Source organism: Paenibacillus silagei (assembly GCF_017874735.1).
GTDB classification, from domain to species: Bacteria; Bacillota; Bacilli; order Paenibacillales; family Paenibacillaceae; genus Paenibacillus_AQ; species Paenibacillus_AQ silagei.
The window spans coordinates 173,015-265,029 of the sequence record NZ_JAGGLV010000010.1 but is presented as its reverse complement, the minus strand read 5'-3'; the positions used below and the strand labels follow the sequence as shown (position 1 = coordinate 265,029).

Sequence of the window (92,015 nt, the reverse complement as noted above, 5' to 3'; positions counted from 1 at the left end):
CTCCAGCCTCATTTAGAATGGATGCGACGGATGCCACCCACTTATTTTCATTCCTGGGGGTGACAAGGCCTCTGTCTTGTCATGCCTGTTTTTCGCATACATTTGCTCACTCACCGACTCACATGCAAATTGTGTTCGGTTTTTCGCATACATTTGGCCCACGCACCTCATAGCTGCCCATTGTGTTCGGTTTTTCGCACACATCCGCTCTCTCACCGGCTCATCGGCACATTGTGTTCGCTTTTTCGCATACATCTCGCCCACGCACACTCGCCCCGCCCAATGTATTCGGTTTTCAACATACATCCGGCGCACGCCCCCCACACATCTCGCTCTTCCCCCACTACAGCACGCAAAAAAGACCCGCTCCCAGCCGCAGCCGGAACAGGTCTTGAATAGATAATGTGTGCTTAGTGCGGAACCGGCCCCGTCGAATGACGGATGACAAGTTCGGGCATTAGCATGATTTTGCGCTTGGGGCTGGCGGGGTTACTGATTGATTCATTCAGCAGAAGCATCGCCTGCTCGGTCATCTCGCGCAGAGGCTGGGCGATACTGGTCAGCGAGGGATGGCAGATTTCGGCCAGCATCGTATTGTCGAAGCCTACTACGGACAGGTCGCGGGGAATGGACAGGCCGGCACTGCGCGCCTCCTTGAGCACCCCGATCGCCAGCAGATCATTACAGCCAAAGATGGCGGTCGGGCGTATGTTCTGTGCCTGGTTCAACATTTCTGCTGCTGCCGTACGCCCGTTCTCCAGCGTTGCCGAGGTGTGGATCATATTCGCCGGATTGTCAAAAGAAATCCCGGCCGCCTTCAGCGCATCCAGGAACCCCTCCACCCGCAGCCTGCTCCCCGGCAGATTGTCAGAGATCACTCCCAGCCTGCGGTGACCGAGGGACAGCAAATATTCCGTAGCCTGATAGCCGCCCTTGTAATCATCGACGGTGACACTGTTGCCCTCCAGCATACGGATATCGGCTGAGAACAGTACGAGCGGCACATGATCAGCCACCATTCCGCGAATCAGCTCAGGATTCCCCGTATGAGAGGCAATAATCAGGCCATCCACCCGTTTGCGCAGCAGCAGCGAGATGTACCGGGCCGCCTTCTCATCGCTGCGGTCCGTACTGCACACGATTAAGTCGCTGCCCTGCTCCTGGGCGTAATCCTCGATGCCGCGGGCTGTCTCCGCAAAAAAAGGGTTGGCAATATCGGGGATCATCAGCCCGATGGTACCCGTCCGGCGGCTGGTCAACGCAGAAGCTACCAGACTGGGCTGGTAGTTCAGTTCCTCCATGACCCGCCCTACCTTTTCCCGCGTCTTGTCGCTGATCCGGCCGCTTTTATTCAATACCTTGGACACCGTAGCGATAGAGACGCCTGCTTCCCGTGCCACATCATAGATCGTAGGTTTCATTGTTATTAAGCCCGCCTTTGCGTTCATGCCTTCTTATCCTTCGATTATAAGGAAGTCCTCCCACGCTGTCCATCTATCGGGTATGTGTGTCTTCTACAGACCAGCTAGTTCAAAAAGGCTCCCGCTGCGCGGAAGCCCCATAATAATCCATTCGCTTATCTGCCAAGCTGCATAACTTTCTACACTCTTCAGCTCTATTTACTCTGCCGCTGCCGCAGACCCGCTCTGTCCCGGCTTGAACAGCCACTCATGATCGGGATCATTGTGGAACACCCATGTGCGCACCGGTCCGGCCATCACGTTAAGATAATACGAATCATATCCCGGCGGTGCTGAGACAGGATGATAGCCCTCCGGCACAAGCACAATGCTCTTATCCGGAACAGCAATAGTCTCGTCGAGACTGCGGTCATCATTATAGACCCGCTGCACCACGAAGCCGTGGGCGGGATTAACCCGGTGATAGTACGTCTCCTCCAGATAGGATTCGGCCGGCAGGTTATCATGGTCATGCTTGTGCGGCGGATAGCTGGACCAATTGCCGCCGCCCGTACGCACCTCGACCACCAGCAGGCTCTCGGCCACACTCTGCTCAGGCAGGATATTAACAACCTTGCGTGACATACTGCCATAGCCGCGATCCTCAATTGCCGCATCTGACGGGGTAATCAGCCGTGCCGGATATTTGCCGCTTCCCGGAGCAAGACAGACTCCAAGCTCCAGCCCTGTCAGTGCAGTAACCTCATAATGCGCTCCCGCCGGAACATACACAGCATAAGGAGCCATATCTTCAAAGACCGACATGCGTCCGCCGATATCGGCGAACCGCTCGCCATCCACCTCTATATCTGCTTTGCCCGCCAGCAGCACCAGGCATATCTCGTTCCCCCCGCTATTACGCTCCAGGGTAGCCCCGGCCTGCAATTGGTACACCTCGAACCCGACATACTTCCATCCGGCACTCTCGGGGCTGACCGCAGCGATACAGCCATCCTTATCCGGAGCTCCGGCCTTAATCAGTAGATCAGACATCCTCGTTCATCCTCCTCTGTCTTCAGAATCTGTATCCGCTTACAAGGCCTGCAGTTCAGAAAATCCTGCTTCCGCAGCAGTTACAGACAGCTTGACGGGAAGTCCGCTCAGATACGATTCTCTGGCTGCTTCAGCAATGAGCTGTGCGGCTTCGCCGTCACGGCCGCTGCAGATCACCGGCTCCTGTAGCCTTACTGAACGGGCGAACGCAGCAATCTCCTCCGTGAATGCCTGGTTATAGCGCTCCAGGAAGAAATGTTCCGGCTGATCGCGGGTAACCGAAGTCGCGGTGGATACCTCCACTGTTGTCGGGCGGCAGTTGTCGGCGGTCGCCGAACCCAGCGTTCCGAAGACCTCGACCCGTTGATCATAGCCGTATACGGCCTGCCGGCTGTTGTCGATCACGCAGATCGCCCCGTTCACGAACGTCAATGTAATGACGGCGGTGTCCACATCCCCGCAACGGCCGAACATCGGATCAATCAGGTTCGCCCCCCGGGTGTAGACCTCAGCCACTTCACTGCCTACCAGATAACGGGCCATATCGAAATCATGAATCGTCATATCCATGAACATCCCACCGGAAGAACGTACATAAGCTTCACCGGGAGGCTGCGGGTCACGCGAGGTAATCTTCACAATATGAGGATTCCCCAGCTCTCCGGACTGAACCAGCCGCTTCAGCTTGCGGAAGCTGGGGTCCATCCGGCGGTTGAAGCCGACTTGCAGCAGCACGCCAGCGTCCTCTGCCGCCTGCAAAGCCCGCTGGGTCTCTTCCGAGGAGAGGCTAATCGGCTTCTCACAGAAGATATGTTTGCCCGCATGCGCAGCCCGCTCAATCCAGGACGCATGCGAATCGGTCGGCGTGCAGATGAACACCGCTTCAATCTCAGGATCATTCAGTATATCTTCACCCGCAGCAAAAACAGAGCCAAGCCCCCTGCTCTCTGCCCAGGCCAGCAATTCCTCACTCATCATAGCTTCAGCTATGGACTTCAGCTTGAACGACGGCATCGCACGCAGATTGTCTGCGTGGAGGCGGCCGATTCTTCCCGCGCCGATAATGCCAACTACAATCGGTTTAACCATGTTCGCTTATCCTCCTCGAAGGGTAAGCGCTTAACCTTCCCGAGAACAGTATACTTCATGCCCGGGAAAGCTTCAAGCAAATCTTTTCTCAAAAAGATCAGATAAGCGTAGTCCGAAATAAAATAGGAAATAGATACAGTAAGATTTCTCTTTAACACCCCATGAATTCCTATATTATCTAAGCTAGAACAGCAAATGAGGTGACTTATGAGCAAAATTAATTTTACCGAAAGCCTGCTTCGTGTCATTATTTCTCTGATCGGACTTCCATTCACAGGGATTCAAGCGGCTCTTTCCAGATACCTACTGTATAAATATAAAGCTCCAGGAGAAAAGATTTCAGTTGGCTCACATCATCTCCATGCGATGGTTACCGGCAGCAACACAAGTAATCTTCCGACGATTCTATTGGAAGCAGGAATGGGCGGTTGTGCTCTGGATTGGTCATTGGTTCAGCCCGCATTAGCCAAGCATACCAAGGTCCTCTCCTATGACCGGGCCGGTTTCGGTTGGAGCACTACACCTATCAGTGAGCCGACTTGTGAAGGCTATGTTCGTGATTTGCGGGAATTATTGGCGCAGCTTGAATTAGAACCCCCATACATTCTTGTAGGGCACTCCTATGGCGGAATGATCATGCGGCTGTTTGCTTCTAAGTATCCTGAAGAGGTCTCCGGGATTATTCTTGTGGACTCCACACATGAGCAAAGATTCATAGAATCCACTTTTAATCAAATCAGATATGAAGAACGGCTGCGGCACCTGAGACGGCTAAGAATGGGTTATCTTTTATCCCCTATTGGGTTACCCCGTCTATTAAAACAACCTATTGGTGCCAAACGGCTGCCTCCACCAGTTCAACATACAGTGAATATACTCGGATATCGAAATAATGCGTATAAAGCGGCATATCTGGAATCTCTCTGCACTATAGAAAGTGCCCTCCAATTAATAGAGTCAGAGCCTTTAGTTCCGGAATTACCAATCATCGTATTATCTGCCGGAAGGCAGAATGAGGATTGGCAACAAACACAGAAGAAGCTCCTCCAGTTAACCGCAAAAACCCGGCAGATCGTGATAGAGGACAGCTGGCATTCTATTCAACTGTATAATCCGCAAGCTGTCGTAGATTCGGTACTGAGTTTATTAAGAGATAATCATCGCAACCAAACAGACAAGCAGGCGTCTATTTAGTAGGAATATATATCCATTAAGAAAGGTGAGCTAACATGATCGGGAGATTCATAAGGGTTCTGGAAGGAAGTTCTAGACTCGTTATTAGTATTTTTCATCCAGCCATCGGGGGAGAACCGGTGAAGGGTATCGACCTGTACGCCCCTTGCCAGGCTGAGGCCGCTAAGCTTTTGACAGAGATGGGCGTGGATCTGGACAACTTGAATATTACCAGTGTAACAACCAGCGGGGCCATAGCTCCAAAACAGGGAGGGTATCCCGTCGTCCTCTTCTCCCCTGGTTTCGGTGTAGAACGCGATATGTATCTTGGATTGATTTCCAAGCTTGTCTCCCAAAACTACGTGCTAGTTACGATCAGTGCTCCGCATGAGTCCGTGTTCACCGTATTTCCAGACGGCAGCTATCTCAAGCAGGCACCAGAAATGGCGGAGCTGGCAAGCAGCGACTACACCAGTTGGTCCCGTCTGCTCCTCAACCGGGTTCAATATATAAACGCAGTTATGGACGTTCTTGAGACGCTTAACTGCTCCGATGATGCTGAGCTCGCCGGGCTGTTCGACCTGGATAAGATTGCTGTCCTGGGACATTCGCTCGGAGGTGCCGCCTCCCTGGAGGCCGCCAAGCAGGATCACCGGATCAAGGCGGCTGTCCTGCTCGATCCCAGTTTTCACCTCATACGCCGCGAAGACGTCCCCTCTTCTGTTCCAGTTCTGCTGCTGCGGCAAGAAGCTTCGGCGTACCGGGAGATGGCAGCATCTATGAATGAGACCATTGCATCCGATTACATCGATGGGCAGCGCTATGCCTTCAACTCTCTGAATAATGCCCATTTCTATCGGGTAAACGGGGCTCAGCACATGTCGTTTTCGGATATTCCGCTTCATTACGGTGATCAACATGCAGTTCCCGTTCACGCCGTTACCGCAGAAGCTGCAACCGCATTCATGGAGGCGGTCTTTTGTAAGGGTGAGGCGGGCCGAAATCTCGCTTTACAGCCTGGAGAAACCGTCGTTCCCATCAACGCAGAGGGTGAACCTGATGGAACTTAGCACGAAGACACCCTGCACATGACGGACCTCTTAGATTAGTTGCAGGGGCAGTATTGCTTAATTTTAAATGTTCTTTACAGCTAAATACAGGTACTCAATGATACACTTAGGCTATCCTAACTCTTGCTTGAAGGAGTGCTCCAAATGCAATTACAAATAGTGAAAGTGCCCGGCACAAACGATACATCTTATGTTACAAACAAAATGATTGAATTCAATCTCAAGCATTTCCCTGACGAATTGAAGGGCAGATATCAAGCCGTCAACCTTCTTTTGAAGGATAGCGATGGAAATGTATACGGCGGACTAGTTAGCCAGCGCTTAGACTACCGCCCCCCAGGAAAGCATACGTCTATTCAATTGGGAAAAGCAGATTGGAAATTAAAGGTGTTGCCGGAAGCATCTAAGAGAAGGATAGATTACTTATGAAAGCTAAAAGGAATATAGCACTTATTCTTAGTTTCATTGCCTTAACTGGAGGCATGTTCATCTCGTCGCTGATTGGTGTTGTCTTTGGAATTATTAGTATAGCTTTGAGTTTGCAACAAATGAAGGCTGATAGAAAGAAATCCTTAATCGCTATAATAATCAGCACAATTGCAATGTTAATTCCAATAATCCTGGCGGTCACTTTAGCCACTATACTCGATGAGTAGGATAACGCGGGAGTATTTTCATAAGGGTGCTGTGGCTCGAAATGTAGCATTACAGCCTAGCGAAACAGTTGTTCCAATCAATTCAGAGGGTGATCCTGTAGTAACTGTATCGTAGGAGGGTTTTTCATGAAAGTTAGACTAAGCGATTATAATCCGGACTGGGTTAACCGTTACCAAGAGGAAGCTTCGTTTTTAACTACAATATTTGCGGATGAAATCGTACGTTTTGAGCATTTTGGCAGCACCTCAGTGCCCGGTTTAAAAGCTAAACCCGTCATTGATATGATGTGTATTGTAAAAGACATAGGCAAAATCGACTCGTACAACGATAAAATGACACTGCTCGGATATGATGCAGGTGGAGAATGGGGAATTCCCGGCAGAAGGCTATTCCGCAAAGGCGGAGAGGCAAGGACGCATCATATTCATTGTTATCAGGCAGACAACCCTCAGATTGAACGGCATCTCGTGTTCAGAGATTATTTAAGAGCCCATCCGTCGGAAGCGGCAAGATACAGTCAGTTCAAACAAGAATTAGCGGATCGCTTCGAGGATACCAGCCAGTACGGCCCGGCCAAAAAAGCATTTGTGAGCTCAATGGAACAACAGGCGCTTTCCTGGTACACAAGCCTGCGTTCTGATGCGAGGTGAGCCGATGAATTTCAGATGTGAATGCGGACACCGAATCCACGACAATACGGATTATTTGCCCTATAAAGGATACTTCCTTGCGGACCAGGATCAGGATGATCTTATGGATGAGATTGACGATGCTATTGAGAAATCGGGTCCGACGCCGCGGGATAAGGAAGAAGCTGCTATGAGGATTAGATCCTTAATCACTAGACTGTTCAAATCCGCTTACCAGTGCTCCAATTGCGGGAACCTCTTCATGGATCTTGGTCCTGCCGGACTGGAGATGTTCAGGGGAGTTGATCCTGTGAATAAGAATCTGTTACGGTCGGCTTTAGGGGAGCAGTGGCGGGGGCATGTATATGGAGAATGGAAGGACATCCTGCCTGAATGGCAAACTTCCCATGGCATCCTGTACAATGAGACCAATGTCAGCTGTCCAAGCGGAGAATCGGCGGGGAATGGACATTATAGCGATTGGGAAGCCTTGGAACGGGACTATTATCAGTTGTTTGATGAACTCAAGAACAGGAATGCTATACGTTATAGCCAATTGGAAAAGAACGGGACCCTAATTCATTCATGGAGCTTACCTAAATAGCTTTTCTGTATAGGCTGAATGAGTGGAAATAAGCTAAAAAACGCTAAGGAGGAACTCCAATGAAGACAATCCTGCGCATGATGGACCACCTGTACTGGGCGGACGGACGGATCTTGGATGCGCTCGAAGCGAGTCACACGAAGGACGCGGAGCTTCTGAAGCTGGTGCGGCATGTGGCGGTGGCAGAGCAAGTCTGGCTGTCACGCTTGCAGGGAAAGGACAGCACACAATACGCATTATGGGAAGAAGCGGAAGGCCTCACGGCAATCCGGCAACTGTTCGAAGCTAATGCTGAGCAATACCACAGCTATCTCGAAGAGCTGGGAGAATCTGCGCTGGATCAGATGATCAGCTACAGCAGCCAGAATGGACGTTCGTTCCAGACCTCCATCCGGGACATCCTGCTGCAGGTGCTGTTACATGGGCAATATCACCGTGGACAGATCAACCGGGCCCTTCGGATGGAAGGAGCAGAGCCTGCCCCTGTTGACTACATCACATTCTCAAGGCTTTAACCTCGCAACTATTAATGAACAAGGAGCGAATGCAAGAAATGGAGATCAGAGCATTACATACGGGTGAACAACCACCAACCGGATTACTCTTATTGGCGGACCCTTCCCCGAAGCTGGTTGAAGACTATGTGGCAAGAGGGCAATGCTTCGTTGCTGAGGCGGATCAACAAGTGGTCGGAGTCTATGTGTTACTGCCTACAAGACCGGAGACTGCCGAGCTGGTCAATATTGCAGTGAATGAGGAGTTCCAGGGGCAGGGAATCGGGAAGCAACTGGTGAATCACGCGATTCAGGAGGCTAAGCGGCTCAGATTCAAAACGCTGGAGATCGGCACAGGCAACTCTAGTATCGGCCAGCTTGCGTTGTATCAGAAATGCGGCTTCCGGATCACCGGGATAGACAGGGACTTTTTCATCAGACATTATAGTGAGGAAATCTATGAGAACGGGATGCAAGTGGTGGATATGATCCGACTGTCTCAAGATCTGTAAGTCATTCTCGGATACGGAACAGCTTCACCAATGTTAATGCAGTGCAGAAATTACTGCGGGAGGTTAGCGCATCTTATGGAAACACAGATATTGCAATTCCTTAATACCACCTATCCGGTTCAACTCTCCAGTATGGAGGCGGTCACCAACGAAATGTACCGTTGTCACTCGGATAAAGGGACATTCTTCGCCCGAATCACGAATTATAAGACCTATGAAGAACAATTAGCTGAAGTGAACTGGACTACTTATCTGTTCAACCGGGGCGTACGGGTGTCTGAGGTTGTACCTACAATACAGGATTCGCTTGTCAGCACCCTGCTGCTGAATGAAGAAGAGAAGTCCGTAGTCTTGTTCCAGGCGGCAGCCGGAATTCATCTGCCCCGGGCCAAATGGGACAAAACCATATTCAGAACCCTTGGACAGCAGATAGGCAGAATGCATCAGGTGAGCAAAGAATACCAGCACTCTGAAGCGGCCCAGCCGATTCCGCATTGGTATGATAACGATGAATATGATTTTCTCAAGTCTATTCCTGCAGAAGAGAGGGCCATACGGGATATTGCGAAGGATGTGCTCAAGCAGGTCCGAAGACTGCCCAAAGATGAGGCGAACTACGGCATCATCCACGGCGACCTGTGGCTGAACAATACGCTTGTGGACAGTGACTCTGCGCTGACAATGATTGACTGGCAGGATTGCGAGCGGCATTATTACGTCTATGATCTGGCGGTGCCTATCTACTCTGCCCTGGAGTTCTCGTTTGCGGGCGGACAGAACCTCATAGACTATAAGCGTGCGATAACTAAGGCAATCACGGACGGATATAAGGAAGAGCATCCCCTCTCCGCCGAGATGTCCAGACAGCTGCCGCTGTTTATGAGACTGAAAGAGCTGTTTGAGTACAACCTGATGCATATGTATTGGAACTTCGAGGAGCTCAGCGAGGAGCAGGTGCGCATTCTGAATCTGTACAGAAGCAAGATTGAGTATATGCATACGTGAGGTGAGTGAAGTGTATGACTATATCAGTATTCATTCTGCGGGCTACGCCAAGACTGTAAGGACGGAGGTACTGGAGCGGTTTTTTATTAGTACGATGAGGTTTGAAAAAATCGGTCCTCTATCTTTCTCCAAGGCGCTCCATGGAGCGCATATCGGAGTAAAGGGAATCTCCGCCAATTCAGATGGCAGTTATGCTTACTACACCCTGGAAGGGATTGAAGAGGTGAATCTGGTCGAGGTCATTCTGCCGGCGATGATGGATGAGCAGCTCGAACATGCCATAACCGCTCTGGCGATAGCCATTGCCGACGAATTCGGCTGGTGCATTGATGAGGACCACGGTTTGGATACTTGACGCAATCATACCTATTTTCCGTGCCTGCACAATGTATGCTGTTTTTCGCATACATTCGGGCCATATGCCTGCTTGCGAACACAATGTATGCTGTTTTTCGCATACATTCAGGACATACGCCTGCATGTGATCACAATGTATGTTGTTTTCCACATACATTCGGGCCATGCGCCGGTATGTGTGAGCACAACGTATGCTGTTTTCCACATACATTCGGGCTATGTGGCGCTGCTGTACCAGCCGATTGCATTCGGTTTTTCGCATACCTTCAGCAACACAGTTACTCTACGAATCACTCTAAGAAATCTTATCCACAAATTTACACACACCTTATCCACTGCAGGAGGAAACGATAGCTTCCTATGCAAAAAAAGCGGCAACCGAGGACGATTCGTCCTTGGCCGCCGCTTGTCTGATCCGCTGGCTTCTGTCACCTGCCCACTTCCTGTTTCGACTCTTCTCGCCTAAGCAGACCTCCCGCCTCAGCAGTAATGCAGCGCTTCACCCAGCGCGACCAGCGCCATCGCCTGGCCGTAGGCCATCGGGGCAATGATGATCCCTTTGTAGTCCTCCTTGGCTGCGCCGATGGGAGTACCGCCGGACACGCCGAGCACTGTGCCTTCGCCGTCAATTCTGTCCAGGATGGCACGGATTGCCCGCAGAGCCGGTTCGCTATAGGCCTCCGGGAGCAGCCCCCGGCGCACACTGTTCAGAATACCAGCGGCAATCGCAGCCGAACCCGAAGTCTCGGTATAGCTGGCGGGATCATCCAGCAGGGTATGCCATAATCCGTCCCCGCTCTGACAAGCGAGCAAGGCTTCGGCCTGGGCCTGTAGCGTCTGCTGGAGATAGCTGAAGACTCCGTCTGCCAGATAGGGCCGCATCAGCTCCAGATATTCCGGCAGGCCGAGAGCGAACCAGCCGTTGCCGCGGCACCAGAAGGCTTCACTGAAGTTATGGCGCTCTGCAAAATGCCAGCCATGGAAGAAGAAACCGGTTCTCACATCATACAGATATTTAATATGCAGCAGCAGCTGATGCAGCGAGGTCTCGCGCCACTGCGGGTTGTCGTACTTCACACCCATTTTGGCAGTGAACAGAATCGCCATGAACAGCGTATCAATCCAGATCTCGTTCTCATGGAGCGAGACCTCATGCTTCTGAGTCCCCGTAGTCACATGCTGATAGCCTTGCTCCAGCGTCCGGGGCAGGCCGTGCATTAGCCATTCTATCCATTCGAGACTCAGCTCTCCGGCCTCTTCCAGCTCCATCAGCGAGAGCAGCGGGGCAGTCGTATTAATATTTCGGCTGGGTAGTCCCTTCGTAAGCTGCCGGGCCATCCATGGCTTGGTGTATGCCGCATAACGGCCGTCCCCGAAATGCCGGTCAAGCTTTTGCAGGCCATACAGCCCCACTCCCTGCGGCCAATCCCACTCTTCCATCCCGAAGTCCCTTGCAAAATACCCCCGGCGTCCCGCGTCTTCCCCCAGGTTCTGCAATTCCGCTTCATTATCCGGCCGGCCCAGCTTCAGCAGCTTATTCGTGACCAGGTCCAGCTTCTGCATAACCTCTTCCTTGCTCACACAGCTAACCGGCACCGCTTGCTTCTCTCCTGCTCCCATCCTAGCCTCTCTCCTCTCAGCTCTGCGCCCCGCGCAGCTTGATTCTGAACGTCCTGATCTCATACGGCTTCACCTGGAAGCTCAGCTCCTCTGCTTCCTGCCAGTCTCCCAGCGGCTCCTCCATCAGATTGCATTCCTGCCAGGAAGCCATAGAATAGGCGCTATCTACAGTAATCTGTGTCCGCGAACCGGCGTACTCATGCAGCCGCAGCACCACATCCTTGCCGTCCTCCGAACGTTTGATAGCATCCACTGTCACATGTGCGCCATCAATATAGAGCAGCGGGGGCCCTTCCAGCTCACCTGCCACACTGCGAAGCGGATTATTCAGCTCCCACGCCTCCTGGACCACCCTGCCTTCGACGAAATCACCGGTATGCGGGTAGAGGGCATACGTAAATTCATGATGCCCCTGATCCTGCTGCGGATCGGGATGAACCGCCGATTTCAGCAGCGTCAACCTTAGTACGCTGTCCTTGATGTCATAGCCGTATTTGCAATCGTTGAGCAGCGCTATCCCATAGCCCTTCTCGCTGATATCCGCCCACTGATGGCCCACCGTTTCGAAGCGGGCGTAATCCCAGCTCGTATTCCAGTGTGTAGGACGCTTCACGTTACCGAACTGAATGTCATAAGTAGCCTCCAGCGCATGAATATCCACCGGGAAAGCCACCTTCAGCAGCTGGTTATGCCCATGCCAGTCCAGCTCAGTGCGGAAATCAATCCGCACGGTATCGCGGTAGAAGATGATATCCTGGGTAACCGCTGTGCGGTGATAGGTCCAGGTCATGCGCAGCACCGCCCGCAGCGGGCCGTTCTCGGTCAGCTCACATCCGGCTAGCTGAGTGATCTCGGTCATCTTTTCCTGGTAGAAAATATCGATATCCCACGCTTCAAAATCCAGCGGCTTATCTTCGAACACCTGTAGTACATTCCCCCGCTGCCCTGGCGCCAGCAGCTCACGGCCGCTCTTCCGGTCGATCATTGAAGTGAACTGCCCCTGCTCATTCCACACCACTTCCACAAGCGGTGTGCTCAGCGTGTTGCCGGATACGGCTGCAAGCGGCGGAATCTGTGCCTCCTGGGTGGCTTCGCCTGCTTGTCCGTGTACTACCTTCAGCACCGCCGTGCCCAGTGCAGGTACAGACGGAACATAGACCAATACTTCCCCATCTGCCGTCCGCTGCTGCCATAGCCGGTTCCCGTCAGCGTCATGAACCTGTGCAGAATCTGCGGCACCTACAGCAAGCAGTGCATAACGCGGACGGTTCCAGTTCGAGCTGTTCATCAGCGTGAGCCTGCTGTCATCCTTTTCCTGGACTACACCGTTAATCAGAGCTAGTGAGCGGGCTTCGCCTTCTGCATATTCAGCATCACTGTCCTCATAGACCTCAGCGATCGACGAACCGGGAATGATGTCATGGAACTGGTTGCGCAGCAGAATCTCCCAGATCCCGGTCAGTTCAGCCGCAGGATAAGCGGTTTCAAGATTCCCCTGTCTTACACCTATCAGCGTATGCAGCCACTCGGCATCGCGCAGCAGCAGCTCCAGGCGGCGGTTATATTTCTTGTTGCGGGCTTGTGAGGTATACGTGCCCCGGTGGCATTCGAAATACAGCTCACCGTTCCAGGTGTGTACGAACGCCTCCGTCTTCCCGATCCGTTCATGCAGTCCGGTGAAATACTCCCCGGCACTGCCCATCTCAATCTTCGGAATGCCCGGAAGCTTGTCGAAGCGCCGGCGAAGCTCCAGCATCTCCCGCGTCGGCCCGCCTCCTCCGTCACCCCAGCCGTATGCAAACATTAGGTGATCGTTGATCTCCTTATCCTGATAGGAATTCCAGATTCCGCGCAGCAGCCCTGCCGTCATCCGTCCGTTATATGTGTATTCAGCTCCATCCTTCTCGGAGGTCGTGATGAAATGCGTCAGCACCTCCGAGCCGTCCATCCCCCGCCACCAGAAGGTATCATGCGGCATCCGGTTGAACTGGTTCCAGCTGATTTTGGTCGTCATGAACGTGTCGATGCCCGATTTACGGAGAATCTGCGGCAGCGCCCAGCTGTACCCGAAGACATCCGGCAGCCACAGGTACTTGCTCTCTACGCCGAATTGTTCACGGAGATAGCGTTTGCCCAGCATAATCTGGCGGACCAGCGACTCGCCGGACGGGATATTACAATCCGACTCCAGCCACATCGCCCCTTCCGCTTCCCAGCGCCCTTCCTTCACCTTCTCGGTGATCCGCCCGAACAGCTCCGGATAATCCTGCTCCAGATAAGCGTACAGTTGAGGCTGCGTCTGCAGGAACTGGTACTCCGGGAACTCCTCCATCAGCCGCAGTACGGTGGAGAAGGAACGGGCTGTCTTTTCACGGGTATGCTTCAGCCGCCACAGCCAGGCAACATCAATATGGGTATGACCCACAGCCGTAAGCGTTACGTCAAAAGTCTGCGGCATCGCCTCTATCGCCTGATTCAGACTGGCGCCTGCCTGATACAGCGAAGCAGTATGCTCTGGCGAGCCCGGCTCCGACCAGTCGATCAGACGGAAGGCTTCGTTCAGCGCTCTAAGCAGCCACTGCTTCTCCGGCTGGTCTCTGCCCAGGTAACGGAAGGTGTCGAGCGCTGCCTTCGACATATAGAACAGATCATCAATGCTCTCGTCCAGATAGCCGATGAATGCTTCGCTGAGCCGGTGCTCCTGAATTCTTGGCACTCCGCCGCCCTCAAGTCCCGACCACAGCCGGAAGGCCAGCTCTACCGTCTGTCCGCCCCATTCATCACCGAAGATTACCTCTCTATGGTTGTTATCTACGCCCTGATAAGGCGACCCGTTCACGAACAGCAGCGATTCGAAGCCGGAGTTATTGAAGTCCCCTGTTTTGCCAAAATCAAATCTGCCGGCAATTTTGAAGCCTGCCTGACTAGGCGGCAGCACGACCTCCGTGCGCAGCCAGATGTAACGGTCCCGCCCGCGCCAATGCTCCTGAAGCCTGATGATGCCCTCAAAGGACACCGACTCCGGGTACACACCGTTAGCCCCTTCCTCATCCTCAGCGAACGCGAACTCAGTAAGCTCCTGAACCTTAAGATATCTATACTTTTCCACTTCGGCCTGGCGTTTGATCAGCTTTTCTTCTGTGAATAACATCTCTATCACTCCCTGTATCCGCTTTCATATGGTCACTATAGCAAACCTTTCACTCCAAAAACTACCCAACTCTTGCTGTATTCCGACCGATTCATTGCATATTTTGCTTTTTTGAGCCTATAATATACAGGTGGAAACGGCTTGGACTTCAATAGTAAACGGCAACGGTAAGGAGAGAGGCTATGCTTGACAGCGACCTGTTATATGACCAAGGATATAGCATACGTATCAATACTCCGGCTGATCCGCTCTTTTACTATTTCGACTACGATCAGCGCTCTCACGACATCAATATGGAGTTTCAGCACGATCATGACTTTTATGAGATTCATATTCTGCTGGATTCCAGCGCTACTCATATTATTGAAGGCAATGTACACGCTCTGCAGCAATATGACATCGTTCTGCTTGCTCCGTACCGGCTGCATATGACCCAGTATCCCGCAGGCCCGCCGCATAAGCGGCTGATTATCAACTTCAACCTGCCCAGGAATATACCCGGATTTGAGACCGCTTACAATGCAATGCTGCAGCCATTCTCTGAGGAGGTTCCGATCTACCGGTTCACCGGAGGACCGCGCAGTGCCGTGTTCGAGCCGCTCAATGCTATTTTTAACTGTTCCCGCAGCGCTTCACCGCTGAACCCTGTGCTGATTCACAGTCTGTTCCAGCAGTTTCTGTGCAGTCTGTCCCAGCAGAATGACAAGAATGCGTACGTGCTGGAAGAGATCGGCAATGCCATGATGCAAAAAATCTATTCAATCACCGCCCACATTCACAGCCATTACGGCAGTGAGTTGTCCCTGGACTCCATCTCCAAGGAATTCTATATCAGCCCTTATTATTTATCGCACCAGTTCAGAACCGTCACCGGCTTCACCTTGACCGAGTACATCCAGATGACCCGCGTCCGCAAAGCCCAGCAGCTCCTGCTCCATACCCGGCACAAGATCTCCGACATCGCCGGACAATGCGGCTTCAACAGCTTCTCCCAGTTCAACCGCATCTTCAATAAGCAGAGCGGCATGTCTCCCTCCGCGTTCCGCAAGGCGCAAGGGTTGTCTGGCAGGGCTTCGTCTACGCTGTCGTATTGAGTGGTGCGCAAGAAAGAAAGCTATTCCAAAAAGCCGTGAAAGCGGCTGCTTGGGATAGCCTTTGTTTTGAAGCAGGATCAATGTTAGCTTGGGTGGACGCTGCTCGAATGGACTGTTCTCTAACTGCTTTGTCTCTATCAACTCTTGTCTTGACCATCTAATTTGGCGGTATATGCAATCTCTCTCATGAAAGACGTTACAGCATGACAATTGTCCAGGTCATCCTCATCCAACATCGACCAATAATAAATAGTATTTTTATGAATACTAATATCTTGAAGAAGATGATATCTGATCCGCCTGGCCGAACTCTCCTCAGCCTTTCTTTCAACTATAGCATCATTGAATGATGAAATAATAATAATCATTAAAGCAAATTTTTCGTCTATGTTTAATTCGAAATTTTCATAGGCGCATATGAATTCGGTTAATCTTGAAGAATCTGACACTTCATATTCCCAGTCTTGTGAGAATTCATCAGGAGACGGTAAATTAATTTTCTTTACAAGACCCTCGATAGCACTCTTAGTAACATACTTTGGGTATACATGCTTCATGGTTATTGCTCCTTTTTACTATTGTCCTTTTTCTGAAGGATAAGGTGGCAACTATTTTATCAATTACCACCTTTAAATCAGCTTGCTTAACGCTCTGTTAGTGTTTCCGCCCGATACTCTGTCTTCATCTTGAGAAAACGAAGATAATAAAAAAACAAGTCAATCATACTACCATTTCCCTCTATTAAAGTCCTCATTATCTATCTCTTTAACGTACACCGAAATCCATAAAACAGTGTTTTCAACAGGGTCAGTCTCAATGTAAATTCCTTTAGGACTAAAATATACTTCTTCGAAATCATCGTATTCAAAACTTGGCTCTATTTGGAGTACCTCATCAATATGCATCCCTATATGAATCTTATCAAATAATAATCCTTTGTAACCTTTCAAAGCAGTTATCTTGAACAGCTTTCCATTTATCAAATTGAACCACAAATCTACAGAACCCTTAATTTCATATCTAACAAAGAATTTCACTAACAACGATGACTTTTCATCCATCTTATCAATTAATTCATAGAATTGACTTATATGACTATATAGTTTAAGTCCTCCAAGTCCTACCCATGGTATAATTAGTGAGCTATTGTCTATCACTTTATTTCCTCCTTGTAAAGATAATAGTTGCAGTTTCTGCACCGTCTGTTTTATACACATTTTCAGAACCATCGACAATTTTAATAATTCCCTGATCACTGGTGCTTATTTTAACGTATGGACTTTCACCATGTCTGCCTCCACCAGGAGAAACCTGCATTTGTGTTATGTTCTTATCTCCTCCAGTATTTTGAATTTTGATGATTTTCGCACCCGATCTTGATTTTTTAGAAGCCTGAACTGTAACTTCGTATCCTGCATCTTCTAAGATCTTTGCAATTTCTTCAGCTGATTTTCCACTAAAAACCTTTGGATTTGACTTGAATGTTTCAATTGACGCCCGACCATTCTCAAATACAGTACTACCCTTCCCCTCAGCCCCACCCTCTTTGTTCTCCAGATACTGTTCAACCTCACTGATCACAGACGCGATAGTTTCAAGATCTGAATTCACTAACTTGTCCTGTGGTGTGGCTTCTATCTTGGTATTACGTTCTTTTAATTGCTTGATTCGCTCGTGAATTTTAAAATCTTTATTTCCAACTTTAACCTTGTCTAAATTCCCTATTCGTATCTTAAATCCCTCTATAATTTTGGGTACGGTTCGTTTATTCTCACTAGCCATCATTACCACATGCCCGCTGCCGCGTTTCTCGACCCAGAGCTCGTGGCTTTCTTTGCCGATTTTGAAGTTGACCAGCAGGCCGGCAATGGCGTTCTTAAGCTTCCCGGCACCCGCGGCTACGAGATTAACCCCTGATTTCAAAAGCTTCTTGCCGAAGGCTAACAGGCGGGTATGCACGCCTCCCTTGACAGTGCCGAGGAAGTCACCGGTGGTTTCATTTTTGGCAGCGCCCGCTTTTCCGCTGGCCTTGGGTTCTTCTTTTTTGCCTGAGCTGTTTTTCCCTGGACTGTCTTTGCCCGCACCGCCGGTGATCCCGGACAGATTAGCCAGCAGCTTCGTGCCGTTGCCGAAGACCTGATTGGTCTGCGACTGGGCTTCATCCACAAGTCCCGTTGCTCCTTGTGTGGCTTCGTCGATCAATCCGCCTACCTTATCCACAGGCCCCTGAAGCGGCTGAAGCAGGCCCTGGACCGGGCTGGACGCTGCAATTTTGTTAATAAGCTTGTCTGCGAACGGAATATGCTGGCGAATCAGATCAACCAGTGATTGGCCAGCCACGGCTTCAATTCCTTTGAATACAGCCTTAATCAGTGCTGACGGCGGATTGGTGATGATGAAATTCAGTACCATATCGACGCCTTTGTTAGCCAAGACGGACATAAGCTGAGCCGGTTTTCCGAGCAGCTGAACCTTTGCTTTAATGCCGCCGGCGGCTTCGGTTACCTTCTCACGAATCCCCTTGAACAAGCCTCCAGCCGCTTCCTTCAGCTTGCCTGCCCCCTCACTCAGAGCCTCGGCAGGGTTCTTCAATACCTCCAGACCCTGAACCATACCGGCATACACCATGCTGAACGGATTGAACCACGACTTGCCCGAGATGTTGATCACCGGCAGAGCCTTGTTAATCGCGCCTGACACCTTGCCGACTGTCTTTTGAAGAAGTTCGAACACACCCTGAAGAAGCTGCAGCACCCTCATCAGTCCTTTTTCCTGGCTTCCGCCTTTTGGAGCCTTGCCCCCATCCTTGTCCTTCTCCTTATCATCTCCCTGGCCTGTCTGTAGTGGCTTCAGCTCACCGAACAGCCCCTTGACCAGAAAGCCGCCCAAGCCCGCCGGATTCAGAAGCTGCTTCAGATTCTGCACCTTGAAATTCCGCAGGGTGCTCACCACAGTCATGACCGTGTTCGCCTGACGCAGCAGCTTAGGGAGGGTCGAGGTCAGCCAAGTGGCAATCTGCACCAGGACACTTCCGCCGCCCGTAGCAAAAGCAGCCGCAACCTCCGCAGCAATCTGTGCAACCTCCAGCGCCTTGCCGAAATTAATTTTAAATTCACCACTCAAGAACTTTCCAATTCCCGATAATATACCGTTATACAGTGACTGTACGCCGGCGAACAGCTTATCCACCGTTTTCCCCATGAAATCCAGGGCGGCGCTTACTCCCTTCTTCAGGAGAGCAGCAGCCGTATTCACAACTTGAACTGCCTTGTTCACCGCACGGTCGATCCAGCCGTTAATCTTCTTGGCAATGCCCGGGAAGCGGGCAAATAGGGTATTCGCAATTCCCTTCAGCACGTTCCCGAAGCCTTTGATCGCACTGACAATCAGCTTCCGGCCGGCTTCAATCAGCCCAACAACCGCTTGTTTAGCTTTATCGAAAATGGCTTTGACGGCCTTGCGCAGCTGTGTGAAAAGGAAATTCATCCCCTTTTGGATGGCCTCGCCAATCTGCTTGCCTTTTTGCTTGAGCCACTCCCAGGGATTCTTGGCCTTTTTCTTTTGTTCTCCTTCAGCCTCCCCTTCCTTTTGCTTCTCCTCTGCTTGGCTCTTCGTGTTCTTGTATTCCTTGCGGGATTCAGCTTCTGCAGCAGACAGCTTGCGCTTAACCTCGCCTTCCTTCTCATCCTTGATTCCCTTGATTTCCCGATTCTTCTCTGCTGCTGCTGTCCCCGCTTCGCGGTCGAATTCCCCGCTGGTGGCCTTGATCTCTTCCTGCCACTGCGTCCGGTATCCTAAGACCTCTGCCTTAGCCGCAGCCTGCTCAGTCTGCTGCTTCCCGGATGCTTCAGTCTTCAGCCGTTCGATCTCTGCCTTGGTATCGCCCTCTGCAGCTGTGACTCCCGCATCAAACGGCGCCTTTCCTTTCTGGTACTTCGCTTGACTATTCTCCATATAGACCTGAAGCTGAGCCGCCAGCTGCGGGTTGAGGTAGCCAGCTACATCGGGCGGAATTGAACCCGCGGGTTTCAGTTGAAAAGCTGGCGGCGCCACCGCGCGGATCGTATGCGCAGAACGCAGAATGCTCTTATCCGGCTTGGGCTGAATCCGGTTTTCTCCGAAATCCTGCCGGGTCTGCTCCAGCTCGGAAGCCTGTACAGTCTGCACATGCTGCTTGGCTTCTGCCTGAAAGCTCTCCACCTGGGATGGATCAGCTTCACCAGTGAGAGCAACCTCCGGCGGATTCGCCGCATACCTGCTTGCTTCCTCCATCATCTGATCCGGATCTGTCTCCTCGGTGACTTGAGGAAAGCTGTTTACTCCAGCTGACGTATCCCCGCCTTGCTTACCGCTCTGAAAAGCAGGCAGCTTGGCGGCGGGCAGCGGAGCTGCCGCTGTGCGCTTCATAGGATCAGCAGCCGGGCCGGGTGCGATGCCAGTGGGTGCCGCAATGACAGGCAGCGCCTTCTCTGCCTGCTGTCTTTGCTGCCCCAGCGCCTCACCGGAGACACCTACCGCCTGGTTGTACGCCTGAGTGATTTCAGCCGGAGCAACGCTGCTTAGCTGCCCGATTATGCCGCCCGGATTGCTGCCTTTAATATGAATAACCGGAGCCTTGGCACCTGTTCTCCTTGCTTTCAGAGGCGAGGCAGAAGACTGTGGACCTGCTGCTGTAGACTTCAGTCCTGGCGTAGCTGGCTTGTCTGCAGACTTTTGCTCCGGCCCAGCTGGCTTGTCTGCCAGCCTCTGCCTTGGCGCAGCTATTCTGGCAGAGGTCTTCCCATCTGCCTCAACGCCCATCTTAGCTTCCGTTTTGCGTTCCGGCTTCGCACTGGAGCTCACTTTCGCCGGAGGCTTGAGTCCACCTTCTGACCGGGCATGTATAGCCGCCGCCTCCGCTTTTCCAGTCTTCTCTGCCTGTGCTTGGACTACGGCAGGCTTGACCTCTGACTTCCCTCCCCGCATGGCTTCCGACTGTGAGGTTTTCCTGAAGGCATGGATGGCCCGGGCCGTATCCGGTTTTTTGATGATTGGTGGAGACTTGATTTCAGCCGTTTTTTTGGAGCCTAATTCAGGTAAGCTAGGTTTGTCTGCTTTCGCGCGGGTCTGTTCAGCCTGTTCAGACTTGGTTCGCTTACCTTGGTCCAGCAGCATAAGCGCGCTCCGCAGGCCAATTACACCGCTGAGCAGATTGAACTCTCTGGAGCTTACAGTCTCCGGGGCTGTTCGAAGGCGGTGGGCCAGCTGGTTGAGCTCAAGCGGGGTTCGCAGCGGCGGCTTCAATGCCGCCTTGTCTGCGAGCGGGACTTGCACTGGTCTTCTGTGGGTCACGTTCTGCGGCTCTGCCGGTTTATGCACTGCAATCTTGCTTGGCATAGAAGGTCACTCCCTGATTATTCCGTATACAAGTAATGGTATTTTTAGGGACTGATTCACAGCCAGTTCAACAAAAAAGCTTCTGGACCGCCCAAAGGGCCATCCAGAAGCTTTTTTCACATCTACACAAAGGTCCCGCAATGCAAGAATACCTACACCGTAAACTGCACGCGGCTGAGCAGAACCTCACCCCGCAAGACAAGATATACATCTGTGGTTCCGGCATCCACACCCGCTATAGCGGACTGGCCATGCCACTGCTGCTCCCCGCCTGCCGGAACCGCGAGCGTTGCCGCAAGCTTGCCGGACGGACTGCCGGTCCGGACTTCAACCACGCCTCCCTTGACGGAGGATACAAGCATCTCGACGCCTGCTGCACCCTCTGCAAACCGGACATTATGGAAGGCGATCCATGCCCCTTCCTTCACCGGATGCACCGCAGCGCCGCCAGCCTTGCATTCATCAAGGAAAACTGCTTCGTAATCATCGTAATTCTCAGCCTTAACCGGCGCATACAGATCACGCGGCGGAACGGTCTCGCCATGCAACCTGATTGTGGCTGACAGCCGGATATCTCCCGAGGAACGGCCTGCCATCAGCTGGTATTCCCCATCCTCCACACAGTACTGTTCGCGGCTGACGTCCCAGAAGGAAAGTTCAGCGGCCGGTAAGGTGAATGTGACCGTCTGCTTCTGTCCGGCAGCCAGCCGGATTTTGTCAAACCTCTTCAATTGCTTAAGCGGACGCCTGATCCGGGTAGACAAGCACTGGACATACAGCTGAACTACCTCGTCACCGTCTACACTCCCGCTGTTCTCAAGCTCTACGTTCAGACTGATAATACCATCCTGCTGTACTTCCTCCGCTGCCAGTGATAGCTTGTTATAATTCACCTGCGCATAGCTCAGACCGTGACCGAACGGATAGAGCGGTTCACCGTCGAAGTACATGTAGGTTCTCTTGCCTTTGATAATATCGTAGTCCATGAATTCAGGCAGCTGGCTGACGCTGCGGTACCAGGTCATATTCAGCTTGCCGGACGGGCTGTAATCGCCGAACAGGACATCTGCGACTGCATGGCCCAGCTCCTGTCCGCTGTGCGAGGTGTACAGCACAGCCGGTATATGCTCGTCGATCCAGGTGGAGGAAATCGGATAGCTGCCGACGATCACTACGACGGTGTTCGGGTTGGCGGCATAGACAGCCTTGACCAGGTTCTCCTGCTCTGCGGGCAGTACGATATCCGGCCGGTCAATCTCCTCCTTGCCGTTCAAGAGCGGATGGTTACCGACGAATACAACGGCAACCTCAGCGGCCCGGGCCGCTTCTGCTGCTGCTTCTACGCCGTTCACGACAACTTTCTTATGGAATTGGGCTGCTTCGGCAGACGTTTGTTCTTCAGCAGCGCGAATGGTTCCGTCCTCAGCACTGATAACGAGCGGCTGATTGTTCCAGGTACGCAAGCTGACGGTGCCTTCCCCCTCCGGGACCAGATTCAGCGATTCCTTCACATACCAGCCATAGATTTCATCAGCGGAAGCGGTCAGTGTGCCGGCATCTGTCAGGGTAACATATTGTCCCCTGCTGGCAGATTCAAGGGTATGAGCAGTCCAGCCCCACGCCGTATGGCGGAACATCTCTCCCCGCTCCGGCTGATCATGCAGCACTGCGAGCCGTCCGTCCTCGCCCGTGATGCCCACTGCTTGTCCGCTGGCAGCGGAGGTCAGAATGATCCGGTCATCCCCGCTCTCGAAGGTGACCTGCTTACCTGCCAGCTTCTTGATGATTCCTTGCAAAGGGGTCACGGCATATGGCAGCGTACCGGAATACCAGTCTCTGAACGCTTCGTCCCCCAGCGTGCCGATCACAGCGACCTTGGACAACGAGGCTGCATTCAGCGGAAGGGCAGCGTTGTCGTTCTTCAGCAGCACGATGGATTCCTTCGCGGCTTCGAGTGACAGCTCGCCATGCGCTTTGCTGAGAATGGTTGAGTCGTCTATCTTCGTATACGGATTACCTTCCTCCGGATCGAACTCACCGAGCCGGAAGCGGACGCGGAAGGTGTTCGCCAGCGCGCGGTCCAGATCCGCCTCGGTCAGCAGTCCTTCACGGAACGCCTCGTGAATAACCTTAATGGTCTCCTCTGTCTCTTCGGTTACACTGTCAATGCCATTCTTAATGGATTCCGCCATGGACTCTGCGAAGGAATCATAATACTTATGGTCCTTCACAATCCCGAACAGGTCTCCGGCATCGCTGACAATGAAGCCGTCCATCTCCCATTCGCCCTTCACAATCTCCATCACTGCCGGATGGAGGATAACCGGCACGCCGTTCACCGAATTGTAGGCGGTCATCATGGATTGTGCGCCGCCTTCCTTGAAGGCAGGCTTGAACGCTTCCAGATAATATTCGCGCATATTGCGCGGGTCAATGCTGGACGAAGCCACCCCCCGGTCGATCTCATTATTGTTCCCGAGGAAATGCTTCAGGGTCGCTACCGCTTTCAGATACACCGGATGATCCCCCTGAATTCCCTGGACGAGCGCTATACTCAGCCGGCCTGTCAGCTCAGGGTCTTCCCCGTAGGCTTCCTCTGTTCTCCCCCAGCGCGGGTCCCGTTCCATATCCACAGTCGGTGCCCAGAGAGTCAAGCCGTTAATAGTGGGATTCTTGCGGTAAAAGGCTCTGGCCTCATCCCCGATCGCCGAGCCGATTCTCTTCAGCAGCGCCGGATTCCAGGTACAGGCGAGGCCGCTTGGCTGCGGGTAGGAGGTGGCTTTGCCCAGCCATGAAATCCCGTGCGCTCCCTCCGTTCCATGCTTGTAACCGCCTACACCCAGCCGTTCAATGGCAGCCTGATATTGCGGCATCAGACTGACTTTCTCCGCAAGCGTCAGCCGGGAGAGCAGATCCTGAACACGTTCATCTAATGGCAATTCCGTTTGTCTAAAGGGATATGCAGCAGCGTCCAAATGTAATCTCTCCTTCATTCTTCATGATAACGGTTTCATCTCCAGCCAAACCAGCATCCTCTTTCCTCCGCACAGCCCGGCTGTCCTATCCTCCTCCATCTTAAAAGATCCTTCCTGACAATAACACCTGAACAATTGGCCCAAAAATCAGTTCATTATTAGGGATTCCGTACTGTAAAGACGTTAATCAGATACATCACATACTATTGACGTTATACTATAGATAAATCGAAGTTAAGACTAAACAATGCTGAAAGGAAGTTCACACACTCTATGCTCAAAAGAACCTATGCTCTGCTCCTCATTCCAAGCTATCCTATATTCCTGCTCTGCATGCTGTTCCAGGGAATGGCCATCTCGATCAGCGCTCCATTCCTGGCGGTCTACTTCACAGAAGAACTCGGCGTATCCGCCGGAACCTTCGGAATATTTACAGCGGTGACGCTGCTTAGCGGAGTAGCCTTAAGCATGTTCATTGCCAAACGCTCCGACGCCGGGCTGAACCGACGCAGGCTGATGGTGATCTGTATGATGTTCAACGCGGTTGCTTTTGCCGGATACATATTCATCCATGACTTCTACCCGCTGCTGGCCTATATGACCATATTCACCGCAGCCGGCGCCCCGGCGATGCCGCAATTATTCGCCAGTGCCAGAGAAGCTGTGAGCGCCAGCAGCTCTCCTGATCATGCCTTGGCTAACTCGGCCCTGCGCTCGATGTTCTCCCTTGGCTTCATCAGCGGTCCCCTGGTAGGAGCCGCCCTCCTGAGCCGCTTCGGATTTCAGGGGATCTTCTCGTCGACCACTCTGATCTTCCTGCTCAATGCTCTTCTGGTGTTCAGCTTCGTACGGCCTTCAGCCGCCAAGCAGCAGCTTCAACATCGTGTCCGGCAGCCCGCCGGGGTGCAAAGGAATGCCAGGGTACTGGTTCCTTTTCTCATCCTGACCCTGCTCTATACCGGACACTGGGCCAATAATCTGAATATCTCCTTGTTCATTGTCAATACGCTGGGAGGCACTACACAGAATGTAGCTTCGGTGGCCAGTATCTGTGCGTTAATGGAAATTCCGTTCATGCTGGTGCTGGGGCTGCTGTCAGCCAAATACACAAGCAAGGCGCTGCTGGGCTGGGGAATGGCAATGGGGGGAATCTATTATGCGCTGGTGATCGGAGTAGGTGAGCTGTGGCAGCTCATCGCCGGACAGGTACTGCTGGCTTTTTTTGTCGCTGTGATCTCTGCAATTGGCATCAGCTATATTCAGGATCTGCTGCCGGACCTTCCCGGCTATGCCTCCACGCTGTACACCAATGCTACAACCATCGGCAGACTGGCCGGAAGCCTGGCGGGAGGAGCCGCAGCCCAGTGGTTAGGATACCGCCATTCCTACCTGCTCTGCGTAGTGCTGGTAGTCTGCTCACTGGGATTGCTGCTCTGGCCCCGCCGCTCTCCGGACGAGAACATTACAACTCCACTCGCCTCTTGACAGGTGAAGTGCCGGGCATGGCAGCTAGATATCCATATCCTTCCCTGTGTAATCCACGAATCTGAAATGGCCGGACGGCTCGGCTCTCTGCCCGATCAGGTCCAGAATCCCTTCGGCACTGGTGCGCGGGTGAAGCGGTGCCTTAGCTCCGCCCATATCCGTAGGCATCCAGCCGGGATGGACGCTGAGCACATGGATGCCGCGGTCCTTCAGCGTGACATGGAGCTTCTGCGTGAACATATTGAGCGCGGTCTTGGAGATCGTATACGGATAGCTGCCCGGGTAAGCATTGGTGATACTGCCTGCCTCTGATGATATATTAATGATTGAAGCATCCGGCCCTGTCAGCAGAGGTAGAAGGTGCTTGACCACCCGCATCGGCCCGTACAGATTGATGTCCATGGCATGCTGCATCTCTTCCATATCCAGCTCTTCAAGCGGGGTGTCCGTGGCATTCAGCACTGCGGCATTATTGATGATGACGCCGAGTGTCCGGGCCTGCTCTGTCAGGCTGGCGGCAAGTGCTGCTATTCCGGCCTCGTCCGTCACATCAAGCGTTACTAGAGTCAGCTTATCCCCGTGTACTGCCGCCAGATCAGCTAAGGCTGCCTGCCCGCGCGTCAGATCCCGTACCCCGGCAATAACAGCATGTCCACGTTCCAGTGCAGCCGCCGCCAGCTCAAGGCCCAGTCCGCGTCCCGCTCCTGTAATCAGAATATTCATTGTATAATTCCTCCCGTCTGAATTCTATTTGTATTACTGATCCTTATTATTACTGTTATCGTTGTCGTTCTCCAGCAGTTCCAGCACTACCTTCAATTCCTTGAACGTATCCAAGTAGGCATACCGTCCGCCGGTATACTCGCCCTTCTGCTGGAGCGGGAATCCCTTGCCTTCGAGCAGCATGATCTTGTCCTTCATGCCTTCGACCACGAACGCAATATGGTGAACCCCTTCCCCGTGCTCATTCAGGTAATCGCGCCAGGTGCTCGGTTCATGATCCGGTTCAATCAGTTCTAACTGCAAGGAGCCCATGTCGAAAAAAGCCAGCTTCGCCCGCGCCCCTGTTCCTCCGCCGTTATACTCCGTCCGGGCAATGTCTGCCGTGTCCGTGATGCTGATCTGAGGCTTGTCCAGTCCGAAAAAGTCTGCATACGCCTGACTCACCTTCTCGATATCGTGAACCAGAATCCCAATCTGTGTCATGAAGTGATTTCCAAGTAATCCTGACATTCTGTTCTGCCTCCTTTATCTGCTGACCAGACAACCATACCCAACCTGTGAAAGGGCTGTCAAGCTCTCATAAGGCAGCAAAAGACAAAAGAGAATGTCCTTGAAGACATCCTCCTCAGTTATGCTCCGTCTAATAAGCTTAGTGGGCAATAAAAGCCTCGACTTTATAGCCTGATCCGCTGCTGGTTAATGTGGCGTTATAATAGCCCATATTCCCGCCGGGCTTGCATTTGTATTCCCCGGAGCAGCCGGTGACGAAGAATTTGGTCTTCGTGTACCCCGGATAGATGTTATTCAGCTTCCGGTAGAATTTGTGACCATGATGTGTGAAGATCGCCAGCACCTTCTCTCTGGCTTTTGCCGGAATGGCTGTGAAGAACTTGGAGGTCTCGGCCGCACTGAGCACATGGCTGGAATCCACCGTAATGCCCTGTACCCGGAGCGGCCAGTGGAAATCAATAATATAGAAATACCTGTCATCCAGATTACGCAGCAGATTGAGGCTGGCCGGCGTGAACTGGCCCAGTGCGCAATCCAGCCATACATATCTCACCTTGCCCTGCGTTCCCGGGAAATTCATCTGTCCGGACACCGCCCCCAAGTATTGAGTGAACAACGACCGTGTGCTGGCCTCCCAATTTCCAATAGAAGCCTTGTAAGGGATGCTTCCCAGCGTACTGGTAACGGTGTCCTTGAATTCCTTATAGTACGTCCCGGCGTTATTCCTGTGATCCGCCCCCGCCTGGGTGTTATTTCCCCCGAAGATGATGAACCGTTTGTTCCCGCTGCTCACTGCCTTAGGCAAAAGACTCTTAAAGATGCTCAAGCTGTTACCATATCCCACATGGCTGTCACCAAACACCGCAAACTCAACTGTCTGCACCTTGATTCTGCGCTTCACTCCGGGTACAGCCTGCCGCTTGGCGCGAAGCACCCGCTTCCGTGCCGGTCTTGCCTGTCTCTTCATCTCGCACCACCCCACCTCATCAAAAATAGCTTCAGAATACATAGTAGTCTCTACTATTTATATGCGGGAGGAATTGGCTGCTCTTGGACCTGTGGAGCCATCCTGATCTGCCTCCGGCAATCAATTCGCCCGTAGCGAAGTGATCTGCTTGGCCAGATACTGCGGTGTATACGGCATATCCTCCCGGAGCCAGGCGATGATGGTGCCAATGAGGGCCGCCGAGCCGTACCACACAGCGATGTCCTTCTGTACCGTTACTTCGGAAGCGTCATGCGCGGTAACCCTGCTCTCCACCCGTGCAGAAATAATGTCTGCCATCAGTTTAAAAAGCCGGTCGGTAAATATCGTGCTCTTCCGCGACGTAAGTACGATTTTGTAGAATTTGGCGTTCTCTGCAATATGCACAAGCAGGTGCTCCAGCATCGGCCACTTCTCTTGTTGTGCGGCTTCCATAAAGTCTGTATCCTCTCTCACTACTTCCAGAACCTCCTCAGCCATATCATCCGCCATTTTCTCCAGCATATCCGGGATATCCCGGTAATGCAGATAGAAGGTCACACGGTTAATTTGGGCCCGCTGCGCAAGGCGGTTGACGGTAATTTTCTCTATACTCATCTCTTCCATCAGCTCTATTAGAGCCTCTTTAAGAAATTGGCGTGTACGAAGGACACGCGGATCTGTCCGCTCGTTGGGATTAGTCATATCTATTCGCTCCAATCTGCTGCCGCCCGAGAGCAGGCTACATTTTCAGTCAAAAGTGTCGTTTTTCAACTATATACACTACACATATCCTCAAAGTGTAAACTAATTTACATTTTCACGAAAATCGTTGCTTGATTACATGATATTTTCATTTATAATCTACTTTATACATTGTAAACTATACGACACATTGTAAATTTAGTCCATGAGTTGGCGGTTTGAAAGGATGAAGAATAGTGAGTAACAAGACAGCAAGTAAAGAAGCCCACCCCATTTCCAAGGGACCTATTCTTTTCGTAATGATTCTGGGTGCCTTTCTGGCTACACTAAATCAGACCATCATGAGTGTTGCTACACCGGAGCTGATGCATGACTTCAATATTACGGCGGCCACGGCCCAGTGGCTCACTACCGGCTATATGCTGGTTAACGGTGTGCTGATTCCCATTACGGCCTATCTAATGCAGCGATTTACTACACGGGAGTTGTTCCAGGCCTCGATGTTTATTTTCTTTGCGGGTACCCTTGTATCAGCGCTCGCGGGAAGCTTCCCGGTGCTGCTTACCGGACGGATGATTCAGGCTGCCGGTGCCGGCATTATTATGCCGCTGCTCACCCAGGTTATTTTGACCCTCTTCCCGCGTGAGAAAAGAGGAGCCGCCATGGGGATGGTCGGGCTTGCCATTATCTTCGCCCCGGCCATCGGCCCTACGCTGGCCGGATATATTATGGAACGTTATTCTTGGGAGATGATGTTCTACGGCATGCTTCCGCTCACCGTTATGGTCATCGTATGCGGTTTTATTTATCTGAGAAATGTGGCCGAGCGTTCTTTTCCCAAAATCGACATTACCAGCGTGATCCTGTCCACCATCGGATTCGGCACCCTGCTCTACGGCTTCAGCCGGGCAGCCAGCGCTGGCTGGTCCAGTGCAGAGGTGTTATTGTCGCTGGCCGCAGGCGCTATATCGCTTGGATTATTCATATGGAAGCAGCTCACTTCCGAGAGCCCGCTGCTGGATCTGCGCGCCTTCCAATATAATATGTTCTCCTTGACCACGGTCATCAGTGTGGCGGTTACGATTGTGATGTATGCGGATATGATGCTGCTGCCCCTCTATCTGCAGAATGCCCGCGACTTCACCGCTATGGAATCCGGCCTGCTGCTGCTGCCCGGCGCAGTGATTATGGGCGCGCTGATGCCGGTCACCGGTAAGCTGTTCGACCGCTTCGGAGCGAAATGGCTCGCCATTATCGGCCTGACGATCACAATTCTGACTACACTCAGCTTCGTGAATCTTACAGACTCGACAAGCTACGGTTATCTGATGCTGATGTCTACCGGCCGCCGGATCGGAATGGCCTTGCTGCTGATGCCTATTCAGACCCTCGGGCTGAATCAACTGCCCTCCAGGCTGAATTCACATGGTACAGCTATCTCCAATACCGTAAGGCAAGTCGCCGGCGCAGTTGGTACTTCTCTGCTGGTCACCGTGATGACCAGCCGTACCGCCACTCACTTCCAGGATATCGCAACCAGCGGCGGAACTGATGGCGAGACTCAGCAGCATATGCTAATGGAGGCTTCCATCCAGGGCATTAACGATTCCTATCTGGTTATTGTGGGCATCGGAATTATCGGGCTCTTACTCTCCTTCTTCATTAAGCAGGTGGGTCAGGCCAAGGAACCAGCCCTGAAGCAGCAAGCCGTTATCGCCGAAGAAGTCTAAGGAGAGCGTCTGATGCTTTGCTATTTCCTAGGTTGCATACAGAAGAAGACCCGCGGAGCGCACTCCATGGGTCTTCTTTCGTATCTCGCATATACATAGCGCTTATAGTACAATGATATCCTGAATGCTTATTATATTAAGAAAAGTAAGAGGTGCCCGAATGGCTATTAATTTCACAAGACCGGTGCTGGATCGTTTAAACCAGGAGATCGCAGAGTTGGAAGCTGGTATTACAGAGCTGCAGAAGAAGACCCGCAAGACCAAGCTCAAGATCAACCAGTTGGAAAAAGACTGCAAGCTAAGCTCATCCCCAAGCTCCCTCAGCAGTAAAATGAGCCGCATCACCAAGCTGCAGGCTGAACTCAAAAAAATCTCCCAGCAGCAGTTAGAGCTGTCCAAGGAGATTAACAAAAAGAAAACGCTACGCGCCCAGCTGCCCTCTGCGGAGTAATCCCAGACTGCTGCTCCGGCTACTCTCCATGCAAGCGGCGTCTGTTATTTTGAGGGGCTTAGCCGGGCACGCATCCAGATTAACAGGTAAATGACGCATAAGAAAATCCAAAAGCCGTTGGCGAATATACTCTGCTCCAGCACTACGGACAGTAGAACATGGTACGCGCAAGTGAATACCAGCAGTGATACTAATCCTACCGTCATCGTTCTGCCGGATACCTGCTGCGGAAGACTGATTTTGGAAAGAAAATAAGCAGCGCCTACCGCTACAGTGATCGATAATACGATTCTCAGATTCTGATTCTCCAGCACATCATGCAAGGTAATGATAGCCGCCAGCATAAGAAAACCCGCAATGACCTGCAACTTGCCTCTGGTTTTCATTTGATCCCTCCTGAGTACATGATGAAATCTCTATTTCCTGTTATTTTATCCCACTATCTCCCTTGTTGTCTGTGATCTATGGCAATTTATCCTGCAGAAATAAAATGCAGAAAGAACCAAAGGAACGGATTCCCTTGGTTCTTTGTTATTTCGTTATTTCAGTCTGGCTGCTCTGGACTACGGCTGGTTATTCACTGCGCAGGGCAGTCACCGGGTCCTTCTTCGCCGCCATCTTGGCCGGAATAGCTCCGCCGAGCATAGTCAGCAGGACACTGATAACACCAAGAACGAGTGCGTGGAGCGGATTCAGCTGGGCCACATTTTTCAGCTCCGTCAGATTGTAGAGGACGGCATTGACCGGGATGGTCAGCAGATAAGTGATGCCGATGCCCAGAATCCCCGAGCAAGCCCCGATAATGAAGGTCTCGGCATTGAACACCCGCGTAATATCCTTCTTACGGGCACCCAGTGCACGCAATACGCCGATCTCCTTCGTACGTTCCATCACGGAGATATAAGTAATGATCGCAATCATGATCAGGGAGACCACCAGGGAAATCGCCGCAAAAGCAATCAGCACCATCGTAATCCCGTCCATAATTCCGCCGGAAATGTTGGTGACAATAGCTGCGAGGTCGGTGTACTGTACCTGAGCTTCGGCAGCCTTCCCTTCATTCCACTTATCGAGATAAGCCGTTACAGATTCCTTGGCGCTGAAATCAATCGGATACAGCGAGACTGCGCTTGGAATATCCGTGGCCCCCAGCGCTGCAAGGGCATTCTCCTTCGTCATGGACGACATGCTGGCTGCCGCTGCCATCCCGGCGTTCACTAGCGGCATCTCGCCCATTCCGGTACCGGAGCCTCCGCCTGCGACCCCCTCCGACAGGGCTTGCCCCGTCAATACATTGATATCGGATTTCTCTTGTGCGAGTACAATTTCCGATTTCTGTGCATCTGCAATGAAGGAAGCCGCCAGCTCATCGGAGTAGACCAAGCCGGGCGACAGCGTTGAGATTGTCGACCCCTCCTGTGCGCGCAGCACACCTACAATGTTAAGGGTAACCGCCTTGGGGCTGCTGTAGAGGTCATTCAGATTCCCTCCGGTTGCATTGACTACAAACTGTTCACCATTTTGCTTATAATAATCATTGTTCATGACCAGCTTGAGCGGAGTTCCGACCAGATCACTCAGATTGATACTCTTTGCTTTATAATCCAGTCCAAGCGCATTCACTGCTCCATCGGTCAGACGGTTGTACTGATCCACGATCAGCACAAGATCCGTCTTCTCTGTCGGGAATTTCCCCTCCAGCAGATCATAGTATTGCTCCAGATAGCTGCCCGAGGCACTGCCCTGTTTGCTTGGATACGGTGCTACTGTGATCTTGCTTTTATCCAGAGCCGACGCCTTGTCCCCATTCTTCACCAGCCAGTTCATATTCACGGTACGGGTGTAAGAGACGCCGTCAATCAGCTTGGGATCGATTCCGTCAAGATACTCGATATACTCCTTGGTCAGCACGTTCGTGTGGATGGCTGAATTCACCGTAGGGTCGTATGGATACAGCTTTTTCTCAGCCGGATAGGAGGGGAGCTCCGTTGTTTCCTGGCCTGGAGGACCTGCATTCTGCAAATTCATTGCCGTCTGGTTGATGGAGATCGGGAAGTTGGATAAGGCCCCGGTTTCATAGGAGCTGATCTGTTTGTCGAAGCCATTGGACAGGGACAGGATCAGGGCAATACCGATAATTCCGATACTGGAGGCAAAAGCGGTCAACCCCGTGCGCCATTTCTTGGTGGCAATGTTTTTGCTGGATAATTTGAGGGCTGTGAAAAAGCTCATGCTTGTCTGCTTCAGCTTATACGCACTTGAGGTCTTCTGTGTAGGCAGCGGATTGCTGTCCGAGATCGCATGACCATCCGAGAAGCGGATTACGCGGTCTGCATAGTTCTCTGCCAGCTCAGGATTATGGGTAACCATGATGACGAGCTTATCCTCGGCAATCGACTTGATCAGCTCCATGATCTGCTCACTGGTCTCCGAATCCAAGGCTCCGGTAGGCTCATCGGCCAGGATAATATCCGGATTGTTCGCGAGCGCACGGGCAATCGCCACACGCTGCATCTGTCCGCCTGAGAGCTGGTTCGGCTTTTTGTGCACATGATCCTTAAGTCCGACCTTCTCCAGTACCTCCAGCGCCTTGCGGTGCTTCTCGGCTGAAGATACCCCGCTGAGTGTCATCCCCATCTCCACGTTGTCCGTGATGCTTAAGTGCGAGATCAGATTATAACTCTGAAAAATAAAGCCGACACTGTTATTGCGGTACGCATCCCATTCACTGTCCTTGAAGCGCTCCGTCGATTGGCCGTTAATGATCAGCTCTCCGCTGTCATACTGATCCAGTCCGCCGACGATATTAAGCAGCGTGGTCTTGCCCGAGCCGCTTTGGCCCAGAATCGCAACGAACTCACTTTCTCTGAAATTGAGATTTACTTTATCCAGTGCAACTTGAGTGAATTCGCCGGTCTTATAGCTCTTGGTAATGTTTTTTAATTGCAGCATTGTCCAGTCTCCCTTTCCATTCCTATACTCTTATTCTCTGTATGTGCTTCGTGCTTCCTGTCCTGCTGTTCCCCAGTATAATCGTCCAATATAAACTAAACCTAAACTCCCGGTTGAGATTAAGTTGATCTTGATGAGGTATACTTAAAAAAACCACAGAACATATATACAGGCTATACGTTCTATAACATGGAACCGTTCCAGGAGGCGAACCTATGTTTACTATTCTTGTAGTTGAGGATGACGCCAAGCTGCGGCAGCTCTTCTGTACTGTACTGACCAGACACGGCTACCGCACGGTTCCGGCTGTGAATGGCGAGGACGCGCTGGCGATGCTGGATAAGGAATATATCGATCTGATGATCTGCGACATTATGATGCCCGTGATGGACGGCTTCGAGCTGACACGGATGATCCGGGACAACAATAGTCAGCTTCCGGTCCTGATGGTGACGGCGCGGGAGAATTTTGCCGATAAGCAGCAGGGCTTCCTCGTTGGCATTGATGATTATATGGTCAAGCCGGTCAATGTGAATGAGATGCTCCTGCGTGTCGGGGCGCTGCTGCGCCGGGCCAAAATCATCAGCGAACGCAAAATCGAATGGGGAGAAACGGTACTGGACTATGATGCGTTAACCGTGATTCAGGGGCCTGATCGCATCGTGCTGCCGCAAAAAGAATTCTATCTCCTCTATAAAATGATCTCTTATCCGAATAAAATTTTCACCAAGCAGCAGCTCATGGATGAAATCTGGGGGATGGACTCCGAGTCGGATGAGCATACGGTGGTGGTTCACATTAACCGGCTGCGGGAGCGTTTCAGGGACAATCCGGATTTTGAAATCGTCACGGTCAGAGGGCTTGGCTATAAGGTGGTGAAGCAGGGATGATTCGGGGAAGAGATAGGGGGCTATGGTGGTATTTCGTCTCAATGGTGTTCGTGATCATTCTGTTCTTTGTCTTCATCCTGGGAGTCATAGCCCTCCTGTATTACCGGCTGGGCAATCATACCAGGGAGCACGGCAATCCGTTTCCGCCCGTTCTGACGATGATACTGTTCAGCCTGGTCGTCGGGACCACGATCACTATTATGGTGGGCAAGAAGATCCTGGCCCCGATTACAGACTTCAGCAGGGCAGCCAAAGAGATTGCAGACGGCAACTTCAATATCTATCTGAATGAGTCCCACCGGATCAATGAGATCAGTGAGGTGGCACATCATTTCAACCTTATGGTTCAGGAGCTTCGCAGCATCGAGACCCTCCGCAATGACTTCGTCGTGAATGTGTCTCACGAATTCAAGACACCCATTGCAGCAATCGAAGGGTACGCCATGCTGCTGCAGGAAGAGAATCTGAGCAAGGAGGAGCATAACGAATACACCGGAATGATCATTGAAAGCTCACGGCAGCTCTCCAACCTGTCCGGTAACATCCTCAAGATATCCAAGCTGGAGAACCAGGAGATGCTCTCAGAGCTGGCCGAATATCCGCTGGACGAGCAGCTCCGCCAGGCCCTGCTGCTGCTGGAATCCCTCTGGTCCGCCAAGCAGCTCAATCTGGATATTGAGCTGGATGAGCAGCGGTATTATGGCAACGAGGAGCTGATGATGCAGGTGTGGCTTAATGTGCTCGGCAATGCGATCAAGTTCACGCCGGAGGGCGGAACGATCTCGGTCGCGCTCCACTCGGACGGGGCCTGGATCTCGGTGGTCATCGCGGACACCGGCATCGGCATGACCCCGAAGGTGCGCAAGCACATCTTCGAGAAGTTCTACCAGGGCGACCCCGCCCGCGCCGCCGGGGGCAACGGCCTCGGCCTGCCGCTCGCCGCGCGCATCATCAGCCTGAGCAAAGGCACCATTGAGGTGCGCAGCGAGCCGGGCCAAGGCTCGGCGTTCACGATCAAGCTGCCGGTGGGCGGGGGGTGAGGGTTAGTTGAGGGGTGCGCTCCCTTGCGGCCGCTTATGACGGGATCAGGCGGAATCTGGTGCACTAATGCTCCTCATTTCCGCCTACCCCACTTTCTGCGAATTCAGGAGCACTAATGCCCCTCATCTCCGCCTCGCCGCCGACTTTCTCCGCATTCAGGGGCACTTGTGCCCCTCATTTTCGCTCGCCACCGACTTTCTCTGCATTCAGGGGCACTTGTGCCCCTCATTTTCACTCGCCGCCGACTTTCGCCGGATTCAGGGGCACTTGTGCCCCTCATCTCCGCCTCGCCGCCAATTTTGCCGGATTCAGGGGCACTTGTGCCCCTCATCTCCGCCTCGCCGCCAACTTTGCCGGATTCAGGGGCACTTGTGCCCCTCATCTCCGCCTCGCCGCCAACTTTGCCGGATTCAGGGGCATTAATGCCCCTCATCTCCGCCTACCATATCTCTGAATCAATGAAACTATGAATCAGCTCGTACCGGCAGACTCGACTACTATCCTGCGCCAAAACGGGTTTAAATTTGCCTTTCTCACATAGAATATTGATATATTTCCTCGCAGTCCGCCGATTTACTCCAAGCCCCTCCACCACATCCACCGGCCGAATCATCCCATTCATCCGGCTCGCCATCCGCAAGATGTCGCGCTCTATCCTCGTAAATTGACTGCTCCCCTCCGAACTGGTTTTCAACAAACTTGGGGTTAGCACAGCTTTCAGCAGGGAGATGGTCTGCTCCGGTGCAGACTCCAGATCATCGTACGGGATGGCGATGACGCGGTATCCGGCAATCTGCAGATACGTCTCCCGGTTCAGCTCTTGGCGGTATCTGGTCCGGTCCGTATTCTGAACATGCGGCCCATATCCCTTGATCTCAATAGCGAACTTAACCTGTCCAGGCTTCCACACAAAATCCACAAAATACGGCCTGCCCCGCCAATCGGCAACCTCGTACTCCGGATGAAGATCATCCAACTTCCCGAAAATCGGCCACCATACCCGCTCCACAAACATTTGCTCCCCATGCCGGTGGCCCCGGTCCAGCCGGTCCAGACGTTCCCCCGTCCTGCATTTCTTATGATATCCCAGCCATCTCTGATGCTCTTCAGCAAATCCCATTTCTCTCTTCCTCCTCTATAAAATCAACTCTCCCCCCGCAAACTGAGCTTGATCATCCCACCTGTCTCCACTCACTTCCGGGGGCGTCAGAACCTAAAGTTACAGGCATATTCACGCACAAAAAATCCCGCACCCAATCAATCAGGGTGCGGGATGTGCTTCATCCGTTTTTCAGATTATAGTACCGGCTTGCTCCCTCCGTCAATAACATACTCCACTCATACAGTGACTTCGCATAAATAAATGCCTTTCCACTGCGAAAATGGCGGGGCCAATGTCCGCATGAGGCCGGGGTTTGAGCGAAACAAAGTTTGATCAAGAACACATTCAGCCACAGCAATAGCTCAAGCCGGGCCAGAATGCGAGCAGCATAACCAGCAGCTACACTCCCGCCACAACCCTACTTCCCCTCCGCCCAGCACATCCGCTCTGCTCTTACGGCTTCGCCGGACTCAATGGCCTTCTCAATCAGCTTGCCGAGGTATACATCCTGCGAGGCTTCCTCCAGTCCGTAGAAGCCGGGGCCGCCAGCCGCATAGAGGGCCATCTTGTCCAGACAGGACGCAATGGCGAGCTCGTCATCGTACAGCCGAGCCGGGGCGAATGGGTTGTTATACAGCCATTGCTCTCCACAAATTATCCCTTGGAGGTAATAGCCTTCGGCATTCTCCTGTTCTCCACGGTTGATGCGCTTCAGTTCCATTTGCAGAGGCACCAGATTCTCCTGTTGGATCAGCACCCGGTTGTCGAAGATCTCCCCGCGCTCTCCGCGCACGCTAAGATGATTCGCGCGCGTCCAGGAGCGGTGCTGGTCCTTGGTGAAATCGTAAATGCCCAGCCGGTCTCCGAAATCCAGCCAGGCCAGATCCCTCTGCAGCGGAATCAGCTTGTCTTCAACCGGAGGACCGCTGCGGGTTGGTCCGCCAACCCAGCTGGAGTCGAACCGCATCCCCCGGATGACCGCCTCCTCGAACCCGATGCCGAGCATCCTGCGCATCAGGGCTGCCCCATGATACAGATGAGATACCGAGACCGTCGTCTCGGTGATTCTGCCCAGCCTGCCGGAGCGGATCAATGATAGCCGCGCCTCCTGGACCGGATGGTACGGGTACTGCTCTGCGACCTGTACCCAGGCCCCGTGCACGGTCAGCTCCTTATGCAGCTGCTCCAGCTCTTCCAGACTGGAGGCAGGCGGTGTCTCTGTCAGCGCCGGAAGGCCAATCTCTGCCAGCCGGTACAAATAGTTCATTGCCGCCCCGCCGCCGACAGAGACCACTGCAAAATCCGGGTCCTCACTCCGCAGCAGCTCGTCAAGGGAACGGTATGTCTGAACGCCCCACTCTGCTTCTATCGCCTGTCCCTGGGCCCGGTCCCTGACTACAAGGCCGCCGATCCGAAACAGGTCCGGCAAGACCCGGGCAATTCGTAAATAATACTGTGCGCGGAATCCCCCTCCGCCGATAATACTGAAGTTAACGGGCATACCCCTGTCCTCCCCGATGTCACATTGATGTTGATGCAGCTCAGCCGCAAGTTCCTGCTTCGTCATTGCGGCTTCTATCATCATACTTGTCTCTAGCGGATTATATGTGTCATCATTTGATCAGCTCCGTGGGATTCATGCCGGTGATCTTCTTAAATAGAGTACTGAAATAAGGAATGTTCTTGTAGCCAACCCGCTCCGCCACTTCATAGACCAGCATATTGCGTTCCATTAGCAGCTCCCTGGCCTTCTCAATCCGTACCCGGGTCAGGTAATTGTTGAAGGTCTCCCCGGTAATGTTCTTGAAAATAATCGACAAATGATTCCGGGAGATGAACACTTTATCCGACAGATCAGCCAGCGTAAGCTCCTCGGCATAATGCTCATGAATGTAGTTCGTCATGAAATCAACGACCTGCCGGTGCTTACTGCTGCCCTTCCATTGACGGCTGGCACAGATGGCTGTGATTTTGGCGGACAACCAGCTTGCCAGCTGGTCGGGTATGGCCAGGTTGCCGATCTCCTGGGCAATCTGGTCATTGGTGAACAGATCATCGAGCACGAATCCGGACTCATACAGGGAGTAGGTGATAATGCCCCATAGCTCGCTGCCGAGCATCTGCACATAGCTGGCGGAGACCCCTTGCTGCGCTTGCAGCTCGGTAATGTATCCGTATACAAGCTGCTGCGCCTCCGCCTCCTGTGAAGCCTTCATCGCGGCGGCCAGCTTGTAAGAGAACTTCACCGGGAAGAGCACCCCACGGTCCTGCCCGCTGCTGTGGCTCTCCCGGTAGCAGTACACCTCATAGGCCGGACTGATCCGTAAGGCTCCGTGATCCATGGCGCGGAACGCCTCCTCCGTCGATTCTGGAATCTTCGTCCATGTATCCTTCAGTCCTCCAATCCCTATGCGGACTACCAGCCTGAGATACGAGTGGATGCTGTCGACCAGCCGGGTCCCCAGCTCCTCCAGCTGCTGTGTGCATTCTGCCTCGGGGTGAATAATCAGCAAGGCCCGGTAGCTGTTCAGCTCGGTGTATTCCATATTAGCGTAATGCTTGCGCGTAACCTCACAGGCAATGTTACTGACTGCGAAGCGCAGCAGATTCCAGTCCGAGACCGAGAAGGAGCTGGCCCGGTCATCACGGATCAGCTCGATCCCTATGCTTGCATGCCTGCCTTCCAGCCAGTAATGATACGAAGGCGGAAGATGGGAATTGTTCCGGTACGAAGGCTCCAGGGTGCCGACCGCAGCGGACCGGACCCATTCCTTCTCGACAAAAGGCTCATACAGCATCATTTTCAGCTCCAGCTCGCCTTGTCTGATCACCTTCTCCTGCTCTCTGAGCAGCTCTGCAATAACCTTGTGCAGGATCGTTCTAAGCGTAGGCAGACTGATCGGCTTGGAGACATAGTCACTGACCTGAAGCCGAAGGGCTTGTCTGGCATGCTCGAAGTCTGAATAACCGCTTAGAATAATGATTTTGCCCTTGAAGCCCTCGTTCCTTAATTGCTCCATCATCTCCAGGCCGCTCATCACCGGCATATAGATATCTGTGATTACAATGTCCGGGCTGGTTGCCCGGATCATCGCCAGACCGTCCTCCCCGTTCAGCGCCTCACCGGCCCATTCCGCACCCAGCTCCTCCCATGGAATCGCCCGTTTCATCCCCTGAAGTACCTGGCGCTCATCGTCAATAATAGCGATCTTCCACATCATGTCTGCCTCCTTAAACTTCTCTGGCCCGCAGCAGCCGTCCTCAGCCTTCCTTCGCAGCGAGAGAAGCAGTCAGTATCTGTGCCGGAGCCTCTGTGAGCAGCGGCAGAACAATCTCTACCCGGGTCCCTCCCTCTTCACGTTCACTCAGTGTAACCCCGTAGTCATTTCCGAAATATCCGGCAATCCGCTCTCTCACATTCCGTATGCCATAGCCGCCGGTATGCCGCCTGTGCGTCCGCGCCTCCGGCTGCTTCAGGCCTGCCCCGTTATCATCAATTATAATCTGCAGCGTCTCCTCTACCTTAGTTAAGGAGATCGAGACATGGCCGCTGCGCTGCTTATTGAAGCCGTGTACAATGGAATTCTCCACGAACGGCTGCAGGGTGAGCTTGGGAAGATAAGCCTCCTGAAGCCCCGGTTCCACCTCGATCGTGTACTCCAGGCCGTCGCCCCAGCGGAGCTGCTGGATTTCGAGATAACACTGGATATGCTGCAATTCCTCCGATACCATAATGAAGCTTGCCCCGTTGGATAAGCCGATCCTGAACATCTGGCCCATCAGCTCCAGAATCCGGCTCAGCTCATCCTGTCCGGCCTCAATCGCCATCCAGTTGAGCTGGTCCAGCATATTGTAGAGAAAATGGGGATTGATATTGGCCTGCAAGGCCTCAATCTCCGCTTTGCGCTGCTGCTCGTACCGCCGCTCCAGCGACAGGTACAGCTCCTCGATACGCTCGGTCTGCTTGCGGTAGCCGGAGAATAAATAACCGAATTCATTCTCGTAGTCGCTTGGCAGCTCCTCCTTGTGCCCGCCGACTGAATATATTCTCATAGCGCTTACAAGCTGCTTAATGGGCTTGGAGAATTGCCTGCTCAGATAGTGCGTCAATAGCAGGACCAGCAGAATCGCTCCAATTCCGATCAGCCCGATCCATTCCGCCAGCTCCAGACTGCTTGCCGTAATCTGCTTCCAGGAGGTGAACTCAATCAGCGTCCAGATGGAATTACCCATTCTGGAGTAGACCAGCAGCGTATTGCCGGTATCCTTATCGCCGGGAATGTGGACATAGCCGGATTTGTTGCTCTTGAGGTCGATCCATTTCGACCACTCGCTCTGCTCCAGCGTCTCCCCGATACTCAGAATCTGCTTGCCGGCGCTGTCCGCCATGATCCGGTTCGACCCGGAGGAGTTGCCGGTCAGCAGCGCACGGATTTCCCTGGCTTTAATATGAACGACAAGCACACCGAGATAGTCGTTCTCGTTCATGATTTTCCGGGCGAAGCTAAGCACCGGAATGTCTCCCTGCACACTGGGAATGGAATGTTCTCCCGACCAGGCGAAATCGCTTTTCACCAGATTCCTGGCCCAGGACTGCTTATCCAGATCGCGAATATTCCGGAATTGGATATAGCTCTGGCCGTCGCTCGGCATCGGCTCATCCATATACAGGTCAATCCCCTGAATCAACGGAATGGCATAGGTCAAATTGCCAAGCGCACTCTCAACGCTTACACGCTTGCGGTACCGCTCGAAATCATCCTGCCTGTTCAGCAGAAAGGTCGTCAGCTCGTTGTCCCGGGAGGTGGACAGTGAGATCTGCTCAATCATATCGAGCCGGGTGGTAATCTCATTGTTCAACTCATCCAGCAGCCGCTGCTGATAATGGGAGGTGGTCTGTACAAGAGCCTTGGAGGAGTTGCTGTAGCTGGTCCAAGCCGTTACCGCTATCACCAGAATAATTATAATGGCAAAGCTGTGAAAAAACAGACGGTCGATCCTGTACTTTTTAAAAGGATTGGTCAAGCGATCCCCTTCCTTCGCCTCCGCTTCATACGAAATAAACGGTAAAGCGTCGAATAAGGCTCAGGCGCTTTACCGTTATCGGACGGATGTTTTTTAAAAATATAAGAATTTATCTGTTTCACACGATAACTTATCCTTCTATTTCTCGCTGAAACGGTACCGCCCTTTAAAAGGACGGCAAAGTCGTTTCCACTTGCATCTTATCCCTTTATTCCTGTTGTCGCAATCCCGTCCACGAAATACTTTTGCAGGAAGGTGAACACAAGCGTTGCCGGAACAATAGAGACAAGCGACATGGCCAGAAGCTGGCCCCACTCGGCTGCAGACTGGGAGTCATTAATCATGCGCAGCGCAAGTCCCACCGTGTATTTGTCTACCGTGTTGATGTACAGGAGGTGTCCCAGGAAGTCATCCCAGTTCCACAGGAAGCAGAAGATCGTCACCGTAACGACCGCCGGGAAGGCGAGCGGCATGACCACTCTCCAGAAAATCCCGAACCAGGAGCAGCCGTCGATTTTGGCCGATTCGTCCAGCTCCTTGGGCACGCCGCGGATGAACTGGATCAGCAGGAAGACGAAGAAGCTTCCGCCGGCCCCGCCCGCCAGCAAATGGGGAACGACAAACGGCAAATACGTGTTCACCCAGCCCAGCTGATGGAACAAGGCATACTGGGGAATAATCAGCACCTGGCCCGGCATCATCAGCGTCAGCATCAGAATCGAGAACCAGAATTTCTTCAGCGGAAAATCCAGTCTGGCGAATCCGAAAGCAACCAGTGTAGTAGATAGAAGCGTTGCGATCAGCACCATAATTTCCAGCCAGAAGGTGTTAAGGTAGAAATCAGTGAATGTATGTCCGGGCACCGAGTTCCAGCCTTTGGTGAAGTTCTCCCATTGCGGAACGGACGGGAAGATTCCCGGTGAACTCAGCTCGGTGCTGTCCTTCAGCGAGGCTCCGATCCACCAGACAATCGGATAGACCATGAGGAAGCTGAAGAGAATCATGAACACATGCCGGAGTGCAGGCTTCCAATTCAAAGTTGTCATTTGCGTTTTTTCCCTCCAGTGTCAGTCTCATAGAATACCCAGTACTTCGAGGTGTAAGAGATCAGAAGTGTTGCGGCCACAATGGCGACCAGCATAATCCAGGCCAATGCAGAAGCGTAGCCCAGCTCGTACCGGCTGAAGGCCCGTTCGTACAAATACATGGCATATACATATGTAGCGTTCATCGGTCCGCCATTCGTAATCACGAAGGCCGAGGTGAACATTTGGAAGGCGTTGATCACGGCCATAATCAGGTTGAAGTAGAGAATCGGCGACAGCATAGGCAGTGTAATGCGGAAGAATTGAATGAACCTGTTCGCCCCGTCTACCGAGGAAGCTTCATACAAGTCATTGGGAATCTGCTTCAGCCCTGCCAGGAAGATAACCATGGTGGAGCCGAATTGCCAGACCGTGAGCAGAATCAGTGTGCTAAGCGCGGTGTCCGGGTTGGTAATCCAGCTTTTCCCTTCGATGCCGAAGACGGCAATCAGCTTGTTAAAAATCCCGTCTACCCCGAAGATGTTACGCCAGAGCAGCGATACCCCGATACTGCCTCCGATTAGAGAAGGGAAATAGATCGCTGTGCGGTAGACGCTGATCCCTCTGACCGCTCTGCTGAGTACCATGGCCACGAGCAGGGCCGCAATCAGCTTAAGGGGCACGGAGGCCAGCACATACATGACTGTGACTTTGGCGGATTGAATGAATTTGGGGTCTGCGGTGAAAATCCGTTCGTAATTGCGGGACCCGATCCATTTCATCGGCTGCATCAGGGTGTAGTCGGTAAACGAATAATACAGGGATAAGAACAACGGATACGCCGTCAGTACCAGGAACCCGATCAGCCAGGGCGAAATAAACAAATAGCCTGCAAGCGGAGCGTTCCACCGGCTTTTGAAATAGGAGCTTTTTTTCGGCGCTGGCGAGGCTTGGGCTAAAGTGGTTGTGGAGCGGTTCATCTGTGGTCACCTCTTGTGGTCAATTTGTATAGCTTAAGTATAGTATTGGCCCGCACTTTGGCTAAAGGAGGGCAATGCTCGAATTCTTTCAAAATATAACGATTAATTCGTACATTCTTATCTTTTAAAAAGATAAAGCCCGGAACATTGCTGTCCCGGGCTTACAGTTCATACCTTATTTCTCGTAGGATAGCGAGGCTTCCTTCAGCTGCTTGAACGCCTCTTCCGGTGTGGATTTACCGAAGCTGAGCTGGTCACGGACCAGTACCCAGTCTTTATCCACGAAGTTCGTCCAGCCGCCGGCTCCGGCCGACCAGGTCTGGCCATCCGGCTCCGTAGCACGGAGCAGAGCCAAGCCTACCTTATCCAGATCGCTCATATTAGCTTCCAGCAGAGCGGCGTTATCCTTATTGGCCGGGAGGCCGCGGAAGGTCTTGGTGATTTGGGCAGCCTCAGCATCATTCACGAACCAGTTGATGAATTTCTTGGCTTCTTCAGCATGCTTGGAGTTCTTGGAGACCGCCATGTACATCGACGGCTTCAGCCAGCCTCCGGCCTCTTCGGCACGCGGCATGGTTACAAGTGCGTAGGCTCCCGGCTTAATGCTGTCCCAGGTTCCCAGATTGTTGGAGAAGCTGTAACGGAACAGCACCTTGCCTGCTGCGAGCAGATCCATTTGCGGATCATTCTCCTTATCGGAGGCATTCACATCCGCCGGAGGAACAAGCCCTTCCTTGCGGAGCTCTTCGAACTTGCGGGTCCAGTCCAGATAAGTGGCTTCATCCACGTTGAAGTGACCGTCATCTGTGATAACCTGCCCTTTGCCTCTGGCATACTGATACGCCGAGTACATGAAATAGTTACCTGCATAGTCGAGGGTGAAATACTGTCCCTTCGGCAGCTTGGACTTGGATTCCTTCGCCAGGGCGAAGAACTCATCCCAGGTCCAGCCGTTAGCCGGATTCGCAATGCCCAGCTTATCCATAGCGGCTTTATCATATACCATACCGAAGGCCACCGAGCCGAGCGGAACGGCATACTGCTTGCCGTCCAATTGGCCGCCTGACAGCAGCTTCGCGTCGAATTTGCTTACATCCACCTCAGGAGCCAGGTCGGCCAGCTGCTGGCGGGCCATCCAGTCCGGCATCCAGCCCGGGTCAAGCTGAACAACATCAGGTGCGTTGTTGGCCGCAGCCTGCGTGGATAATTTGTCCAGATAACCGTCCATACCGGAATACTCCGGCTCGAAGGTTACGTTCGGATTATTCTTCGTGTACAATTCCAGGGCCGCCAGGGTAGCTTCGTGACGCGGCTGGGAGCCCCACCACATAATCCGCAGCTTGACCGGCTCATTGGTGCTTGGTGCATCAGTTGCAGCAGCCGTCGCAGCAGCATTGGTGCTGGCAGGTGCTTCTGTAGCCCCTCCTGCATTGTTTACTTTATTCCCTCCGCCGCCGCAGGCAGCCAGTGTACCTAATATCGCTGTCATCGCCAGGACCGAAAGAGAACGCTTCCATTTCAACATCTTTAACCCTCCTGTATACATCTGTATTCTCTTGCTACATTGCTATAGTAACAATATGGAATTGAAGTTCATAGGAGAGCAATGCACGAATTCTTATAAAATCTTACGAATATGCCATCCTGCAGATCGGCAAAAAACGTTCAAAGGCTGCTCCGCTATCCTAAGATAGCGAAACAGCCCTGAGTGTCAACTCTGCGTTACTTATTTCATCATACTGGCGGCAATACCGATAAGCTCGTCTTTCGTTAGCTCCGTATTCTCCTGGCCGGCGATCACAGAATAGATAACCTTTGCACCCGGATCAGACCAAACTAACTCGTACTTAAATCCCAAGTCAAGCTCCTTGTTGTCCGTGTCATCCGAAAAAATAGCTTGTCTGCCTTTGATCTCTATATTCTCCATCTTTGTATGTTCACTCCACGAGAGCGGATCTGCCGGGTTTTGGTTGTCATCCACACGCGAGACACCGATTCTCACCTGAACCTCCCCCTTCTTGTATACCAGTGAGGAATACGGGTAGTCAATGTTCTCCGCCTTCTCCACTCTCCAGGCTAACCGGAAGTTGTCTCCCAGGTCTCTCTCGTTTCCGCCTTTAAGCTCCTGCACCTCCGGAACTTTTAACAAAGAAGGCTTAATGATTGCCTCGTCCAGGGCATACCCTTCCGGCAGATACGCCGGCTGCTCCAGGACCGGAGCGTTGTGCTCCTCTACACTGGTCTTATAGGCGGTATAGTCCTTGAACGTGAGGGGCGGGCGATACATGTTCATACTCCCCTCTCCCTCGTCACCTTCACGTGTAATTAAATAGGTGGCATACTCTCCGGGAAGCAGCAGCTCCTTCATGAGTGCTGCCCCCTTTGAATATTTCTGGTTATAGAGAATACTCAGCTTCTGGTTGGCTTCATGCTCAATACCCGGCTCTGCGTTGGGAATATAAGGCTTCAAGGGTTGTTTCGCCTTCTCAATCAGCGTTCCGCCGGAAGCCGTCGCCGGAATCGGCTGATACGGAAGCACCTTATACTGGGCTCCGGCCCCTTGCCGGACTTCACCCGAACTCTGGGCTTCAGCTCCTTGCTGGAGTTTACCGGAGAATTGGGTATAGACGCCTCCCAGCAAGACCAGTGCCAGGACCGCCGCCGCCCAGCCCTTCACCGGAATCCGCTTCTGTCTCCGCCCGGTTCTTGTTTCCATTCTGCGCATTACTTTTGGTGCCTCTCCGCTTGGCGGAAGGGTCTGAAGCAGGGTCTCGTCTTCTTCAGCAGTCAATGCCCCCTCAAGCCCGAGCGCCTTCATTACTGGTTCATGAACATCAACGGTGTTCCAATGTGCTGAACGGTCTCCCTCCTTCAGAAACTGCTCCTCTGGAGTTAATTCACGCTTGCCCATAATTGTTTCTCCTTTCTCTCAATCGCTTTTTTAAGTTTTTCCCTGGTCCGTTCATATCTTTTGCGTACGGTAGCCGTACTCACACCCAGAATTTCACTGATTTCCGCAAATGATTTATCTTCATAAATCCGTAGGATCAATAAATTCCGGTCCTCCACATCCAGCTTCCCCAGAGCAGCCGAGACCGGCTCGCTGAACAGGCGGTTCTGGGCTATTTGCTCTGCGCTTTTCTCCGTAACCTCCTGCCGGAGCAGCTTCCGCACCTGCTGCTGGAATTTCTGCCGCCGCAGCAGGTTCAGGCAGTGATGATAAGCAATTTTGTAGAGCCATGAGGTGAAATCTGCCTGAGGCTTGTACTGCCCGATATTCTGGTAGGCCTTGATCAGGATGTCCTGTACCGCATCTTCCGCATCTTCCTTGTTATTCAGCAAGCGGTAACAATAGAGGTAAATCCGTTGCTGGTACAGCCTGATCACATCCGAGTACAGGCCTCCTTCCCCGTCTTGTATCCTTCTAATTTTCTCTTCGATAGGGTCCACGATAATCTCCTTTCTGCAAATCATATAGATATAACACATGAGCCGTATGTAATGTGACAATTATCTTTTCCCGGCTCCACAGCAAAAAAAAAGACCCACAGATGAATTCTGTTGATCTCTCCGTTGCAGAACCTATGAACCTATGGCTTCCTAGAACCGTCTGTCTGTCTACTCTACTCCAGCTCGACCGTCTGATTCAGATTCAGCTTGTCAGTGTCCTGGCCGGTCATCCGTTTGAACATGTATACTGCCTTCTCGGCCAGGTTACCGCTCTTCCAGTATTCAGCCGCTTCGGCATGGACTTTAATCAGAATGACATTCGGGTCATCATAGCTTGTCTTCAGGAACGCCTCGTACCCTGCACTCCAAAACTCTTTTTTCTTACTTACATCGGTTACAATCTCAGCCGTTCCACGGATGGAGACATAGGACTTGTCGGCATACACGACATTGACACGCGGGTCATACAGTATCTCCCCGAACTTGCTCGTATCCTTCTTGGTCAGGAACCACAAGTCTCCGTCGAATTCAACCTCCTGCGTCTTCATAGGCCGGGAGACCAGCCCTTCCTCCGAAATCGTGGTAAGCATAGCCATATCAATACCCTTGATCAGCTTGCGGACCGTCTCAACGGCTTCCTCGTGACTATGGTGTGTAGTTGACATCTTAACCGCCTCTTTTCTTCCGGGATAGGGAATAGGTTATCCAAATGCATAGCATTTATTAACCAGAAACGGCGAAGCATTACCGGATGCCGGTGAAAACCGGGAAATCAGCAGCGTACATGTTTGCGTTTGAAGCCGGTCCGTCCTTTGCCGACAGCCTTCATAATATTATCGTAAGCGCTGATGAGCTTGCTCTTCGGCTTGTCCTTGTCCACCTCGACCGGACCCACCCGCTCCGCCGTCTCACATGCCAGATCATGCAGCGGTAAATAGGACACGGCTACGGTATACATAAAATTGTTCATAGAGTACCGGGTACGCTCCGGGGAGTCATGAATGGTCTTACCCACAAGCTCCAGCATCCCGGCCAGCTTGTCGCGCTGGAACTCCTGATCGGGGCGGCTTCCCAGCAGCCAGCAGTAACAGCTCCAGCCTGCCGACATCCGGAGATCCTCTCCGCTCCTGATCCACTCATCCGCCACCTGCTGGGCAATATCTGCTTCAGCCAAGGTTACAGCCACCACGAAATCAGACAGCATATAGAAATAAGCCCCGTCCATCCAGCGGTTGTAATCCGCTTCTGTCATCCCGTTCGGGTCGGCAATGATCCCGGCAAAATACATCGCATCATAATTACCTGTAGCATACAGCTCCTCAGCCAGCGCCTGATCGATCTTGGTTTGCTTGAAGATCGGCTTCATTGCACCGGTAGCCACACCAAAGAGCGGCTCCCGTGCGCCGTTTGCGGTATACATCCTCTTGGTCCGTTCCTTGCCAAGCGCTTCAAGCTCCTGCATCACTTGTTCTGCATCCACGGGCAATCCTCCTTATAATCAAGTCTTCTCATGAAAAGTCGGACTTCCCTCTACCTCTCATCCTCCGCCGGAATATCCGGCAGCAGCGGACGGCCCTCAGGGTAGGCATTTTGATTCAGCTGGTCGCCAATCCACGCTTTGCCGTCCTCGCCGGTTTCTTTTTTCCAGATGGGGACGATTTGCTTGATCCGCTCAATCACATATTCATTCGCTTCATAGGCCGCCTTACGGTGGGGCGAGGAGACTGCGATGACCACGGCAATATCGGTAATCTCCAGCCTGCCGATCCGGTGGGTGACTGCAACCTTCGTATCCGGCCAGCGCTCCAGCACTTCCTGCCCGATGCGCTTCAGCTGCGTTACAGCCATGGACGGGTATGCTTCATATTCAAGATACAAGGTTTTCTTCCCTTGTGTGAACTCACGCACCGTCCCAATGAATAAGGTAATCGCCCCGGCTTCTCTGCGCAGAACTTTATCGGATACCTCAGCGGGTATAATCGCGGACTCTGTAATTTCAAATAACGAATGGCCCATTCGCTCACTTCCCTTCGATAGATGCAGCAGCTGTTCATATTGCTCGGGTGTATCTATATCTGCTGCGAAATCTTCCTCTAATCCCGCGCTGGCCAGCTCGTCCCGTTCCACCCCTAGCCAGTGCAGTGATTCTAACAAACCGCCCAGACGGTACTCACGGTTCGCAAGTCTTGCTGTAATGTCCGGCAAGAGCCGGTGCGGCCGGTATACGCCATGCAGCATCTGATGCTTGCCGCCAATCACCGGCAGAACTGCATCATAACCGCCTGCTTCCAGCCGGGTAAGCATCCATGCGGCGGCCGGAGCTGATATATCGGGGCTGTCACAGCTTACCACCCAGGCATAGTCCGTCTCCACGCGGGCAAAAGCGGCATGAAACCCGCTCAGCGGCCCATGCCCGGCATAGACATCCGGTATATATAGAACATCCGATGGAAGACGTTCCAGATACGGGGCAGGATCGTTCGTCACCACAATCACGCTGGAGCACAAGGTCTGCAGTTCCCTCACCTGCCGGACAATGAACGCTTCCCCGTGATAGGTCAGGAGGGCTTTATTGCGGCCCTGCATGCGGGAGTTCTGTCCGCCCGCCAGTATAATACCTGTCAGCACCATGGGTACCTCCTATAGCAGAATTTAGGACTGAAGCAGTGACAGCGCCAGTGCGATAACCGCCTGATCCGCAAGCGCCTGATCCCGCCAAGGCAATACCGGCGGACTATCCGGGCTAATCCGGGAAGCAAACGCTGCACTCTGTAGTTCCGTAGCCTCTTCCCAGCTTAACCACAGGCGTATGTTCGTCGCTTCCTTTTGCAGCGTTATCTGGTCCTCAGTGCGGCGAATGAGGGCGATCTTGGGATAATCTGCAGATTTGAACCCCTCGGCAATTACCATATCTACTCTGCCGCGCAGCGACTCGGCGATTTCCCTCAATGAAGCCGCAGATCTGCGCATGACCCTTGTTGCCTCCGGCGAGGTCAATACCGTCTCCACTGCACCATGCAGAAGATGCTTGCTGCTATCCGTTCCCGGATCATCCAGCTGGAAGAGGTGGGCATCATGCTTGGCAGAGCCAACCCGTAATCCTTGCGCAGACAAGGCCTCGATTAACCGGCAGGCGAGGGTTGTTTTGCCGCTGTTCTTGTATCCGACGATTTGCAGTACAGGAACTGGACGCTGTACCGCCGCATGCTGAGATTCCATAGTCACGGTGTCTGCTCCTCTGCTTGAAGATCTATTTTCGATTATACACTATTCCGGCCGCTCCCCATTCTCCGCCTAATCACCTGACTGGTCGCCACTGTGCTTCAAATCACCAGCCTTCCCCGCCGGATACAAGTATAGTTAAAGAGTCTGGCAGCTTACATGTCATGATATATCCGTGAAGGAGGTCTATTGCTGCATGAAAAAATACATCCCCAACCAGCACGGCGCCTGGGCAATGCTCGTTCTCCCTTTTCTGCTGGGCGTCGCCGCTTCCAGGGGGCAGTTCATACATATTCCGCTGTTTGTCTGCTGGCTGCTGATCTATCTGTTCAGCTTCCCGCTCTTGCAGGGGGTGAAGACCCGGAAGTTCGCACGTTATGCCCAGCCGCTAAGATTATATGGGCTTCTGCTGCTTCCGTTCGCCCTCTATCTGGTGATTATCCAGCCCGTGCTGCTAGGGTTCGTTCTGCTGCTCTTGCCGTTATTCGCCATTAACCTCTATTATGCCCGGATCAAGAATGAACGCGCCTTGCTTAATGACATCTCCGCTATTGTGGCATTCTGCCTGGTGATTTATCCGGTCTACTATGTGGGGCAGGGGGAGAACTGGAGGGCCGTGAATGAGCTGTTCGTGCTGGCGGTGTTATACTTCACAGGAACTGCCTTCTATGTCAAAACCGTCATCCGTGAGCGGAACAATATCCGCTTCTATTACGGCTCCGTGGCCTATCATCTGCTGTTCGCGGCAGCCGGTCTGTACCTGTTCCCTTCACTGCTGGTCCCGCTGCTGGTTCTGCTGCTGCGGGCAGCCATTCTGCCGAGGACAGGCATCAGCGCCAAGCACACCGGCATCATCGAGATCGGCTTCTCCGTCATGTTATATGTGTCTGTGCTGTTGCTGTATTTCTAGGAGCACCACCATACTTATTTGGACAAAAACCAGGAAGCTCCTTCGCCAATCCGCGCGAGAGGAGCTTCCTTCGGGTCTGCCTGCCTATTCTACGATCATATCCTGATTGCTTGAGCCCGGCGGCACAATGGGATAGACATTATCCTCCTCGGTGATATCGAATTCCATCACGACCAGGCCCTCCGTATGCAGAGCCTGTTCAATAATCTGCTCCGCTTCAGCCAGCGTTCGTGCCCGGAACCCGTGAGCGCCGAAGGACTTGGCCAAGGCAACGAAATCCGGCGAGCTGATCCGCACCGAGGAATAACGCCGGCCCAGAAATAGCTGCTGCCATTGCCGTACCATCCCCAGATACCCGTTCTTGAAGATTGCCACCTTCACATTCAGGCCGTGATCCACGGCGGTCATAATCTCCTGCATATTCATCTGGAAGCTTCCGTCCCCTGTAATACACACCACATCGCGGTCAGGAAAAGCAACGGCCGCCCCAATCGCAGCAGGCAGGCCGTACCCCATCGTCCCCAGCCCGCCGGAGGTCAGGAAGGAGCGGGCTTCCGAGAATTCATAATGCGTCGCCGTCCAGATCTGATGCTGGCCGACATCGGTGGCAATCACCGCATCGCCTGCGGTAGCCTTTTGGAGGGTGCGGATGACTTCCTGCGGGGTCAGCTTAGCGTCTTGTTCGCGGCCCGGCTTCGGCTTGCGCTGACGCCAGACCGTAATCTGCTCCTCCCAGAGCGGATGCTCCGCTGTATGTACTTGTTCCAGTATTCCTCTGAGCATCTGCTCACAAGAGCCGTTTACCGCAAGCTCTACGGGGATGTTCTTGTTCAGCTCTGAGGCATCCAGATCCACTTGTATTTTATACGATCCCGGCGAGAACGCCTTCCGCTTGCCCGTTACCCGGTCGCTGAACCGCACCCCGAGACATAACACGACATCGGCGCCTTGCAGCGCACGGTTGGCCGCCACCGTTCCATGCATCCCGACCATTCCCAAGTGCAGGGGATGCCCGGAAGGGAAAGCCCCGATCCCCATCAGCGTACTAGCCACAGGGAAGTGATGCCGCTCCGCGAATTCCCGTAATAAGGCAGGGGTCTCTCCATCCATGCAGCCTCCACCAACCAGGACCAGCGGCCGCTCTGCACGGCTCAGCCGCTCTGCTGCAAGCTGAATGTCCGCAGGAGCAATGGACGGATTCGGCTCGTATCCCCGGATCACCGGCTGAGAGACGGGTGCGGCCGCTCCGCTGACAGGAATGAACTCCGCATTCATGACGTTCTTCGGCAGATCGATCAGGACGGGGCCCGGTCTTCCCGTGACCGCCACATGGAACGCTTCGTGGACGACACGGGGAAGCTCGGCAATGTCTCTGACGATATAATTATGCTTCGTGACCGGCATGGTCATCCCGTAGATATCCACTTCCTGAAAGCTGTCCAGACCAATAAGGTCAGTGGCTACCTGTCCGGTAAGCACAATTAACGGCACAGAATCCATGAACGCAGTAGCGATTCCGGTCACCGCATTCGTGGCTCCGGGGCCGCTGGTCACCAGCGCTACCCCCGGACGCCCCGTAACTCTGGCGTATCCGTCTGCGGCATGAACCGCTGCCTGCTCATGACGGACCAACACATGCTGAATCCGGTCATTATCATAGAGCGCATCATATAGAGGCAATACGGCACCGCCGGGGTAGCCAAACAGGGTCTCCACCTTTTTGTCAATCAGCATCTCAATCAGCAGTTCTGCTCCGTTCATAGCTACACTTCGCCCCTTGTCATACGAATTATCCTCCAATATAGGACATGCCAATCTTGGCCTTGCTTCTGCGGGTCTCTTCCGTCCGCTCATCGGAATAACGGTCGCTGCGCTGCTCCCATACCTGCTTAATTGCTGCCAGCAGCTCCTCATCGCCAGCCCCGCCGCGCAGCATGGCCCTAAGGTCGAAGCCCTTAGAGGCAAACAGGCAGGTATACAGCTTACCGTCAGAAGACAGCCGGGCACGCGAGCAGGTGGAACAGAAGGATTCGGACACGGAAGTGATGAAGCCGATCTGAGCCGGACTGCCAAGATAGCCGTAGCGCTGCGCGACCTCGCCGCTGTAATTCTGCTCAAGAGCTTCCAGTGTATAGACGCTTTGCAGCTGCCGCAGGATTTCTTGCTTGGTGACGACCTTATCATAGCTCCAGCCGTTATCGTTGCCGACATCCATGAACTCGATGAAGCGCAGCGTGATCTTCCGCTTCTTGAAGTAGGCGGCCATAGGAAGAATCTCAGATTCGTTCACGCCCCGCTGGACAACCATATTTACCTTGACCTCGAACCCGGCGGCTGCCGCCTGATCTATAGCATCCAGAATCATTCCCGGCCTGAAGCCGCGTCCGTTCATTCTGCCGAACAGCCCCGGCTCCAGCGCATCCAGGCTGACATTCAGCCTGCGCAGGCCTGCAGCATACAGCGGCGCTGCCTGTCCGCCCAGCAGAACTCCGTTCGTCGTCAGTCCCATATCCTCTACACCGCGAATGGCGGAGATCTTGGTAACCAGCTCCGGCAGATGGCGGCGCATCAGCGGCTCGCCCCCGGTCAGGCGGATCTTGCTGACGCCAAGCGAGACGAACAGCCCCGCCAGCCGGCTGATCTCTTCGAAGGTGAGCAGCTCACCGGATGGAAGAAAGGCATAATCGTCACCGAATATCTCCTTCGGCATGCAGTAGGAGCAGCGGAAATTACACCGGTCCGTGACCGAAATCCGCAAATCGTGGATAGGCCGCCGCAGCTGATCCTGCAGTGGATGATAATTCATGTGCGTCTATCTCCCTTCCCGTACACTTAGCCTTACAGCACCCAATCATTCATGCCCTCTTCAACCCCGAGCAGCAGGACATCCACCTGATCTCCTGCGGCGAAGCCTCTTGTTCCGCCCGGCAGCACAATCAGGGAATTGCCGCGTGCGATGGACGAGACAGCATTCGATTTGTTGAAGCCGGCAGGCCGTACCGTAGTGCCGTCATATACCGCCCGGATGAACCGGGTGAACGGGTTCGCCTTGGCGAAATCCTCCGCCAGCACGGCTGTCGTACGCGGCAGATACAAATGGTCCGCCCCCATCATCTTAAGCAGGGCAGGTCTTACGAACAGCTCGAAGCCGGTGAAGCAAGCCGACGGATTGCCGGACAGTCCAAACAGGAATTGGTCCCCGGCCACTGCCACTGTAGTCACACTGCCTGGACGCATCGCTACCTTGTTGAACAACACATCGGCTCCAAGGCGCTTGTATATATCCGGCAGGTAGTCAAAATCGCCCACTGACACTCCGCCCGTCGTGATCAGACAGTCGGTCTCAGCAAGCGCCTGGCGGACGGTCTGCAGGCATACTTCCAGTCGGTCTGCTGCCGTATCATAGATCCGGTACGGAATGCCCATCCGGGCGAGCTGGGCGGCAATCATCGGCCCGTTGCTGTTACGGATTTTGCCGGGAGCGAGCGGTTCTGTCACAGCCAGCAGCTCGGTGCCCGTGGATAGAATCCCCACCACCGGCCGCTTCCCTGCCTTAACCTCCCCGTAGCCGAAGGTAGCAAGCAGCGCCACAACCCCGGGATGAATGAAGCTGCCTGCCGGAATGACAGTCTCACCCGCCTGCATATCCTCCCCTTGCAGGGACAGATTCTCCTGCGGCGCAAACGCTTTGCGGATCGTAAACGTCTGCCCCGCGGAGACTGCTTGTTCAAACATGACTACCGCATCTGCCCCGGCAGGCAGTGCTGCCCCCGTCATCAGCCGTACCGCTTCGCCAGGGCCGATCACAGCCTGCGAGACTTCCCCTGCCCCAATATGATCCACCACAGTGAAGCTGACCCGGTTACTGCCGGAAGCACCGGCCGAATCCCTTGAAGCGATGGCATAGCCGTCATACGGGGAACGGGTGAAATGCGGTACATCATGGGTAGCGGTGAGCGGCCCGGCCAGAATACGTCCATAGCTTGCATGAAGCGGAACAGTCTCCGTCCCTGTGCGGCATACTCTTCCGGTTACCCGCTGTACAGCTTCCGCTACAGTAACCGGGGTTCTGGTCTTCTCCACCTTCATCTGCTCCTCACCGGGTGCCGGACTGAGCATCCGTTCATCCGTTTATTTCTGTGTAATATCGCTGAAGGTGCCTACATACCGGACATCTTCACCGGTCTCATCCTTCACAGCGCTGATATTCAGCCACTGCAGGTATTCTTCCCCATTCTTGCGCTTGTTCCAGATCTCGCCCTGCCACATGCCCTTTGACTTGACCTCACCCCACATCACGCGGTAAAAGTCCTTCGGCTGGCGGCCGGATTTCAGCAGGCTTGGCTGTTTGCCCAGCACCTCTTCTTCGGTGTAGCCGGTAAGCTTCGTGAACGCCGGATTGACCGTCTTGATGTGGCCGGACACATCCGTAACCAGAATCCCCTGGCCGGTTGAATTGAACACCTCAGAGGTGAGAGCAAGCCGGTCCTGGAAGTACAGCCACACCACAAGCACCAGACTGGCCAGCGCCACCTGGGACAGCAGCATGAAGCCGATGGAATATTGTCCGGTTGCCGCATGAATCACCGATAGCATAATCGGAGGGAAGAATCCGCCCAGACCACCCATCATCGACACGACCCCGTTGGCAATCCCCGCCTGCTTATTGAAGTACAACGGTACCAGCTTGAAAATAACACCGTTGCCGATTCCGGCACTTACCGCAATCGCCAGGCAGCCTGCCGTATACAGGCCCATGTCCGGCATGAATGCCAGAATAATGGCAGCCACCGTATATATACTGAAGGTGAAGATCAGTAAGAACAAAGGCTGGAATTTGTCGGCTAGCCAGCCGCCGATCGGACGGAAGAAGGTCGCTACTGCGATGAAGCCGGCGGTGCGCATCCCGGCGTCCACTTTTTCCAGACCAAAGCTGGATACCAGAAAATTCGGCAGATAAATGGTAAAGGCTACGAAGGAGCCAAAGGTAATGAAATAGAACAGGGAGAACAGCCACAGCTTCTCGTTCCTGGACACGCCCTTGATCTGTTCAATAATCGGAGTGCGGAGCTTAGGCTCCTGACGGTCTCCGAAGAAGAAGTTGAGGGCGATGAATACCAGCAGCAGAATCAGATACATTTTGACCGCAGTCTGCCAGCCGAACTGTGCTGCCAGGATTGGCGCTGAGAAGGTCGTAACCGCTGTACCGAGATTCCCGATCCCATAGATACCGTTAACCAGACCATGCTTCTCCTTCGGATAGTACTTCGGCAGAGAGGTTACCCCTACGGAGAAAACCGCACCGCCGACACCCAGGAACAGGCCGCCGATAATCAGATGGGTTACGGTTGAAGCCACACTGATGAAGTAGACCGGGAACAGCAGCAGCACGAAGCTGGACATAAAAATAATCCGTGCCCCCAGAATATTCGCATAATAGCCCAGCGGAATTCTCAGAATCGAGCCAAGCACGACCGGAATCGCCGTGACCATCGCCAGCCGCCCGGAAGGAATGCTGATATCCTCCGAGATAAAGGGCATCAGCGAAGAGATAATCACCCACACCATGAATCCGGTAATCAAGTTTAAGGTTTGCAGCGGCAATTGCATTTTTTTAATCATTCGTTTCACCTTTTCGCCGTTTTTTCTTGTGATGATTTCCTGTAATCGATACTTCCTGTACTCATTGTATCCGCCGTCCCCCGGCTCAGATATAGGGGAGTCCCCTTTCCCTGACAGGGTAAACCCTAAAATAACCCCACAGAGTGGGGCTTTAGCGTAGGTGGTGACTCAGGTACTTTGCGGGGACCCCAAAACATATAAATTCTTGTAAAAAATAACGCCGCCCAATTCACTGTATGCGTTACAGAGTTTTAGGGACAGAATAGCATTATATGTATACAAAAAGACTGATTTTGTCTACAACGCGTAATTCTGCCATGATATAATAAACCTATTGACTGAGATCATAATGAATCCTTACACAGATAAAGATGCTCCGGCTGAAAAGCAGTCCATACTGGACATCAATTGAAAAAGTGTAAATTCTTCTATTACAAAAGTATCAAAAAGCCGCCCCAGTTGGAATTGGAGCGGCTGTTTTTTTCACGTAATCAGCGTATTTAACTGTCCGCCTAGCCGTTCCTTGTCCTTCGGACTCAGCTGGTTCTCGCCCATCGGGAAGATTACGGTCTCTTCTTTGACAAAATGGACCGTCAGCACCTCGAAGGCCTCTCCCGCATCATGCACCGCTGAACGGATAGCTGCGAGCGTCATCTGGCCGATATCTCCCTCAGAGTGATGCAGGAAATGCCCGATGTACCCGTCAATCTCGCGGTGCTCCTCCTGGATGCCTGCCAGCGGGCCCTGGTCGAAGCCGATATACTGGCCCAGCAGCGGGAAGAAATACGTCTCTTCCTTCTCCGTGTGCCGCTTCAGCGGAACGCCGAACGCAAGCACCGCCTGGCGCAGCTTCTCAAGCTGTGCTCTTGCCGCTTCCAGCGTAATCTGCTCCTGCTCAAACCAGAGGACAATGGCATGCCATTCCTCCATCAGAAAAGATAAATAGCGGTGTTCATTCTCAAGGATGCGCATCGCGGGCAGCGTAAACTTAAGGTTTGTATGTTCCGGCATGCAGCTAACCCTCCAGTGGCCGGTCAGAAATCCAGCATTTTTTTCCTCAAAGCGTATTCGACCAGCTCGGGCCGGCTTTTAAGGTTAAGCTTCTCCATAATTTTGGCCTTGTGGGCCTCCACGGTCTTCACGGAAATAAAGAGCTTCTCGGCAATCTCCTTATTCCCGTATCCCTTGGCAATGAGCGGCAGAATCTCCAGCTCCCGCTTGGACAGCAGCTCGAACAGATCCTCCGTCCCGCCGGTCTTATCCTGCTTAATGAACTCACGGACCAGCGAGGTAGCCATCTTGGGATGAATATAAGTACCGCCTTCGTAAATCGTCCGGATGGCCAGCAGCAGCTCCTCATCCGGCGCACTCTTGAGCACATACCCGGAGGCCCCGTTCTTCAAGACATGGAAGAGATATTCATCATCGTCATGCATCGTCAGAATCAGGATCCGGGTGTCGGGATAATCCTCCTTGATCTTGCCGGTTGCGGTCAGCCCGCTTTCCCCCGGAGGCATGCTTAAATCCATGATCAGGATATCCGGCCGGAGCTTGGCGACCATGGTGTAGGCTTCCCTGCCGTCCGCCGCTGCTCCGATCACTTCAATATCATCCTGAAAATTAAGAATCATCGAGAATCCGCTGCGCACGATCGCATGGTCGTCCGCAATGACGATCTTCATCAGAAGCTCATTCCTTTCCTTCGGCCCATCATACAGGAACCTGCAGCATAATCCGTGTCCCCTTGCCGGTCTCTGAATCCACGCTGAAAATTCCGCCCACCAGCTCCGCCCGCTCCTGCATCCCGAACAAGCCCAAGCCTGTTCCGGCAGGCTCATCGCCCAGATGGAAGCCGATCCCTTCATCCTGAATCAGCAGCTGCAGCATGCCGCCGTTCTCGGTCAGCGATACCTTGACACTGTCGACCTGGGCATACTTCAGTGCATTCAGCACCGCTTCCTGGCATACCCGGTACATGACCGTCTCAATCTCACTCCCGTACCTCTTCTCGGTCAGCCGGGATTCATACTCAATCACGAGTCCATACGTTTGTTCCACCCGCTTGAAGTGGGAGCGGAAAGCCGCCTCCAGACCGAAATCATCCAGGGCAGCCGGCCTAAGCTCCACCGACAGGTTGCGGATATCACTCAGCAGACGGGTCATCGACACTTCGGTTTGCTTCACTTTCTTCAGCAGGCCGTCATCGGCTGTCATATATTTCAGCACACGCAGATCAATCACGGCACTCATCAGCTCTTGCGCAACGCTGTCATGCAGTTCGCGGGAGATCCGCTTGCGTTCATTCTCCTGGGCTTCAATAATATGCTTCATCATCTTGTTCTGGTAGAACTTCTCTTGCGTCTTGAACTGTCTCGTTAAGTCCCTGAGCATAAAGACCCGGATTCCGTTCTCTTCATCTATTGTGTGAAAGGTCGCGGCATAAGGCACAATTCCCTTGTCCCTGGTCTCGAGATAGACCTGATAAGAGGTGAACTCCTCCGAGTCCGGGGTGTGAAAATAACAATTCAGGCAGGTCCGCAGCTCCGTCTCGCTGGTATATCCCCGGCAAGTCCCGCAGAGCGCTTCAGGATTCCCCTGATACAGCTGCCTTAGAATATCCTTGTCGACGATCGTCTCGGCAGCCGGATTCATCGCCAGGGCTTTCCCTTGCCGGTCAAAAAAGAACATCGCCTCCGAGCTGTTCTCGAACAGCTTCGTCATTAGCTCACTGCGCAAATCCGTAGCGGGGTTCATCAACTGAGCAACAATTCCTTCCCGTCCAAGTCTCCAATGCCGCCCCGCGCCGTCGCTTCCAGGTCACGCAGCATCTCAGCGGTCACCTGCCGGTCCCCTCTGAAGCCGCCGAGAAGCACGCCTGCCACGCGGGCATCATTCCACATCGGCACCGCCCCGATGCTGTTCAGATTCTCCATCTTGGTGATGGGATAATTGAACAGGCTGTCGGGCTTCACCATAAGCTTCACCGAAGGGATCAGGAACGGCTTACCGGTCTTGAACACGATGCCGGCAATCCCTCTGCCGGATTGCAGCACAATCCGTTTGTACCGGTCACTTATATTGCCTGAGGCGTATTTCCAGCGGATCGCATAGTCATACTCCGCCGGTTCGGCGAACGCCAGCGACATGAAGTCATATCCCAGCGCCGCGCGAATCTGGTCCAGCCGGGTCTGGTAATCCACCTTACTCATCATCGCTTTCTCTCCTCGGATTGAACAGGGAAAGAAGTCCACGCTGCTCTTCCGTTAATTTGATTTATTTCTTCTGTATAGGATATAACTTCTGCCTACATAATTCAACGGAACACTCCATACATGAACCAGCCGGGTGAATGGCCAGAAGGCAAAGATCGCGAACCCTGACAGGATGTGCAGCTTGAAGGAGAACGGTACTCCGCTCATCAGCGACGGGTCCGGGCGGAACATGAACAAGCCGCGGAACCACACGGAGATTGTATCCCGGTAGTCGAACTCAGGCTGTACGGCATTCGTAACAATCGTGGAATACATCCCCATGAACACAATGAACAGCAGGAGCGAGTTAACGATCAGATCGGAGGCGCTGCTGAGCCGGCGGACGTTCTTCAGTGTGAAGCGCCGTGAGGTCAGGATCAGCATCCCGGCCAGGGTGGCCGCACCGAAGATTCCCCCGATGTATACAGCACCGATATGGTACATATGATCGCTGACACCGACAGCCTCCAGCCAGGACTTGGGAACGGCGAGTCCGCCGATATGGCCCAGAATGACCGGCATAATGCCGAGGTGGAACAGAATGCTGCCGAATTTCAGCTGTTTTTTCTCAATGAATTCACTGGATTTGGCGGTCCAGTTGAATTGATCCTTGCGGTAGCGGGCAATATGCCCGCCGATAAATACGACCATACACATATAGGGGAAAATAACCCATAAAAACTGACCCATCATATTCATTGACTTAGGGCCTCCTGTTCCGCACAAGCTTTGAAGGTTTCCCGCAACCCTTTAACCAGGTGATAATAAGGACTCTCCCGCTGCTCCAGCGCATTCACCAGATGATAGGTTCCATCCTCCAGAATCGCCATCAGCATCCGGAAGTTCTCCGGCGCGCCGGGGACATCCAGCCACTGCGCGGCATAGATGAATTCACACATCAGCGGCAAATAATCGGGCAACTCGCTCTCCGGCATGACAAGGCCGAACATTTCGTACAGCAGCTTCAGCTTGGCGAGCATTTGCCCGCGCTCCTTGGCATCCTCGAATTTGAAATAGGTCATGTAGAGCGCACAGTCCTTCTGAAAATCAAACGTAGCCGCATAGTTCTCCTGAATCTCTTCCAGGCTGAAGCTCTGCATCTGCTCCCAGTACGTCTGCACGTGGGCATATCCCGGGTGAGCAGGGTCAAACGTCTCTTCCAGAAAAGCCGGATGGAAATCCAGCTTCTCCGGGTACATAAGCTGCAAGGCGAAATAACCGAAGGACTCCTTGTATTGATGCAGTTTGTTCAGATCAATCACGCCAGATCCCCCCGTAGAAATTCTCTTCATACATCTCCTTGCCGGTCTTCATGGTGTCGCCGGAAGGACTCGCCGGTCCGCAACCGTCACAGCCGGAGCCGAAGCCCTGTCCGCCCATGTCGCTGCCATAGCCGGCCGCGCCTTGCGCGCGGTACGGGTTCATGTGCTGCTCCTTGTGGGAGGTCGGGATCACGAAGCGGTCCTCATATTTGGCAATCGCCAGCAGGCGGTACATCTCCTCGGTCTGCTGCGCCGTCATTCCGACACGGTCCAGACGGCTAAGATCAAATTCCTGGCCGGTGGACAGGGCGCGCATGTAAGAGCGCATCATCGCCATCCGCTGCAGGGCTTCCTTCACAGTCTCCGTATCGCCAGCTGTCAGCATATTCGCCAGATATTGAATAGGCGTACGCATCTCTTCGATGGCCGGGAAGATCATATCGGGATTCTTGAGTGAATCCTTGCCCTCAAAGTAGTTCATGATCGGGCTAAGCGGCGGTACATACCATACCATCGGCAGGGTCCGGTATTCCGGATGAAGCGGGAAGGCCAGCTTATGCTCGATCGCCAGCTTGTAGACCGGCGAGTTCTGCGCAGCCTCCAGCCAGTCCTCGGAGATGCCGTCTTTTCTCGCCTGCGCTCTGACTTCCGGATCATGCGGATTAAGGAACAGATCACACTGGGCCTTATACAGGTCCTGCTCATCCGGGGTAGACGCTGCTTCGAGAACCTTGTCTGCATCATACAGCAGCACACCCAGATAACGGATACGGCCCGTACAGGTCTCGGAGCATACGGTTGGCAGACCTGCCTCTACACGCGGGAAGCAGAAGGTGCATTTCTCCGCCTTGTTGGTCTGCCAGTTGAAGTACACCTTCTTGTACGGACAGCCGGTCATGCAATATCTCCAGCCGCGGCAGGCTTCCTGGTCCACGAGCACAATGCCGTCCTCATCGCGTTTATACATCGCGCCGGAAGGGCACGAGGCCACACAGCTCGGGTTCAGGCAGTGCTCGCACAGGCGTGGCAAATAGATCATGAAGGATTTCTCGAAGTTGAACTTGATCTCTTCCTCGATCTTTTGAATATTCGGGTCCAGCGGGCCCGTCACATGCGCTCCCGCCAGATCATCCTCCCAGTTCGGTCCCCATTCCAGATCCATCTTCTCGCCGGTGACAGCAGAGTGAGCCCGTGCTACCGGGGAATGTTTTTGCTCCCCCGCGTTCGTCAGATGCTCGTAGTTGTAAGTCCACGGCTCGTAATAATCCTTCATTTCCGGCATATCCGGGTTGTAGAAGATTTTGCCGAGCGCGATCTTGGACAGCTTGTTGCCGGATTTCAGCTCAAGCTTCCCCTTGCGCAGCTGCCAGCCGCCCTTGTACAGCTCCTGGTCTTCCCAGCGCTTCGGATAGCCGATGCCCGGCTTCGTCTCCACGTTGTTGAACCACATATATTCCGCACCCTTGCGGTTTGTCCAGGTGGTCTTACAGGTCACGCTGCAGGTGTGGCAGCCGATGCATTTATCCAGATTCATTACCATTGCCACTTGCGCTTTAATTTTCAAGCCAGTTGACCTCCTTCATTTTGCGGACGGCTACGTAGACATCACGCTGGTTGCCGATCGGACCGTAGTAGTTGAAGCCGTAGCTGAGCTGTGCATATCCGCCGACCATCTGGGTAGGCTTCAGGTGAATCCGGGTTGGCGCATTATGGCTTCCGCCGCGCGTATCCGTAATCTCGGAGCCAGGCACCTGAATGTGCTTATCCTGGGCGTGGTACATGAACATGGTGCCTCTCGGCATCCGGTGGCTGACCACGGCGCGCGCAGTGACGACACCGTTCCGGTTATAGACCTCAAGCCAGTCATTGTCCGCTATGTCATGAGCCGCCGCATCCTCATTATTGATCCACACCGTCGGACCGCCCCGGAACAAGGTCAGCATGTGCTGGTTATCCTGGTAGGTCGAGTGGATATTCCACTTGCCGTGCGGCGTCAGGTATCTCAGAACCAGCGCATCGGTTCCGCCCTTCACAGCCTTGTCGCGCGGCCCGAAGACCATTGGAGGCAGGGTCGGCTTGTAGACCGGCAGCGCTTCGCCGAACTGCTGGAAGATCTCATGGTCAATATAGAAATGCTGTCTCCCGGTCAAGGTACGGAACGGCACAAGACGTTCAATATTCGTAGTGAACGGCGAATACCGGCGGCCTTGCTTATTCGAGCCGCTGAATACCGGTGTCGGAATCACCTCACGCGGCTGTGCGGTAATGCTCTGGAACGTAATTTTCTCGGCGGCCCGGTCTGCCGAAATATCCCGCAGCTCGACTCCGTGATCCTTCTCGGCCGACTCATAAGCCTTCTGGGAGACGCGGCCGTTGGTGGCGGAAGACAGATGAAGAATGGCATCCGCCGCCTGGCGGGCCGTCTGCAGCTTCGGCAGTCCGTGCCGGATCGTCTCATCGTAATGCACACCGCTGATCTTCTTCAGCTCTTCGTACTCTTCGGCAACCGAGAAGCTGACGCCGTGTGCGCCTGTTTTGCCGGTAGCCAGATTCGGTCCGAGCGAGCTGTATTTGTGATGTATCTGCGTGTAATCCCGCTCGACAATAGTGAAGTTCGGCATAGTTTTACCCGGAATGGCCGGCACTTCGCCCTTGGTCCAATCCTTGACCAGACCCATCGGCTGTGAGATCTCGCTGATGGAGTCATGGCCCAGCGGGGACATCACTACATCCTTGTAGACGCCGGGCAGCTGCGATTTCGCCATCTCGGAGAATACCTCCGAGAGCTGACGGTAGATATCCCAGTCCGAACGGGATTCCCACAGCGGATTCACAGCCGGATTGAACGGATGGACGAACGGATGCATGTCGGTGGACGACAGATCTGTTTTCTCATACCAGGTTGCGGCAGGCAGGACCACATCGGCATACAGCGGCGTAGTTGTCATCCGGAAATCCAGCGCCACCATCAGATCCAGCTTCCCTTCCACATCCTCACGCCAGACGATCTCCTCCGGCTTCTGCTCCTCATTCGGTTCAGCCAGCAGACCATCGGACGCTCCGAGCAAATGCTTCATGAAGTATTCCTGGCCCTTGGCGGAGCTTGAGATCAGGTTCGAGCGCCAGATGAACAGCGAGCGCGGGAAGTTCTCAGGTGCGCCGGGATCTTCCACAGCAAAGCGCGTCTTCCGCGATGTAATCTCTTCTACAGCATGACCGATAATCTCCGCATTCGTCTTCTTGCCCTGCTGTGCCGCTTCCTCTGCAAACAGCAGGCTGTTCTTGTTGAATTGCGGGAAGGACGGCAGCCAGCCAAGACGCGCAGCAAGTACGTTGTAATCTGCCGGGTGCTGGTAGGCGACATCCCCGCCGGTCGGCGATTTCAGGGAATCGGTGCCACTCTCTTCATACCGCCACTGCTCGGTGGCAAAATAGAAGAACGAGGTCGCATTCTGCTGCCGCGCTGGACCCTGCCAATCCTTCGCGAAGGCCACGGTGGACCAGCCTTCAATCGGGCGGCATTTCTCCTGGCCGACATAATGCGCCCAGCCGCCGCCGTTGACGCCCTGGGAGGCGGTCAGCACCACCAGATTCAGAATCGAACGGTAGATGGTATCGCTGTTGAACCAGTGGTTGATGCCTGCGCCCATGATAATCATGGAGCGCCCGCCGGTCTCAATGGAGTTCTGGGCAAACTCACGGGCAATCTGCACAACGACGCTTGCTTTTACCGTAGTAATCTTCTCTTGCCAAGCCGGAGTGTAGTGGGACCATTCATCCTCATACCCCTTGGCGTTCAGCAGGCTATCTCTGCGCTTAATGCCGTACTGGCTCATCATCAGGTCATATACGGTTGCGACATAACGTTCCGTGCCGTCCGCAAGCTTCATCTTCCGGGCCGGAATGATCCGGCTGAAGGTGCCGTTACCGGCATTATCGAAGTACGGGAACACAATCTCCGTCCATTCTTCCCCGTGGCCTTCGATGGTCAGGGCCGGCTCCACCTTGCTGCCGTCCTCCCGCTCCAGAATCAGGTTCCACTTCTTGCCTTCCTCCCAGCGCTGGCCCATCGTCCCGTTCGGCACGATCATCTCGCCTGTGGCTTCATCGAAGATCACCGGCTTCCAGTCTGAGTGCGGCGAAGCATCGCCCAGATCGCTGGCCCGCAGGAAACGTCCGCCCTTCAGGCTGGCCTCATACGGATCAAGCAGAATCAGGAACGGCATATCGGTGTATTGCTTGGCATAATTCAGGAACATCGGCTCCTGGCGTTCCTGGTAGAACTCCTGCAGAATGACATGCGTCATTGCCTGGGCAAGCGCCGCGTCCGAACCAGGATTCGGAGCCAGCCAATTGTCGGCGAACTTCACGTTCTCGGCGAGATCCGGGGCGACCGATACGACCTTGGTGCCTTTGTAGCGCACTTCGGTCATGAAGTGGGCATCGGGCGTCCGGGTCAGCGGCACGTTCGAGCCCCACATCATCAGGTAACCGGCGTTGTACCAGTCCGAGGATTCCGGGACATCCGTCTGCTCGCCCCAGATCTGCGGCGAAGCCGGTGGAAGATCGGCATACCAGTCATAGAAGCTCAGCATCTGGCCGCCCAGCAGCGAGATGAACCGCGCCCCTGAAGCGTAGCTGACCATCGACATGGCCGGAATCGGGGTGAACCCGGCGATCCGGTCAGGGCCGTATTTACGGATCGTATAGATCAGCTGCGCTGCGATCAGCCGCAGGGCATCGTCCCAGGCTACCCGGACATGGCCGCCCTTGCCGCGTGCCTTCTTATACTGGCTGGCCTTCCCGGGATCTTCCACAATGCTGGCCCAGGCATCCACATAATTGTCATGCTCCTGAAGCGCCGTCTGCCACAGCCGCCACAGCTTCCCTCTGATATACGGATACTTCACGCGCAGCGGACTGTATTCATACCAGGAGAAGGTAGCTCCGCGCGGACAGCCGCGCGGCTCGAACTCCGGCATATCCGGTCCGCAGGACGGGTAATCGATCTGCTGGTTCTCCCAGGTGATGATCCCGTTCTTCACGAACACCTTCCAGCTGCAGGAGCCTGTACAGTTCACGCCATGGGTGGTGCGGACTACTTTATCGTGAGACCAGCGCTGGCGGTACATATTCTCCCAATCTCTATTTTTCTCTTCAAGAATGGACCAGTTCCCGGAATAGCTCTCCACCGGCTTAAAAAAGTTAAGGCCGAATTTCTTCTTCATCTGTCCCGAACACTCCTTCTGTACGAATCTATTCAATTAATCTCATTATGGATCTCTCCGGCCGCGCTTCCCATTAGGGAAACACCTATTGAACCTCGGGAAATCCCTTGATCTCAGCACACAGCAAACAAGCCTTCCCCCTTGAGGAGAAAAGCTCAGATTCTGCGCCGCACTGCCTGGCCGGGAGCTCGATTAGGGACTTCCCTGTTTATATTCGGGGGAAGTTCCTAGCGGGAATCCCATGGCAGAACTGTATGCTATACTGGCCAGTAGATACGTATAAGATTGTTATCATACGGGAGGATGAAGAAGAATGTCAGGACCCTCACTGCGCCAGCTGCACGCCCATCATGCTATACATCAGGGCGGACTCTCCGGCGCTGTAGCCAAGACAGAAGAAGTGGAAGAACTGCTGGCGCTTAAGGAAGTGGAGGTGGCCCGCCAGGCGGCTGACCACTTGATTGAGTACTGGGAGACGCGGATACTCAGCCATGCTGATGCCGAAGAGGACGGCTTCTATCAGGAGATGATGGCGAAGAATCCCGCCCTTGAAGATGCCGTTACCCGTCTGAAGCGGGATCATGAATTACTGCGGATCATCGTGCAGGATGTCAAAAGCATGCTCGCCGAAGACGGCCTCACCTCAGAGGTGCTTCACCAGTTCCATGCCCTGCTGGTAGTGAATGCTATTCATAGCCGGGATGAGGAGCGGCTGATGTTCCAGGAGCCGTAATGCGTCCCTGAATAGAAAGGTACACAAAACACACGGACTTCATAGCGGATCTGGATGATCCGGTTGGAGTCCGTGTATTTTCTATATCCGGCCGGAGTCTTATTCTTTACGAGCCTCGGCTGCCTTCCTTACATAAGACGCTCCGCTTGCCTTAGGCAAAACACGCGGCGATAATGGTATAATAAGACTGAACTGGAGGTTGGAACGGTATGGAGCTGCTTGATCCCCGAAATGATTTCTTGTTTAAACGCATTTTTGGAAGCGAAGAGAACCGTGATGTGCTGTTGGCCTTTCTGAATCGGACCTTTACTGAAGCGGGCAAGCCCCCGTTAAGCGACATTATTCTGCTGAACCCTTATACCGACAAGGATTCCCCCCGCGACAAGCAGTCTATTCTTGACATCCGGGCCAAGACGACCGAAGGCGAAATTATTAATGTGGAGATGCAACTGTTCAATAAATATGACACAGAGAAACGGACGCTCTACTATTGGAGCAAGCAGTACTCCTCCCAGTTGCAGGAGAGCCAGCCGTATAACCAGCTAAAGCGCTGTGTCACTATCAATATTATAAACTTTGCTTTGTTGCCGAATACTCTATATCATAACGTCTTTCACCTGCGTGAGGACCGCACGGGAATCGCTTTGCTGGACGACATTGAGATTCACTTTCTGGAATTGCCTAAGCTGGATGAGCATGCAGTCACTATGGAACAAGGCGGACTGGTCAACTGGCTGCTGTTCCTGAAGGGAGTAAACCAATCCAAATGGGAGGTGCTGACGATGAACGAGCCTGTGTTGAGAAAGGCCATGAACACGCTGGAGTTTTTGAGTCAGAATGAAGAAGCCCGCAGACAGTACGAAGCACGTCAACGCTATTTGCACGATGAAGCTTCAATGTATGAAGCGGCTAAGGTGGCGGAAGCCAAGGGACGGACTGAAGGGGCTGATATCACTAGAAAAGAAATCGCACTCAAGCTCCTTGCCTTGGGAATGGAGCTAACGGATATTGCTGATGCATCTGGGCTTTCGATTGATGAGATCAAGAAGTTAAACCCTTTGCAGTAAAATCCTAAAAGCAAAAACAAAGCCGGTCATTAGGATCGGCTTTGTTTCATTTATAGCGATTTTATACACTTCAAAATCAGCTAGTCCCGCTGCCGCTCTCCTGCAGAATAGCACGCAGATCATCTCGATTCATCAGCAGATCCCCGAGCGTATACTCATCCAGCACTTTCAGATAGGCGTGCAGGGCCTTGCCCAGCACGCCTTTGAGTCTGCACACCGGAGAGATCGGGCAGCTGCCGCCTGAAGGCTGGAAGCACTCCACGAGATAGAAATCATCCTCCATCCGGCGTACGACCTCCCCGATATTGATCGTCTCCGGCGCAAGCGCCAGTCTGATCCCTCCCCCGCGCCCTCTGACCGTCTCAATATAGCCCGCCTTGCCGAGCTCATGCGACACCTTCATCAGATGATTCTTGGAGATGCCGTAGGCACTGGAGATATCCTGTATAGTTGTCAGCTCTTCCCGCTGCTTCGCTCCGAGATACATGAGGATGCGCAAGGAATAGTCGGTATATAACGTCAGCCTCATTCTCTTCTCTCCATTCTGTTTACAAATGCACCACGAAACCAGCCATACTCTCCATCCAACTATACCACGCCATCTAACATCCCGGCTTGTCCATTAGGCACGTACAGCCAACAAGCGAAGAAGGAAGATACGCATTTCGCCTCATGTAAGTGATATTTTTTACAGAGGATATCATATTTTTTGTCCATTTTGTTAAAGTGGTATTTTAAATATATCTTTTATCTTAAAAAGCGTATATATTAATTTTGTAATATATGGAGAGGGGATGATTGATATTTTATCACAACACACTCGTGACATTGTCAAATCCACAGCGCCAGTCCTGGCGGAACACGGCACAACCATTACAACGGTATTCTATCGTAACCTGTTCGAGGCCCACCCGGAACTGCTGAATGTGTTCAACCATGCCAACCAGGCGCAAGGCCGCCAGCAGGCGGCACTGGCCAATGCGGTCTACGCCGCGGCAGTCCACATCGACAACCTTGAGAATATACTCCCCGCGGTGGTCCAGATCGCACACAAGCATGTCAGTCTCGGCATCAAGCCGGAGCATTACCCGATCGTCGGAGAATTCCTGCTGAAGGCCATCAAGGAGGTGCTGGGCGATGCTGCTACGGATGAGATCCTGAGTGCCTGGGAAGCGGCTTACGGCGTCATAGCCAATGCGTTCATCGGCGTCGAAGACAGCATGTACAAGGAAGCGCGGGAGCAGGAGCACGGCTGGAACTTCTTCAAGCCTTTTACCGTGGTGCGTAAGGTTCAGGAGAGCGGCAGCATTACATCGTTCTATCTGAAGCCGACAGACGGCTCGAATGTACCAGACTATAAGCCGGGCCAGTATATCTCTGTCCGTGTGCTGATCCCCGGAGAGCAATACACCATGATCCGCCAATACAGCCTGTCCCAAGCACCGAAACCGGATGAATTCCGCATTTCGGTGAAACGCGAGGAGACGAATGATCCGAATGGTGTAGTTTCCGTCTATCTCCATAACCAGGTGAATGAAGGAGATACCGTTGAGGTAAGCGCACCGGCCGGTGAGTTCCTGCTGGATACTTCTATAATTACCCCGGTAGCCTTTATCTCAGGCGGTGTAGGCATCACCCCTATGATGAGCATGCTTGAGACAGTAGCCAATGTAACACCGGACCGGCCGGTCGTCTTCCTGCACTCTGCACGGAACGAATCGCTTGCTGCCTTCGGTACAGATATTGAGAAGCATGCGGCCTCGCTGAGCAACGTCAAGACTAGAACCTTCTACTCCGGCGGACCGGATGGTGTGATTACAGGCGAAATTCTGAAGAGCTATGTAGATGTTACCGGAGATGCTTACGTGTGCGGGCCTGTTCCTTTTATGGAAGCCATGATTGGCGAACTGCGGAAGCTCGGAATGACCGAGGCTCAGATTCATTATGAGTTCTTCGGACCGGCACTGCAGCTAAGCAACGCGTAGATTGTTCATTTAAAAGCAAAGGGGCCGCCTGCCGAACCGTTACCGGTTCGGCGGAAGCCCGCTTTCTTCAACGTGAGTTCAGCCATTCATAGAGTACCTTCGCATGGTTATGGACCGGGTCCTTCGCGGCATAGACTAGTGTGACCCTCTGATTAAGCGCCCGCTCCCGGATCGCTTCCGCAAGCCCCGCGCATTCCGGATTCTCCTCCAGCTCCAAGGTATACCGTTCCTTGAATGCCGCGAACCGCTCCGGCAGATGCCCGAACCACTTACGCAGCGCCGGGCTTGGAGCGATGTCCTTCATCCACTCGTCAATGGCCGCCTGCTCCTTCGTCACTCCGCGCGCCCACAGCCGGTCCACCAGAATCCGGTATCCGTCCCCGGGGTCCGCAGGTTCATAGATTCGCTTCAGGCCAATAGTGTACGAAGCATCTTCGACTTTCCCGCCGGATGGCTCTCCCATGCTGCATCCCTCCTGCTCACCACTAAATACACCCAATATACCACGGAGCCCATTCTGCTTCCAGCGGCTGTCCGCCCCGGAGAGACGCGGCATGACAAGCTGATGGTCCGGCAGTCTGCCGCACTGACTTCGCTTCTCCTCTACTCCGCTTCAAGAATGTACCGGTTCCACCGCTGCTGCCAGACTACATCCTGCCAGAACGGATGATGCGGCGCACAATTGGAGCACAGCGTCATGCCCCAGAAGCCCAGGGCCATCCCCTTACGCAGCGCATACTCGGCAATGAATTTCCCGACCGGGCCTTCCTCGAAGCCTGCAAGCAGCGGGGTATAGCCGACATAGCCTTCGCCGATCACCACCGGCAGGTCCGAATGTACCGCCCATTCCTGCGCTTCTGCCAGGCGCATGTCCGCTTTTTGCAGCATCGCCAGCTTATGGGCTCCATAGCGGTCATACAGGTAGAGATCCCATAGATCAGGGTCGGCCCAATCATGCAGATAGATCAGCTTCATCCCGACCGGATTGCCCTCCATCCGCCACTCCTGCCCTGCGGGCAGGTTCCATTCCCCGAAGAGCGGGGCATCTTCCCTCAGCATAGACCGGACAAAGGTATTCGGAAAAGGCACCCCCTCATCATTCAACCCCGCCGCATCCATAAGCTCATTCAGTACGCCCTTAATATAAAGATGATAGTGGGCCACCTGAAGATTACGGGCCACATATGCCTTTGGATAAGCTTCGTTCAGCGTATAGCTGGCCGTGATCAGAACATCGGGATGCTGCCGCCGGAGATAGCCCACCGCTTCCTCGATATAAGGCTGCATGGCCTCCACCAGCCTGGGCGTATCCGCTGCGCCGATTCCCTGCACGGTACCCACGGCGGTAAGCTGCCCGAATTCCACTTCATTATGCAGCTCGGCATAAACAATTCGATCAGCGAAGCCTTCCCCCTTGATATACCGGATGAGCTGGTCCATCGACCGGGCCAGGTTCATGAACCGCTCTGCGGGAGCAATTGCTGCCAGCTCATCACGCAGCGCGGGATAGGCCAGGAAGCTGGGGCTCTGCTGATATTCCCAGGAAGACAGCATAATATAAAGTCCGTGCGCCTTGGCCTGCCTGAACAGCTCCAGCAGATGCGCATGCCCGTCCAGCTCAGCACCGCCGTGGCAGTTGTACCAGCGGGTACGCTGGCCCACTTCCCCCAGACTGCCGAAGTGCAGCGGTCCGGGGCGTTTGCCTTCCGCTGTGAATAACAGGAACGGCATGGCGCAGATCCGGATGGTGTTGTATCCTCTGTCGGCTGCCTCCTTGCATCTTGCTGCCAGATCATGATAAGGCTCGCCCGGCAAGGTCATTGTGTACCAGGAGAAATCCCACATGGTGAGGGTAAGCTTGCGCGGCAGCCTGCTCAGCACTGCATCCATTCTGTTCACTCCTTAGGATTAGGTTGTAATACCAGGTCAACTACTGTCCCAATTCCAGCTCCAGCACGCTGAAGCCGTTCGGACGATAGACCGTTAGTGTCAGCTCCGTTACAGGAGCAGCAGGCAGCTTGAGGCTCAGGGTACGGACCTCTCCCGGCTGCATATCAGGAATAACCTGAGCCGCTCCTTCCACGCCATCTGTTGACATTGTTACATAATAGCCCTGCACCGCATAGCTGGGAATGTCCTTCCGGCATGTCAGGGTGACTTCAAACTCCCCTTCTGTCTGCACAGGAGTATCTGCGAGCAGGAGCGGTGAAGCCATCTCGCGCAAGGCTGCAAAGGAAGGCTTCACCCGGTTATGCACATCCACCGAACCATGAACCCGCTGCTTCCATCTTCCCTGCCCGTCTTCTCCCATTTGCGTGCGGTAATCATTCAGACTGAAAAAGATCAGCGCTGCGAACTGGGGATACTTGCGGTAGAGCTCTGTTTTGTGAACAAGAATTGCTGTTCTTCTGGGGTCTCCGCCTTCGTACACTGGCTCGCAGAGGCCATATTCAGCCACCACCACCGGCTTATCCGGGTAATCGGCCAGCATCTGCCTGATGACCTCATCCTCATCCAGCCCGCCATGCCAGGTTCCGATATAGTCATTCCACATCAGCAGGTCCCCGGCTCCCGTAGCATCACTACGCGGCTTCAGGTGGACCGTGTTGCTCACATAGTTAATCAGTCGCTGTGAATCCAGCGCATGGATTTCCAGCTTCAGCTGCTTCATGTACCGGAGGGTGGTCTCCGACTGCCCGTTCAGCTCATTCCCCATCCCCCAGGCGAAGATACACGGATGATGGGAATGATCGCGGATCATCTCCTTCGCCTGGGACAAGGCTACCGCGAAGGTGTGCTGATCCGGCTCCGCCGGCTGCTGCCAATGCGGAATTTCCTCCTGGACAAGTATGCCGTTGCGGTCACACCAGTCCAGCAGCTCGTTGCCCTGCTGCCAGTGAAAACGGGTGATCACAGCGTTTGCCTCCTTCAGCCGCTCCAGCATCGCGCCGAGATCCTCCAGCTTCTCGGCCATGCCGGACGCCGGATTCGAACCGGGCATCCATTCGACACCCATCAGGCGGACCGGCTCACGGTTCAGCCATAGCTCATGCCCTCTGACCACAATCTCACGGAACCCGAAATGGACGGTTACCTCATCATGAAGCTGTCCGCCCTCACGGATAATTAGCTGAAGCCGGTAGAGATGCGGATGATCGAAATGCCACAGCTCCACTGGTAACCACTCCATCTCTACAAGCTGCCAGGCTGCGGATTGCGGAGGCAGGGGGCGGTGATCCTCCCATATTTGTGTACCATTCTTGAAAATAGCGGCCCCTATTGTTGCTGAAGCAGAGGGTCCGCATAGCTGTACCTCTGCCAGTAACCGGCCGGACGCCTGCTGGCCCGCTGGTCCAAACCGGACTGCCGGGGAGACGCGGATGTGCTTAACGGCCGTTTGCCCGGTTACTATAAGCTGTACGGGCCGGATGATCCCTCCATCATCGGCCCAGTCGAAGCTTAAGGCTTGCGGAAGTGCCTGAGCGGCCGGGGAATTATCCGCTTTTACGGTAATCCGGTTTTCCTTGCCATGCAGAATATGCGCAGACACCTCCAGCTCAAAGGCAGTATACCCCGAGTTGATATGCGAACCGGCCTCGAGGCCGTTGATCCAGACCACCGCATCACGGTAGACGGCTTCAAAATGCAGACGGAACCGGCTGCCGCTCCACTCCTCAGGAATGCTGAGACTATACTCATACCACCCGGCCCCCCGGTACTCCTCCAGACCTTCCTCCACATTCCAGGTATGCGGAACCGCAACCTCCCTTGGAGCTGGCAAGCCTGTAATCTGCCATTCCTCTCGCTCTCCTGCGCCTGCTGTATCTGCCTGAAAACACCAGCCTTCGTCCAGGCTAATATTATGCCGTCCTGTTGTATGCATAATCTGTTGTCCTCCTTCTGCTTAGAGTTGTCCCCGGTTCAGGGCACTATCGGCCATCCGTCTGTGAACCCCGGCTCCTTGATGATTAGGGTCCAGGGCAAGAGCTGAATCAAGCTCCGCTGCCGCAGCTTCATACCGGCCCAGCCCGAGAAGCCCGAGCCCCCGCATGTAGCGGCAATGTATGACATTGCGCCGGTTGAGGTCATCCTCAAACACCAGGAAATCCGGCAGCGATACGGCGAAATAGTCCAGCTTGATATCATCGAAAAGATGACGCTCGGCATAATCGATCAATAGATTGAAGCGTCGTTTCGCCTCCTTCGGCTGCTGAAGCCTCAGCCAAGCCAGACCCTGGTAGAAAATCATCTCCGGCGGCTGGTCATTGTAGAATACCGCACTGGCGGGCTCCGCCAGTCCTTGTGACGCCATCCTGTAGCAGCGGTCAGCCTCTTCTTCTTGCCCAAGTCCTTCGTATACCCGGCCAAGAGCATAATGGATATTATTCTCCTGCGCCCCTTCCAGCCTCCCTTCGCCCAGATTATGCGGATAGGCCAGCGCCAGCCGGAAATGCTCAAGCGCCGCTTCATACTGCCCGTTCTCCAGTGCCAGTCTGCCAAGCCCGCTGTGGGCGAATTGGTATTGCCCGGTCACCTTCCCCTCTCCGCCCTCCCAGGGATGGAAGGTACGCAAGCTTAATGCCGTAACCGCTTCGTCATAGCGCTCAAGCTGGTTAAGCATCGTTACATATTCGATATACAGATCATCCCGCTGCTCCACCAGGCAGCACCGTGCTTCAAGATGTTCCAGCCGTTCCCCGGCAGACCATGCGAGCTTCTTGCGCAGCTGATCCAGCTCATACAGAATCCGCGCATCCTGCGGCGCACAGGCGAAGGCCTGCTCCAGTGAAGCGAGCGCCGCCTCAGGATGATTCTGCTTGTTGTAATAGGCCAGAGCCAGATTGCGGTGAACGATGGCGAAATCCCCTCTCAGTTCACGCGAACGTTCCCAGCTCGCAGCCGCTTCTTCCGGCAGCTTCTTGTCATAATAGAGATTGCCGAGATAGTAGTGGGCCTTATCATCCAGGGGATTCGCCCGGACGGCGCTTAACAGCCATTCAAGCTCGGACAGGGTGTTCGGGAAGCAGTGCAGCGAGGAGGCTGCTTGCCCCTGGCGGCGTTCCTCCCGTGCCTGCTCATCTTGTCCCGTACGCTCATAACATTCACCAAGGGCATAATGCAGCATCGGATAGACCGATTCGGATTCTAGTTCCAGTCCGGGTTCAGATTGAGGTTCGGATCTGCCCCGTTCGACCGCTCTCTCTCCTATAGCAAGAGCTTCCGCATACAGTCCGCAGCCCATATAATCTGCCATAAGATTAAGGTAGTTGTGTGTGTCACCACGCATAAGCCGTTCCAATTCTGTCAGCGCCTCTTCTGCCGCAGCAGGGTCATCCAGTGCTGCAAGGGCCAGGGCCAGTTCGTTATATGTGCCAAAATCAGCAGGATCAAGCTGCACAGTCTCACTTGCGAATCCCCTCGCCTGCTGCGGCCGGCCAAGCCTCCGCAGGAGAGCAGACTTGAGGTTCCTCGCCTTATAGTTACGCGCATTGCGGATCAGCGAACGCTCCGCCAGCTCCAGCGCCTCGGCATACCGGCCCTGCCGGCAGGCAATCTGAGCAAGTGAGAAGTACCCTGCATCCTGCCAGGCTGCCGACCATACCGCTTTGTAATAAGCAGCAAAAGCCTCATCCAAGCGGTTCTGGCCGCGCAGGGCAACCCCCAGCTGATAATAGGCTTCGCTGTCATACGGGTTAGGATTACGCGAGGTCAGACGCTCAATGGCGCGGCGGAGCAAAGGCTCACTCTGAGCATATTGCCCGCGGCGGAGCAGCAGCGTTCCATACGCTACATTCAGCCGGATATCCCCGCTGTCCCGTTTAAGCCCCTCCAGATAATAGGCCTCCGGCTCAAAGGTGGCATGCCGGTACTGCTCCAGATGCAAGCCAGCCAGATACAGCTCCTCTGCTGAGCGCAGCTCTTCCGGCGGGGCCAGCGGCTTCGCCGCCTCAGGGATACGCCCAATCTCCGGACGCTTCGGCTGATAGGCGACCAGCAGCCTGCCCTCTGCACTATGAACCGTCAGCTTGGGGTCATGCTCCTGCTCTCCATGGTCCAGCATAACCGTACGCTCTATAGCCTCTGCGGGAGACAGATCTGCAGTCTCCCGCAGATATTCGCCTGCGGCTCCGCTTAAGCTGATCACGGCCTGCTCCAGCCGTGAGGTCACGTATACCTTCACCACTGCCTGAGCCGATACCGCATCCACCTCCAGATTGACCGCAGCGTCTACCGAGGCATTTTTCACCAGACCGATGCCCTTATACGGCATGAAATACTGGGTGAAGCTCTTCTCCTCATACGGCTGCAGCCAGGTGAAGTCAGGCTGATTATCGGTGTACACGCCCGTCATGAGTTCAATATAAGGTCCGTCCTCATCGGTCAGCTGGCGGTCCCAGGCCTGGCCGAACTCCCCGTTCCCCCAGGTCCATTGCTTCTTCCCCGGTGAGATATGATGATCAGCCACATGCAGCAGCCCCGCCTGGACGCCGTGATCATATCCGCCGACGAAATTATAATCCGACTTATAGGCCATATAGGAGGTCGGAACCGGAATATTCTTATAGCGGGAGATGTCCACGCCTTCCGAATAATCCTGTTTGTAGTAGATACCGGTCGCAATAGGAAACCGCGATACATCCCTTTTGCCATGATCGAAGACGGCTGTGACATCAGGCGGAAAAACAGACTGCGTCTGATCATTCACCGCAACCGCCGGGTTGGCCCACCAGAGGAAGGTCTGCGGCAGCGGCGTCCGGTTATAACACTGCGCATGGACCTCCAGATAGGCTCTCCCGGGATAGAGTCTGAACGCAGCCGTAGCCTTCGTCCCGTACATCCGGTCAATCTCGCTCACCCATACGGTAGCGCTTCCATCCTCAGCAGCCTCAAGCCTATATTCAACCGGGCCGAACGTATTGGGGCGGTGATGCTGCGGCCAGTTGAACTCAATGCCCCCGGAGATCCAGGGACCTGCAAGGCCGACCAGCGCTGGCTTGATTACGCGGTTATAATAGACAAAATCATAATTGTTCGTCTTGTCGAGCGCCCGGTAGATCCGCCCCCCAAGCTCCGGCATGATCTCTATGCGCAGATATTCATTCTCCAGAATAATCAGCTTGTACGCCCTATCCTGCTTCACATTCGAGATGCTCTCAATCACAGGATGCGGATACACCCGCCCCGAGCTTCCTTGATAGACTCTTTTCTCCAGAAACATAGGATTTGGATCAGCGGCACCTGCCTCATAGGTTGGTATCATCACACTGGTCTCCCGTACCTGTACCCGGTCCGCGCTGTCCGTATTGTCCCTGTTGTCTGCGTTGCCCGCATTGGACATGTTGTCCGTATTGTCTCCATTGCCAGCGTAGTCTGCATTACCCCCGGCTGCCTCCGGCATCTTACCGCTATCTGCCTGCTTCATGCCCTTCACTGCCTCCCTTGACTTGATAGTTCTACTCTAGCCGCTGGCCGGGGAGTTTCCAATTGACGAAATGCGGGAAGTGATGGATTATATTCTTATTCTATGTAAGCTTAGATTTCGGGCGTCCCTGCGATGAGCATACACTTTCCCAACCGTCGGGGTTGGGGTTGGGGTTGGGGTTGGGGTTGGGGTTGGGGTTGGGGTTGGGGTTGGGGTTGGGGTTGGGGTTGGGGTTGGGGTTGGGGTTGGGGTAAATCCTGCCCATAATGCAACATTCCGCTCCTGAATTCAGCCTTAAACCGGAATTGTTGCACAAAAATCAACATCTGTCCTCCTACCTGAGGCCAAACGGGGAAATTCCTGCATTTTGTGCAACAATCCGCCCTGGCACCACTGTACCAGAGAATCAAAATTGCAAAATGTGCAACATTTTCATCATCTCAGCATCCGAGCACCGAGCACCGAAGCATCTTAGCATTCCAGCACCCAAGCATCTCGCATTCCCTATATTCAGTCTCTACGGCTCCCAAAAAACTCAATTGCACTTCTTTTGGAAGGGGATATCCCGTTCTAAGCCTTCGAATGAATACGCTGATGCCTACGAGAAGAGATTGGAAAGTTAGTTGTTGGGCCAGGGTGTCTAACGTTTGGTTTATATACGATCTATTCAGGAGGGGGAAGCGGTATGAATCACGGTCATATCCGCAAGCCGGAAGGGTTTGTGGAGGAGAAGCTGTATGTGCTGCCGGAGTATTGGATGAAGGAATTGGAGCAGGAGGAGCTGACCGCCTCCTTGTTCATTACGGACATTGGTTATTTCCCGAATGCCCGTTATCATTTCAGGGAACGCCTCGAAGGCAGCCCGTCGCATATCTTAATCTTATGTGAAGCGGGAGAGGGCTGGGTGGAGCTGAACCACGGGGAGCAGATACTCATGCAGCCGGGAGATATGGTCATTATTCCTCCACACACCCCGCACCGGTACGGGGCCATGCAGGAAGAGCCATGGAGCATTTACTGGTTCCATTTCAAAGGAAATCATGCGGACCGGCTGGTGAAGCTGTTCGGATTGTCGGGCGCTCCCCTCGGCCTGGCCCCGAGCGGCAAGGCCCGGCTTATCGAATGGTTCGTTCCTGCCTATGAGCTGCTAGCTGAGCGGACTTACGCCCTGGCTACCCATGTGCACATCGCCCAGACGGCCAGACAGCTGCTCTCCGGCATCGGCATTACGGCAGGCCCGTCCGCGCAGGAGAAGAAACGCGGGACGTATCTGGAACAGGCGATCCAGTATATGAACGGACGGCTGGGCAGCAACCTCACCCTGCCTGAGCTGGCTAAGCAGGTCGGCGTGTCGAAGCAGCATCTGATCTATATCTTCAACGCCGAGACCGGGGTCTCCCCGATCGGGTATTTCCTGCGGCTCAAGATCCAGCGGGCAGGCCATCTGCTCGATCTCACCGAGCTCAGCATTAAGGAGGTCGGCTCCGCTATAGGGATCAACGACCCTTATTACTTCTCCAGGCTGTTCAAGAAGATTTCGGGGTTCTCTCCTTCAAGCTACCGGAAGATCCCGAAGGGCTGAATCTGTACTCGAACGAAAAGGGCTTTCCAGGCTAATTTCTTAGCCGCAGAAATGCCCTTTTTGAATCTCTCTGAATATCTCTGCCGCGTAAGCTAAGCGGCTCTGCTATTCAATCTCCTTCCCGGTAAACAGCGAGACTCTCGCTTTAACCAGCTCCGTATATTCCTTCTCCATTTTCTCTGCACCCGCTTTATTCAGCTCCGCAATGAAATCGTCGTAGATTTTATCGAAATCGGCTGTGCGGGAGAGAATGGCTTCGGGAATCCTTTTATGGACGATATCCTGCGTCTTTTGATAGATTACCTGATAATCCCCATCTGTCGGCACCGGCATATTGTACAGCGCGCCCCATTCCTTGACCGGGAATTCATCCTCCGCCGGGAACAGGTCTTTCCAGGTTGTTGCGTTATACGCAGCCAGACTCGCCTTCTCCGCATCCGAATATTCGGCCAGAATCTGTTCCGGGAAGTTCGTAGTATAGTAATTGCCTGTAGAATCCTTCACACCGTCCCCGTAGCGGACTCCCAGCGTGGAATACAATCCCACCCCTGTCGCCTTGGTGAAACTTGCTGCATCGTTGACCTTCTGATCGAGAATGTCGGCAGGGATGACGCGCTTCCCGTTCTCCACATTATAATGCTTGCCTTCGATCCCCCAGTTTCTCAGCACCTGGCCTTCTTCCGAGGAGAGCCAGTCCAGGAATTTAATTGCGCGGACCGGATCTTTACAAGCCGTGGTGATACTGATCCCGTAGCCGTCCACTCCGACAGACTGCATGGCGTGATCCTTGTACTCCTCACTCAGCGTAACCGGGAAGTGGGCGTACGTATATTCGTCTTTGCCCGCAGCCTTCAGGGCGTTCTCCGCATCCTGATACTCCCATTCCACTGAGGTGAGCCCCAGCACCCGGCCGCTGGAGATTTTGGATTTGTACTGGTCATCCTTTTGAACAAAGGATTCCTTGTCGAGCAGCCCTTCATTGTACATATGGTTCAGCCAGCGGAAGTACTCCTTCTCTTCAGGCTTCTTATAATGCAGCATCGTCTCGTACGTCTCAGGGTTCACATAATATTCGCCGTCATTGGTTCCTCCGGTAGTGATATCGCCCTGGTTTGTCACCGTAATCATGATCTTCCAGCCGTCAGCATTGACGGTCAGCGGTATGGTCGGCTGCCCGTCCGTCGTTGGATGCTTAGCCACATACGCCTTGAGGACATTCTCGAAATCCTTCACCGTCCGGACTTCGGGATATCCAAGCTCTTTCAATACGCGGTGCTGAATCTGAAATCCGTTCGTCGCATCGAAGCTCTGTTGATCAATGCCGACATTCGTCGGGATCGAATAGATCGCCTGATTATCCTTGCTGTATTTCATCCGGTTCATGTTCCCATCCATGACTTTCTTTATATTCGGAGCATATTTATCAATCAGCTCGGTCAGGTCGATAATGGCTTCGGCATCCACCAGCTTGCCCAGCTCTCCCTTGGCATAGATCATATCAGGATACTCTCCGCTGGCTGCCATCATTGAGATTTTGTCCTGTCCCCCTCCGCTGCCCACATCATATTCCGCGTTCAGGGTAACACCTGTTTTGGCAACAATCTCCTTGCCGATATCATCCTCCATCCTGTTCCAATTCGGACTGGCATCGGCGCCAAAGAAGGTAAACGTTACAGGAGCTGTATCATTTGCGCTGTTATTTCCGTTCGTTGTATTCTTTGTGTTATTTCCGGCACTGCTGCTGTTGCTGCAGCCTGCCGAAATGAGCAGCATACTTGCCAGCAGACCCATCCCTAATCTTCTTGGTATTTGTTTTTTCATCCGTCTCATCCCCTTTGGTTGAATGCGTTTACAGTTATATTTTAGCGTCACCTTTGGCGGATAACCTTGATTTTCAAGTCGCAGACTAGCATTATATAGACAAATACGTATTTCTGAGGTGGGAGCTTTGTGAGCAATGTATATTTGAACTGGTTCACGACTGACGAGCATTTTCCTTTCTTTATCCAATATGGCGGGCACGAAGAAGACACCTCCCTCCATCAGCATGCAGACTTCTCCGAGCTTGTCATTGTGCTGAACGGACATGCTGCGCATATCGTCAACGACGAAGAGGCTTTTATCAAGAAAGGCAATGTATTCGTGATTAACGGCGGCACTCCCCATGCCTATAAGGACCCTTATGATTTCAGAATTTGCAACATTATGTACAAATCAGGCATGCTTAAGCTGGCCGGACCAGACTTAAGAACGCTGAACGGCTATCAGGCGCTGTTTGTCTTAGAACCCTTTTACCGCAGCATTAACGCCTATAAAAGCAAAATGAACCTCCCCATCGTCAGCCTGGAGGCTGTCTCATCGCTTGTGGCCGGCATGATTACCGAATATGAACAGAAGCAGCACGGCTATCAGACCATGCTCGCCTCCAAATTCATGGAGCTGGTCGTGTATCTGTCCAGACATTATGACATTCAGGAAAAGGGCGTGGACAACAGCCTGATGCACCTCGCCAGTGCGATCTCCTATATTGAGGATCACTATCATGAACCGGTTACTCTTGATGCCATTGCCGCCAAATCGGATATTTCCGTCCGTCATTTGAACAGGATATTCCAGGCGTATTATCTGACTACACCGATTGCTTATATTCAGCGTCTCCGGCTGGAACATGCATGCTCACTGCTCAAGCAAACCAGACACCCTATTACAGACATCTCCTATAGGTGCGGATTTAATGACAGTAACTACTTCGCCCGTCTCTTCAAAAAAACGTACGGCAAGTCTCCGAAGGCCTACCGCAATCAGCAGTAGTTGTGCAGCAGCCAGGTCCATACGTCGTTTAACGCAAAAAAGAGCAGCATGTCCCAAGGAACTGCTGCTCACTCCTTATACCGCCGGCTGATCCAGCGGCTCATAATCGAACCAGTCATACGCTGCCGGAGCGCCCTGTCCCGTCACGGACGTTGCATACATGGCAACGAATACCCCGGTGAACCCTCCTGAGATTTCGGTGCTGAGATAATGTGTCTCTCCAGCCCCCAGCTCGATCACCCCGGAATCCGGTGCCTCAACCGAGGCTTCTATGCTGCCGGGCAGCGCCTTGATTCTCAGGATGACCGGCCCGTCAGGACACTCCTCCACATGCTCCACCCGGAGTGAACCGACCGTCCGCCGGAACACGGCGGCTCTCCGCCCGCTGACAGAGCGGATCACCAGCTCATAATGATGCTTCTCGTTCTTGTACACTGCAATTCCGGCTTCTTCCCCTTCATGCTGCGGCTCATAATCCAGCTCTGCTGCTATATTGGCTGTGAAGTGGCTGAGGCGGCGGCCCGCAAAGGCAGGTGCGGCGGCTTCATTCAGCGTTGCCTCGTGGCCATGCAGAACGAGATGGCCCGGCCGTTCTTCGAGCGACCAGCTTCCTTCCGCCGGATTACGCAGAAAAGTCCAGTCCAGCCCCAGCCGGGTATCATCGAAATGGTCTCTTACGGGCTTCGCCGGCCAGCGGACTTCCGGCAGCAGCGGCGAGTCCATAACCGGCTCGATGTGGCCGCCGTTCCCGATAACCGGCCAACCCTCGGATGTCCAGGTTACGGGAGCCAGGAAGCTCTCTCTGCCCAGATGATGGCCCATCGGATAGGAGACCGGACGGATGCCTAAGCACACCGCCCACCAGCTCCCGTCCTGTGCCTCAACCAGATCGGCATGGCCTGTGGCTTGTATGCTGATTGCCGTACTGCGGTTGGACAGAATCGGATTATGGGGACAAGCAGCATACGGACCATAAGGCTGACGGCTTCTGGCGATGGTCTCCATATGTCCATACTCCGTTCCGCCTTCAGCGATCATCAGATAATACCAGCCGTTCTTCCGGTACAGATGCGGAGCCTCGGGATGAGCGCCGCCCGTTCCTGTCCAGATCAGCACGCTCCCGGTCAGCATTTCCCCGGTCGCGATATCAATCTCGCACTGGTAGATCCCGTTCCCCTGTCCGCCGTCCATGGCGGACTGGAAATATACGCGCCCGTCCTCATCGAAGTACAGGGAAGGATCAATTCCGCTCTGCGCAACCAGATAGGGCTCCGACCAGGGACCTTCCGGATGCTGTGTTTTGACGAAGAAATTGCCCATCCCGCTTACATTCGTGGTCACCATATAGAACCAGCCGTTATGGTAACGGAGGGTCGGCGCGAATATTCCGCCTGAGCTCCACGAATTCTCCAGCGGCAGCTGTTCTACCGTTGTAAGGCAATGGCCGATCTGACGCCAGTGGACAAGATCCCTGCTGTGAAAGACAGGGACGCCCGGATAATATTCAAATGTGCTGGTCACCAGATAATAATCATCCCCTAACCTGCAGATGCTGGGATCGGGATGGAAACCGGATATGATGGGATTGGTATAGTGCATGAAGCCGCGCTCCTGTCCATTTTCAATTGAATTCTAGGTTCTATATCGATTATATCTGGAATCGCTCTGCCAAACCTTCACTTTCAAGTCACGGGAATAGCAAAATCCAGACATGGCCGCGCTTAGTTCCGTGCAGATGTTATATAGTTACCTTTTCAAATCATTGAAGCCGCTCCGCCTCTGCTTCCGCCGACGCCATAAGCGGTACCCTCTGCGGACCGTCTCCAGAATCAGGCGCGGAACCGGAAATACCCGGCGGGAAGCCACGGGCCGGTACAGCCGGTAATACAGCCGCTTGAAGTCCTCCCACATGCTGCAGTCGTCATCCTTCAGGAAATCCGAGACATCCACAATCAGTCCCCGCCCGTCCCGGAGCATCACATTCTTGGCATGGATATCATGCGGGCGCAGTCCCCGGGATCTCGCATACTGAAGCGCGTTGTCAATGTCTTCAATAGCCTGTCCGGTAATGAGAATGCCGCGTTGCATGGAATCGTAGAAGGTGACTCCGCCCAGCCTTTTGAGGATCAGGAAATCCGCTCCGGCATAATAGCACTCCGAGAAGGCCGGATGCTGTCCAAGGCGGCAGTACACTTCTGCTTCTTCCTCAATGCCCGGCCTGCCCGGCGCGTAGATCTTCACTGCGAATTCCTCGGCTCCCTGCCGGCAGAAGACAGCCGCATAATTTCCGGTTCCGAGCACACTCCAGGGCTTTGGTACACCGCTGACCTTCACCGGCTCCAGCGGATTCACGCTCTCTATATTAACCTGACCCAGCAGCTCGCCCGTGATCTGCTCCAGCAGCTTGTCCATCCTTCTCACCCCGCAGCTTAAGTTCAGTAATGACTCTATCCACCCAGTGTACGCTATTCCCCGGCGATCAGCCAATCTTGCCGGTAAGCATCGCGAAGAACCGGACAACAGCTCTCCGGCTCTTCATATATTTGAACGTACCTGTGCACTCGCCCATCATCCACGCCGCCACCTTGGAGTTAAGCTAAATGAATGACCTCATGCTCCTCCGCACTTCGGTAGGTCCCGAATACAAGCTCCAGCGTCTTCAGATTATCTTCGCCGCTCGTCTGGAATTCCCTGCCAGTGTCCAGGCATTCAATGAAATGCGACTGCAGCCGGTAATGGCTCTCTTCAAAATCAAGGCTGTTGTCCTCCGAAATCGTAGTCTCCAGCCCGTCGTTATCAATCAGGCTGAGTGTGCCGCTGCTGTACAGCTTAATTGTAGCCTGATCGCCTTCAATAATCAGCTGCTCTTTATGGTCCGGCAGCACCGGAAGAGTTAGCGGGCCGGGCAGATTCTGCCGGGTGGCCCAGCTCATATCCATCAGTCCCATATAATCGTCGTAGCCAAGTGTAATTAGCCCGGCATCCTCTCCGGCAATATAAGGGCTGACCTTCCGGGTCTCCGCATATAGCCGCTTAGGCTCCCCGAACAGAAACCGCCATGTATCATACCAGTGAACCCCCATCTCATAGAACAGCAGCTTCGGCATCTCCCGAAAGAACGGCTGCGGAAGCTCATGCTCCGGGGCAAACCGCGGTGAATAATAATCCGTGTGGATATAGCGGATCATCTGGAGCCGTCCTGCAGCTCCGCGATCCAGCAGCTTGCGGATGGCCTGAATCGGCTGCAGCCAGCGCCAGTTCTCTGTAACCATCAGCCGGACGCCCGCAGCACGGGCCGTTTCCACCATCTCACAGGCTTCCTCCATGGAGCGGGCAAAAGGCTTTTGGCACAGGATATGCTTCCCGGCCCGTGCTGCCAGTCCGACCAGCTCAGGATGGGTATCCGGCGCGGTAACAATATCTATAATATCCAGCTCCGCAGAAGACAGCATGTCTTCCAGCGTGGAGTACAGCATGTCCCGAGGAATCCCGTATGCCTCCCCCTTACTGTGCAGCTTAACCGAATCCAGGTCACACAGGCCTTGAATCTGAACGCCGGGGATACGCTGCCATGCCTGCAAATGCTTGTCCGACCAATACCCGGCACCCACTATACCAATCTTCCACATCCTATTTAGCCTCCAAGTCATGCTCATCGCGCAGGCGCGTCATTCTCACCGCCATATATGTCCGTCCCGGCAGATCGACCCTGAAGGTTCCCTGATAGCTGTCCGCAAGCTCATCCACCGTCATGTTCCAGGTATCCAGTAGCTCCACCTTATAGCGGAACTCCGGGTTCATCGTGAACTGGCGGAACTTCGGCCGGTTGAATCCGAAATAATAGAGAACATATTCATCCTCCACCCCGGCTCTGGGCAGATCCCACTCCGAAGGCAGCGGGTTCAGACCCTCAGAAGGTCCTTCTTCCAGCACGCGGCGCAGAAAAGCAATCCGTTCAGGGCTCGTGCCATACAGCCGGCCGCCCTTGGCCCACCAGAGCTTATCTTCCGGGTGCAGATAGGTCTCCCCATGTCCGACATACCCTCCACGGACCGCGCCTTCCCAGAAACGGCGGACCATCTCTTCCCCGGTAATATTTCCCCAGCCATGCTCGACATTACCCTCGTAGGCACATTCATCGATCACGACAGGCTTATTCCAGCGCCGTCTCCATTCATCCGTATGCTCAGAGGTCTTGTAAGCATCCACACGCTGAATGCTGCAATGCGTAACCCAGGGCTGGTTGAAATCATAGAAGGCAATGCCATTATGATTAGAGATCAGGTGCCCGTAAGGATCATACGACGTTACAATATGCGCGTACCTCTCCCAGTCGGCCAGCACCTTGTTTCTCATAAAATCATATTCATTGGCCAGCGACCACCAAACATGACGGTACGCCGAGAGCCTGGCTACAAGATACCGGAGATAGCGGTCATCCGCCTCCTTGCCCATATCTGCGAAGCCCCAGCGGTCATACGGGTGGAACAAAATCAGGTCGGCCTCGATGCCCAGCTCCCCAAGGTCTGCAATCCGCTCCTCCAGATGCCGGAAGAACGCCGGGTTGAACCGGCTGTAATCCCAGCCTGCCTGGACCGAGCCTTCATAGGGGTAGTACTCCGGTTCATTCTCGTTATAGGAGTAGGATTTCGGGAACACGCACATTCTTATTTTGTTAAAAGAAGACGCTTTCAGCGTATCCAGCGTCTGGCGCTCCATCTCATCCCCCTGATGGGTCCAGGCGTAGCAGGTCGTGCCGACAGGAAGATAGGGCGTTCCGTCCGCATAGGCAAAATGAAAGGTATTCCGCACCCGGACCGGACCGTGATTCCCGCCTGCCGCAGCCGTGCATTCCAGTTCCCCTTCAAGCTCATGCAGCGCAGGCGCATTGCTGCTGGTCCGGAACGCCCACTTCCCCTGATGCTCCGGCATGAAGCGGATCCGGTATACCCCTTCCCCATCATAGAAGCCCAGAACAAGAACCGAACGTTCTCCCATCGAAAATTCCGCCTGCAGCGCTACCTCCGTAAACGGATTGCCCCCGGCAGGACCTCCTTGCAGTACAATTTCACATACGCCCCACTGTGAAGTCTGGTCAGGCACCGATACGGAGACCCTCCCCTGGAATGCTTCAGCCTGCCCTGCTTCCTTCGGATTAGCCATAAGTCCTGCTCCCTTCTGTATGAATCCTAAGATATACAAATAGCAACATCAAACTAAACAATAACTAAACAAAACTAATATCACTAACTATAAATTTATTATAAAGCAATCCTACAACACCTTCACGCCATCGTCAACGTTCTTATTCAAGCTAAAAACCAGCTTATTCAACTATTATATTAACCTCGATTATATGCCAAATTCACTAAACATAACTAAACATAAATACAATTTACGCTTCATTGCTAAAATTGGCGCCTTCCCTTACACTAAACATACTTAAGCTACGATGCTGAATGGAGGTCTTGTCATTGAATATGGAGGAGCTTGCCCGGCTGGCCGGGGTCTCCAAGGGGGCCGTCTCGCTGGCGCTGAACGGGAAGCCGGGGGTCGGGCCGGAGACACGCGGGCGAATCCTGCGCCTGGCGGAGACCTACGGATACACCGGCAGGGGAAGAGCAGCGGCCGCCGAAGCGAACGCCACCACCCTGCGGTTCCTGGTGTTCACCAATGCCGGACTGGTCCATGAGGAGTACTATCAGCAGCCCTTCTTCCGGGAGCTGATTCATCATATCGAGGAACGCTGCCGGATGGGGGGCTACAGTCTGATGTTCTCCGCGCTTGAAGAGAAGAACTATGAGCAGGGCATTCAATCAGTGATGGAGGAGCCCACCAGCGGCGTGATTCTGCTCGGGACCAGCCTGGATGCGGCCAGAATCGCCGATATTGCGGACAAGCTGCCCGGCTTGATCGTGCTGGACACCTGCTTCGATGCGCTGCCTGTCCATTTTGTCGAGATCAACAATTATATGGGGGCTTATCAGGCAGGCACCTATCTGACCGGCCACGGGCACCGGAGAATCGGTTATATCGCATCCGAGGAGCGGATTCATAACTTCGGGGAACGGCAGCGCGGGTTCATGGACGCCATGGCGGAGGCGCGGGTGGAGATTCCCGGGAGCAGCCTGCTGGCGGTGCCGCCGACTTTATTTTCCTCCCAGGGACCGTTACGGGACAAGCTGCAGCACCTCAGGGACAGCGGCCAGCCTTTTCCCACCGCCTTCTTCTGTGAATGTGACTACATCGCCATTAGCGCGATCAAGGCGCTCAGCGAGTTGGGCTTCTCCGTCCCGGAGGATGTATCCGTCATCGGCTTCGATAATATCAATGAATCGCAGATTGTAGCCCCGGAGCTGACCACGGTTCATGTAGAGAAAGAAAGGATGGCCGCATGGGCAGTGGATCTGTTCACCGCTTCTCTTCACCGGCAGTCCGCAGTCAGCACCAAGGTCAAAGTCGACACCCTCTTGATCGAGCGAGCTTCCTGCCGGCGGCTCGAACCCTCTGCGGATTAATAAGCTACACTCACAGCCTATTTGCAAAAAAACAGGAGCCAGCCCTAACCGCATCATCGCGGCTAAGGGGTTGGCTCCTGTTCCTGTTCCATGGACCTGTTTTAGGGTCCGTACTAATCGTCCTGCTCTATTCGTCCAGCCAGCTACGCATCATCGATAACAGCTGTCCGCTGTTCACCGGCTTGGTAATATAATCCGAGCAGCCTGCTTCCAGGCACAGCTCCCGGTCCCCTTTCATCGCCTTGGCAGTAAGCGCAAGAATCGGGAGGTCCCTCCACTCCGGCTTCTCCCGGATCGCCCGGGTTGTCTCGTAGCCGTCCATTCCCGGCATCATGATGTCCATCAGGACAATTCCGATATCCGGCGTCTGCTCCAGCAGCGTGATCGCATCCTGCCCGTTCTCCGCAGGGATCACCTTCATCTGATGACGCTCTAGAATAGAGGTAAGCGCAAAGATGTTGCGGATATCATCATCCACGACAAGCACCTTTTTATACTCGATCATCTCATCCGATTGATACAGCTTCACCAGCTTGTCTCTGGAGAGCGGCGGCAGATCCTCTGCCTTGCGGTGCAGGGCGAGGGTGGATTCATCAATCAGCTGGGCATCCGATTTCACCTCTTTGAGCACCGCCATCTTGGCCAGCTCATCCCATTCGGTTTCTTCCTCCGGCGTCAGCTTCCGGTTCATCTGCACCAGCACGGGGATTCTTTTGTTCCTGGCGTTCTTGTACATCTCCCGGAGGAAGCGGATCAGATTCATGTCTGCCAGGCTGCTGTCCAGCACGATCGCATCGAACGTCTTGTTGTTCAACTGGTTCAGGGCTTTGCGCCCGGTCTCTACGGCGGTGAGTGTAAGATCAGGATTGTCCAGCAGCTCGGCTATATGCTTGCGCTCCTGTTCATCCTGGACGGCGACCAGCAGATTAGCCGTGGTGTGATCCGCGAACCGGTTCAGCCGGTCCAGCGCATTCTCCAGCTCCTCATTGGTCACGGGCTTGCGGAAGTAGTCGTAAGCCCCCTTCTGCAGCAGCTGCACCTCGTCTTCATCCACGGTCATTACGCAGACCGGAATATGCCGCACCCCGATATCGTTTTTGAGCTGCTGAAGCACCAGCCAGCCGTCCGTATCTCCGCCAAGATGCAGATCCAACGTGATGGCCGACGGCTGGTATTTCTGAACCAGCTCCAGGACATCCCAGCCGCTGGTGGCGATAACCGCTTTGATTCCTTTTTTGTGGAGCATCCCCAGAATGATCTCGTTGAACTTCTGGTCATCCTCAACGATCAGGAACACCCGGTCTCCCGGTTCAATCCCATCGCGGTCATCCGCGAAGGGCTCCTCTTCCGGCTTGACAAGGCTGCTTCTGCGTTTGGCCGGGGTAATGTCAATGACCTCCGGAACATGAGCCTTCGGAGGCTCCGGTTCAGTGAATTCCGCATCTGTCGGCAGGTACAGGTTAAATACGCTTCCCTTGCCCACTTCGCTGTACAGGCTAATCTCTCCGCCGAGCATCTCGGCGATCTCGCGGGAGATGGCAAGCCCGAGACCCGTTCCGCCGTATTCCCGGTTCGTACTGCCGTCCGCCTGCTGGAACGCTTCGAAGATAATCTGCTGCTTCTCCGCCGGAATGCCGATTCCCGTATCACTTACCGAGAAGCAGATTACGGTGGTGGCCCGCTCAAGCGACTCCTTGTCCGGGTGCCACCCGTCAGCCGCTTTGCGGATCTGCAGCATAATCTGTCCCTGCTCGGTGAATTTGAAGGCGTTCGACAGCAGGTTCTTCAGGATTTGCAGCAGACGCTTGGAATCCGTGGCGATGCTAGCCGGTACACCGGGATCAATCTTGATCCGGTAGTCGAGCTTCTTGGCATCCACCATATGGCGGAAAGAACGGTCCAGACCGTCCGTCAGCTCCGCCAGCGAAACTTCGCTGAAATCCGGCGTGATCGTGCCGGATTCGATTTTGGACAGATCAAGGATATCATTAATCAGGTTCAGCAGTTCAAGCCCGGAATCCTGAATCGTCTTGGCGAACTTCACCTGCAGCTCATGCAGATTCTCATCCGGATTCTCGGCCAGCTGTTCTGCCAGAAGCAGCAAGGAATTGAGCGGCGTGCGCAGCTCATGGGACATGTTGGCCAGGAATTCGGATTTGTACTTGGAGGTAAGGGCAAGCTGCTCCGCCTTCTCCTCCAGGTAACGCTTGGCCACCTCCACCTCATGGTTCTTGCTCTCCACCTCCGCCTTCTGGAGTACGAGCAGCTTCGCCTTATCCTCCAGCTCGTCATTCGTACTCCGCAGCTCCAGCTGCTGCTTCTGCAGCTCCTCGGTGAGCGACTGGGACTGGATCAGCAGCTCCTCCGTACGCTGGTTCGCCTGCATCGTGTTGATCACACTGCCGATGGATTCCGTAAGCTGATCCAGGAAGGCGATGTCGATATCGCTATAAGGCCGGAAGGTCGCCAGCTCCAGAATCGCCAGCACCTGATCCTCGAAGATGATCGGCAGCAGAATGATATTAAGCGGCGTTGCTTCGCCCAGTGCGGACGAGATCATCACATAGTCGCCCGGAACGTTGGTTAATAGAATCCGCTGCTTCTCAATCAGGCACTGGCCGACCAGCCCCTGCCCCGCCCGGAATTCATTCGCCAGATGCTTGCGGTTCTGATACGCATAGCTGGCGAACAGCTTCAAGACCGCTTCCCCGCCGGAGGGTTCATTAATATAGAAGACGCCATGCTGCATCGATACCAGCGGAGCCAGCTCGGACAGGATCATCCGGCTGACCGCATACAGATCGCGCTGCCCCTGGAGCATCCGCGAGAACTTGGCCAGATTGGTCTTCAGCCAGTCCTGCTCGGTGTTGATGCGAGTCGTCTCCTTCAGATTACGGATCATCTCGTTGATGTTATCCTTGAGCGTGGCAACCTCCCCGGAGGCGGACACATCAATCGCCCGTGACAGATCGCCGTTAGTCACTGCGGTAGCCACATTGGTGATGGCCCGCACCTGTGTGGTCAGCGTACTCGCCATGTAATTGACGTTGTCCGTCAGATCACGCCAGGTACCCGCGGCCCCCGGCACACTGGCCTGACCGCCCAGCTT

General features: G+C 53.8%; 74 protein-coding genes and 1 pseudogene (1 of these 75 cut by a window edge). 23 read left to right on the top strand and 52 right to left on the bottom strand.

The genetic code is table 11. From position 1 onward, the window contains the following. Positions 1-410 precede the first annotated feature (410 nt). The 3 genes from J2Z70_RS17005 to iolG all read right to left on the bottom strand — a co-directional run bounded on the left by J2Z70_RS17005 (position 411) and on the right by iolG (position 3,542). Positions 411-1,421 (bottom strand): LacI family DNA-binding transcriptional regulator, encoded by a 1,011-nt coding sequence (locus J2Z70_RS17005; RefSeq protein ID WP_209875196.1) that lies wholly within the window; start codon positions 1,419-1,421, stop codon positions 411-413. A gap of 198 nt (positions 1,422-1,619) precedes the next feature. Further along, positions 1,620-2,453: a 5-deoxy-glucuronate isomerase gene (iolB, locus tag J2Z70_RS17000; protein WP_209875194.1), complete on the bottom strand. Its 834-nt coding sequence runs from the start codon at positions 2,451-2,453 to the stop codon at positions 1,620-1,622. Positions 2,454-2,492: 39 nt separating this feature from the next. Beyond that, positions 2,493-3,542 carry an inositol 2-dehydrogenase gene (gene iolG / locus J2Z70_RS16995; RefSeq protein WP_209875191.1) on the bottom strand — a complete coding sequence of 350 codons (1,050 nt, stop codon included), beginning with the start codon at positions 3,540-3,542 and terminating at the stop codon, positions 2,493-2,495. A gap of 207 nt (positions 3,543-3,749) precedes the next feature. Between iolG and J2Z70_RS16990 the strand changes: the two genes are divergently transcribed. From J2Z70_RS16990 to J2Z70_RS16945, 10 genes are all read left to right on the top strand, one after another. After that, on the top strand, positions 3,750-4,736 hold the full coding sequence (locus J2Z70_RS16990) for an alpha/beta hydrolase (RefSeq protein ID WP_209875188.1): 987 nt from the start codon (positions 3,750-3,752) through the stop codon (positions 4,734-4,736). Positions 4,737-4,855: 119 nt separating this feature from the next. Then, positions 4,856-5,785, top strand: a complete 930-nt coding sequence (locus J2Z70_RS16985) for an alpha/beta hydrolase family protein (RefSeq protein WP_209875185.1) — start codon at positions 4,856-4,858, stop codon at positions 5,783-5,785. Between the two features lie 144 nt (positions 5,786-5,929). Then, positions 5,930-6,214, top strand: coding sequence for a hypothetical protein (locus J2Z70_RS16980; protein WP_209875182.1), 285 nt, complete (start codon positions 5,930-5,932; stop codon positions 6,212-6,214). Continuing rightward, positions 6,211-6,441, top strand: a complete 231-nt coding sequence (locus J2Z70_RS16975; RefSeq protein ID WP_036725782.1) for a hypothetical protein — start codon at positions 6,211-6,213, stop codon at positions 6,439-6,441. The genes J2Z70_RS16980 and J2Z70_RS16975 overlap by 4 nt, the downstream gene beginning before the upstream one ends. A 126-nt stretch (positions 6,442-6,567) precedes the next feature. Then, positions 6,568-7,092, top strand: a complete 525-nt coding sequence (locus J2Z70_RS16970) for a GrpB family protein (protein ID WP_036725784.1) — start codon at positions 6,568-6,570, stop codon at positions 7,090-7,092. A gap of 4 nt (positions 7,093-7,096) precedes the next feature. Next, complete coding sequence (locus J2Z70_RS16965; protein WP_209875179.1) at positions 7,097-7,675, top strand: hypothetical protein; 579 nt, start codon at positions 7,097-7,099, stop codon at positions 7,673-7,675. Between the two features lie 59 nt (positions 7,676-7,734). Continuing rightward, on the top strand, positions 7,735-8,190 hold the full coding sequence (locus J2Z70_RS16960; RefSeq protein WP_209875175.1) for a DinB family protein: 456 nt from the start codon (positions 7,735-7,737) through the stop codon (positions 8,188-8,190). Positions 8,191-8,228: 38 nt separating this feature from the next. Continuing rightward, entirely contained in the window at positions 8,229-8,681 is a 453-nt protein-coding gene (locus J2Z70_RS16955) for a GNAT family N-acetyltransferase (protein WP_076076440.1), read from the top strand. A gap of 75 nt (positions 8,682-8,756) precedes the next feature. Beyond that, positions 8,757-9,686, top strand: a complete 930-nt coding sequence (locus J2Z70_RS16950; RefSeq protein ID WP_209875173.1) for a phosphotransferase enzyme family protein — start codon at positions 8,757-8,759, stop codon at positions 9,684-9,686. After that, positions 9,667-10,041: a hypothetical protein gene (locus J2Z70_RS16945; protein WP_245368293.1), complete on the top strand. Its 375-nt coding sequence runs from the start codon at positions 9,667-9,669 to the stop codon at positions 10,039-10,041. The genes J2Z70_RS16950 and J2Z70_RS16945 overlap by 20 nt, the downstream gene beginning before the upstream one ends. Positions 10,042-10,523: 482 nt before the next feature. On the opposite strand, the gene J2Z70_RS16940 is transcribed toward J2Z70_RS16945, so the two are convergent. Further along, the gene (locus J2Z70_RS16940; protein WP_209875170.1) at positions 10,524-11,663 is read right to left on the bottom strand and encodes a glycoside hydrolase family 88/105 protein; all 1,140 of its coding nucleotides are present in this window, start codon (positions 11,661-11,663) and stop codon (positions 10,524-10,526) included. A 16-nt stretch (positions 11,664-11,679) separates the two neighbouring features. Further along, on the bottom strand, positions 11,680-14,814 hold the full coding sequence (locus tag J2Z70_RS16935; RefSeq protein WP_209875167.1) for an alpha-mannosidase: 3,135 nt from the start codon (positions 14,812-14,814) through the stop codon (positions 11,680-11,682). 182 nt (positions 14,815-14,996) lie between these two features. Here J2Z70_RS16935 and J2Z70_RS16930 point away from each other — a divergent pair, with 182 nt between their 5' ends. Beyond that, a complete protein-coding gene (locus tag J2Z70_RS16930; RefSeq protein ID WP_209875164.1) occupies positions 14,997-15,908 on the top strand; it encodes a helix-turn-helix transcriptional regulator in 912 nt (303 codons plus the stop codon). A 137-nt stretch (positions 15,909-16,045) separates the two neighbouring features. Here the strand turns inward: J2Z70_RS16930 and J2Z70_RS16925 are convergent, their stop codons facing one another. From J2Z70_RS16925 to J2Z70_RS16910, 4 genes are all read right to left on the bottom strand, one after another. Next, positions 16,046-16,465 (bottom strand): hypothetical protein, encoded by a 420-nt coding sequence (locus tag J2Z70_RS16925; RefSeq protein WP_209875161.1) that lies wholly within the window; start codon positions 16,463-16,465, stop codon positions 16,046-16,048. A gap of 168 nt (positions 16,466-16,633) precedes the next feature. Beyond that, positions 16,634-17,065, bottom strand: a complete 432-nt coding sequence (locus J2Z70_RS16920; RefSeq protein ID WP_076076453.1) for a hypothetical protein — start codon at positions 17,063-17,065, stop codon at positions 16,634-16,636. Position 17,066: 1 nt separating this feature from the next. Further along, positions 17,067-21,284, bottom strand: coding sequence for a hypothetical protein (locus J2Z70_RS16915; RefSeq protein ID WP_209875158.1), 4,218 nt, complete (start codon positions 21,282-21,284; stop codon positions 17,067-17,069). Between the two features lie 152 nt (positions 21,285-21,436). Next, complete coding sequence (locus J2Z70_RS16910) at positions 21,437-24,277, bottom strand: glycoside hydrolase family 3 protein (protein ID WP_209875154.1); 2,841 nt, start codon at positions 24,275-24,277, stop codon at positions 21,437-21,439. Between the two features lie 255 nt (positions 24,278-24,532). Here J2Z70_RS16910 and J2Z70_RS16905 point away from each other — a divergent pair, with 255 nt between their 5' ends. Beyond that, positions 24,533-25,744 carry a sugar efflux transporter gene (locus tag J2Z70_RS16905; protein WP_209875150.1) on the top strand — a complete coding sequence of 404 codons (1,212 nt, stop codon included), beginning with the start codon at positions 24,533-24,535 and terminating at the stop codon, positions 25,742-25,744. A gap of 24 nt (positions 25,745-25,768) precedes the next feature. On the opposite strand, the gene J2Z70_RS16900 is transcribed toward J2Z70_RS16905, so the two are convergent. The 4 genes from J2Z70_RS16900 to J2Z70_RS16885 form a co-directional block, all read right to left on the bottom strand. Further along, a complete protein-coding gene (locus J2Z70_RS16900) occupies positions 25,769-26,467 on the bottom strand; it encodes an SDR family NAD(P)-dependent oxidoreductase (protein ID WP_076076464.1) in 699 nt (232 codons plus the stop codon). 33 nt (positions 26,468-26,500) lie between these two features. Continuing rightward, complete coding sequence (locus J2Z70_RS16895) at positions 26,501-26,977, bottom strand: VOC family protein (protein ID WP_209875146.1); 477 nt, start codon at positions 26,975-26,977, stop codon at positions 26,501-26,503. Between the two features lie 139 nt (positions 26,978-27,116). After that, positions 27,117-27,944 carry a metallophosphoesterase gene (locus J2Z70_RS16890; RefSeq protein ID WP_209875143.1) on the bottom strand — a complete coding sequence of 276 codons (828 nt, stop codon included), beginning with the start codon at positions 27,942-27,944 and terminating at the stop codon, positions 27,117-27,119. Between the two features lie 120 nt (positions 27,945-28,064). Then, positions 28,065-28,646 carry a TetR/AcrR family transcriptional regulator gene (locus J2Z70_RS16885; RefSeq protein ID WP_209875139.1) on the bottom strand — a complete coding sequence of 194 codons (582 nt, stop codon included), beginning with the start codon at positions 28,644-28,646 and terminating at the stop codon, positions 28,065-28,067. 299 nt (positions 28,647-28,945) lie between these two features. Here J2Z70_RS16885 and J2Z70_RS16880 point away from each other — a divergent pair, with 299 nt between their 5' ends. Continuing rightward, positions 28,946-30,376 carry a DHA2 family efflux MFS transporter permease subunit gene (locus J2Z70_RS16880; protein WP_209875227.1) on the top strand — a complete coding sequence of 477 codons (1,431 nt, stop codon included), beginning with the start codon at positions 28,946-28,948 and terminating at the stop codon, positions 30,374-30,376. A gap of 160 nt (positions 30,377-30,536) precedes the next feature. Beyond that, positions 30,537-30,827: a hypothetical protein gene (locus J2Z70_RS16875; RefSeq protein ID WP_209875136.1), complete on the top strand. Its 291-nt coding sequence runs from the start codon at positions 30,537-30,539 to the stop codon at positions 30,825-30,827. 44 nt (positions 30,828-30,871) lie between these two features. Here the strand turns inward: J2Z70_RS16875 and J2Z70_RS16870 are convergent, their stop codons facing one another. Together J2Z70_RS16870 and J2Z70_RS16865 are read right to left on the bottom strand one after the other, a co-directional pair. After that, positions 30,872-31,213 carry a hypothetical protein gene (locus J2Z70_RS16870; protein ID WP_209875133.1) on the bottom strand — a complete coding sequence of 114 codons (342 nt, stop codon included), beginning with the start codon at positions 31,211-31,213 and terminating at the stop codon, positions 30,872-30,874. Positions 31,214-31,400: 187 nt separating this feature from the next. Then, on the bottom strand, positions 31,401-33,779 hold the full coding sequence (locus J2Z70_RS16865; protein WP_209875130.1) for an ABC transporter ATP-binding protein/permease: 2,379 nt from the start codon (positions 33,777-33,779) through the stop codon (positions 31,401-31,403). 215 nt (positions 33,780-33,994) lie between these two features. Here J2Z70_RS16865 and J2Z70_RS16860 point away from each other — a divergent pair, with 215 nt between their 5' ends. Both J2Z70_RS16860 and J2Z70_RS16855 read left to right on the top strand, forming a co-directional pair. Beyond that, a complete protein-coding gene (locus J2Z70_RS16860) occupies positions 33,995-34,669 on the top strand; it encodes a response regulator transcription factor (protein WP_209875127.1) in 675 nt (224 codons plus the stop codon). Next, the gene (locus tag J2Z70_RS16855; RefSeq protein WP_209875124.1) at positions 34,666-35,709 is read left to right on the top strand and encodes a HAMP domain-containing sensor histidine kinase; all 1,044 of its coding nucleotides are present in this window, start codon (positions 34,666-34,668) and stop codon (positions 35,707-35,709) included. Before J2Z70_RS16860 ends, J2Z70_RS16855 begins: the two co-directional genes overlap by 4 nt. A 440-nt stretch (positions 35,710-36,149) precedes the next feature. On the opposite strand, the gene J2Z70_RS16850 is transcribed toward J2Z70_RS16855, so the two are convergent. The 14 genes and pseudogenes from J2Z70_RS16850 to mobB form a co-directional block, all read right to left on the bottom strand. Continuing rightward, complete coding sequence (locus J2Z70_RS16850) at positions 36,150-36,830, bottom strand: RAP domain-containing protein (RefSeq protein WP_209875123.1); 681 nt, start codon at positions 36,828-36,830, stop codon at positions 36,150-36,152. A gap of 400 nt (positions 36,831-37,230) precedes the next feature. Continuing rightward, on the bottom strand, positions 37,231-38,379 hold the full coding sequence (locus J2Z70_RS16845) for a Gfo/Idh/MocA family protein (RefSeq protein ID WP_342593020.1): 1,149 nt from the start codon (positions 38,377-38,379) through the stop codon (positions 37,231-37,233). 46 nt (positions 38,380-38,425) lie between these two features. Beyond that, on the bottom strand, positions 38,426-40,030 hold the full coding sequence (locus tag J2Z70_RS16840; RefSeq protein WP_036725823.1) for a response regulator transcription factor: 1,605 nt from the start codon (positions 40,028-40,030) through the stop codon (positions 38,426-38,428). 43 nt (positions 40,031-40,073) lie between these two features. Continuing rightward, complete coding sequence (locus J2Z70_RS16835; protein ID WP_209875121.1) at positions 40,074-41,837, bottom strand: sensor histidine kinase; 1,764 nt, start codon at positions 41,835-41,837, stop codon at positions 40,074-40,076. Positions 41,838-42,037: 200 nt separating this feature from the next. Continuing rightward, the gene (locus tag J2Z70_RS16830) at positions 42,038-42,883 is read right to left on the bottom strand and encodes a carbohydrate ABC transporter permease (RefSeq protein WP_209875118.1); all 846 of its coding nucleotides are present in this window, start codon (positions 42,881-42,883) and stop codon (positions 42,038-42,040) included. Beyond that, a complete protein-coding gene (locus J2Z70_RS16825) occupies positions 42,880-43,842 on the bottom strand; it encodes a carbohydrate ABC transporter permease (RefSeq protein ID WP_036725828.1) in 963 nt (320 codons plus the stop codon). The genes J2Z70_RS16830 and J2Z70_RS16825 overlap by 4 nt, the downstream gene beginning before the upstream one ends. 175 nt (positions 43,843-44,017) lie before the next feature. Next, positions 44,018-45,367 (bottom strand): ABC transporter substrate-binding protein, encoded by a 1,350-nt coding sequence (locus J2Z70_RS16820; protein ID WP_036725829.1) that lies wholly within the window; start codon positions 45,365-45,367, stop codon positions 44,018-44,020. Positions 45,368-45,568: 201 nt separating this feature from the next. Continuing rightward, a complete protein-coding gene (locus tag J2Z70_RS16815) occupies positions 45,569-46,753 on the bottom strand; it encodes a hypothetical protein (RefSeq protein ID WP_209875116.1) in 1,185 nt (394 codons plus the stop codon). Beyond that, positions 46,735-47,292, bottom strand: coding sequence for an RNA polymerase sigma factor (locus J2Z70_RS16810; protein ID WP_235191889.1), 558 nt, complete (start codon positions 47,290-47,292; stop codon positions 46,735-46,737). Before J2Z70_RS16810 ends, J2Z70_RS16815 begins: the two co-directional genes overlap by 19 nt. Positions 47,293-47,465: 173 nt before the next feature. Then, positions 47,466-47,957 carry a pyridoxamine 5'-phosphate oxidase family protein gene (locus tag J2Z70_RS16805; protein WP_036725832.1) on the bottom strand — a complete coding sequence of 164 codons (492 nt, stop codon included), beginning with the start codon at positions 47,955-47,957 and terminating at the stop codon, positions 47,466-47,468. A gap of 107 nt (positions 47,958-48,064) precedes the next feature. Beyond that, the gene (locus J2Z70_RS16800; protein WP_209875110.1) at positions 48,065-48,772 is read right to left on the bottom strand and encodes a DNA alkylation repair protein; all 708 of its coding nucleotides are present in this window, start codon (positions 48,770-48,772) and stop codon (positions 48,065-48,067) included. A gap of 50 nt (positions 48,773-48,822) precedes the next feature. Then, entirely contained in the window at positions 48,823-49,308 is a 486-nt protein-coding gene (locus tag J2Z70_RS33315) for a molybdenum cofactor biosynthesis protein MoaE (RefSeq protein ID WP_245368307.1), read from the bottom strand. Between the two features lie 168 nt (positions 49,309-49,476). Beyond that, a pseudogene (gene mobA, locus J2Z70_RS33310) lies at positions 49,477-49,923 on the bottom strand (molybdenum cofactor guanylyltransferase); the annotation flags it as partial. A 21-nt stretch (positions 49,924-49,944) separates the two neighbouring features. After that, entirely contained in the window at positions 49,945-50,511 is a 567-nt protein-coding gene (gene mobB / locus J2Z70_RS16790) for a molybdopterin-guanine dinucleotide biosynthesis protein B (protein WP_245368306.1), read from the bottom strand. Between the two features lie 199 nt (positions 50,512-50,710). On the opposite strand from mobB, the gene J2Z70_RS16785 reads away from it, so the two are divergent. Continuing rightward, positions 50,711-51,424: a YwiC-like family protein gene (locus J2Z70_RS16785; RefSeq protein WP_209875101.1), complete on the top strand. Its 714-nt coding sequence runs from the start codon at positions 50,711-50,713 to the stop codon at positions 51,422-51,424. 84 nt (positions 51,425-51,508) lie between these two features. Here the strand turns inward: J2Z70_RS16785 and ilvB are convergent, their stop codons facing one another. The 12 genes from ilvB to J2Z70_RS16725 all read right to left on the bottom strand — a co-directional run bounded on the left by ilvB (position 51,509) and on the right by J2Z70_RS16725 (position 66,787). Beyond that, positions 51,509-53,185: a biosynthetic-type acetolactate synthase large subunit gene (gene ilvB / locus J2Z70_RS16780; RefSeq protein ID WP_209875097.1), complete on the bottom strand. Its 1,677-nt coding sequence runs from the start codon at positions 53,183-53,185 to the stop codon at positions 51,509-51,511. A 28-nt stretch (positions 53,186-53,213) separates the two neighbouring features. Then, entirely contained in the window at positions 53,214-54,230 is a 1,017-nt protein-coding gene (moaA, locus tag J2Z70_RS16775; protein WP_209875094.1) for a GTP 3',8-cyclase MoaA, read from the bottom strand. A gap of 32 nt (positions 54,231-54,262) precedes the next feature. Continuing rightward, positions 54,263-55,513, bottom strand: coding sequence for a molybdopterin molybdotransferase MoeA (locus J2Z70_RS16770; protein ID WP_209875223.1), 1,251 nt, complete (start codon positions 55,511-55,513; stop codon positions 54,263-54,265). A 42-nt stretch (positions 55,514-55,555) separates the two neighbouring features. Then, positions 55,556-57,046, bottom strand: a complete 1,491-nt coding sequence (locus tag J2Z70_RS16765) for an MFS transporter (protein WP_209875091.1) — start codon at positions 57,044-57,046, stop codon at positions 55,556-55,558. Positions 57,047-57,529: 483 nt separating this feature from the next. Continuing rightward, a complete protein-coding gene (locus tag J2Z70_RS16760; protein ID WP_209875089.1) occupies positions 57,530-58,057 on the bottom strand; it encodes a hemerythrin domain-containing protein in 528 nt (175 codons plus the stop codon). 23 nt (positions 58,058-58,080) lie between these two features. Continuing rightward, positions 58,081-58,728 (bottom strand): response regulator transcription factor, encoded by a 648-nt coding sequence (locus J2Z70_RS16755; RefSeq protein WP_036691001.1) that lies wholly within the window; start codon positions 58,726-58,728, stop codon positions 58,081-58,083. Between the two features lie 28 nt (positions 58,729-58,756). Then, positions 58,757-59,800, bottom strand: coding sequence for a sensor histidine kinase (locus J2Z70_RS16750; protein ID WP_245368291.1), 1,044 nt, complete (start codon positions 59,798-59,800; stop codon positions 58,757-58,759). Continuing rightward, a complete protein-coding gene (locus J2Z70_RS16745) occupies positions 59,800-60,258 on the bottom strand; it encodes a GAF domain-containing protein (RefSeq protein WP_209875086.1) in 459 nt (152 codons plus the stop codon). Before J2Z70_RS16745 ends, J2Z70_RS16750 begins: the two co-directional genes overlap by 1 nt. Positions 60,259-60,309: 51 nt before the next feature. Further along, entirely contained in the window at positions 60,310-60,996 is a 687-nt protein-coding gene (gene narI / locus J2Z70_RS16740; protein ID WP_209875083.1) for a respiratory nitrate reductase subunit gamma, read from the bottom strand. Then, on the bottom strand, positions 60,993-61,559 hold the full coding sequence (gene narJ / locus J2Z70_RS16735) for a nitrate reductase molybdenum cofactor assembly chaperone (RefSeq protein ID WP_209875080.1): 567 nt from the start codon (positions 61,557-61,559) through the stop codon (positions 60,993-60,995). Before narJ ends, narI begins: the two co-directional genes overlap by 4 nt. Then, positions 61,552-63,123 (bottom strand): nitrate reductase subunit beta, encoded by a 1,572-nt coding sequence (gene narH / locus J2Z70_RS16730; RefSeq protein ID WP_209875077.1) that lies wholly within the window; start codon positions 63,121-63,123, stop codon positions 61,552-61,554. The genes narJ and narH overlap by 8 nt, the downstream gene beginning before the upstream one ends. Then, complete coding sequence (locus tag J2Z70_RS16725) at positions 63,113-66,787, bottom strand: nitrate reductase subunit alpha (RefSeq protein WP_209875073.1); 3,675 nt, start codon at positions 66,785-66,787, stop codon at positions 63,113-63,115. Before J2Z70_RS16725 ends, narH begins: the two co-directional genes overlap by 11 nt. Positions 66,788-67,100: 313 nt before the next feature. Between J2Z70_RS16725 and J2Z70_RS16720 the strand changes: the two genes are divergently transcribed. Then, positions 67,101-67,520: a hypothetical protein gene (locus tag J2Z70_RS16720; protein WP_209875070.1), complete on the top strand. Its 420-nt coding sequence runs from the start codon at positions 67,101-67,103 to the stop codon at positions 67,518-67,520. 209 nt (positions 67,521-67,729) lie between these two features. Then, positions 67,730-68,587, top strand: a complete 858-nt coding sequence (locus J2Z70_RS16715) for an Rpn family recombination-promoting nuclease/putative transposase (RefSeq protein WP_209875067.1) — start codon at positions 67,730-67,732, stop codon at positions 68,585-68,587. Positions 68,588-68,663: 76 nt separating this feature from the next. On the opposite strand, the gene J2Z70_RS16710 is transcribed toward J2Z70_RS16715, so the two are convergent. Next, positions 68,664-69,116 carry an RrF2 family transcriptional regulator gene (locus J2Z70_RS16710; RefSeq protein ID WP_209875064.1) on the bottom strand — a complete coding sequence of 151 codons (453 nt, stop codon included), beginning with the start codon at positions 69,114-69,116 and terminating at the stop codon, positions 68,664-68,666. 274 nt (positions 69,117-69,390) lie between these two features. On the opposite strand from J2Z70_RS16710, the gene hmpA reads away from it, so the two are divergent. Further along, positions 69,391-70,572, top strand: a complete 1,182-nt coding sequence (gene hmpA, locus J2Z70_RS16705) for an NO-inducible flavohemoprotein (RefSeq protein WP_209875219.1) — start codon at positions 69,391-69,393, stop codon at positions 70,570-70,572. Positions 70,573-70,639: 67 nt separating this feature from the next. On the opposite strand, the gene J2Z70_RS16700 is transcribed toward hmpA, so the two are convergent. The 4 genes from J2Z70_RS16700 to J2Z70_RS16685 all read right to left on the bottom strand — a co-directional run bounded on the left by J2Z70_RS16700 (position 70,640) and on the right by J2Z70_RS16685 (position 77,911). Next, on the bottom strand, positions 70,640-71,035 hold the full coding sequence (locus J2Z70_RS16700) for a DUF488 domain-containing protein (protein ID WP_209875061.1): 396 nt from the start codon (positions 71,033-71,035) through the stop codon (positions 70,640-70,642). A gap of 140 nt (positions 71,036-71,175) precedes the next feature. Further along, positions 71,176-72,462, bottom strand: coding sequence for a cellulase-like family protein (locus J2Z70_RS16695; protein WP_209875058.1), 1,287 nt, complete (start codon positions 72,460-72,462; stop codon positions 71,176-71,178). A 40-nt stretch (positions 72,463-72,502) separates the two neighbouring features. Continuing rightward, positions 72,503-74,455, bottom strand: a complete 1,953-nt coding sequence (locus J2Z70_RS16690) for a glycoside hydrolase family 2 protein (protein ID WP_209875055.1) — start codon at positions 74,453-74,455, stop codon at positions 72,503-72,505. Positions 74,456-74,476: 21 nt separating this feature from the next. Then, complete coding sequence (locus tag J2Z70_RS16685; RefSeq protein WP_209875217.1) at positions 74,477-77,911, bottom strand: tetratricopeptide repeat protein; 3,435 nt, start codon at positions 77,909-77,911, stop codon at positions 74,477-74,479. A 769-nt stretch (positions 77,912-78,680) separates the two neighbouring features. On the opposite strand from J2Z70_RS16685, the gene J2Z70_RS16680 reads away from it, so the two are divergent. Next, positions 78,681-79,577: an AraC family transcriptional regulator gene (locus J2Z70_RS16680; protein ID WP_209875052.1), complete on the top strand. Its 897-nt coding sequence runs from the start codon at positions 78,681-78,683 to the stop codon at positions 79,575-79,577. Positions 79,578-79,682: 105 nt separating this feature from the next. Here J2Z70_RS16680 and J2Z70_RS16675 read toward each other — a convergent pair whose 3' ends face one another. Next, on the bottom strand, positions 79,683-81,398 hold the full coding sequence (locus J2Z70_RS16675; protein WP_209875050.1) for an ABC transporter substrate-binding protein: 1,716 nt from the start codon (positions 81,396-81,398) through the stop codon (positions 79,683-79,685). A 129-nt stretch (positions 81,399-81,527) separates the two neighbouring features. Between J2Z70_RS16675 and J2Z70_RS16670 the strand changes: the two genes are divergently transcribed. Then, positions 81,528-82,388, top strand: a complete 861-nt coding sequence (locus J2Z70_RS16670; protein WP_209875047.1) for a helix-turn-helix domain-containing protein — start codon at positions 81,528-81,530, stop codon at positions 82,386-82,388. Between the two features lie 75 nt (positions 82,389-82,463). Here the strand turns inward: J2Z70_RS16670 and J2Z70_RS16665 are convergent, their stop codons facing one another. From J2Z70_RS16665 to J2Z70_RS16650, 4 genes are all read right to left on the bottom strand, one after another. Next, on the bottom strand, positions 82,464-83,987 hold the full coding sequence (locus tag J2Z70_RS16665) for a glycoside hydrolase family 43 protein (RefSeq protein WP_209875045.1): 1,524 nt from the start codon (positions 83,985-83,987) through the stop codon (positions 82,464-82,466). A 147-nt stretch (positions 83,988-84,134) separates the two neighbouring features. Further along, on the bottom strand, positions 84,135-84,800 hold the full coding sequence (locus J2Z70_RS16660; protein WP_209875043.1) for a serine/threonine protein kinase: 666 nt from the start codon (positions 84,798-84,800) through the stop codon (positions 84,135-84,137). Between the two features lie 179 nt (positions 84,801-84,979). Beyond that, positions 84,980-86,017 carry a Gfo/Idh/MocA family protein gene (locus J2Z70_RS16655; protein ID WP_209875041.1) on the bottom strand — a complete coding sequence of 346 codons (1,038 nt, stop codon included), beginning with the start codon at positions 86,015-86,017 and terminating at the stop codon, positions 84,980-84,982. A 1-nt stretch (position 86,018) separates the two neighbouring features. Then, complete coding sequence (locus tag J2Z70_RS16650; protein WP_209875039.1) at positions 86,019-87,551, bottom strand: DUF5605 domain-containing protein; 1,533 nt, start codon at positions 87,549-87,551, stop codon at positions 86,019-86,021. 317 nt (positions 87,552-87,868) lie between these two features. Between J2Z70_RS16650 and J2Z70_RS16645 the strand changes: the two genes are divergently transcribed. Continuing rightward, the gene (locus J2Z70_RS16645; RefSeq protein WP_342593021.1) at positions 87,869-88,906 is read left to right on the top strand and encodes a LacI family DNA-binding transcriptional regulator; all 1,038 of its coding nucleotides are present in this window, start codon (positions 87,869-87,871) and stop codon (positions 88,904-88,906) included. A 127-nt stretch (positions 88,907-89,033) separates the two neighbouring features. On the opposite strand, the gene J2Z70_RS16640 is transcribed toward J2Z70_RS16645, so the two are convergent. Next, positions 89,034-92,015, bottom strand: partial view of a HAMP domain-containing protein gene (locus J2Z70_RS16640; protein WP_209875036.1) — the 3' portion only. Its footprint extends 2,727 nt past the window's final position; only the last 2,982 of its 5,709 coding nucleotides appear in the window; its start codon lies off the right edge, out of view — the gene reads right to left on this strand; its stop codon occupies positions 89,034-89,036.

What these genes read in the sequence shown, in the direction of transcription:
- J2Z70_RS16925 (WP_209875161.1), bottom strand. Translation starts at nt 16,465, where the DNA reads ATGAAGCATGTATACCCAAAGTATGTTACTAAGAGTGCTATCGAGGGT.
- J2Z70_RS16850 (WP_209875123.1), bottom strand. Translation starts at nt 36,830, where the DNA reads ATGGGATTTGCTGAAGAGCATCAGAGATGGCTGGGATATCATAAGAAA.
- J2Z70_RS16645 (WP_342593021.1), top strand. Translation starts at nt 87,869, where the DNA reads ATGGAGGAGCTTGCCCGGCTGGCCGGGGTCTCCAAGGGGGCCGTCTCG.
- J2Z70_RS16900 (WP_076076464.1), bottom strand. Translation starts at nt 26,467, where the DNA reads ATGAATATTCTGATTACAGGAGCGGGACGCGGACTGGGCCTTGAGCTG.
- J2Z70_RS16905 (WP_209875150.1), top strand. Translation starts at nt 24,533, where the DNA reads ATGCTCAAAAGAACCTATGCTCTGCTCCTCATTCCAAGCTATCCTATA.
- J2Z70_RS16950 (WP_209875173.1), top strand. Translation starts at nt 8,757, where the DNA reads ATGGAAACACAGATATTGCAATTCCTTAATACCACCTATCCGGTTCAA.
- J2Z70_RS16840 (WP_036725823.1), bottom strand. Translation starts at nt 40,030, where the DNA reads ATGTGGAAGATCGCTATTATTGACGATGAGCGCCAGGTACTTCAGGGG.
- J2Z70_RS16825 (WP_036725828.1), bottom strand. Translation starts at nt 43,842, where the DNA reads ATGAACCGCTCCACAACCACTTTAGCCCAAGCCTCGCCAGCGCCGAAA.
- J2Z70_RS16805 (WP_036725832.1), bottom strand. Translation starts at nt 47,957, where the DNA reads ATGTCAACTACACACCATAGTCACGAGGAAGCCGTTGAGACGGTCCGC.
- J2Z70_RS16815 (WP_209875116.1), bottom strand. Translation starts at nt 46,753, where the DNA reads ATGGGCAAGCGTGAATTAACTCCAGAGGAGCAGTTTCTGAAGGAGGGA.
- J2Z70_RS16895 (WP_209875146.1), bottom strand. Translation starts at nt 26,977, where the DNA reads ATGTCAGGATTACTTGGAAATCACTTCATGACACAGATTGGGATTCTG.
- J2Z70_RS16930 (WP_209875164.1), top strand. Translation starts at nt 14,997, where the DNA reads ATGCTTGACAGCGACCTGTTATATGACCAAGGATATAGCATACGTATC.
- J2Z70_RS16860 (WP_209875127.1), top strand. Translation starts at nt 33,995, where the DNA reads ATGTTTACTATTCTTGTAGTTGAGGATGACGCCAAGCTGCGGCAGCTC.
- J2Z70_RS16665 (WP_209875045.1), bottom strand. Translation starts at nt 83,987, where the DNA reads ATGCACTATACCAATCCCATCATATCCGGTTTCCATCCCGATCCCAGC.
- J2Z70_RS16695 (WP_209875058.1), bottom strand. Translation starts at nt 72,462, where the DNA reads ATGGATGCAGTGCTGAGCAGGCTGCCGCGCAAGCTTACCCTCACCATG.
- J2Z70_RS33315 (WP_245368307.1), bottom strand. Translation starts at nt 49,308, where the DNA reads ATGGGCCATTCGTTATTTGAAATTACAGAGTCCGCGATTATACCCGCT.
- J2Z70_RS16755 (WP_036691001.1), bottom strand. Translation starts at nt 58,728, where the DNA reads ATGAAGATCGTCATTGCGGACGACCATGCGATCGTGCGCAGCGGATTC.
- J2Z70_RS16865 (WP_209875130.1), bottom strand. Translation starts at nt 33,779, where the DNA reads ATGCTGCAATTAAAAAACATTACCAAGAGCTATAAGACCGGCGAATTC.
- moaA (WP_209875094.1), bottom strand. Translation starts at nt 54,230, where the DNA reads ATGAATTATCATCCACTGCAGGATCAGCTGCGGCGGCCTATCCACGAT.
- J2Z70_RS16690 (WP_209875055.1), bottom strand. Translation starts at nt 74,455, where the DNA reads ATGCATACAACAGGACGGCATAATATTAGCCTGGACGAAGGCTGGTGT.
- J2Z70_RS16760 (WP_209875089.1), bottom strand. Translation starts at nt 58,057, where the DNA reads ATGCCGGAACATACAAACCTTAAGTTTACGCTGCCCGCGATGCGCATC.
- ilvB (WP_209875097.1), bottom strand. Translation starts at nt 53,185, where the DNA reads ATGAACGGAGCAGAACTGCTGATTGAGATGCTGATTGACAAAAAGGTG.
- J2Z70_RS16990 (WP_209875188.1), top strand. Translation starts at nt 3,750, where the DNA reads ATGAGCAAAATTAATTTTACCGAAAGCCTGCTTCGTGTCATTATTTCT.
- J2Z70_RS16685 (WP_209875217.1), bottom strand. Translation starts at nt 77,911, where the DNA reads ATGTCCAATGCGGGCAACGCAGACAACAGGGACAATACGGACAGCGCG.
- mobB (WP_245368306.1), bottom strand. Translation starts at nt 50,511, where the DNA reads ATGGAATCTCAGCATGCGGCGGTACAGCGTCCAGTTCCTGTACTGCAA.
- J2Z70_RS16680 (WP_209875052.1), top strand. Translation starts at nt 78,681, where the DNA reads ATGAATCACGGTCATATCCGCAAGCCGGAAGGGTTTGTGGAGGAGAAG.
- iolG (WP_209875191.1), bottom strand. Translation starts at nt 3,542, where the DNA reads ATGGTTAAACCGATTGTAGTTGGCATTATCGGCGCGGGAAGAATCGGC.
- J2Z70_RS16935 (WP_209875167.1), bottom strand. Translation starts at nt 14,814, where the DNA reads ATGTTATTCACAGAAGAAAAGCTGATCAAACGCCAGGCCGAAGTGGAA.
- J2Z70_RS16875 (WP_209875136.1), top strand. Translation starts at nt 30,537, where the DNA reads ATGGCTATTAATTTCACAAGACCGGTGCTGGATCGTTTAAACCAGGAG.
- J2Z70_RS16980 (WP_209875182.1), top strand. Translation starts at nt 5,930, where the DNA reads ATGCAATTACAAATAGTGAAAGTGCCCGGCACAAACGATACATCTTAT.
- J2Z70_RS16650 (WP_209875039.1), bottom strand. Translation starts at nt 87,551, where the DNA reads ATGGCTAATCCGAAGGAAGCAGGGCAGGCTGAAGCATTCCAGGGGAGG.
- J2Z70_RS16845 (WP_342593020.1), bottom strand. Translation starts at nt 38,379, where the DNA reads ATGACGAAGCAGGAACTTGCGGCTGAGCTGCATCAACATCAATGTGAC.
- J2Z70_RS16890 (WP_209875143.1), bottom strand. Translation starts at nt 27,944, where the DNA reads ATGAAGAGACAGGCAAGACCGGCACGGAAGCGGGTGCTTCGCGCCAAG.
- J2Z70_RS16750 (WP_245368291.1), bottom strand. Translation starts at nt 59,800, where the DNA reads ATGAACCCCGCTACGGATTTGCGCAGTGAGCTAATGACGAAGCTGTTC.
- J2Z70_RS16700 (WP_209875061.1), bottom strand. Translation starts at nt 71,035, where the DNA reads ATGGGAGAGCCATCCGGCGGGAAAGTCGAAGATGCTTCGTACACTATT.
- J2Z70_RS16885 (WP_209875139.1), bottom strand. Translation starts at nt 28,646, where the DNA reads ATGACTAATCCCAACGAGCGGACAGATCCGCGTGTCCTTCGTACACGC.
- J2Z70_RS16675 (WP_209875050.1), bottom strand. Translation starts at nt 81,398, where the DNA reads ATGAAAAAACAAATACCAAGAAGATTAGGGATGGGTCTGCTGGCAAGT.
- J2Z70_RS16870 (WP_209875133.1), bottom strand. Translation starts at nt 31,213, where the DNA reads ATGAAAACCAGAGGCAAGTTGCAGGTCATTGCGGGTTTTCTTATGCTG.
- J2Z70_RS16955 (WP_076076440.1), top strand. Translation starts at nt 8,229, where the DNA reads ATGGAGATCAGAGCATTACATACGGGTGAACAACCACCAACCGGATTA.
- J2Z70_RS16970 (WP_036725784.1), top strand. Translation starts at nt 6,568, where the DNA reads ATGAAAGTTAGACTAAGCGATTATAATCCGGACTGGGTTAACCGTTAC.
- J2Z70_RS16655 (WP_209875041.1), bottom strand. Translation starts at nt 86,017, where the DNA reads ATGTGGAAGATTGGTATAGTGGGTGCCGGGTATTGGTCGGACAAGCAT.
- J2Z70_RS16745 (WP_209875086.1), bottom strand. Translation starts at nt 60,258, where the DNA reads ATGATGAGTAAGGTGGATTACCAGACCCGGCTGGACCAGATTCGCGCG.
- J2Z70_RS16965 (WP_209875179.1), top strand. Translation starts at nt 7,097, where the DNA reads ATGAATTTCAGATGTGAATGCGGACACCGAATCCACGACAATACGGAT.
- J2Z70_RS16720 (WP_209875070.1), top strand. Translation starts at nt 67,101, where the DNA reads ATGTCAGGACCCTCACTGCGCCAGCTGCACGCCCATCATGCTATACAT.
- J2Z70_RS16785 (WP_209875101.1), top strand. Translation starts at nt 50,711, where the DNA reads ATGAAAAAATACATCCCCAACCAGCACGGCGCCTGGGCAATGCTCGTT.
- J2Z70_RS16880 (WP_209875227.1), top strand. Translation starts at nt 28,946, where the DNA reads ATGATTCTGGGTGCCTTTCTGGCTACACTAAATCAGACCATCATGAGT.
- J2Z70_RS16910 (WP_209875154.1), bottom strand. Translation starts at nt 24,277, where the DNA reads ATGAAGGAGAGATTACATTTGGACGCTGCTGCATATCCCTTTAGACAA.
- J2Z70_RS16765 (WP_209875091.1), bottom strand. Translation starts at nt 57,046, where the DNA reads ATGATTAAAAAAATGCAATTGCCGCTGCAAACCTTAAACTTGATTACC.
- J2Z70_RS16940 (WP_209875170.1), bottom strand. Translation starts at nt 11,663, where the DNA reads ATGGGAGCAGGAGAGAAGCAAGCGGTGCCGGTTAGCTGTGTGAGCAAG.
- J2Z70_RS16915 (WP_209875158.1), bottom strand. Translation starts at nt 21,284, where the DNA reads ATGCCAAGCAAGATTGCAGTGCATAAACCGGCAGAGCCGCAGAACGTG.
- J2Z70_RS16725 (WP_209875073.1), bottom strand. Translation starts at nt 66,787, where the DNA reads ATGAAGAAGAAATTCGGCCTTAACTTTTTTAAGCCGGTGGAGAGCTAT.
- J2Z70_RS17005 (WP_209875196.1), bottom strand. Translation starts at nt 1,421, where the DNA reads ATGAAACCTACGATCTATGATGTGGCACGGGAAGCAGGCGTCTCTATC.
- J2Z70_RS16855 (WP_209875124.1), top strand. Translation starts at nt 34,666, where the DNA reads ATGATTCGGGGAAGAGATAGGGGGCTATGGTGGTATTTCGTCTCAATG.
- narI (WP_209875083.1), bottom strand. Translation starts at nt 60,996, where the DNA reads ATGAATATGATGGGTCAGTTTTTATGGGTTATTTTCCCCTATATGTGT.
- J2Z70_RS16660 (WP_209875043.1), bottom strand. Translation starts at nt 84,800, where the DNA reads ATGGACAAGCTGCTGGAGCAGATCACGGGCGAGCTGCTGGGTCAGGTT.
- J2Z70_RS16960 (WP_209875175.1), top strand. Translation starts at nt 7,735, where the DNA reads ATGAAGACAATCCTGCGCATGATGGACCACCTGTACTGGGCGGACGGA.
- iolB (WP_209875194.1), bottom strand. Translation starts at nt 2,453, where the DNA reads ATGTCTGATCTACTGATTAAGGCCGGAGCTCCGGATAAGGATGGCTGT.
- J2Z70_RS16715 (WP_209875067.1), top strand. Translation starts at nt 67,730, where the DNA reads ATGGAGCTGCTTGATCCCCGAAATGATTTCTTGTTTAAACGCATTTTT.
- J2Z70_RS16975 (WP_036725782.1), top strand. Translation starts at nt 6,211, where the DNA reads ATGAAAGCTAAAAGGAATATAGCACTTATTCTTAGTTTCATTGCCTTA.
- J2Z70_RS16820 (WP_036725829.1), bottom strand. Translation starts at nt 45,367, where the DNA reads ATGTTGAAATGGAAGCGTTCTCTTTCGGTCCTGGCGATGACAGCGATA.
- J2Z70_RS16770 (WP_209875223.1), bottom strand. Translation starts at nt 55,513, where the DNA reads ATGAAGGTGGAGAAGACCAGAACCCCGGTTACTGTAGCGGAAGCTGTA.
- J2Z70_RS16710 (WP_209875064.1), bottom strand. Translation starts at nt 69,116, where the DNA reads ATGAGGCTGACGTTATATACCGACTATTCCTTGCGCATCCTCATGTAT.
- J2Z70_RS16830 (WP_209875118.1), bottom strand. Translation starts at nt 42,883, where the DNA reads ATGACAACTTTGAATTGGAAGCCTGCACTCCGGCATGTGTTCATGATT.